The 115,343-nt window shown below is 39.7% G+C and carries 100 protein-coding genes, 2 CRISPR repeat arrays and 1 other annotated feature (2 of these 103 running past the window's edge); of the genes, 77 read left to right on the top strand and 23 right to left on the bottom strand.

Annotated elements, in window-relative coordinates:
• Positions 1-1,168: the 3' portion of a trigger factor gene (tig, locus tag A5888_RS19035; protein ID WP_086349028.1), read on the top strand. Its footprint begins 116 nt before the window's first position; the window shows 1,168 of its 1,284 coding nt (coding positions 117-1,284); its start codon lies off the left edge, out of view; it ends in the stop codon at positions 1,166-1,168.
• 356 nt (positions 1,169-1,524) lie between these two features.
• Complete coding sequence (locus A5888_RS19040) at positions 1,525-2,859, top strand: hypothetical protein (protein WP_086349029.1); 1,335 nt, start codon at positions 1,525-1,527, stop codon at positions 2,857-2,859.
• Between the two features lie 284 nt (positions 2,860-3,143).
• Here A5888_RS19040 and A5888_RS19045 read toward each other — a convergent pair whose 3' ends face one another.
• From A5888_RS19045 to A5888_RS19060, 4 genes are all read right to left on the bottom strand, one after another.
• Positions 3,144-4,430, bottom strand: a complete 1,287-nt coding sequence (locus A5888_RS19045) for an ISL3 family transposase (RefSeq protein ID WP_086348158.1) — start codon at positions 4,428-4,430, stop codon at positions 3,144-3,146.
• Between the two features lie 208 nt (positions 4,431-4,638).
• Positions 4,639-6,558, bottom strand: coding sequence for a PTS fructose transporter subunit IIABC (locus A5888_RS19050; RefSeq protein ID WP_086349030.1), 1,920 nt, complete (start codon positions 6,556-6,558; stop codon positions 4,639-4,641).
• A gap of 11 nt (positions 6,559-6,569) precedes the next feature.
• Positions 6,570-7,481: a 1-phosphofructokinase gene (pfkB, locus tag A5888_RS19055; protein WP_086349031.1), complete on the bottom strand. Its 912-nt coding sequence runs from the start codon at positions 7,479-7,481 to the stop codon at positions 6,570-6,572.
• Complete coding sequence (locus tag A5888_RS19060) at positions 7,478-8,230, bottom strand: DeoR/GlpR family DNA-binding transcription regulator (protein WP_086349032.1); 753 nt, start codon at positions 8,228-8,230, stop codon at positions 7,478-7,480. The genes pfkB and A5888_RS19060 overlap by 4 nt, the downstream gene beginning before the upstream one ends.
• Positions 8,231-8,606: 376 nt before the next feature.
• Between A5888_RS19060 and A5888_RS19065 the strand changes: the two genes are divergently transcribed.
• The 10 genes from A5888_RS19065 (at position 8,607) to A5888_RS19110 (ending at position 23,437) form a co-directional block, all read left to right on the top strand.
• Entirely contained in the window at positions 8,607-9,869 is a 1,263-nt protein-coding gene (locus A5888_RS19065) for an EpaQ family protein (protein ID WP_339101782.1), read from the top strand.
• A 181-nt stretch (positions 9,870-10,050) separates the two neighbouring features.
• Positions 10,051-12,294 carry a DNA helicase PcrA gene (gene pcrA, locus A5888_RS19070; protein WP_086349034.1) on the top strand — a complete coding sequence of 748 codons (2,244 nt, stop codon included), beginning with the start codon at positions 10,051-10,053 and terminating at the stop codon, positions 12,292-12,294.
• Positions 12,295-12,315: 21 nt separating this feature from the next.
• Complete coding sequence (ligA, locus tag A5888_RS19075; RefSeq protein WP_086349035.1) at positions 12,316-14,343, top strand: NAD-dependent DNA ligase LigA; 2,028 nt, start codon at positions 12,316-12,318, stop codon at positions 14,341-14,343.
• Between the two features lie 252 nt (positions 14,344-14,595).
• Positions 14,596-14,901 (top strand): Asp-tRNA(Asn)/Glu-tRNA(Gln) amidotransferase subunit GatC, encoded by a 306-nt coding sequence (gene gatC, locus A5888_RS19080; RefSeq protein WP_086349036.1) that lies wholly within the window; start codon positions 14,596-14,598, stop codon positions 14,899-14,901.
• A complete protein-coding gene (gatA, locus tag A5888_RS19085) occupies positions 14,901-16,370 on the top strand; it encodes an Asp-tRNA(Asn)/Glu-tRNA(Gln) amidotransferase subunit GatA (protein ID WP_086349037.1) in 1,470 nt (489 codons plus the stop codon). The genes gatC and gatA overlap by 1 nt, the downstream gene beginning before the upstream one ends.
• The gene (gatB, locus tag A5888_RS19090) at positions 16,370-17,800 is read left to right on the top strand and encodes an Asp-tRNA(Asn)/Glu-tRNA(Gln) amidotransferase subunit GatB (RefSeq protein WP_086349038.1); all 1,431 of its coding nucleotides are present in this window, start codon (positions 16,370-16,372) and stop codon (positions 17,798-17,800) included. The genes gatA and gatB overlap by 1 nt, the downstream gene beginning before the upstream one ends.
• Positions 17,801-17,817: 17 nt before the next feature.
• Positions 17,818-18,885, top strand: coding sequence for a diacylglycerol kinase (locus A5888_RS19095; protein WP_086349039.1), 1,068 nt, complete (start codon positions 17,818-17,820; stop codon positions 18,883-18,885).
• A gap of 178 nt (positions 18,886-19,063) precedes the next feature.
• Positions 19,064-20,695, top strand: a complete 1,632-nt coding sequence (locus tag A5888_RS19100) for an ATP-binding protein (RefSeq protein WP_086349040.1) — start codon at positions 19,064-19,066, stop codon at positions 20,693-20,695.
• Positions 20,696-20,724: 29 nt separating this feature from the next.
• Positions 20,725-21,411, top strand: coding sequence for a response regulator (locus A5888_RS19105; RefSeq protein WP_422389756.1), 687 nt, complete (start codon positions 20,725-20,727; stop codon positions 21,409-21,411).
• Between the two features lie 262 nt (positions 21,412-21,673).
• Positions 21,674-22,557: direct repeats of the CRISPR family, unit length 30 nt; unit sequence GTCTTAATCTAAACAGAGTGTAATGTAAAT.
• Between the two features lie 187 nt (positions 22,558-22,744).
• Positions 22,745-23,437 (top strand): hydrolase, encoded by a 693-nt coding sequence (locus A5888_RS19110; protein ID WP_086349042.1) that lies wholly within the window; start codon positions 22,745-22,747, stop codon positions 23,435-23,437.
• A 78-nt stretch (positions 23,438-23,515) separates the two neighbouring features.
• Here the strand turns inward: A5888_RS19110 and A5888_RS19115 are convergent, their stop codons facing one another.
• Positions 23,516-24,538 (bottom strand): 2-hydroxyacid dehydrogenase, encoded by a 1,023-nt coding sequence (locus tag A5888_RS19115; protein ID WP_086349043.1) that lies wholly within the window; start codon positions 24,536-24,538, stop codon positions 23,516-23,518.
• Positions 24,539-24,568: 30 nt separating this feature from the next.
• Positions 24,569-25,624, bottom strand: a complete 1,056-nt coding sequence (locus A5888_RS19120) for an AEC family transporter (RefSeq protein WP_086349044.1) — start codon at positions 25,622-25,624, stop codon at positions 24,569-24,571.
• Between the two features lie 308 nt (positions 25,625-25,932).
• On the opposite strand from A5888_RS19120, the gene rlmD reads away from it, so the two are divergent.
• From rlmD to A5888_RS19155, 7 genes are all read left to right on the top strand, one after another.
• Positions 25,933-27,297, top strand: a complete 1,365-nt coding sequence (gene rlmD, locus A5888_RS19125; protein ID WP_086349045.1) for a 23S rRNA (uracil(1939)-C(5))-methyltransferase RlmD — start codon at positions 25,933-25,935, stop codon at positions 27,295-27,297.
• A gap of 499 nt (positions 27,298-27,796) precedes the next feature.
• Positions 27,797-28,618 (top strand): CPBP family intramembrane glutamic endopeptidase, encoded by an 822-nt coding sequence (locus A5888_RS19130; protein ID WP_249274471.1) that lies wholly within the window; start codon positions 27,797-27,799, stop codon positions 28,616-28,618.
• Between the two features lie 40 nt (positions 28,619-28,658).
• Positions 28,659-29,558 carry a DUF3592 domain-containing protein gene (locus tag A5888_RS19135; protein WP_086349046.1) on the top strand — a complete coding sequence of 300 codons (900 nt, stop codon included), beginning with the start codon at positions 28,659-28,661 and terminating at the stop codon, positions 29,556-29,558.
• Positions 29,559-29,930: 372 nt separating this feature from the next.
• Complete coding sequence (locus A5888_RS19140) at positions 29,931-30,065, top strand: hypothetical protein (protein WP_283160590.1); 135 nt, start codon at positions 29,931-29,933, stop codon at positions 30,063-30,065.
• A 390-nt stretch (positions 30,066-30,455) separates the two neighbouring features.
• Positions 30,456-30,962: a complex I 24 kDa subunit family protein gene (locus A5888_RS19145; protein WP_086349047.1), complete on the top strand. Its 507-nt coding sequence runs from the start codon at positions 30,456-30,458 to the stop codon at positions 30,960-30,962.
• A gap of 138 nt (positions 30,963-31,100) precedes the next feature.
• Positions 31,101-32,870, top strand: a complete 1,770-nt coding sequence (locus tag A5888_RS19150; protein ID WP_422389757.1) for an NADH-ubiquinone oxidoreductase-F iron-sulfur binding region domain-containing protein — start codon at positions 31,101-31,103, stop codon at positions 32,868-32,870.
• A gap of 13 nt (positions 32,871-32,883) precedes the next feature.
• Entirely contained in the window at positions 32,884-34,635 is a 1,752-nt protein-coding gene (locus tag A5888_RS19155) for an NADH-dependent [FeFe] hydrogenase, group A6 (protein ID WP_086349049.1), read from the top strand.
• 74 nt (positions 34,636-34,709) lie between these two features.
• Here the strand turns inward: A5888_RS19155 and A5888_RS19160 are convergent, their stop codons facing one another.
• Entirely contained in the window at positions 34,710-35,246 is a 537-nt protein-coding gene (locus A5888_RS19160; RefSeq protein WP_086349050.1) for an ECF transporter S component, read from the bottom strand.
• Between the two features lie 489 nt (positions 35,247-35,735).
• Here A5888_RS19160 and A5888_RS19165 point away from each other — a divergent pair, with 489 nt between their 5' ends.
• The 13 genes from A5888_RS19165 (at position 35,736) to A5888_RS19225 (ending at position 51,616) form a co-directional block, all read left to right on the top strand.
• A complete protein-coding gene (locus A5888_RS19165) occupies positions 35,736-36,188 on the top strand; it encodes a flavodoxin (RefSeq protein WP_086349051.1) in 453 nt (150 codons plus the stop codon).
• 18 nt (positions 36,189-36,206) lie between these two features.
• On the top strand, positions 36,207-37,043 hold the full coding sequence (locus tag A5888_RS19170; RefSeq protein WP_086349052.1) for a sulfide/dihydroorotate dehydrogenase-like FAD/NAD-binding protein: 837 nt from the start codon (positions 36,207-36,209) through the stop codon (positions 37,041-37,043).
• Positions 37,036-38,451 (top strand): NADPH-dependent glutamate synthase, encoded by a 1,416-nt coding sequence (gene gltA, locus A5888_RS19175; RefSeq protein ID WP_339101783.1) that lies wholly within the window; start codon positions 37,036-37,038, stop codon positions 38,449-38,451. Before A5888_RS19170 ends, gltA begins: the two co-directional genes overlap by 8 nt.
• A 23-nt stretch (positions 38,452-38,474) precedes the next feature.
• Complete coding sequence (gene nifJ, locus A5888_RS19180) at positions 38,475-42,002, top strand: pyruvate:ferredoxin (flavodoxin) oxidoreductase (RefSeq protein WP_086349054.1); 3,528 nt, start codon at positions 38,475-38,477, stop codon at positions 42,000-42,002.
• Between the two features lie 163 nt (positions 42,003-42,165).
• Positions 42,166-43,242, top strand: a complete 1,077-nt coding sequence (locus A5888_RS19185; protein ID WP_086349055.1) for an endonuclease/exonuclease/phosphatase family protein — start codon at positions 42,166-42,168, stop codon at positions 43,240-43,242.
• Between the two features lie 169 nt (positions 43,243-43,411).
• A complete protein-coding gene (locus A5888_RS19190; RefSeq protein WP_086349056.1) occupies positions 43,412-43,726 on the top strand; it encodes a rhodanese-like domain-containing protein in 315 nt (104 codons plus the stop codon).
• Between the two features lies 1 nt (position 43,727).
• Positions 43,728-45,380, top strand: coding sequence for an FAD-dependent oxidoreductase (locus A5888_RS19195; RefSeq protein WP_086349057.1), 1,653 nt, complete (start codon positions 43,728-43,730; stop codon positions 45,378-45,380).
• Positions 45,380-45,676 (top strand): rhodanese-like domain-containing protein, encoded by a 297-nt coding sequence (locus tag A5888_RS19200; RefSeq protein ID WP_086349058.1) that lies wholly within the window; start codon positions 45,380-45,382, stop codon positions 45,674-45,676. The genes A5888_RS19195 and A5888_RS19200 overlap by 1 nt, the downstream gene beginning before the upstream one ends.
• The gene (locus A5888_RS19205; protein WP_086349059.1) at positions 45,676-45,930 is read left to right on the top strand and encodes a metal-sensitive transcriptional regulator; all 255 of its coding nucleotides are present in this window, start codon (positions 45,676-45,678) and stop codon (positions 45,928-45,930) included. Before A5888_RS19200 ends, A5888_RS19205 begins: the two co-directional genes overlap by 1 nt.
• A 344-nt stretch (positions 45,931-46,274) precedes the next feature.
• Positions 46,275-47,138, top strand: coding sequence for a hypothetical protein (locus tag A5888_RS19210; protein ID WP_086349060.1), 864 nt, complete (start codon positions 46,275-46,277; stop codon positions 47,136-47,138).
• A gap of 374 nt (positions 47,139-47,512) precedes the next feature.
• Positions 47,513-49,510 (top strand): hypothetical protein, encoded by a 1,998-nt coding sequence (locus tag A5888_RS19215; RefSeq protein ID WP_086349061.1) that lies wholly within the window; start codon positions 47,513-47,515, stop codon positions 49,508-49,510.
• Positions 49,511-49,662: 152 nt separating this feature from the next.
• Positions 49,663-50,472 carry a hypothetical protein gene (locus A5888_RS19220; protein WP_339101784.1) on the top strand — a complete coding sequence of 270 codons (810 nt, stop codon included), beginning with the start codon at positions 49,663-49,665 and terminating at the stop codon, positions 50,470-50,472.
• Positions 50,473-50,725: 253 nt separating this feature from the next.
• On the top strand, positions 50,726-51,616 hold the full coding sequence (locus A5888_RS19225) for a diacylglycerol/lipid kinase family protein (RefSeq protein WP_086349062.1): 891 nt from the start codon (positions 50,726-50,728) through the stop codon (positions 51,614-51,616).
• Positions 51,617-51,674: 58 nt separating this feature from the next.
• Here A5888_RS19225 and A5888_RS19230 read toward each other — a convergent pair whose 3' ends face one another.
• Positions 51,675-51,974: a DUF5960 family protein gene (locus A5888_RS19230; protein ID WP_086349063.1), complete on the bottom strand. Its 300-nt coding sequence runs from the start codon at positions 51,972-51,974 to the stop codon at positions 51,675-51,677.
• Between the two features lie 280 nt (positions 51,975-52,254).
• Positions 52,255-52,937: direct repeats of the CRISPR family, unit length 30 nt; unit sequence GTTTTAATCTAAACAGAGTGTAATGTAAAT.
• 155 nt (positions 52,938-53,092) lie between these two features.
• Between A5888_RS19230 and A5888_RS19235 the strand changes: the two genes are divergently transcribed.
• From A5888_RS19235 to A5888_RS19275, 9 genes are all read left to right on the top strand, one after another.
• The gene (locus A5888_RS19235; RefSeq protein WP_086349064.1) at positions 53,093-53,992 is read left to right on the top strand and encodes a helix-turn-helix transcriptional regulator; all 900 of its coding nucleotides are present in this window, start codon (positions 53,093-53,095) and stop codon (positions 53,990-53,992) included.
• Between the two features lie 49 nt (positions 53,993-54,041).
• Entirely contained in the window at positions 54,042-54,443 is a 402-nt protein-coding gene (locus A5888_RS19240; RefSeq protein WP_086349065.1) for a GyrI-like domain-containing protein, read from the top strand.
• Positions 54,444-54,576: 133 nt separating this feature from the next.
• Positions 54,577-55,008 (top strand): hypothetical protein, encoded by a 432-nt coding sequence (locus tag A5888_RS19245; RefSeq protein WP_086349066.1) that lies wholly within the window; start codon positions 54,577-54,579, stop codon positions 55,006-55,008.
• 145 nt (positions 55,009-55,153) lie between these two features.
• Positions 55,154-55,543, top strand: coding sequence for a MerR family transcriptional regulator (locus tag A5888_RS19250; RefSeq protein WP_086349067.1), 390 nt, complete (start codon positions 55,154-55,156; stop codon positions 55,541-55,543).
• Positions 55,544-55,692: 149 nt separating this feature from the next.
• A complete protein-coding gene (locus A5888_RS19255) occupies positions 55,693-56,274 on the top strand; it encodes a DJ-1/PfpI family protein (RefSeq protein WP_086349068.1) in 582 nt (193 codons plus the stop codon).
• Between the two features lie 106 nt (positions 56,275-56,380).
• Positions 56,381-56,650, top strand: coding sequence for an ACT domain-containing protein (locus tag A5888_RS19260; protein ID WP_086349069.1), 270 nt, complete (start codon positions 56,381-56,383; stop codon positions 56,648-56,650).
• Between the two features lie 46 nt (positions 56,651-56,696).
• Positions 56,697-58,040, top strand: a complete 1,344-nt coding sequence (locus tag A5888_RS19265) for a PFL family protein (protein WP_086349070.1) — start codon at positions 56,697-56,699, stop codon at positions 58,038-58,040.
• 78 nt (positions 58,041-58,118) lie between these two features.
• Entirely contained in the window at positions 58,119-58,511 is a 393-nt protein-coding gene (locus A5888_RS19270; protein WP_086349071.1) for a DUF1149 family protein, read from the top strand.
• 212 nt (positions 58,512-58,723) lie between these two features.
• Positions 58,724-60,112 carry an L-cystine transporter gene (locus A5888_RS19275; protein WP_086349072.1) on the top strand — a complete coding sequence of 463 codons (1,389 nt, stop codon included), beginning with the start codon at positions 58,724-58,726 and terminating at the stop codon, positions 60,110-60,112.
• A 305-nt stretch (positions 60,113-60,417) separates the two neighbouring features.
• Here the strand turns inward: A5888_RS19275 and A5888_RS19280 are convergent, their stop codons facing one another.
• Together A5888_RS19280 and A5888_RS19285 are read right to left on the bottom strand one after the other, a co-directional pair.
• A complete protein-coding gene (locus tag A5888_RS19280; RefSeq protein WP_086348158.1) occupies positions 60,418-61,704 on the bottom strand; it encodes an ISL3 family transposase in 1,287 nt (428 codons plus the stop codon).
• Positions 61,705-61,889: 185 nt separating this feature from the next.
• Complete coding sequence (locus A5888_RS19285) at positions 61,890-62,225, bottom strand: winged helix-turn-helix transcriptional regulator (RefSeq protein WP_086349073.1); 336 nt, start codon at positions 62,223-62,225, stop codon at positions 61,890-61,892.
• A gap of 148 nt (positions 62,226-62,373) precedes the next feature.
• Here A5888_RS19285 and A5888_RS19290 point away from each other — a divergent pair, with 148 nt between their 5' ends.
• Complete coding sequence (locus A5888_RS19290; protein ID WP_086349074.1) at positions 62,374-63,003, top strand: NAD(P)-dependent oxidoreductase; 630 nt, start codon at positions 62,374-62,376, stop codon at positions 63,001-63,003.
• 111 nt (positions 63,004-63,114) lie between these two features.
• On the opposite strand, the gene A5888_RS19295 is transcribed toward A5888_RS19290, so the two are convergent.
• Positions 63,115-63,597 (bottom strand): hypothetical protein, encoded by a 483-nt coding sequence (locus A5888_RS19295; protein WP_086349075.1) that lies wholly within the window; start codon positions 63,595-63,597, stop codon positions 63,115-63,117.
• 171 nt (positions 63,598-63,768) lie between these two features.
• Between A5888_RS19295 and A5888_RS19300 the strand changes: the two genes are divergently transcribed.
• From A5888_RS19300 to A5888_RS19310, 3 genes are all read left to right on the top strand, one after another.
• Positions 63,769-64,680 carry a helix-turn-helix domain-containing protein gene (locus A5888_RS19300; protein WP_086349076.1) on the top strand — a complete coding sequence of 304 codons (912 nt, stop codon included), beginning with the start codon at positions 63,769-63,771 and terminating at the stop codon, positions 64,678-64,680.
• A gap of 26 nt (positions 64,681-64,706) precedes the next feature.
• Positions 64,707-65,078, top strand: coding sequence for a MerR family transcriptional regulator (locus A5888_RS19305; RefSeq protein ID WP_086349077.1), 372 nt, complete (start codon positions 64,707-64,709; stop codon positions 65,076-65,078).
• 88 nt (positions 65,079-65,166) lie between these two features.
• Complete coding sequence (locus A5888_RS19310) at positions 65,167-65,946, top strand: SDR family NAD(P)-dependent oxidoreductase (protein WP_086349078.1); 780 nt, start codon at positions 65,167-65,169, stop codon at positions 65,944-65,946.
• Between the two features lie 98 nt (positions 65,947-66,044).
• Here the strand turns inward: A5888_RS19310 and A5888_RS19315 are convergent, their stop codons facing one another.
• The 4 genes from A5888_RS19315 to A5888_RS19330 form a co-directional block, all read right to left on the bottom strand.
• On the bottom strand, positions 66,045-66,800 hold the full coding sequence (locus tag A5888_RS19315; protein WP_086349079.1) for a DNA alkylation repair protein: 756 nt from the start codon (positions 66,798-66,800) through the stop codon (positions 66,045-66,047).
• On the bottom strand, positions 66,784-67,383 hold the full coding sequence (locus A5888_RS19320) for a TetR/AcrR family transcriptional regulator (protein WP_086349080.1): 600 nt from the start codon (positions 67,381-67,383) through the stop codon (positions 66,784-66,786). The genes A5888_RS19315 and A5888_RS19320 overlap by 17 nt, the downstream gene beginning before the upstream one ends.
• Complete coding sequence (locus tag A5888_RS19325; RefSeq protein WP_086349081.1) at positions 67,376-67,795, bottom strand: VOC family protein; 420 nt, start codon at positions 67,793-67,795, stop codon at positions 67,376-67,378. Before A5888_RS19325 ends, A5888_RS19320 begins: the two co-directional genes overlap by 8 nt.
• A gap of 131 nt (positions 67,796-67,926) precedes the next feature.
• The gene (locus tag A5888_RS19330; protein ID WP_086349082.1) at positions 67,927-68,736 is read right to left on the bottom strand and encodes an MBL fold metallo-hydrolase; all 810 of its coding nucleotides are present in this window, start codon (positions 68,734-68,736) and stop codon (positions 67,927-67,929) included.
• Between the two features lie 96 nt (positions 68,737-68,832).
• On the opposite strand from A5888_RS19330, the gene A5888_RS19335 reads away from it, so the two are divergent.
• From A5888_RS19335 to A5888_RS19360, 6 genes are all read left to right on the top strand, one after another.
• Positions 68,833-69,207 carry a VOC family protein gene (locus A5888_RS19335; RefSeq protein WP_086349083.1) on the top strand — a complete coding sequence of 125 codons (375 nt, stop codon included), beginning with the start codon at positions 68,833-68,835 and terminating at the stop codon, positions 69,205-69,207.
• 258 nt (positions 69,208-69,465) lie between these two features.
• Positions 69,466-69,942: a DUF3955 domain-containing protein gene (locus A5888_RS19340; RefSeq protein WP_086349084.1), complete on the top strand. Its 477-nt coding sequence runs from the start codon at positions 69,466-69,468 to the stop codon at positions 69,940-69,942.
• Between the two features lie 205 nt (positions 69,943-70,147).
• A complete protein-coding gene (locus tag A5888_RS19345) occupies positions 70,148-71,080 on the top strand; it encodes a rhodanese-related sulfurtransferase (protein WP_086349085.1) in 933 nt (310 codons plus the stop codon).
• Positions 71,081-71,234: 154 nt separating this feature from the next.
• Positions 71,235-71,496, top strand: a binding site (T-box leader).
• A 101-nt stretch (positions 71,497-71,597) separates the two neighbouring features.
• Complete coding sequence (locus tag A5888_RS19350) at positions 71,598-72,869, top strand: O-acetylhomoserine aminocarboxypropyltransferase/cysteine synthase family protein (protein WP_086349086.1); 1,272 nt, start codon at positions 71,598-71,600, stop codon at positions 72,867-72,869.
• Between the two features lie 5 nt (positions 72,870-72,874).
• On the top strand, positions 72,875-73,810 hold the full coding sequence (locus A5888_RS19355) for a homoserine O-succinyltransferase (RefSeq protein ID WP_086349087.1): 936 nt from the start codon (positions 72,875-72,877) through the stop codon (positions 73,808-73,810).
• A gap of 108 nt (positions 73,811-73,918) precedes the next feature.
• A complete protein-coding gene (locus A5888_RS19360; RefSeq protein ID WP_086349088.1) occupies positions 73,919-75,016 on the top strand; it encodes a glycerol dehydrogenase in 1,098 nt (365 codons plus the stop codon).
• A 76-nt stretch (positions 75,017-75,092) separates the two neighbouring features.
• On the opposite strand, the gene A5888_RS19365 is transcribed toward A5888_RS19360, so the two are convergent.
• The 3 genes from A5888_RS19365 to A5888_RS19375 form a co-directional block, all read right to left on the bottom strand.
• Positions 75,093-76,199 (bottom strand): SLC13 family permease, encoded by a 1,107-nt coding sequence (locus A5888_RS19365; protein WP_086349089.1) that lies wholly within the window; start codon positions 76,197-76,199, stop codon positions 75,093-75,095.
• Positions 76,200-76,376: 177 nt separating this feature from the next.
• Positions 76,377-77,114 carry an amino acid ABC transporter ATP-binding protein gene (locus A5888_RS19370; protein ID WP_086349090.1) on the bottom strand — a complete coding sequence of 246 codons (738 nt, stop codon included), beginning with the start codon at positions 77,112-77,114 and terminating at the stop codon, positions 76,377-76,379.
• Positions 77,115-79,265, bottom strand: a complete 2,151-nt coding sequence (locus tag A5888_RS19375; RefSeq protein ID WP_086349091.1) for an amino acid ABC transporter substrate-binding protein/permease — start codon at positions 79,263-79,265, stop codon at positions 77,115-77,117. It abuts the gene before it with no gap.
• A 334-nt stretch (positions 79,266-79,599) separates the two neighbouring features.
• Here A5888_RS19375 and uvrB point away from each other — a divergent pair, with 334 nt between their 5' ends.
• From uvrB to whiA, 6 genes are all read left to right on the top strand, one after another.
• Positions 79,600-81,594: an excinuclease ABC subunit UvrB gene (gene uvrB, locus A5888_RS19380; protein WP_086349092.1), complete on the top strand. Its 1,995-nt coding sequence runs from the start codon at positions 79,600-79,602 to the stop codon at positions 81,592-81,594.
• Positions 81,595-81,604: 10 nt separating this feature from the next.
• Positions 81,605-84,421, top strand: a complete 2,817-nt coding sequence (gene uvrA, locus A5888_RS19385; protein ID WP_086349093.1) for an excinuclease ABC subunit UvrA — start codon at positions 81,605-81,607, stop codon at positions 84,419-84,421.
• 346 nt (positions 84,422-84,767) lie between these two features.
• The gene (locus A5888_RS19390; RefSeq protein WP_086349094.1) at positions 84,768-84,974 is read left to right on the top strand and encodes a hypothetical protein; all 207 of its coding nucleotides are present in this window, start codon (positions 84,768-84,770) and stop codon (positions 84,972-84,974) included.
• 264 nt (positions 84,975-85,238) lie between these two features.
• Positions 85,239-86,123: an RNase adapter RapZ gene (gene rapZ / locus A5888_RS19395; protein WP_086349095.1), complete on the top strand. Its 885-nt coding sequence runs from the start codon at positions 85,239-85,241 to the stop codon at positions 86,121-86,123.
• Entirely contained in the window at positions 86,120-87,112 is a 993-nt protein-coding gene (locus A5888_RS19400) for a gluconeogenesis factor YvcK family protein (protein ID WP_086349096.1), read from the top strand. The genes rapZ and A5888_RS19400 overlap by 4 nt, the downstream gene beginning before the upstream one ends.
• A 33-nt stretch (positions 87,113-87,145) precedes the next feature.
• Complete coding sequence (gene whiA, locus A5888_RS19405; protein WP_086349097.1) at positions 87,146-88,081, top strand: DNA-binding protein WhiA; 936 nt, start codon at positions 87,146-87,148, stop codon at positions 88,079-88,081.
• 78 nt (positions 88,082-88,159) lie between these two features.
• On the opposite strand, the gene A5888_RS19410 is transcribed toward whiA, so the two are convergent.
• Both A5888_RS19410 and A5888_RS19415 read right to left on the bottom strand, forming a co-directional pair.
• On the bottom strand, positions 88,160-89,026 hold the full coding sequence (locus tag A5888_RS19410) for a hypothetical protein (RefSeq protein WP_086349098.1): 867 nt from the start codon (positions 89,024-89,026) through the stop codon (positions 88,160-88,162).
• A 54-nt stretch (positions 89,027-89,080) separates the two neighbouring features.
• Positions 89,081-89,587, bottom strand: coding sequence for a flavodoxin domain-containing protein (locus A5888_RS19415; RefSeq protein WP_086349099.1), 507 nt, complete (start codon positions 89,585-89,587; stop codon positions 89,081-89,083).
• Between the two features lie 176 nt (positions 89,588-89,763).
• Between A5888_RS19415 and A5888_RS19420 the strand changes: the two genes are divergently transcribed.
• On the top strand, positions 89,764-90,363 hold the full coding sequence (locus A5888_RS19420; RefSeq protein WP_339101785.1) for a TetR/AcrR family transcriptional regulator: 600 nt from the start codon (positions 89,764-89,766) through the stop codon (positions 90,361-90,363).
• Positions 90,364-90,714: 351 nt separating this feature from the next.
• Here A5888_RS19420 and A5888_RS19425 read toward each other — a convergent pair whose 3' ends face one another.
• Complete coding sequence (locus A5888_RS19425; protein ID WP_086349102.1) at positions 90,715-91,236, bottom strand: DsbA family protein; 522 nt, start codon at positions 91,234-91,236, stop codon at positions 90,715-90,717.
• A 179-nt stretch (positions 91,237-91,415) separates the two neighbouring features.
• Positions 91,416-92,009: an ATP-dependent Clp endopeptidase proteolytic subunit ClpP gene (clpP, locus tag A5888_RS19430; protein ID WP_086349103.1), complete on the bottom strand. Its 594-nt coding sequence runs from the start codon at positions 92,007-92,009 to the stop codon at positions 91,416-91,418.
• A gap of 325 nt (positions 92,010-92,334) precedes the next feature.
• On the opposite strand from clpP, the gene A5888_RS19435 reads away from it, so the two are divergent.
• From A5888_RS19435 to A5888_RS19475, 9 genes are all read left to right on the top strand, one after another.
• A complete protein-coding gene (locus A5888_RS19435) occupies positions 92,335-92,865 on the top strand; it encodes a hypothetical protein (RefSeq protein WP_339101786.1) in 531 nt (176 codons plus the stop codon).
• A 210-nt stretch (positions 92,866-93,075) separates the two neighbouring features.
• A complete protein-coding gene (locus tag A5888_RS19440; protein ID WP_339101787.1) occupies positions 93,076-93,591 on the top strand; it encodes a hypothetical protein in 516 nt (171 codons plus the stop codon).
• A 503-nt stretch (positions 93,592-94,094) separates the two neighbouring features.
• On the top strand, positions 94,095-95,786 hold the full coding sequence (gene ilvD / locus A5888_RS19445; RefSeq protein WP_086349104.1) for a dihydroxy-acid dehydratase: 1,692 nt from the start codon (positions 94,095-94,097) through the stop codon (positions 95,784-95,786).
• Positions 95,787-95,937: 151 nt separating this feature from the next.
• Positions 95,938-97,626: a biosynthetic-type acetolactate synthase large subunit gene (gene ilvB / locus A5888_RS19450; RefSeq protein ID WP_086349105.1), complete on the top strand. Its 1,689-nt coding sequence runs from the start codon at positions 95,938-95,940 to the stop codon at positions 97,624-97,626.
• A gap of 1 nt (position 97,627) precedes the next feature.
• Complete coding sequence (gene ilvN / locus A5888_RS19455) at positions 97,628-98,110, top strand: acetolactate synthase small subunit (RefSeq protein ID WP_086349106.1); 483 nt, start codon at positions 97,628-97,630, stop codon at positions 98,108-98,110.
• Between the two features lie 152 nt (positions 98,111-98,262).
• On the top strand, positions 98,263-99,258 hold the full coding sequence (gene ilvC, locus A5888_RS19460) for a ketol-acid reductoisomerase (protein WP_086349107.1): 996 nt from the start codon (positions 98,263-98,265) through the stop codon (positions 99,256-99,258).
• A 36-nt stretch (positions 99,259-99,294) separates the two neighbouring features.
• Positions 99,295-100,548: a threonine ammonia-lyase IlvA gene (gene ilvA / locus A5888_RS19465; protein ID WP_339101788.1), complete on the top strand. Its 1,254-nt coding sequence runs from the start codon at positions 99,295-99,297 to the stop codon at positions 100,546-100,548.
• A gap of 296 nt (positions 100,549-100,844) precedes the next feature.
• Positions 100,845-102,812 carry an acyltransferase family protein gene (locus tag A5888_RS19470; protein ID WP_339101789.1) on the top strand — a complete coding sequence of 656 codons (1,968 nt, stop codon included), beginning with the start codon at positions 100,845-100,847 and terminating at the stop codon, positions 102,810-102,812.
• Positions 102,813-102,989: 177 nt separating this feature from the next.
• Complete coding sequence (locus A5888_RS19475; RefSeq protein ID WP_086349110.1) at positions 102,990-103,997, top strand: zinc-binding alcohol dehydrogenase family protein; 1,008 nt, start codon at positions 102,990-102,992, stop codon at positions 103,995-103,997.
• A 71-nt stretch (positions 103,998-104,068) separates the two neighbouring features.
• Here A5888_RS19475 and A5888_RS19480 read toward each other — a convergent pair whose 3' ends face one another.
• A complete protein-coding gene (locus tag A5888_RS19480; RefSeq protein WP_086349111.1) occupies positions 104,069-104,884 on the bottom strand; it encodes an NUDIX domain-containing protein in 816 nt (271 codons plus the stop codon).
• 490 nt (positions 104,885-105,374) lie between these two features.
• On the opposite strand from A5888_RS19480, the gene abc-f reads away from it, so the two are divergent.
• The 10 genes from abc-f to A5888_RS19530 all read left to right on the top strand — a co-directional run.
• Positions 105,375-106,934, top strand: coding sequence for a ribosomal protection-like ABC-F family protein (gene abc-f / locus A5888_RS19485; RefSeq protein WP_339101790.1), 1,560 nt, complete (start codon positions 105,375-105,377; stop codon positions 106,932-106,934).
• A gap of 182 nt (positions 106,935-107,116) precedes the next feature.
• On the top strand, positions 107,117-108,202 hold the full coding sequence (locus tag A5888_RS19490) for a hypothetical protein (protein ID WP_086349112.1): 1,086 nt from the start codon (positions 107,117-107,119) through the stop codon (positions 108,200-108,202).
• A 198-nt stretch (positions 108,203-108,400) separates the two neighbouring features.
• A complete protein-coding gene (locus A5888_RS19495) occupies positions 108,401-108,973 on the top strand; it encodes a TetR/AcrR family transcriptional regulator (RefSeq protein WP_086349113.1) in 573 nt (190 codons plus the stop codon).
• On the top strand, positions 108,970-109,215 hold the full coding sequence (locus tag A5888_RS19500) for a zinc ribbon domain-containing protein (protein ID WP_086349114.1): 246 nt from the start codon (positions 108,970-108,972) through the stop codon (positions 109,213-109,215). Before A5888_RS19495 ends, A5888_RS19500 begins: the two co-directional genes overlap by 4 nt.
• Before the next feature lie 5 nt (positions 109,216-109,220).
• Positions 109,221-109,484 (top strand): TfoX/Sxy family DNA transformation protein, encoded by a 264-nt coding sequence (locus A5888_RS19505; RefSeq protein ID WP_086349115.1) that lies wholly within the window; start codon positions 109,221-109,223, stop codon positions 109,482-109,484.
• A gap of 291 nt (positions 109,485-109,775) precedes the next feature.
• Complete coding sequence (locus A5888_RS19510) at positions 109,776-111,200, top strand: PTS mannitol transporter subunit IICB (protein WP_086349116.1); 1,425 nt, start codon at positions 109,776-109,778, stop codon at positions 111,198-111,200.
• 31 nt (positions 111,201-111,231) lie between these two features.
• Complete coding sequence (locus A5888_RS19515) at positions 111,232-113,325, top strand: BglG family transcription antiterminator (protein ID WP_086349117.1); 2,094 nt, start codon at positions 111,232-111,234, stop codon at positions 113,323-113,325.
• A 28-nt stretch (positions 113,326-113,353) separates the two neighbouring features.
• Entirely contained in the window at positions 113,354-113,785 is a 432-nt protein-coding gene (locus tag A5888_RS19520; RefSeq protein WP_086349118.1) for a PTS sugar transporter subunit IIA, read from the top strand.
• Entirely contained in the window at positions 113,782-114,930 is a 1,149-nt protein-coding gene (locus tag A5888_RS19525; protein ID WP_086349119.1) for a mannitol-1-phosphate 5-dehydrogenase, read from the top strand. The genes A5888_RS19520 and A5888_RS19525 overlap by 4 nt, the downstream gene beginning before the upstream one ends.
• A 311-nt stretch (positions 114,931-115,241) precedes the next feature.
• On the top strand, positions 115,242-115,343 hold the 5' end (the start) of the coding sequence (locus A5888_RS19530) for an alpha/beta hydrolase (protein WP_086349120.1). The gene runs 801 nt beyond the window's last position; only the first 102 of its 903 coding nucleotides appear in the window; the start codon lies at positions 115,242-115,244; its stop codon lies off the right edge, out of view.

The raw sequence follows: 115,343 nt of genomic DNA on the forward strand, positions 1-115,343 counted from the left end.
GAATGTTCCAGGATTCCGTAAAGGAAAAGTATCTCGTCAAGTATTTAACCGTATGTACGGAGAAGAAGCATTGTACGAAGACGCCTTGAACGCTGTTTTACCTGAAGCGTATGAAGCTGCTGTGAAAGAAGCAGGAATCGATCCGGTTTCTCAACCGAAAATTGATGTAGAAAGCATGAACAAAGGGGAAGACTGGGTAATTACTGCTGAAGTAACAGTTAAACCAGAAGTGAAGCTTGGCGAATATAAAAATCTGACAGTTGAAAAACAAGACCGTGAAGTAACAGATGCTGATGTTGAAGAACGTTTGACGCGTGAGCAAACTTCTCAAGCGGAGCTTGTTATCAAAGAAGATGAAGCTGCTGCAAACGGAGATACAGTTGTTATCGACTTTGAAGGCTTCAAAGATGGTGAAGCATTTGATGGTGGTAAAGGAGAAAACTATTCTCTTGAATTAGGCTCTAATTCATTCATCCCAGGTTTTGAAGATCAATTAGTCGGTAAAAAAGCTGGAGAAGAAACAGAAGTAACTGTAACTTTCCCTGAGGACTATCAAGCAGAAGATTTAGCTGGAAAAGAAGCTGTTTTCCAAGTGAAAATCCATGAAGTGAAAGCAAAAGAACTTCCTGAATTGGATGATGAGTTTGCGAAGGATGTAGACGACTCTGTTGAATCTTTAGATGAACTGAAAGAAAAATATCGTAAAGAGCTGACTGAAGCTAAAGAAGCATCTGCTGAAGAAGCGAAAGATGAAGCTGCGATCCAGCTAGCTGTAGCAAACGCTGAAATCGTTGATTTACCACATGTTATGGTACATGACGAAGTACATCGTTCAATGGATGAATTCCTGAATAATATGCAACGTCAAGGAATTGCTCCTGAAATGTACTATCAACTAACTGGTACGACTGAAGCAGATCTTCATAAGCAATTTGAGGGTGAAGCAGAAACGCGTACGAAAACAAATCTTGTGATCGAAGCGATTGCTGAACAAGAAAATATTGAAGTGACTGCTGAAGATATTGATGCTGAAATCAAAGAGTTGTCAGAACAATACAATATGCCTGAAGATCAAGTACGTCGTGTGTTGACTGAAGACATGCTGAAGCATGATATTCGTATGAAGAAGGCTGTAGAAGTTGTTACAGAAACTGCAGTTGAAAAATAAGAACTAAAAATTGAGTGTAGAACAGAAGCAGTTGCTTTGAAGTGAGTAAGAGAAATCAATGATTATCTAAAAAATTTTTGATATCTGATGATTCATTTTCAATGTGCTGGTTTCTGTTCTGCTTTTATATGAGGACAATTGATTTTTCATTGTTTTCATCGAAAAAAAAGAAGTGGGGATTAGTTGACATTCCGACCTCTTTTTTTGTTTAAATGGTTTAAGAAGCAAATATAGCACAATTAGCTTGTATATGCTATAGTTTGAAAATGAAGGGAATCATTGATCTAGCGTGATTAATCATTGGCTCTTGACAAAATGGAGGAATTTTTTAGGAAATTGAGGTGAGCAAGCCGCATATGAAGAAAACAGGAAAAATTTATATGATGTCGCAATTGAATACTCGCTTAATGGAGGAATCGATCGAATTACTCAAAGACTGGTTGAGTCTTGTGCGAATCATTACTGAGCCAACGTTTTACAAGATAGATGATGGAGAAACGTTGCCTTTTGATATTTTAACAACTAAGGCAGTAATTGAGTCTCTAACAGATAAAGATACCCTTTGGATGAAAGTCTATGCTTCTGATGGAGAATTTCAAGTACATATTTCCAGTCGCTCTATTGTTGAACGGAATATCATTGACAGTAGTACCTTTTTTAAATATCAAAAAATGATTGAAAACTATAATGATGTACGGATGGAAGTTAGCGGGGTATATGGCTATATCCGTTCTTTAGATGAATATTTATATCACAATGTCGAAAAAATAGATAAACGGGATTTTGATACTATGGAGGAGCTAGAGAGGCTACCAAAGCGCTACAACAACAATCAAGAGGTCATTGTAGACTGTAATCAATTTTCAGGCTATGATATTTTTTTCAGAGGCTTGTGTTTGACCTCTTGTTGGAAGATGTATTATTCCAGTCTATATTTTCAAGTGATTCCAAGACAAATATTTCTTGAAGTACAGCAAGTACAGACCATTGAAGAGCTTAAAAATGATATGGTCAAGGTTTCTCTCTTTCTTGATCCATTGAACTGGGAGGCGGATGCGAACAAGCATTTTCAGGAGTTTTTCAGAGCACAGATGGGCTATGATCAACTGGCATGGAACAATGGCGTAGGAATCTTACGACCACCGCTTATTGAGTTTGCCTTTATCGAAGAGATGGTTCAAACGGTTCAGTACCAAAATGAACAATTTCAACCTATTGAAAAGAAGAAGGCAACATACTTTGTAACTAGAAGTAGTGACTATATTCGTCAGGAATATTCGGAAAATAGAACCAAGGGCATTTTGAATGTTCAGGCCTATTTTCCATGGATTGATCATCAAGGAAAAAAAATGATGAATTATCGGGTTATTAATCCTCAATTGGCTATAGATGCAGGATTAGCTGCGTATGAATTCTATATTCGCCAGTATCTGGAAATTCATGTAGTCGATGAAAAGTATGACACCTATCTTGCTGTTTTGCGGTTTTATCTTCCGAAGGCCGCATTAGCAGAGCTGCCTCTAGAAGAACTTCAGGACAAGCTTTGGGATATCAATATCAGTAATTTGACGATACAAGAGGCTGTAGTTTATTTTGATTTAAGAAAAGACAGCAGTCATTTGAGGGTTGCTTTTGTAAATGCGGATCACTTAGAAATGAAGGATTTGGAAAAGCTGGATGAAGCAGAATGAAATATAATAGGTTCTATGTCAATTTGTGTTGGTAGGACAAAAAACTGAATAAAATCGTAGAACTTGGAATAAAAATCAGAGACATTCTGGTTTTGTTTCAAGTTCTTTTTTAGAAATAGGAGGACTTCTGCCAATTATCTGGGCAGCTGGCCGGAAGCGACTTGGCAAAAAGCGCCAATTCCATTCCTAAATCGAGTCAAAGTAGCTGTACATGTACTTGGATAACAGCTACTAATTCCCGATTTACCTTTATAGCTGCAGAGATATTGGTTGTGAGCCCCCTTTTAATCTTGAGAAAAAACAAGACCTTGAACAATGTAAATACGTGAACGAAAATGATAGAAATTGCGGTAGCCATAAGCCACTCGTTTGATTACCTTAATCTTGTTGTTCAACCCTTCTGTAATGCCATTAGAAAAAGAAAAACTGAAAGCATTGGTAATTCCTTGTCTGTGCTTCTTGAAGAATCTCAATTTCTTTTTGAACCAGAAAGGCAGTCGGGGATCTAGTGTATCAAGTTCTTCAAAGAAACGCTTGGCGTCTCGATGAGTAAAGGCATATTTGAGAAACTGAACAGTATCGTAAGCAATGCGCAAGGTTGAATCATAGCTGAGTAATTCATCGACAATATCTGTTTGAGTTAATGGACGTTTGAACAGTGAATGATAGGGACGATGTTGACTATCAAGCTCAGAGGAATCTTTTAAGAGTAACTTCCAATACCGTTTGAGTCGACGATATTGCTTCTGTTCTAGCGGTGAGGAATGCCGAAAGGCATTCATTGTCTTTATCCGCAGTTGATTTAACGCTCGATTCATCTGTTGGACAATGTGGAATCGGTCAGTGACGAGTTGGGCATTTGGAAACACAGACTTGAGTAATTGATCATAGCTCGCATTCATGTCCATGACCAGGTACTTTACGTTTTCTCGAGCTTCTTTTGTGTAACGCATAAAGTGTCGGGTTAAGTGTGTTAACCGTCGGTCTTCAAGGACTTCAAGAATCTTGTTGGTTTCTCCATTAACACAAATAAAACTCATGGCTCCTTCACAAGATTTCATTGATTTGAATTCATCAATACATAAAATTTTTGGAAGAAATCGCCAGTTTGGAGAATAAGAAGTAGCTAGCTCTTCCATTAAGCGAAGAACCGTCACGTCTGAAACGAAATGTTTTTGGGCAATCTCTTTCCTAGAAACATTTTTCTTTAAATCAAGCATGATTTGGAGACAGAGCTGCTTCGATAAATGATGATGCTCTTCAACTAACTCTGTTTGAGCATGAAAAGTAGCGTGACACTCATGACAACGAAAGCGTGAACGTTTCAGCTCCAATAATGTCAAGCGACCATTAAAAACAGGTAATTGAGTATATGTCCGATGGTAACCGTTTTTGATGATCTGTCCTTGATTTTTAATGCCACAGTTTCTACAATGTGTAGGTATATACGTAAGTGTTGCTTTGATGACCTGAGCCTTAACACCTTTTGAATGACTGTATTCAAGCCAATCCTCTCCAAAGGAGAGATGTTTATCTGTTAGTCCAAGCAATAATCTGGTATTCTTATCCATAGAGGAACAACCTTTCTGATGATTTGTGGTTTTTGTCGATTTCATTTTATCAGTTTGTTGTTCCTTTTTTGTGTTTGACCACTCAAAAAAGTGCTGGTGGTTTTTCCTTTAGGAATTTCCACCAACACAAAATATTATAGAACCATATAATAGAGAAGCATCACTTACCTGCTAGTAAAGGATAAGTGATGCTTCTCTTTTTTTTATTTTAAGCTACTTGTGTAACTGGTTTTTTCAGCATACCGACAATTACAGCGGATACGACTGCTCCGATAAAGATGAACAATAGATACATCAGAGGGTTGCTAAGGAGTAGGGCAACGAACACACCGCCATGTGGTGCTAATAAACGAATACCCATACCACCAACTAATCCACCAGCTAATGCAGATCCTACGACAAAACCTGGAATCACGCGAAGCGGATCGGCAGCCGCAAATGGAATAGCGCCTTCTGTGACGAAGGATAGACCCATAACAAGGTTTGTTAATCCAGCATCTTTTTGGTCTTGTGTAAACTTATTTTTGAAAATCAAGGTTGCAATGAAAATTGCCAGAGGTGGAACCATACCACCTGCCATTACGGATGCCATGATCACACTGCCACCTTCGGCAAGCGATGTTGCAATGGAGGCTGTACCAAAAACATAAGCAGCTTTGTTGATTGGGCCACCTAAGTCGATGGCCATCATACCACCAAGTAGAGCACCTAATAGAGCTGCGTTTGTTCCATCAAGTCCAAGAAGAAAATTATTCAGACCATCATTGATAATTTTCATTGGAACATTGATCAATAGCATAGCCCCACCTGTAATCAGAAGACCAAAAACAGGATAGAATAAGATTGTTTTGATACCATCCAACGATTTTGGCAGACCTTTGAACAACTTTTTCAAGAAAATGATGACATAACCTGCTAGAAATCCGCCTATCAATGCACCCAAAAAGCCAGCTCCACCAGTATTTGCTAAGGCACCAGCAGCAAAACCAACAATCAAGCCAGGACGATCAGCGATACTTGAAGCGATAAATCCGGCAAGAACAGGAAGCATAAATCCAAAAGCGGCGCCACCAATTTGATTAAACCAGCTGGCCATTTCATTATAGTTCCCAAGACTTGCAAGCTGAGTATCAGGGACACCCATGAACTGATCGATCATAAAGGACAAGGCAATTGCAATCCCGCCACCAATTACGAAAGGCAGCATATGAGAAACACCGTTCATCAAATCCTTGTAGATTCGTGAACCAATTGAACCTTCAGCAGAATTACCTTCTGTAGCTGATGCTTCTGTGCCGTTGCCATGAAAAACGGGCGCATCTCCGCTCAAGGCAAGCTCAATCAGTTCAGCTGGCTTACGGATGCCATCGCTAACCGGACGGTTCACTAATTCTTTTCCGTCAAAGCGATTCATCTCTACTTTTTTATCTGCCGCAACGATGACACCATCTGCTTTCTCGATATCTTCTGCGGTTAGGCGATTCTTAATTCCTTCAGAACCATTTGTTTCTACTTTAATTGCTACACCCATTTCTTTCGCTGTTTTTTTCAATGCATCTTCAGCCATATAGGTATGCGCAATTCCTGTAGGACAAGCAGTAACAGCTACGATGAATTTTTTGCTTGAATCATTGTTTTGAACCCGCTGTTCTTGTTGTTCTTCTAATTGCTTTTGTTGCTCAGCGGTGATAAATAACTCCTGTACTTCTTCCGGAGAGTTCGCTTGTTTTAACTGTGCGACGAAATCCGGATTGACCAATAGTCTGGAAAGAGCGGCCAATGCCTGTAAGTGTGTATCATTGGCACCTTCTGGAGCTGCGATCATAAAGAATAAGAAAGTTGGTTGTCCATCCAAGGCATCATAATCAACGCCTTGACTGCTTTTGGCAAAGAGAACGGTTGCTTCTTTTACAGCGCTGTTTTTCGCATGAGGCATTGCGATTCCATCGCCTAGCCCTGTAGAGGTTTGAGCCTCTCTGTCTAAAATCCCCTGTTTGTATACCTCTTTATCTGTGATTCGTCCCCCAGCGTACATTTTCTCAACCATTTCATCAATTGCTGCTCGCTTTGTTGTCGCTTGTAGGTTCATGATCATTACATCTTTGATAAGTAAATCTTTGATATTCATATAAACTCCTCCTATAATTGTGTAATTTGTACTTCATTTAACAACTCATTAATAAATGCGGCATGGGCAAGATCATCAGAAAAGGCCGTAGCACTACCACAAGCAACACTCCATTTAAATGCCTCTATTGGGTCACCGGTTTCAGAAAATTTCCCAACAAATCCGGCAATCATTGAGTCACCGGCACCAACTGAATTTTTTAGCGAGCGTTTCAACACATTGGAGCGAAAGATGCCGTCATTAGAGAAGAGGAGTGCACCGTCTCCTGCCATCGATACAATTGCGTAAGTTGCCCCTTCATCCAACAAGGCTTTTCCATAAGGGAGGATATCCTCTACTGTATGAAATTCGGTCTGATATAATTCTGCCAACTCATGGTTATTCGGTTTGACTAGTAGTGGTTGATCTTTCAAGGATTGTTTAAGATCTTCGCCAGTCGTATCAATAACAAATCGTGCACCACGGGCTGTGATTAATTGAATGAGCTCAGCATAAAAACCTTTAGGCAAAGAAGCAGGAGTGCTGCCTGATAGAATGACGATATCTTCTTTTGATAATTGATCAAATTGTTTTTTCAATTGAGCCATTTCTGCAGCTTGAATGCTTGGACCGGCACCATTGATTTCTGTTTCTTCAGCTGCTTTCAATTTGATATTGATTCGTGTATCTGAATTGATGGTGGTGAAATTGGTCGTGATTGCTTCTGAATGCAGCCACTCTGTAATGAAGCTTCCCGTAAATCCGCCCATGAAACCCATAGCAGTGGATTCGAGTCCGATTCTTTTTAAAATTCTGGAAACATTGATTCCTTTTCCACCCGGTAGTTTGAGGTCAGAGCTCATTCGATTCAAGCCGCCTATTTCAAGCTTATCCACGTGAACGATGTAATCGATCGATGGATTTAGTGTCACTGTATAAATCATTTTGCAACCTCCTTGATACTCGTTTTTTGCTGTAATCCGTCCAATAGCTCTTTGGGACAATAATCGATAATAAGACTTGCTTGTTCTACATCCGTCACTTTTGTAAAGGAGACCTTACCCAATTTGCTGTGATCCGCTAAAATAAAAGCTTGTTCAGCATGCTGGATTGCCAATCTTTTCAAAGCAGCTTCTTCTGGATCAGGCGTAGTCAAACCGAATTCTGCATGAATACCATTCATACCCATAAATACTTTGTTGAAACGAAATTGTCTCAACTGTTCCATACTTGTTGTTCCGATGATTGCTTTAGTTGAGAGCTTTAATTTCCCACCTAAGATAATCGTATTGATATTCAAGTCGATCAGCTTTGCTGCATGATGTACTGAGTTAGTTACTGCGGTAACTGCTTTTCCGGCCAGATGAGGGATCATCTCCAAAGTAGTTGTTCCGGCATCTAGATAGATGACGTCACCATCGCAGACAATCTTAGCAGCAGCTTTCCCTAATAATTGTTTTTCTTGAATGTTTTTGATCGATTTTTCGATCATGGATTGTTCAGAGCCAAGATCTGATTTTAATTTTGCTCCACCGTGGACCCGGTCTAGCATTCCAGCCTTCTCCAACTCTTGGAGATCTCTGCGTATAGTTGATTCAGATGCACCTAATATATCTGATAGCTCTTGAGATTTCACAATTGATTCTTGATTCAATAAGTCTATTATTCGTTGGTGACGTTCTTCTGTAAGCATTTCCATCCCTCTCTTCATTGGTATAGTAACATGGATGGAATGACTAATCAACCAAAATCGATCAAAAACGTTCAAAAAACTTCATAAAGAGATTTAGTGTAAGGATTACAATACTTTGTCTCGAAAAAAATGAGATTTTAACTATGGAAGGTTTTATTATTATGTCGAAAAAAAGAAATTCTCTCTAGAATATTAAAGAAGTATTTGTTAAGCTAGGAGAGGAGAAATAAATCAAATGCTTAAAGTTGTATAGTTATTGAAGCGTTGGCTTTTATAAATGGTAGCACTATCGCTGTAAAAAATTTTCGAGGTAAGTGAGTAGTGGTGTGCAACTAAAGAAGTGATTTGAATAAAAACTATGGATAGGATGTAAGAAATGAAAGGTAATGAGAAGTACATTGAGGGATTTAAATTTGTTAGTTTATTTGTTGGATTTGTTTGTTCTTATATAACATGGATTGGTTTGGGATCGATATCTAATCAGATGTTTACGGTTTTGTCAAAACTACTTCCTATTTCTTTGCTGATCTTGTTTGTCTTGACTATACCAGCTCTCAAAAAAATGGATTGGTTTTTTGCAGGGAGTTTGCTTGTATTGGTTGCAATACCGGCATTTTTCTATTTTAACAATTTTCCTTATTTGATATTTTATTGGCAAGTTCCCCTTTCCTTAGTATTTATTTTTTTAGTTGGTAAATTTTCTTTTGGTGAAATTTTTCAAACGATTCTTCTCTATTTTGCAGGAGGATATGTTACTGTTATGGCAATCAAAATGGTGATGGTCACGTTTGAAATTGGAAATTTAGTATTGTGGACCAATAAGAATTTGATCGCGGGACCAACCTTTTTTGCTTGTATGTTAGCAATCATTCTTATTGACAGAATGAACTTAGAGTTTTCATTACTAGTAGAAGGTCTGATTAGTTTAATGGGGATCACAGTATTTTATTTGTGTGAATCATGGACACCGATGATTTCCTTCTTAGCGTTTTTAGCAATAGGAGCTAGCTTTAGATACATAGCAGCGATTCAAAATATTGTAAAAAATAAAATACTATGGGTTATGTTGTTTTCTGCGATGTTTTTGTTTATACCTGTATTCGTGTATTTTTTCTCTTATAATGATGGATTTGGTATGTCCTTCAGTGGTCGAGTAGGTATTTGGCAGGAACTCTTCTATTCTTGGACTGCAGAAACAAAAAATGTACTGATAGGTATACAAAGTCATTTTAGCGTTGCAAGAAATGGATTGGCTGCTCATAGTGCCTATTTAGACATTTTATGGAGATACGGCATTATTGGCTATCTCATTTTATTTGGTGGGATTGTCCTATTAACATTCAGGTATAGTCAATCTAAATATTCTACAAACCAACTTTTATGTTTATTGGCTTTTTTTGTTACCTGTATTCATGCGACGATGGAAAACTACCTAAGTACATTCCAGTGGATTCCAATGATTTTCATTTTCCTAGCATTATTCGTCAGTCAGTCAGAGCAAGCTTCGGCTGAATTAGAGGAAGAAGATGATCTGGAAGAGGAAGACGAAAGTGAAGAAGCTGTGTTAGAAGAACAAGTTGAATCGGAAGAAATCACAGAGGTTTCAGCTGAAAAATCAGAAGAGGTTTTACCAGAATAGTAAATGACTTTTTATGATCAAAAATTAATGAACAGTTCACTAGATGATAGGTAATCTGGTGTGCTGTTTTTCTTTGGATTTTTGTTAGAAAATTTCTGGTATGCTGCAACTGTTTTTAAAGAATTTCAGACGGTTATTTGGTATAATAGTAAAGATTGAAATTTAAGGGAGGACGTTGTACATGGCTCCGAAACATACATTGATTCAGGGAATGAATCCTAAACAGGCAGAAGCTGTTCTGCACACCGAAGGCCCATTACTGGTAATGGCCGGCGCTGGTAGTGGGAAGACACGTGTCTTGACTCATAGGATCGCCTATTTGATTGAAGAGAAGGATGTCAATCCGTGGAATATACTAGCAATTACGTTTACAAATAAAGCAGCAAAAGAAATGAAGGAGCGGGTCGCAAGATTGCTTGAGCATGGTGGAGAAGATGTTTGGATATCTACTTTCCACTCCATGTGCGTGCGTATCCTCCGACGTAATGTCGACCAAATCGGTTATAATCGGAATTTTACGATCATTGATGCTTCTGAACAGCGGACGCTTATGAAGCGAGTAATGGCAGAGTTGAATATTGATACGAAAAAATATGACCCACGAACACTTCTTGGAACAATCAGTAACGCGAAAAATGCGTTACAAACACCGAAAAAGATGGCAGAGCTGCAAGGTAGTGTTTATGAAGAGGTTGCTGCAAAATGCTATGACAAATATCAGCGAGAATTAAGAAACAATCAATGTATGGATTTTGATGATTTGATAATGAATACCATCCGATTGTTTGAAGAACAGCCTGATACCTTGGCTTATTATCAAAACAAGTTTCATTATATTCATGTAGATGAATACCAAGATACCAACCATGCACAGTATATGCTGGTTAATATGCTGGCAGAACGTTTTCGTAATTTGTGTGTTGTGGGAGATGCCGATCAAAGTATATATGGTTGGCGTGGGGCAGATATGCAGAATATTCTTGATTTCGAGACCGACTATCCAAATGCTTCGGTGATTTTGTTAGAGCAGAATTATCGTTCTACGAAGAAAATATTATCTGCTGCCAATGATGTCATTCAAAACAACCGTAATCGCAAAGCGAAGAGTCTATGGACTGAGAATAACGATGGTGAGAAGATCGTGTATTATCGTGGGAACAGTGAGCGAGATGAAACTCAGTTTATCGTTCAGCAGATCCAAAAGGAGATGCAGGAGAATGAACGGATTTATGGTGATTTTGCGGTATTGTACCGAACGAATGCTCAGTCTCGTGTCATGGAGGAAATGCTGCTGAAATCTAATATTCCGTATACGATGATTGGTGGACATAAGTTCTACGATCGCAAAGAGATTAAAGATATCTTAGGCTATTTGAATATTATTTCAAATCCGATGGATTCTCTTAGCTTTGATCGGGTAGTGAATGCACCGAAGCGCGGCATCGGAAAAACCTCTGTTGAAAAGCTTAGACAGTTTGCAGAAATGCATGGCTGGCCTCTTTTAGAAGCTGCTCAAAACGTAGAGTTGGCGAATATTTCAGGAAAAGCGGGTAAGGAGTTGGGCAGCTTTGGTCTTATGATTCAAGAGCTGACACAGATGGTCCCTTACATGACGATTACCGATTTGGTCAAAGAGGTACTGGATCGAAGTGGTTACAAGGAAGAGTTGATTCGTCAGAATAATTTGGAATCCCAGACGCGCTTAGAAAACTTGGATGAGTTTCTGACTGTTACACAAGAATTCGATAAACGCTATGCAAAACAGGACGAAGAGGATGCTGACGCACCGGAAGAAAAACTAGCAGTTTTCTTAAATGATTTAGCGTTGGTTTCTGATATTGATGATTTAGAGGAAAGTACTTCCCAAGTAACCTTGATGACCTTGCATGCGGCTAAGGGTTTGGAATTCCCAGTGGTCTTTTTGATTGGGTTGGAAGAAGGGATTTTCCCACTTTCTCGAGCAATGCTTGAGGAACAAGAGCTTGAAGAGGAGCGACGTCTGGCTTATGTGGGGATTACCCGTGCGGAAGAAGTTCTATATATGACAAATGCTTACTCAAGAACCTTGTATGGCAAAACGCAATACAATCGCCCTAGTCGTTTTTTAAGTGAGATTGAAGAAGAACTAATGGCGCCTCAAGGGTTAGCAACGCCAAATCAGCAGCCGGTAACAAGAACACAGGAACCAAGAGTGTTCAAACCGGCATATAGTCAGCCTGCACAAAAAGCTGTTTCAGATAAAACTGCCAGTGGAGGCGAGTCTTTAGGCTGGAAAGCAGGAGATAAGGTAAAACATAAAGCTTGGGGTACAGGCATGATCGTTAAGGTAAGCGGCAGTGATAAGGATTTGGAATTGGATATTGCATTTCCGGAAAAAGGAATCAAACGTTTATTGGCAGCGTTCGCGCCAATCGAAAAGGTATAAGGACATAGGAGGTTTGTTAGAATGGAAGATCGACCACTGACATTAGGAGCGGCAACCGAAAGAGTGAAACAACTGAGAGCGGATCTTACAAAATACGCTCATGAATACTATGTTGACGACACGCCGACTGTAGAGGATTATGTTTATGATAAACTTTATCAGGAACTAGTTGATATTGAAGCGGCATTTCCTGATTTGATCACTTCTGATTCACCCACACAAAGAGTGGGTGGAAAGGTTCTAGAAGGATTTGATAAGGTAACTCATGATGTGCAGATGTACAGTTTAAATGATGGCTTTAGTAAAGAAGAAATCTATGCGTTTGATGAACGGGTGCAGAAACTTGCTGGGCGTCAAGTCAGCTACTGTTGTGAGTTGAAGATCGATGGATTGGCGATTTCATTAAAATATGAGGATGGAGTCTTTGTTCAAGGGGCAACACGAGGTGATGGTACTGTTGGAGAGAATATTACAGAGAATCTTAAAACAGTGAAGTCGATCCCATTACAATTGGAGCGCCCCATTTCAATCGAGGTTCGTGGGGAATGTTATATGCCAAAGAAATCGTTTGTTAATTTGAATAAAGAACGTGAAGAGGCTGGGCAGGATATTTTTGCGAATCCTAGAAATGCCGCAGCGGGTAGTCTTCGTCAATTGGATTCAAGTATTACAGCGAAGCGTAATTTAAGTACATTTCTTTATACCGTAGCTGATTTTGGTCCAATGCAAGCTCAGACACAGTTTGATGCGTTGGAAGAGCTGGCGGAAATCGGGTTGAAGACAAATCCGGAAAGAACCCTGTGTAAGGATATCGATGAAGTTTGGGCGTATATTGAAGCGTATCACGAGAAACGTGAGCAGCTGCCTTATGAAATTGACGGAATCGTCATCAAGGTCAATGACTTTGCTACTCAGGATGAGTTAGGTTTTACTGTCAAAGCACCTCGTTGGGCAATAGCCTACAAATTTCCACCGGAGGAAGCAGAAACAGTTATTGAGGATATCGAATGGACAATCGGCAGAACGGGTGTTGTGACACCGACTGCTGTAATGACACCGGTACGAGTAGCAGGAACAACGGTTGCTCGCGCAAGTCTCCACAATGTTGACTTCATTAACATGAAAGGAATTCGCCTAAGAGATCATGTGATCATTTACAAAGCTGGAGATATTATTCCAGAGGTTTCACAGGTCTTGCTTGACAAGCGACCGGCAGATAGTGAAGAGTTTCAGGCACCTACGCATTGTCCTGTGTGCGACAGTGAACTGGTTCATTTGGACGAAGAGGTGGCACTCCGATGTATCAATCCAAAATGTCCCGCTCAAATCAAAGAAGGGCTAAGTCACTTTGTTTCCAGAAATGCGATGAACATTGATGGATTAGGACCTCGGGTTCTTGAGCAGATGTTTGACAAAGAGTTGGTTGCCGATGTTGCAGATTTATATTTTCTGACAGAAGAGCAGCTGATGACTTTGGATAAAATCAAGGAGAAATCGGCACATAATATCTATACAGCGATTGCAGCAAGTAAAGATAATTCAGTGGAACGATTGATTTTTGGACTGGGAATTCGTCATGTAGGATCAAAAGCAGCGAAGGTTTTAGCTGAGCATTTCGGTGATCTTGGAACAATTGCAAAAGCAACGAAAGAAGAAATCGTTGCGCTGGATTCGATAGGAGAAATCATTGCAGACAGTTTGGTTACCTATTTTGAAAACGAAGAAGTTCACGAGTTGATGGCTGAATTTGAAAAAGCAGGTGTCAATCTGGCTTATAAGGGGCTACGAGCCTCTCAGTTGGATGCGGTGGAATCACCATTCAAGGATAAGACGGTTGTACTGACTGGAAAACTGGAAAAATATACTAGAGAAGAAGCCAAAGAAAAAATCGAAAATCTGGGTGGTAAGGTAACGGGCAGCGTGTCGAAGAAGACAGACATTGTTGTTGCAGGAGCTGAGGCTGGCAGTAAATTAACGAAGGCCGAAAATCTGGGCGTAGCGGTTTGGACAGAAGATCAGATGATCACAGCAATCGAAGATAGTCATTAGTAAGGAATCGTGAAAGGGCTGTGGCTTTGACTGTTCTAAGCTCCTTCTGATTTCGAGAATGGCGTACAGAAACGTGTTGTCAGAGCTGTTTAAAATCAGTACAGTTAGACACAAAAGCAATTTTTAACATTCCTGACAGAGTAAAATCAGGAAATTTTCAAGAGTTTTTCAATCATTAGATAGTTTTATGATAGAATAGAAAAAACAGTCTTTTAGAAGACTTTCGCATTTTTAGAGGAAAGAAGGGTATTTATGGCAATCAGTGAAGAACAAGTAAAACACGTAGCAAAATTGGCAAAGCTGTCATTTTCTTCTGAGGAGCTGACAGGATTTACAGATCAGCTTGGCAAAATCATCGATATGGTCGAGCTTCTTGAAGAAGTGGATACAGAAGGTGTACCGTTTACATCGAACGTCGTTGAGACAATCAATGTGATGAGAGAAGATCAGGCAGAACCGGGCATGAACAGAGATGAGTTAATGAAAAACGTACCTGAGTCACAGGATGGCTACATTAAAGTACCGGCAATCATTGACAATGGGGAGGCTGGTGCATAATGGAAAAACTATATGATAAATCACTGACTGAGCTGCACGATTTGCTTGTATCAAAGGAAATCACAGCGGTTGATTTGACAACAGCAACGCTTGATCGCATCAAAGAGACTGAAAAAGATGTGGATGCATTTATTACTATCAATGATGAAAAAGCCTTAGACTTGGCTAAAGCGATTGACATAAAAGGAATTACTGAATCAAATCCTTTAGCAGGTATTCCGATCGGAATCAAAGACAACATTGTTACAAAAGATATTCTGACAACTGCCGCGTCTAAAATTTTGAGTAACTTCAATCCAATTTATGATGCTACGGTTATGGATAAGGTCTATCAATCAGACTTGATTCCTGTGGGTAAGCTGAACATGGATGAGTTTGCGATGGGCGGAAGTACAGAGAACTCTTACTTCAAAAAGACGAAAAACGCTTGGGATCATACGAAAGTGCCGGGAGGTTCTTCAGGAGGTTCAGCAGCAGCAGTAGCGGCTGGGCAAATTCCGGTTTCATTAGGAAGTGACACGGGCGGTAGTATTCGTCAGCCTGCTTCTTTCAATGGAATCGTGGGAATGAAGCCTACTTATGGTCGTATTTCTCGCTATGGCTTGATTGCTTTTTCTTCAAGTCTGGATCAAATTGGACCATTGACAAGAAACGTAAAAGACAATGCATTGGCATTGAATGCTATTAGTGGTTTTGATCCAAAAGATGGCACATCTTCCGGTGAATCTGTTCCTGATTTCACGGAAGGGCTGACAGGAGATATCAAAGGCATGAAGATTGCCTTGCCGAAAGAGTATTTAGGCGAAGGAGTTGCTCCAGACGTGCGTGAAGCGATCCTGAAAGCTGTCGATACCTTCAAAAATCTGGGAGCAACGATTGAAGAAGTTAGTCTACCGCATTCTAAATATGGGGTTGCTGTCTACTACATCATCGCTTCATCGGAGGCTAGCTCTAATCTGCAACGTTTTGACGGTATTCGTTATGGCTACCGTTCAGAAGATGTTCAAAACTTGGAAGATGTTTATGTAAATTCACGTACAGAAGGCTTTGGACTGGAAGTAAAACGTCGAATCATGTTGGGAACCTTCTCGCTGAGTGCCGGTTATTATGATGCCCACTTCAAAAAAGCAGGACAGGTTCGTACGTTGATCAGACGTGACTTTGAAAAAGTCTTCGCTGATTATGATTTGATCATTGGCCCATCTGCACCAACTGTTGCCTATGGTATTGGTGAAAACATCAATGACCCGATCACGATGTATATGAATGATATTCTGACGATTCCTGTGAACTTGGCAGGCTTGCCGGGGATGTCTATTCCAGCAGGATTCTCAGAAGGTCTTCCGGTAGGATTACAAATCATCGGGAAACCATTCGCTGAACAAACAATGTACAAAGCAGCCTATGCTTTTGAACAGGCAACTGATTTCCATACAAAAAAACCAGTGATTTTAGGGGGAAATGATTAATGAATTTTGAAACTGTCATCGGTCTGGAAGTCCATGTAGAATTAAAAACAAACTCTAAAATCTTTTCACCGGCGCCCGCTCATTTTGGAGCAGAGCCAAACAGTAACACACAAGTGATTGATTGGGGTTACCCTGGGGTACTTCCTGTTATGAATAAAACTGCTTTGGAATTCGGTATGAAAGCAGCATTGGCATTAAACTGTCAAATTTCCAAGGATACACATTTTGACCGTAAAAACTATTTCTATCCGGATAATCCGAAAGCTTACCAAATTTCTCAATTTGATCAGCCAATCGGTCACGATGGTTGGATTGAAATCGAAGTTGAGGGCGAAAAGAAAACGATCCGTATTGAACGTGTTCATCTAGAAGAAGATGCCGGAAAAAATATTCATGGTACCGACGGCTATTCCTATGTTGATTTGAACCGTCAAGGAACGCCTTTGATCGAAATCGTTTCTGAAGCAGATATGCGTTCGCCGGAAGAAGCCTATGCATACTTGGAAGCATTGCGTTCAATTATTCTATTTACAGAAGTTTCCGATGTGAAAATGGAAGAAGGCTCCATGCGTTGTGACGCCAATATTTCTTTGCGTCCATATGGGCAGGAAGAATTTGGAACAAAAGCTGAGCTGAAAAATCTGAACTCTATGAGCTTTGTTAAAAAAGGGTTGGCGTTTGAAGAGAAACGTCAAGCAAAAGTATTGTTATCCGGTGGAGAAATCCAACAGGAGACACGCCGTTTTGATGAAACGACGAATAAAACATTATTGATGCGTGTGAAGGAAGGGTCAAGTGATTACCGTTACTTCCCGGAACCAGATATTCCTCGTTTTGCAATCGATGATGCTTGGATCGAAAAGGTACGCGAGAGTTTACCTGAGCTACCAGCTTCGCGTCGTCAACGCTATACAAAAGAATTGGGCTTGCCTGATTATGATGCAATGGTTCTTACTCTAACAAAAGAAATGTCTGATTTCTTTGAGGAAACATTGGCTGCCGGTGCAGATGCTAAGCAAGCATCAAACTGGTTGATGGGTGAAGTTTCTGCTTATATGAACAGTGAAAAGCTGGAATTGAACGATACAAAATTAACACCTGAAAATCTTGCGGGAATGATTCAATTGATTGCAGACGGCACGATCAGTTCAAAAATTGCAAAAACTGTCTTCAAGGAATTGATTGAAAATGGCGGCAATGCGAAAGAAGTTGTTGAAGCAAAAGGGTTGGTTCAATTATCTGATCCTTCTCAATTATTACCAATCATTAATGAGGTGTTGGATAACAACCAACAATCGATCGATGATTTTAAAAACGGGAAAGATAGAGCTGTTGGCTTCTTGGTTGGTCAAATCATGAAAGCAACAAAAGGAAAAGCCAATCCTGGTGTTGTGAATAAATTGTTGCAGGAAGAGCTAGCAAAACGATAGAAAGCGGCTGACAGGATATGAAGAAAGCAAGAGTGATTTATAACCCAAAATCTGGAAAAGAATTGGTAAAAAAGAATTTAGCTGATATTCTCAACGTATTAGAGGAATCTGGATATGAGGCGAGTGCTTTTGCGACGACACCTGAACAAGATTCCGCAAAGGATGAAGCAAGAAGAGCAGCATTAGCTGGCTTTGATTTGATTGTTGCTGCCGGAGGAGATGGCACAATCAACGAAGTCGTCAACGGAATTGGACCATTAGAGGAACGTCCACTGATGGCCGTGATTCCAGCTGGGACAACGAATGATTATGCTCGCGCGCTGAAAATTCCGCGAAATAATATTTTGGAAGCAGCTAAGGTCATTAAAAAGAATCAAACAGTCAAAATGGACATTGGGATGGCCGCCGAAAACTATTTTATCAATATAGCTGCTGGGGGACATCTAACGGAGCTTACCTATGAAGTCCCTTCAGAGCTGAAGAGTATTTTTGGTTATCTGGCCTATCTAGTCAAAGGAGCAGAAATGCTTCCAAGAGTGAAGCCGATCAAAGTGAGAATGACCTATGATGATGGTGTTTATGAGGGGAATGCCTCCATGTTTTTCCTAGGCCTGACGAATTCTGTCGGTGGTTTTGAGCAGATTGCACCAGATGCCAAGTTAGATGATGGCAAGTTTTCATTGATTATTGTTAAGACGGCGAATGTTCTTGAGATCGTTCATTTGGTTGCTTTGATGATGAATGGCGGGAAGCATGTGGAAGATAATCGTGTGATTTATACAAAAACGAATTATTTACATGTAGAAACTTTGGATGAAAATCATCGGATGCTGATCAATCTTGATGGCGAGTATGGTGGCGAAGCGCCAATGGTTTTCAAAAATTTACACCAGCATATCGAAATGTTTGCCAATATGGATGATATCCCTTCAGAAGCGGTGATTGGTGAGCAGCCGGAGATTGAAGAGGATGAAGCGTCTTATAAAGAGATCACGAAGGGTTTCGTCAAAGAGGTAGAGAAGCTAACAGACCAAGATATCGACGGGGACGGTAAAATTGCCGGAGAAACACCTAAAGAAAAGTAATGCTTGAAGATATCGTTGCCCGAATGCTAGTGATTGCACAGGTTTCATTTTTAGAGAGCCGGACGATTTTCAGTTTGAATATTGTCCGGCTCTTATTTACATAATTGTATGAATAGCATTGTAGATGATCAACAAAAGATTCTGACTACGAAGAAGTCTTTTCTAGGAAAGGATAGCTATGGTTTCAAAAATGAAAGAAGGATTCAAGAAAAAGTCCTTCAATTTACAGACAACAATTATTTTTGTTGTCTGCTGTTCCACACTGGTGTCATTAATTGTTTCTGCCATTTTAATCAGAAACTTTATTTTAAGCAGAAATGATGAAACAACAAACGAAAAAATATCAAGTGTTGCAAAAATCGTTTCAGCCAACGAGATTGTTAAGGAAGGTCTGCTCAATGGAGACCCTAATTTGACTGTTCAAGCATTTGCGACAGATGTTATGAAGGCGGCAAATTTGGATTTTGTAGTGGTAATGGACACCGACCGAGTTCGCCTATCTCATGCAGCGCCCTCGTATATTGGACAAAAATTTTCAGATGAAGAGGACGCTCGAAAAGTGCTTGCCGGAGAAGAATTCTTTTCACGAAAGGTGGGCGTACTGGGGAATGGTTATCGGTATTTTGTTCCGGTTTTTTATGAAGGAAAAATCATTGGTGGTGTCTGTGTTGGATTAACTTCTCAAAGTATGGGCGTCTATGTTTCTGATGCACAGAAAAAAATTCTCTTGTCTCTTCTTCTCGGATTGACTGTAGGAATCATCGGCGCAATTTTCCTTGCTCAAAAGATGAAGACAATTCTACTTGGATTGGAACCGGAAGAGATCGCCGCACAGTTAAGTGAGAAGGAAATCATTGAGAATGAGGTCGAAGAAGGCTTGATTGCGATTTCTCCATCCAAACAGATCATTTTGTTAAACAGAGGGGCGAAGGAATTGTTTGCGACCTCCAGTTTGGAAATGGATTCTCAGTTGGGCGAAGTGATTGATGAGAACCTTTATGAAGTCCTATTTAAGGCGACATTAGAGGAAAAAACAGAGATACGTAATCAATACATGTATTTGAATGGTATTGAAGTGATTGCCAGTGTTTCACCGATTTTCAGCGAAGAACAATTTTTTGGCGCTGTTGCGACTTTAAGAGATCAATCAGAGATGATGAAGCTATTGGAAGAGCTAGGAGGAACGGAGCAATACATCAATTCATTGCGAGCGCAGACACATGAATTTTTGAATAAGCTGCATGTTATTTCAGGCTTGATTGATCTGGAGAAGTTTGACGAAGTCTCCACATTTGTACAACAGTTAAATCATCATTATACGGTGGAAGTCGGCTATATAACAAAGCTGATTAAAGTACCTGCAATTGCCGGATTCCTTTTGGGGAAAATCAACGAGGCAAAGGAGCAGCAAGTAGAAATGATTATTGCAGACGATTCGTATGTTCCGGAAATGCTTGTAGATGCATCTGTTCACGCGTTATTGCAGATTCTGGGAAATTTATTGGATAATGCAAAGGAAGCGGTATTGAAAAAGGGAGAAGGTCAAGTTCGAATTCATCTGACATTTGAAGAAGAGGGACAGCTCTTTATCTTGGAGGTCTGTGATGATGGGATCGGATTGTCGGAGGAAGCACATAAACAACTTTTCAGCGTTGGCTTCTCGACAAAGGGAGAAAATCGTGGTTTCGGATTAGCTATCGTGAAACGAATCATTGAAGAATACGATGGTGTGATTGAATTTTCCAACAGAAAATCTGGGGGAACGGTTGTTTATCTGGAGCTGCCTAATAAAGTGAGGAAGAAGAAGTGACTAAAGTACTGATTATTGAAGATGATCCGATGGTAGCCGTTTTGAATCAAGGGTTTGTTGAGCAATTACCGGAGATGGTCGTTGTAAAAAATGTTCGTTCCGCTGACGAAGGCAAGAAAATTCTAGAGAAAGAATCGATTGATTTGATTTTATTAGATGTTTTTCTTCCGGGGGAAACAGGGATTGAGTTCCTCAATTGGTTAAGGATGAAGAAAAGTAATGCCGCAGTTATTTTAATTACTGCAGCTGACGACGTCAAAACAGTCAAGGAAGCTATCCGATATGGTGCAATCGATTATTTGATCAAGCCGTTCACGTTTGAACGTTTCAAACTAGCTATTGAAAAGTATCAAAAGCTAATGTTTGCTACAGATGATGGGGATCGGACCAACCAATATGCGATTGATCGTTACATGAATTATGGCGAGGTATCGGAAGGGCAAAGTCATTCAGAAGACAAAGAACTGCCTAAAGGTCTATCAAAGCTGACGTTAAAAAAGGTCAGCAAAGGGATTCAGGAGTTGAATGAGCCCTTTTCAACAAAGGATTTAGCAGCGAAAATTAGTCTTTCAAGAATTTCCACAAAAAAATACTTGCAGTTTTTGGTTGATTGTCAGGCACTGAAGGAAACCATGATTTACTTGGAAATCGGACGTCCGTTGACAAAATATGAAATTGCTAGAGGATTTACTGGAAAATTGGGGAAATACCTCTAACTAAAAATCTGTCGACCTCCGATAATGTAAAAAATGTGGGAGATCGACAGATTTTTTGTCATACAGCACATATTGAAGTTTAAAGGTGGAAAAAATCCCTGTATAGAGGCTTTTCTTCCACCTGTAGCTTGAAAAATGAAACTACAGTTATTGACATGATTTTATTTAGTCAGGTAAAATGAATGAAGAACGGGTTCAAAAATAATAGATCGACAGAATGGGCTATTGAAACCCTTGATATACAAGGGCTAAAATCAAGCAGGTCTTAATCTAAACAGAGTGTAATGTAAATTAGAATCAAAGTCAGGAGTATTTACCCCTTTGACCTGTCTTAATCTAAACAGAGTGTAATGTAAATGTAGTCCAAGCTTGTTCAATTTCATCTCTACTGATTGTCTTAATCTAAACAGAGTGTAATGTAAATGTCTGTAGAGTGTAGGGGGGTGTTACTAGACCCCCGTCTTAATCTAAACAGAGTGTAATGTAAATATGTACAGTGTTTGCCCTGTAAGCTCACTTTGTGACGTCTTAATCTAAACAGAGTGTAATGTAAATCCCATTAGGTATAATGTACCAGTATAGGTAACCATGTCTTAATCTAAACAGAGTGTAATGTAAATACATTAGATTCTACATTGGCTTTTATGAAGCAGACCGTCTTAATCTAAACAGAGTGTAATGTAAATAGTGAAATGAGCTATGAGCAATTAATTGAGCAGAGCGTCTTAATCTAAACAGAGTGTAATGTAAATGAGATAGGTAAACACCTAGAGTACCACGAAGCCATGTCTTAATCTAAACAGAGTGTAATGTAAATATTATTTGTGAAATCGAACTTTCTAAACGTGGTTATGTTTTAATCTAAACAGAGTGTAATGTAAATTCCCATACTACAACATCAATATTGAAGTCTTTTAACGTCTTAATCTAAACAGAGTGTAATGTAAATGTAGATGCGTTCAACTGTGGCGGTAACTGCGTGAATGTCTTAATCTAAACAGAGTGTAATGTAAATGCTGATTGAACACGCGACAGCAGCACAAGACGCGCGTCTTAATCCAAACAGAGTGTAATGTAAATGGTCCTTAGTAGCCACGCTGATCACCAGGGCAGTCAGTCTTAATCTAAACAAAGTGCAATGTAAAATCATTAGCTCGCCTCTGTGTTCCTCGTGTTCTACAGATCTTAATCTAAACAATTTTTCTTGAAAAGATCAACAGCTCGGTTGTTGGTCTTTTTTTTATGCTAACCAGAATTTCTCGCAAAATCGAACAGTTAAAAAAGACAAAGCAGGATTTTTTTAGTATGATGAATGAGAAAAGGGGGGAACACGATGGATAAAGCCCAAAAATATATACCTGAGCTGTCCTCAGAACTAAGACAGAGTATTATCAAGATGCCTAAAGTGATTCGTGAAGCAAGTGGTATCAGTATCTATGGGAAGCGGATCAAAAGTATTATTTATACAATGGATGTTGCAGTGATAGCCAACAATGATGCGGATGCTATCTTGGCTGTTTATCCATGGACGCCGAATACTCGGATTTTATCTGCTGTCTCACAGGTTTCACAGGCGCCTATCTTCGCTGGAATCGGCGGTGGACTGACCTCAGGAAATCGATCTGCTCGGTTGGGGACTTTTGCAGAAGAGCAAGGGGCTTATGGTGTCGTGCTAAATGGACCGGCAGACATACATACGATTGAAGTCGTCAATGAGTCGGTGGATATCCCTATCATTTATACTGTTGTAAATGACAAGCGAGATATAGGAAAGCTGATTGAAGCTGGCGTTGATATCTTTAATGTAGCGGGCGGAAAGGATACAGTTAAGCTAGTAAGTTGGATTAGAGAACAGTTTCCAGAGTTTCCGATCATTGCATCAGGAGGGAAGACAGTCGCAGAGATTAAAGAAACAATCGATGCAGGAGCCAATGCCATTACTTACACAACCTATGGAAAAACAGAAACATACTTCCAAGAAAAAATGGAAGAATATCGTGAACAGATGATTGAAGATGAGCACTAATTTTTTATTAAAGCTTTTACAAAAACAAAAATGAACGAAGTATTGCTTCACAGCACTTCGTTCATTTTGTTTTTTTATTTAAACTGCCTGACTTACTTTTGGCAGTTCCAATTCGTTAACGGATGTTCCTGTTGTCAGGATATCATTGAAGTTTTCGAAGCTAGTTGTGATCATATTGCTTAAGGCTTCATCGGTGTTTGACCCGATATGAGGAGTCACAAGTACTCTAGGATACAAATCAATCAACCGTTGAACTGTTCCATCCGGAAGTGCTTGCCAAGGCTGGAAGGCTTTGAAGAATAGATCCTTTTCGTTTGCAAAGACATCTGTTCCGAAGCCAGCTAAGTGATTGCTTTCAAGGGCATTCAAAATTGCTTCATTGTCCTGTAGTTCGCCACGTGCTGTATTGATGAGAATGGCACCAGGCTTCATTTTTGCAAGAAATTCTGCATTGATCATCTGATCGTTTTCTCCTGGAATGAAGGGCACATGCAAGCTGACGATGTCACTTTCAGCAAGCAGTTCATCTAATGCTTTAAACGTTAGAACTTCTTTTGCTGCATCGGGTTGATAGATATCATAACCAATAACATGTGCACCTAAGCCTTTGAAGAGACTTGCCTCGGTCAAACCGATTTTGCCCGTGCCAATTATACCAACTGTACAATTTCTTACTTCTTTACTGAACATTTCTTCATTCACAATAAAATTTTTGTAAGAGGTACGCATGGTTGTGTAGGCAGTATGGCGCAGTAACATCATTGCTAAAGTCAAAGACAGCTCAGCGATTGCGTTAGGCGAATAAGAAGGTACGCGTGTTACCCTCATCTCATATTTTGCAGCAGCTTCTAAATCAATGTGATTAAAACCAACCGTACGGGTAAATACATACTTGATGCCATATTCCTTGAATTTATCAATATTCTGACTATCAGCTACGCAGTTCCCTCTTAGTAATACTGCATCGTGTCCTTGTGCAGTGTCGATATTGTCATGTGTTAGTAGTCCTTCGATCAATGTTAGTTCATAGTTGTAGATATTCAGCTGATTGAAAAAAGCTACTTCGTTTGGTCTGACGCCATAACAGGCTATTTTAAACATGGTATATCCTCCCTGAGTTTATTCGTTTTGTTAAAACATGCCGATATTTTTAATAACTTCAAGTACAATGATCCAAATAGGTGTCATTGCGACTGCGACCACAGTGGATAGCAAAGAAGCGTTTGATGCTAGTACTGCATCCTTGTCAAAGCTGATAGCGTAAGCTGCAGCGACTGTTGCCGTAGGGGCCGCCATCATGATGACGATTGTTGCCAATGATTCAAAGTTGATCGGTAGAATGTTTGTTGCTGTAAGCAAGGCAAGACAAACGATATTGATTGCTGGAACAAAAACAATTTTCACTAAACTGTAATACCATGAAGTTTTGTCTGCTGCTGCTTTTTTGAAACTTACTTCTCCTAATGTTGCTCCAATAGACAACCAAGCGAGTGGAGAAGAAAGACCAGCTAAATACTCCATCGGTTTGAACAACCAAACGGCTGTTTGATCGATTCTCAAAAAGGCAACATTTGTAGTACCACCCTCAGCTAGCGCAACAGTTACTTGAGGCAGATAGCCTTGGAAAATCCAGATCAACAAGCCTGCGAATGTTGCGATAATGATTGGATTCATAAACATGGTTTTGATATTTTTCAATTCCATTTTCAAGCCGCTCATTTTGATATAGCCGTAAGAATAAAGAAAGATACGGTAGCCAATGTTAAAAATCGACGAGTACATGACACCGACAGAACCGTAAATCGCACTGACAATTGGTGTTCCAAAGAAAGTTGTTGATCCAAAAATAGTTAGAACACGTAAGGTATCTTGTTTGTCCCCTTTATAGCTAAGGAAAAATGGTTTAGAGATAAAGATAAGTAAGATGTAAATCACTAAGCCCCAAATCAACACATTGATTCCCTGTTTCAGTAAATCTGGATTGATATCTTGCATAAATGCTTTGAAAGCTAACGCCGGTAAAGCAACAGTCAGAACAACTTTTGAAAGAATTTTTCCGACTTGCTCATTGAAGATGCCCCTTTTTCGACATAAGAAGCCTAGCATGATAATAAATACAGTAGATGTGATAGAGCTGACAATGCTCATATCTGTGAGTGTCGTTTTAAAAATGTCTAAAATGTTCATAAGTTAATAAGTCCCCAATCTTTGTATGGTATTTCACAATATAACGCGTATAAAAATTATTGAAGTGCACTTCTATAGAGTAAATAGTAAAGTTTTAATGTGAATAAATGAACAATTAGAAACTAAACTAATTTATGTAACTAAAGTAAGTAGAGCGATTGTTGGTTGTGTCTGACTTGTATTTCGAAATAATAGCTATTTTGTAGAGTAGGAAGGATGAACGAAAGTATGGAAAAAGCATGAGAGTTGGTTGCTTTTACACCTTTTTTTCATTAGAATGGAACAAGTGAGAAAAGAAGGGACGAATTATGAAAACATATCCTGTAAAGAAAAATGAAACAATTGAAGTTGAGATTATTGATTTGACACATGAAGGTTTAGGGGTAGGCAAAGTAGATGGTTATCCTCTATTTATAGAAAATAGTCTGCCAGGAGAAAAGGTGCGGGCGCTTGTTCTGAAAGTAGGGAATAAGTTTGGTTATGGAAAGGTTATCGAGCGATTGAATGATAGCCCGGATCGTGTGGAGCTGACGGACGAGAGCTTGCTTAGAACAGGCATCGCGCCGTTACAGCACATGACCTATGAAGCGCAGCTTTTGTTCAAGCAAAAGCAGGTAGAAAATGTTCTGAACAAGATCAGCAAAATGCCTGATGTGCCTGTTTTACCAAGTGTTGGAATGGCCAATCCTGTCGGCTATCGAAATAAAGCACAGATACCGGTTCGTAAGGTAAATCGTGAGCTTGAAACAGGATTTTATCGTAAAAATAGTCATGATTTGGTACCAATCACGGATTTCTATATTCAAGATCCAGTGATCGATCAGGCGATCGTGACGATTCGCGACATTATGAGACGCTTTAGTGTGAAGCCGTATGATGAGGCTGAGCATACAGGAAATCTACGTCAAATTATTATCCGCAGAGGTCATTACTCTCATCAAATGATGGTTGTTCTTGTGACTAGAACAGAGAAGCTTTTCAAGCATGAGCAAATCGTTGAAGTTATTTTGAAGGAATTGCCGGAGGTTGTTTCGATCATTCATAACATCAATCCGGATAAGACTAATGTTATTTTAGGCAAAGAATCCAAAGTGTTGTATGGTCAAAATTATATTGAAGATCAGTTGCTTGGAAAAACGTACCGAATTTCTGCGCCATCCTTCTACCAAGTAAATACAGAACAGACAGAGTATCTGTATCAAACTGCGATGGATTTTGCCGGGCTGACAAAGGACGATATTGTGATCGATGCGTATTGTGGTATCGGTACAATTGGTTTGTCTTTAGCGGATCGCGTGAAGCATGTCTACGGTGTTGAAATCGTTAAGGACGCAATCGAAGATGCAACAATCAATGCGTTTCATAATGAAATCGACAATGTGACCTTCAAAGCTGGTTCGGCTGAAAATCTGATGAAACAATGGAAAGATTCAGGTATCGATCCAACTGTTCTGGTTGTTGATCCGCCGAGAAAAGGCTTGACTCCGTCATTCATCGAAACAGCTATGGAAATGGCACCGGAACGTATCGTTTACATTTCTTGTAATCCGGCAACGTTGGCAAGAGATTTGAAATTGTTTGGTGAGCAGTATGAAGTGAAGAAAATCCAGCCAGTGGATCTTTTCCCGCAAACAGCTCACGTAGAAGCAGTTGCGTTGTTACAAAAACGTTAAGAGCTAAAATTCTTTGATTTACACATATTGTGTTTATCAGTAAAGATGAAAACATATGATGTAAAAAGGTACGAGACAGTATCGATGCTCTCGTAAGTACAGATATGGATTGCGAGAACCAAACAAACGAAATTTGAACACTAGAGTAAGTAGAGCTGTTTGTTCTCTAAAGAGACTGCGGCAAACGTCAATAGTAGAACACCAGTGAAAATGGTTAAGAGTCATTTTCACTGGTGTTTTTAGCTAAAATAACCGTGTAGATGATTTTCTAATAGTTTAGAAGAATACATGGTAAAACTGTTCAAGAATAAAAAGTTACAGCAGCTGTTTATTTTGCAGTGATCAATGCGAGATTATATGACCGATATAGTTGGCAGATAAATCGATCATTTCTATTTTTAAATCGGAAATACAATAGATGAATAAAAAAGGGAAAATGACTAGTGTGAAAAAATGGTATGATGAAGAGTGAGAGAAATAGATAGAAGACGACGCAATCGTGGAGGTGTTTCCTATAGATCGTTTAGACCGACTAGATAAAAAAGTTGTTAAGCAGTTCACTGGGCTAACTTTTTTAATCGCTTATGGTATAGCGGGCGCTTTAATCGTGCTTGGACATTACGGTTATTCAGTCAGTAACTGGATTCAGACTGTCCAGGAATTCTTGATGAATGTTCCCTTTTCCATGTATATTCTATCTCCCGCGATTGCTTGCTACATCGTTTTGAAGAAGAACAATAAGATTAGTGGCTTGTGGGAGTGGGTTAAAACAGTATTTTATTTTAGAAACAATGGCCTTCCCTATCTGTATGGTATCTTCGTTTTGGCCATCTATTTTGGCATCCATCTGTTTGTCAATGGCAATCCTAAAACGATCCTTCCGTTGTACTATTTCTTATTCTATCTTCCAGGAGCTTTATTTATTGGTGGATTGGAGGAAGCAGGGTGGATGTATATTCTTCAACCGTTTTTATATGAAAAATATGGATTTATTCGCTCTTCCATTTTTTCAGGTTTTATTTGGACGTTTTGGCACATTCCCCTATTTTTTATTGCTGGCACAAACCATGGGGATGGAAAAATTAATTTTATTATGTTTGTCATTCAACTATTTTCTTTCCGTTTTATACATGGTGCATTTTATGCAATTTCTGGAAAAAGTGTGGTATTTATGAGTGTGTTATTTCATACCTTGTTCAATGCCCTATCTCCAGTTTTTACTAATATCACAATGACCTGGATTGGGACGTTGGTTGCAAATAGCGTGCTAATTGTCATTGCAATTGCGACAGTAGCTCTTCATAAAAAGAAGAGCGAGTAACTATCAAAGATTGGGCAAATAAAAATGGATGGAGGGAAAGATGGAAAGAAAAAAGCAGCTATTATTAGTTATAATTATTTTAGGGATACTATCTTTTTTTCTGGTAGTGGTCGTCCATTTAGATGAGCCTTCTATCACAATTGATGAATTGCGACAGATAGCTGGTTTTACTAATAGTGATGTGACTGCCGAATATGAAAATCAAGAATCAATAAAGCAAGCTCTATCAGCAAGTAAAGATGATATCCACATAGAATATCTTGAGCTGGACAATCATAAAGAAGCTTCTGCTCTAGTTGAAATGACTATTATTGAATTGAGACAAGAATATGGTGAAGAACGCTCTTTTGTCCAAAGGATAGGGCGGGGTCAAAAATATGAATTTTTGTCAGATAGTGAGTGTGTCATCATAGCTTATCGCAATCAATTTTTGTGGTACGGCGTCGCAACCGCCAAGAACAAGGATGAACTGAAGCAACTTATGAATGAGTTGATACCTGTAAAGGGTGCAGTCATATTATTCTTAATGGCGATGGGCACTGGATTTTCAGGATTGTCTGCAGGGTTTTTAATTCATAGCAAAAGGAAGCGTGAACGCTGTAACTCCTTGGCAATTGCAACTGTAGTAGGGAATAAAAAAAGATTGACAATTAATGATAGTAAAAACAGAAATAAAAAACATTTTGGTGCTTCAAAAGCATATTCTTTTTCTCCTGTCTTTTCATATAAAGTAAATAGGCAAAAAATTGAAACGACTTATAGTAATGGCTTGCCAAAGCCAATGGCTTTAGGAGAAAAAATTGATATTTTGTACAATGATAAAAATCCAAAGGAATTTTGTTTTGCGAATAGAAAGCATGAACGACCATTTATGATTGTTGCTTATGTTTTCTTGATAGTAGGAGTTGGTTTCTTTTTAGGAGCTATATTCTTTACATGAAGCATCGATCCATTAGCCAATAAACGGCTTAACTAGGTTACGGATGGAGAAAGAAAGATCTGAAAATGAGCATGACAGTTGTCGGTAAAAACAGAATGATGGATCAAGAAAAAAATTACTAGAAGAATGGCTTAAAAATGAGTATAATGTAAAAGAGACTGAAAAGATTCAGAAAAATATCGTGAACAAGTAATTTCTGCGGTACTGAAGAAAATGGAAATTGCCCATATAAACTAGTCTTAATTCATAAAACAGAAGTTAAAATGGAACAAACTTAACTCGAAAAAATACTAAAAAGCGTGATGATTTATGTTCACAAGTCGAAAAAAATACATGGAAACAATTGCGTTAGTGATAAAGGTGGTGTAACGAATGAATAAAAAAGATAAAGAAAAAATGTTAGAGCTGATCAAAAAGAAACAAGGCGGTGGTCGTTCTGAAAAGATGGAAACACCTAAGAATGATCGTACTAACATGCGTAAGGGACCGAAGATTTTCAATAAATAATCTATGGTATATTATTTGAATACCAGATTACAAAATAGACGATCAATGACAAACTGAAAAGTGAGTCATTGATCGTTTTTTGAATTTGAGTTGAGAAAGAGACTAGTAGATTTTCCCTCTATTTATTGCTCTTTTTTGTATTGCATTATGGATTTCTAAAATCAAAACAAGTAGACTTATTTTCTATTTTTGCTGATTTTCACAAAGAATTTCATTGAAAAGGCTTATTGAGAAAAGTTCTCAGTGCTTTTAGTGAATTAATTGTATATTTTTTCACAATTTGACTTTTGTTTTTGATATAATTAGGCTGTCTGAAACTGGAAGCGCTATCTAATTCATTTAAATAGAATCAACTGATTGAATGGAATCAGAGAAAGGAGCTGGATAATAGTGAGTGTAAGTGTAAAAGAAGTTTTTGAATTTATTGAAACAGAAAGTCAGTATCAGGAATTTGAAACCAGTCTGAGTTTTATCATCGGTCAGGAAGGGGCGCAAATGCCGGCGTTACAGGAAGCTCAAAGGATTTATGGCTATTTACCGATTGAGGTATTGGAACGTATTTCAGAGCGACTGGATATTCCCTTGGAACAGCTGTACAGCACAGCGACATTTTATTCCCAATTTACCTTCGTACCTAAGGGGGAATATACAATCAGCATCTGCTTAGGCACAGCCTGTTATGTAAAAGGTGCAGGCAATATTTTAGATTCATATGAGACTGAATTAAAAATCAAGGCTGGGGAAACTACCCCTGACCGAAAATTTACATTGGAATCCTGTCGTTGTATTGGTGCTTGTGGGCTTGCACCTGTTTTGACTGTTAATGAAGAAGTTTATGGCCGTCTCACTCAGAAAAAAGGGGATAAGGTTCTCGTCTCCTACTTGAAGAAAGCTTAGTCTGTTGCGTAGGTATTAAAACAGGAGAGAGAGTCTATGGAAAATTGGAGTCAATTAAACGAGCTTCGAGAAGTCTATCGAGACAAAATCAATATTCGTCTTGATGAGGGGGGCGAGTCTCAGTACGAAAAAGAAATCATGGTTTGTGCAGGGACAGGCTGTTTGTCTTCAAAGAGTATGGAGTTCATTCAGGCGTTAGAGGGAGAACTTGAGAAAAATGGTATTCGCGAGAAGGTAAACATTGTTTCTACTGGCTGCTTTGGGTTATGTGCACAGGGACCAATAGTGATCATTTATCCCGAAGGAACCTTTTATCGTCAAGTCGAGCCAAAACATGCGAAGAAAATTGTAGCTCAGCATATCATGAAAGGCGAAGTGGTTGAAAAGCTGTTATACCACGATCATGAAACAAAAGAAATTATCAATAAACTACTAGATACACCGTTCTATCAAAAACAAGAACGAGTAGCTTTACGTAATTGTGGTCGTATCGATCCGGAAAAGATTGAAGAGTATATCGCTTTTGATGGGTATCAAGCGTTAGCGAAGGTCCTGAATGTCTATACGCCAGATGATGTGTTGACGACTTTGAAAACATCTGGTCTGCGTGGTCGTGGTGGTGCTGGCTTTCCAACTTTTATGAAGTGGAGCTTTGCGAAAGAAAGTCCTTCGGATCAGAAATATGTGATTTGTAATGCCGACGAAGGCGACCCGGGGGCATTTATGGATCGCTCGGTTCTTGAAGGTGACCCGCATGCAATCATTGAAGCGATGACGATTGCCGGCTATACGATTGGGGCCGATCAGGGCTATGTTTATGTGCGTGCGGAATATCCGACGGCTGTTAAGCGGTTGCGTATTGCGATTGAACAGGCACGAGAAGCAGGGTTTTTAGGAAAGAATATTTTAGGAACATCCTTTAGCTTTGATTTGGACCTGCGATTAGGTTCAGGAGCGTTTGTTTGTGGAGAGGAAACAGCCTTGCTTGAGAGCATTGAAGGCAAGCGTGGGGAACCGCGGCCACGTCCGCCATTCCCAGCAGTTAAAGGACTTTTTGGCAAACCTACAATTGTCAATAATGTAGAAACCTATGCCAATATCCCGCAAATCATTGTTAAGGGATCAGAGTGGTTTGCCTCTATGGGGACAGAAAAATCTAAAGGAACAAAAGTATTTGCTTTAGGTGGTAAGATTCAAAATACAGGTCTGGTTGAAATTCCTATGGGTACTACGCTAAGAGAAATCGTCGAAGATATCGGCGGTGGGATTCCGGATGGTAAGAAGTTTAAAGCAGCTCAGACAGGCGGACCTTCTGGGGGATGCATCCCTACTGAGCATTACGATGTGGCAATCGATTATGATAACTTGATTTCGATTGGTTCAATGATGGGTTCCGGCGGTTTGATCGTTATGGATGAACAAAATTGTATGGTGGATATTGCAAAATTCTTCTTAGAGTTTACGGTGGAAGAGAGCTGTGGGAAATGTGTACCATGCCGTATCGGTACGAAGCGTCTACTGGAAATTTTAGAAAAAATTACAATGGGAAAAGCAACCTTAGAAGATTTAGATAAAATGGAAGCGTTATGTAAGCATATCAGCGAAAATTCGTTGTGCGGCTTAGGGCAAACAGCACCGAATCCAGTGTTGTCTACGTACCATTATTTCAAAGAAGAGTATTTGGCGCATGTCTTGGAACACCGTTGTCCGGCTGGTGTATGTAAGAATCTGATTCAGTATACGATCGATCCGGAAAACTGTACTGGCTGTACGGCGTGTGCAAAAACTTGCCCTGTTTCTGCGATTCACGGCGAGGTCAAAAAAGTACATGAAATTGATCAAGCAGTTTGTATAAAATGTGGACTATGTATAGATACTTGTCGTTTCAAAGCGATCAATGTGGGTTAAGGAGGTGGAACCTGTGAAAGAAATTACGATTACGATCAACGGTAAGACATGCAGTGCTCCTGAAGGGTCCACGATCTTAGAAGCGGCACGCTATAACAATATTGATATTCCAACACTGTGCTTCCTAAAAGAAATCAACGAAATTGGTGCTTGCCGGATGTGTGTGGTTGAGGTGGAAGGGGCAAAAAGCTTAGCTACCTCTTGTGTCTATCCTATTCGTGAAGGCATGAAGATTGTTACCAACTCAGAAAAGGTCTTCCAATCTAGAAAAATTAACTTGGAGCTGATTCTTTCGACACATGAACGAAAATGCCTGTCCTGTATCCGCAATGGGAATTGTGAGCTGCAGAAGCTGTGTAAAGACTTCAATGTCGATGATGAAGATTATTATAATGGGGAAAATTATGAATATGATTTCGATGATAGTGCTGTGCATATGTATCGAAATAATAACAAATGTATTTTATGCAAGCGCTGTGTCGCAGCTTGTTCCAAGGTGCAGGCAATCGGTGTGATCGGCTCGAATGAGCGTGGGTTTAAAACCCATATCGGCTGTGCCTTTGAAAAGAATTTGGGCGAGGTCTCTTGTATTTCCTGTGGGCAATGTATCGTCGTTTGTCCAACAGGTGCAATTGCAGAAAAGGATCAGACCAAAGAAGTGTGGGAAGCACTGGAAGATCCATCTAAATATGTAGTCGTTCAAACCGCACCATCGATTCGTGTGACACTAGGCGAATCCTTCAATATGCCAATTGGTACCAATGTCGAGGGCAAGATGGTCGCTGCACTGCGACGTATAGGGTTTGATAAGGTCTTTGATACGAATGTGGCGGCAGATTTCACAATCATGGAGGAAGCGAATGAGTTCTTGGATCGGGTAGCAAATGATGGACCGTTCCCTTTATTTACTTCTTGCTCTCCGGGGTGGGTCAAGTACTGCGAATCCTACCATCCAGAATTGATTCCGAACCTGTCTAGCTGTAAATCGCCGCAACAAATGTTTGGGGCACTGGTAAAAACGTGGTACGCAGAAAAAATGGGTATCGACCCAAAGGATATTTTTGTTGTTGGAATCATGCCTTGTACAGCGAAGAAATTTGAAGTGACACGGGAGGATGAAGCGGCAGCAGGGTATTCTGATGTGGATGTTGCACTGACTACTCGTGAGTTAGCACGAATGATCGACAAAGCAGGTATTCGCTTCCCAGAATTAGAAGATGAAGCCTTTGACAATCCGTTAGGTGAGGCAACCGGTGCCGGCTATATATTTGGTGCAACTGGTGGTGTGATGGAAGCAGCATTGCGAACAGCTGTAGAAACTCTTTCAGGAGAAGAACTACAGGCGCTTGATTTTGATGATGTTCGTGGGATGGCTGGAATCAAAGAGGCGACATATGAAGTGAATGGCGTAGAGGTGAAAGTTGCGGTGGCTTCGGGAATCGGCAATGCAAAACGATTGATTAAGAAAATCCAAGCTGGGGAAGCTTTTTATCACTTTGTGGAAATCATGGGTTGTCCTGGTGGCTGTATCAACGGTGGCGGTCAACCTGTTCAACCCGCCTCTGTACGAAACTTTATTGATTTGAAAGCGAAACGGGCGGCAGCACTCTACGAAGAGGATGCTGCGAGGAAGCTGCGGAAATCGAATGACAGTCCAATTGTTCAGCATCTTTATAAGGAATTTTTAGAGCATCCGGGCAGTGAAAAAGCGCACCACTTACTTCATACTTCATATAGAGATCGGTCGGTCGTTCAGCATTCGTAGGTAGAAAAATGTACAGAAAAAAGACATGAGAGGCTCTTCGAAGAAGAGGCTTCTCTCATGTCGAGTAGATCAGACTAGTTTTCCTGCGGCAATGCCCGAGTCAATAATGGAATGATTACGATTGCTAAAGCGCCGCCAATCAAAGCTGTAAAGAGCTGTGGAAATGAAAAGGCAGCAGAAACTACGGTAGCATTAGGTTCAGGAATTCCTAAAACGATTGGAACAACCAGTTTAACGACTAGGCCATAAAGAACAAGAAATTTGGCTATAGCTGCAATGACAGTTGCTGTTGTAAATGCGACGAGCTGATTTTTCGATATTCGCTTAAGTAAGTGCCAGAGAATGACCAGTACAGCGTTTCCGATAGCAACACAAAGGATAATTTGCCAGAACTTTGGTCCAATACCAACCATAAAGGCAAAAAATGGCGAAAGTAGGGCAATGGTTAATCCGCTAGGTAATCCAATGACGGTAACGCTTACAATTAAGATGAAATTGACGAGTGAGCCGGTTAGCAAGGTACTGCCAAAGCTGGAAGTAACAGCCTGTACAGTAATCAAAAGGGCAAGAAGCACAGCAGTTTGGGTAATCCATAAAGCTTTTCTGTTCATAATCAGCGACGTTAATCTAGGATATCTCTGAATTTTTCAGATATATTCTAGTTGTGATTAAATTCACAATTACGTCTATTCACTTCCCTTCGTTTCAGTATGGAGCTAGTAATTGTGGATTTTGCTCATTCAGTAATTATTTTTAATGGGCTTGACCACAATAAAATCTTTACAAGGTCATTGTAACAGATTTGTTCTTGTGATTTAAGCAGAAATTGTGGTTGCTAGGCAGAAAAGCGAAGCCGGATCAGCGAATCGGCAAAAATGTATCAAAAAAGAGCTAGTAAATGAACGAAATTGAATGCGATTGTGTTCTTATTTATTTTGATTTTAATGAGGAACGATAAAAAAGGTTTTAGTGAGAGACTGTAGTTTAAGTTAGTTGAACGCGTTGAAGCTTGGAAATAGACGTCTTCAAAAGCAAAGGAAAACTTTAGTACACTCTCTCTGTAAAAATAAATTACTTAAAAAATGAAAGGAAGATTATCTATGACAGTAGCAAAAATTGTGTATGCAAGTGCAACGGGGAACACAGAAGGAATTTCAGAAATTTTAGAGGCAGCTTTTGAAGAGCTGGATATAGACGTGGAACGCATTGAAGCAGACGATGCTGACGAAGATACTTACGAAGATGCGGATATCTGTGTTTTAGCAACTTATACAGATGGTGATGGAGAACGACCATTTGATTTGGAAGATTTTTATGAAGAATTGCCTGAACAGGATTTATCAGGAAAAGTCTACGGAGTTGTCGGTAGTGGCGATAGTGAACTTTATCCAGATTATTTCTGTCACGCTGCCATTGATTTTGATGAAGCGTTCGGAAAGACGGGTGCTGTTAAAGGCGCTGACTTAGTGAAAATCGAAAATGCCGCTGATGATGATGACGAAGAGCTATTGAAGGCGTTTGTTAAAGCCTTGGTAGCAGCAACAGAAGCGTAAAAGGACGTGTGAGTAATTTTGTTTAAAATAATAGAACGCAAAGAATTAGCACCTACAGAATTTGACATTCTTGTTGATGCGCCTCGAATTGCACAAAAAGCACAGCCGGGACAATTTGTTATTCTGCGTATTGATGAAAAAGGCGAACGTATTCCGCTAACGATCGTAGATGCAGATGCTGAAAAAGGCTGGATCAGGCTGATTTTCCAAGTAATCGGGAAATCAACGGCTCAGCTGGCGACAGTTATGGCTGGTGATGAACTGACAGATTTAGTTGGTCCATTAGGAAAGCCAACTGAAATCGAGAATTTCGGTACAGTCCTTTTAGTCGGCGGTGGTGTGGGAATTGCAGCATTGTTCCCGATCGTCAAAGGCTTGAAGCAAGCTGGAAATCGTGTAATCACGGTTTTAGGAGCAAAAACTTCAGAATTACTCATATTACGTGATGAATGTGCCGTGTATTCCGACGAATTGATTCTAATGACTGATGATGGATCGGTTGGCAAAAAAGGACTGGTAACTCAGGCAATGGAGGAAGTCTTTCAGCGAGAGAAAATCAACTGTGCTTGGGCGATTGGTCCGAGTATCATGATGAAATTTGCGACCATGACTGCTCAGAAACATGAGGTGCCTATCTATGTTTCGTTGAATCCAATCATGATTGATGGGACAGGGATGTGCGGAGGCTGCCGCGTGACAATTGCGGATTCGATCAAATTTGCTTGTGTCGATGGTCCTGAGTTTTTAGGTGAAGAAGTCGATTGGGATGAGTTCATTAATCGGATGCAGCAATATCGACCGGAAGAACACCAGTCAAATGAATTATATGAAGAGCAGGTGAAACAGCATGGCTAAAGTAAAAAGAAGTTATACCCAAACACCAATGAAGGAGCAGGAAGCTTCTGTTCGCTGCCATAATTTTGAAGAGGTTGCTTTTGGTTATACGTTAGAAGAAGGACAGTTAGAGGCAAGCAGATGCTTGCAATGTAAGAACGCTCCTTGTATTGAGAATTGTCCGGTCATGATCGACATTCCGGGCTTCATCAAAGCGATTGAAGATGGTGATTTACCGAAGGCTCATGAGGTGTTAAGCAAGTATACAAATCTGCCTGCAATTTGTGGCCGAGTTTGTCCTCAGGAAAAGCAATGTGAACTGGTTTGTCGCTTGGGTCGCTCGAAAAAATTTGAACCAGTAGCGATAGGCAAGTTAGAACGTTTGGTCGCTGACTGGGCATTGGAACAGCCGATTGAGTATAAAGAAGGAATTGGTGAAAAAGGACGTGTGGCTGTGATTGGCTCCGGGCCATCGGGGCTGACAACTGCTGGTGATCTGGCGAAGCTAGGGTATGAGGTCATCATCTACGAAGCCCTCCACTCTCCTGGTGGTGTATTGACCTATGGCATTCCTGAGTTTCGTTTGCCAAAACGAATCGTGAGTAAGGAAATTGAACGAATCGTAGCACAAGGAGTAAAAATAGAAACAAATGTCGTGATTGGTAAAACCATAACGATGGCAGAGATAATCGAAGAGTTTGATGCTTGTTATTTATCTGTTGGTGCCGGCGCGCCGAACTTCATGGGGATTTCAGGAACTTCCTTGAATGGTGTGTACTCATCCAGTGAATATTTAACGCGGATCAATTTGATGCATGGATATGAATTTCCCCAATATGATACGCCTGTTCAGAAATCTAAAAACGTTGTAGTTATCGGCGGTGGGAACGTAGCGATGGATGCGGCGCGTTCAGCCAAACGATTAGGTGCAGAGAATGTTTATGTTATTTATCGTCGTTCCTTAGAAGAGCTGCCGGCCCGCATAGAAGAATACCATCATTCAGTAGAAGAAGGAATCAATTATCATTGGCTGACCAACCCTATTGAGTATGTAAATGACGGCAAAGGGACATTAAAGGCAGTCAAATGTGTCAAAATGGAGTTGGGTGAGCCCGATGAATCTGGTCGGCGAAGACCAGTAGTGATTCCGGGCAGTGAGTTTGTGATCGAGGCAGACACAGCCATCGAAGCTATCGGCCAAGGTGCAAACAAGGTTCTATTGGATACATTCCCAGAGCTTGCAACGAACAAATGGGGGTATGTAGATGCTGATCCGGAAACAACAGCAACATCGATCCCAGGTGTTTTTGCCGGAGGGGATATTGTTACAGGTGCAGCCACTGTGATCCTAGCGATGGGAGCAGGAAAAATTGCGGCGAAAGAAATCGATCAATACATTCAAAAGGTGAAGCAAGAGATGCCGGTTTAAGTATTAAGTGAGGTGGTAAAGCAATGAAGAAAATGAAGACAATGGACGGCAACACAGCTGCTGCTTATATTTCCTATGCATTTACTGAAGTAGCTGGAATCTATCCCATTACTCCGAGCTCGACCATGGCAGAGGTTGTGGACGAGTGGGCGGAAAATGGCTTAAAAAATATTTTTGGCGAAACGGTCAACTTGATTGAAATGCAATCGGAAGCCGGAGCCGCTGGAACAGTTCATGGGTCGCTGAAGACAGGTGTTTTGACATCGACCTATACAGCATCACAGGGCTTGCTTTTAATGATCCCGAATATGTTTAAGATCGCCGGTGAGCTATTACCGACAGTCTTCCACGTTGCAGCGAGAGCAGTTTCTACGAATGCGCTAAGTATTTTTGGCGACCATAGTGACGTGATGGCAGCGAGACAAACAGGTTTCTGTATGTTAGCGGAGTCAAGTGTTCAGGAAGTTATGGATTTATCGGCGGTTGCTCATTTAGCGAGTATTGAGGGAAGCTTGCCGTTCATGAACTTCTTTGACGGTTTCCGGACTAGTCATGAGCTGCAGAAAATTGAAGCGTTGGACTACGAAGATTTGAAAGCAATGATGAACTGGGAAGCGCTTGAAAACTTCCGTAAAAGAGGAATGAATCCGAATCATCCAACTGTTTCTGGAACAGCACAAAATCCGGATATTCATTTCCAACAAAGAGAGACAGTCAATGCGTATTATGATGAAATGCCTACAATTGTCCAAAAATATATGCAAAAAATCAATGAACTGCGCGGTACGAATTATGATTTAATGAACTACTATGGTGATCCGGAAGCGACTGAGGTCATCATTTCAATGGGTTCAGCTTCACCGACCATCCAGCAAACGGTGGATTATCTGAACAGTCAAGGACGGAAGGTCGGGCATATCGATGTTCATTTATATCGTCCGTTTCCTGCGGATAATCTATTAGAAAAGCTTCCGAATACAGTGGAACGAGTGGCTGTTTTGGATCGTACGAAAGAACCTGGTTCAGATGGTGAGCCATTGCTGTTAGATGTTCAAAGTGTTTTGTATCGTCATGAAAATCGTCCAATCGTTATTGGCGGTCGCTACGGAATTGCTTCAAAGGATGTGACACCAGATCAAATCGTAGCAGTCTATGACCATATGGTATTACCAGTGAACGAGCTGAAACAGCGCTTTACGATTGGGATTATTGATGATGTTACACATCTATCATTACCGATGACAGAAGTATTGGATTTGACAAAAGATGCGACCTTCCAAGCGAAATTCTGGGGCTTTGGGTCAGATGGAACTGTAGGTGCGAACAAACAGGCAATCAAGATTATTGGAAATCATACAGATAAATATGCTCAAGCTTATTTTGCCTATGATTCCAAGAAATCTGGTGGGTTGACCGTTTCTCATCTGCGCTTCGGAGATGATCCGATTCGTTCCACGTATAATGTGGAATGTCCGGATTTTGTCGGCTGTCATAATGCGGCGTATCTGCATAAATACGATTTAGTCAAAGGCTTGAAGGATGGCGGAACGTTCTTGTTAAATACGGTTTGGGATGAAGAACGTGTGAAGACACATCTGCCAAAACCTTTGAAACGCTATCTTGCAGAGCATAACATTGAATTTTATATCATCAATGCGATGGAAATTGCTCAACGGCTGGGGTTAGGTCGTCGAATCAACACAGTCATGTCGGCAGCATTCTTTGAAGTGACAGATATCATGGATCGTGAGACCTTCTTACCGCTTCTGAAAGATGAGGTAAAAGCAACCTACGGTAAAAAATCAATGGCGATTGTTGAGAAGAATTGGGAAGCGATCGATGAAACGTTTGCGGCACTGACAAAAGTTGAGATTCCAGCTGAATGGAAGGCCTTGGAAGTGGCGACTGCGACTGTTGACACATTAGATAAGCCAGCCTATGTTCGGAATATTCTCGAACCAATTAATCGTCAAGAAGGCAATCAGCTGTCAGTCAATGACTTGATCGAAAATGGCATGCTTGGCGGTGAAATGGCGATGGGTACAGCGGCATTTGAAAAACGCGGAATTGCTTTAGAAGTACCAGAGTGGATTTCAGAGAACTGTACGATGTGTAACGAATGTGCCTTCATCTGTCCGCATGCTGCGATTCGTCCATTCTTGCTGGATGATGCTGAGATGGCCGAAGTACCGGAAGGCTTTATCACACGTACGATGAAAGGCCCTGACAATTTAGAATACCGGATTCAGGTATCTCTGGAGGATTGTACCGGCTGTGGTCTTTGTGTAGAGATGTGTCCGGCCAAAGAAAAAGCGCTTGTATTGAAACCGTACGAAGAGCAAAAAGAAGAAGCAATCAATTGGGCCTTTGCTATGACCTTACGTCAGAAGGCGAATCCAATAAAGAAATTCTCAGTGAAGGGTTCGCAGTTTGAACAACCGCTGATTGAGTTTTCAGGTGCTTGTGCAGGCTGTGGTGAAACTCCTTATGTGAAACTGCTGACTCAGCTGTATGGCGACCGTATGATGATTGCTAACACAACGGGTTGCTCATCTATCTGGGGAGCGTCTTCCCCTGCGACGCCGTATACAGTCAATGCGGAAGGCAAAGGACCAGCTTGGAGTAACTCGCTATTTGAGGACAATGCCGAGTACGGGTTAGGTATGTATATCGCCAATGAAACGAAACGTAAACGTGCGGCAACACTGATTCAGAATGCTGTAGACAATGGATACGGTTCTGAAACAACACTGGCCCAAATGCAGGATTGGTTAGATCATGTAACCGAAGGCGACGGAACGCAGCAACGTGCGGCCAAGCTGGCACAAGCGCTTCGGGAAGATTCGGACGATCGGGTCAAAGATATTCTGAAGCATGAAGAAATGTTTGCTAAGCCAAGTCAGTGGATTCTTGGTGGAGATGGCTGGGCCTATGATATTGGCTACAGCGGTATCGATCATGTGTTGGCAACTGGTGCAGATGTCAATATCTTTGTCATGGATAACGAAGTGTATGCCAATACGGGTGGTCAAATGTCTAAGGCAACACCAACCTCAGCTATCGCAAAATTTGCGGCTGGTGGGAAGAAAACGAAGAAGAAAGACCTTGGCTTGATGGCGATGGCGTATCGAGATGTCTATGTTGCATCGATTTCAATTGAAGCCAACCCAGCACAAGCATTAAAAGCGATCACTGAAGCAGAAAACTATCCGGGACCATCTCTGATAATCGGTTATACGCCATGTATTAATCATGGCTTGCGAGGTGGTATGAGTCAGTCCATTAAGGAATCTAAAGATGCCGTAGAATCTGGCTACTGGCCACTTTACCGTCATGATCCTCGTTTGAGAGAAAAAGGCAAAGATCCGATGCGTGTGGACTTTAAAAAGGCAGACTTCTCAAAAATGGAAGACTTCCTACGCAATCAGGTTCGTTTCTCTGCGTTGCATAACGTGAAAGACGACGAGGTGGAGGTAGAAGAAATGCTTCACCAAACTGTCAAGGACATGGAAGATCGTTCAGAAAGCTATACACAGCTGGTGAAAAAATAGGAATTTAAAAGGTAATTATAAAAAGAAGTAGGCGGTAAACTAGTGCCTACTTCTTTTTTTTGTTATGATTTATAAGGATGATACAAACGCTTCATACGAGGCTTAATTAAAAGGAAGTCAAAAGCAGTCTGACCGCCTTCAAAAAAATAAAAGGAGCGAAATTATGAAAAAAGCACTAAAAATCAGCGGTTTAGTCGTTGGACTGATCCTGTTGATCGTAATTGTGTATGTGGGGTATGTATTTTTAAGTTATTCGCGTATTGAAGACGATTTGACCTTGAAGGTTGACCAAAAAGCTGTCATTAAGCAGGTCGAGCCGGAAAAAGAATACAAAGCAGTGACCTTTAATATTGGTTACGGTGCCTATCCGCCGGACTATACTTTCTTTATGGATGGAGGGAAAGAGTCGAAGGCGCGAAGTGAGGAAGCAGTAAATGAAAATATCAATGGTGTGATTCAAACCCTGGAAGAAATCGACGCGGATTTTGCAGTGCTTCAGGAAGTGGATGAGAAAGCAACCAGAAGCTTCGGTGTAAACGAAGTGAAGAATATCAGTGATAGCTTCAAAAACTATTCATCGGTAGCGGCGACCAACTACGATTCTGCTTATTTAATGTATCCTGTTCTTGACCCGATCGGTAAATCGAAATCTAGCATTTTGACCATGAGTAACACGTCAATCAATAACAGTATTCGTTATAGTCTGCCAATCGAAACGAACTTCAATAAGTTTTTCGATTTGGATCGGGCGTTTACGGTTTCTGAGTTAGCCGTTTCAAATGGAAAGAAGCTGATGCTCTATAATGTTCATTTATCTGCATATATCAAGGATCAGAAAATCCAAAAAAATCAAATGATGATGCTGTTCAATCACATGAAGAAGGAATATGATAAAGGCAATTACGTTGTGTGTGGTGGCGACTTCAATCATGATTTGTTACCCTCTTCATCAGATACCTTTGGCAACGATACGAGCAAAGACTACTCTTGGCTGCAGGCATTTCCATCAAATGAATTACCAGTTGGCTTGAAGGTAACGGAATTCTCTGATAATGGTGAAGCAATCCCGTCAACCAGAAATCTGGATACCCCTTATGAAAAAGGAAAATCCTTCGTTGCTTTGATAGATGGCTTTATTGTATCCGATAATGTGAAGGTTTCTGAAACAAAAGTGATGGACGAAGAGTTCCAATACTCTGATCATAATCCTGTTGAAATGAGTTTCGAATTAAAAAAATAAAAGTGTATCTAACTTCTTATATAGCGCATGGAACAAGCGTTTTATAAGAGGTTTTTTTCTTTTCATAAACCATTATTGAAATAGTCCAGTCAAAAACCTTTACAAACAGCTCATCAAAAGTTATGATAATTTATGTGATATACCCATAGGGGTATAAGAGGAGGGGACCATGTTTCTATTTAATAGAATTAAAGCAATTTCTGGAAAACAACTGGAAAGTCAATTAACGGAACGTCCAATTATTTTGGATGTTCGAGAAAAATCAGAGTTTATCGGTGGTCATATACCTGGGGCGGTAAATGTTCCGTTAGGAAAAGTAAAGAACTATAAACCAAAGAAAGAGCAACCGATTTATGTGATTTGCCAGTCTGGCATTAGAAGCAAACAAGCTGTAAAAATATTGATGAAAAAAGAGATCGATGCTGTGCATGTCAAAGGTGGAATGATCCGTTGGCAAGGTGCAGTCAAAGGAGGAAATTATTAAGATGAGAGTAGTGATTGTCGGCGGAGTTGCCGGAGGAATGTCAGCAGCAACAAGATTGAGACGCCTTTCAGAGGAAACAGAGATCATTGTTTTAGAAAAAGGACCGTATGTTTCTTTTGCAAATTGCGGGTTACCCTATTTTGTGTCAGGAGAAATCAGTGAGCGAGAAGAATTGATTTTGCAAACACCAGATCAGTTGAAACGTCGCTTCAATATCGATGTTCTTGTTGAAACGGAGGCAGTAGGTATAGACAGAGAAAACAAACAGGTTTCAATTAAAAGTCATGGAAAAGAAGAACAGCTTTCCTATGATAAATTGATTCTTTCACCAGGAGCGGCACCGCTAGTACCGCCAATCGATGGTTTAGCAGAAGCTAGGAACGTATATACGTTGAGAAATGTACCGGATGTCGATAAAATCACAGCGGCAATTGCTGAAAAGCAGCCGAAAAAGGCCGTAGTGATCGGAGCTGGATTCATTGGCCTGGAAATGGCAGAAAATTTGAAGCAATCAGGATTGGAGGTAACGATCGTTGAAGCTGCACCACAGATTTTACCGCCACTTGATAGAGAGATGGCAGCCTTCGTGGAAAATTGTTTGAAAGCTGAGGGAATCGCTGTGTATACTGGTGCAGCCGCGGAGTCTTTTAAAGAAGAAGGACAAATCATCGAACTAGGCACAGGTGAGAAAATTACTAGTGATTTCACTATTCTTTCGATCGGTGTGAAGCCTGTCAATGAGTTGGCAGTTGCCGCTGGCTTGGCAACTGGCTTGAGAGGTGGTATCGTTGTCGATGAGAACTATCAGACCAATGATCCAGATATTTTTGCGGTAGGGGATGCAATTATCGTCAACCAACAGATCACAAATACAGAAGCAATGATTTCATTGGCTTCTCCGGCGAATCGACAAGGTAGACAGGTAGCAGATGTCATTTCTGGTATGAAGCGGAAAAATAAAGGAAGCATTGGCACGGCTATCGTCAGAGTTTTCGATTTGGCTGCAGCAAGTACTGGATTGAATGAACGCCAGTTGACTGATTTAGGGATTGCGTATAAAGCTGTTCACATCACAGCGAAAAGCCATGCGGGGTATTTTCCTGAGAGCCAGCCGATTACATTGAAGCTCATCTTTGATCCTGTAAGTGGAAAGCTCTTTGGGGCGCAAGCGGTAGGTAAAGATGGAGTAGACAAACGAATCGATACATTGGCGACAGCGATCAAAGCTGAAATGACTGTAATGGATTTACCTGAATTGGAATTTACGTATGCACCGCCATTCGGTTCCGCAAAAGATCCGGTCAATATGATTGGCTACGCAGCCTTAAACATTGTTGAAGGCCTGTCAGATAATCTTCAATTCTACGAGCTAAAGGAAGCTCAAAAGGCAGGTGCTGTCTTTCTGGATGTACGAAATCCAGAGGAGCTGAAGAATAATGGCAGTATTGGAGAAGATATCAATATACCATTGGATGAACTGAGGGAACGAGTGGATGAGCTGCCTAAGGACAAGCAGATCATCGTTAGCTGTCAAAGCGGACAACGCAGCTATTTGGCAGAAAGAATCCTAAAGAATAACGGATTTAACGTGAAAAATCTAGATGGTGCTTTTCAAATTTATAGTACAGTTTATCCTGAGGAGGTAAAGAAATAATGTATCAAACAATGATGGTTCCGGAATTTGAGCAGTTGGTAAAGAACGAGAAGGTGAATATTCTTGATGTTAGAGAAGTGGATGAGTTTCAATCTGGTCATATTGAAGGAGCAATCAATCTTCCTTTAAGTGGCTTTCCTGAGGCGGCAGAGGCATTGGATCAGACGAAAGCGTACCATGTTATCTGTCATTCTGGCAGTCGTTCACAAATGGCCTGTGACTATCTTGGTTCTAATGGCTTCGATACAACGAATATCATGGGTGGTATGTCCACTTGGAGAGGAGCAATCGTCTAATGCAGTGCGACAAAAAAATAGCGAATCGTCTAAAACGCTCGGAAGGTCAGATACGAGGCATCCTCAACATGATGGAAGAGGGCAAGGATTGCAGAGAAGTCGTTACCCAGCTGATGGCTGTTCGCTCAAGTATTGATAAAGTGATTGGGTTGGTTGTGACAGAAAACCTCGTGCAATGTATGAATGAAAAAGACATTGATCTATCCAGTGAAGAGGTAGAAAAAGCGTTGGAAATGATCGTGAAGACAAGATAGTAAAGAGAAGTTATCGAACAGAACCTGACAGGGGAAAGACTGTGGGTTCTGTTTTTTGTATTAAGAAGAGTGATTTATCAGAGGAAATTGAGGGAATGAAAAAAGAAAAATAATTTAAATAATCGATACACGAAATATTCAGGAATGGAGGTAGATCCGAAAACTGAGAATTTCCAAAAATGAATAGCATTTGGAAATAGCATTAAAAAAAGAAATCATGATAGAAGTCAGTTTGTTGTGTAAATTAATTCTAAAATAAATATGTATAAAAATAAAAAATACAAAAGTTATTGAATTTATATTTTTTGTTTGGTAAAATAAAAACAAAAAGGAGTTTTTTTGCTATGAGAAGAAGAAATATAGTTACATTTGTTGCGGTTTCAGTAATCGGATTGTCAATGATACCTTTTGTTGCTAAAGCCGCTGGAGGGCAAAGCTTTGTTCAAGCGCCATCAATGGACATAAGAGATAATTTATATGGAAATATTGCTGACGGCCTTTCGGAAGCAGGAGAATACAACCGTTTGAATGATTTTAAATACGTTTATGAGCAGTATGGCGTTGTTCCAAGAGAATACATGGACATGGTGACACATGTTGATTCAGATTGGGAGGAACCATATCTGAATGGATTAGAATATGCGGAAAATTTGGAAACCTTGCAAGGTGAATTTATAGAAGAGTTACAAGAGTTGTCTCCGATAAAAGATTTGGTTAATCTAAAATCTATTTGGATAGAATATGGTGATAACACTAATTTAAAAGAACTTAAAAATCTAACATCGTTGGAAACACTTAGAATCTCTAGTAGCGGTTACTCAGACAGAGCAAATGATGAAGGTACGGACGAAAAACCAGATATGTTGGCATTGTATGATATTTCTGAGTTATCTAACCTATCAAGCTTGAACGAAATTAAAATCTATACTCAAGGCTTATTGCAAACAGTAACGATGAAGAAGGGGACAACTAGTTATGAAATGTATAGTCCTGTGATTAAATCTGAGCAATTTGGAGATAAAAAAATAGAGTATAGTGAAGCTTATTCAAATGGTGAGAACGAGTTGTTTACAGAGCAGGACAGCTTATTAAAATGGGAAAATATCCCCTCTGATGCAGAGCACTTATCATTTAGTTGGAATGTTTCTAATGGAAAATCTTTTGCATTTAATGGAGAAGTATTAATTCCAATTAACTGGATAGATTAAACTGAGTTAATCGTAGGTGGAGATAAATATATTTAGTGAATCAAGAGAAGCGTGAGTTAATTCATGCTTCTCTTTTTATCTTGGATAATAGAGAATGTCGATTCGATAGTAATAGTATGCTTAAGGTATAAGCTAAAATTATTTTGGGAATGAGTGTTCATGATAGAAATAAGTGATTGGAGGGTTAGATTAAACCTTACAACTTATTTTTTTGATGATCTCTCGATAATTATTCAAGAAATGAACGATTGCCGAATTCTTTTACTTGGTTTTTAGAGTAAATTTAAACTAGGAAAAAGACATTTTTGATCATATTTAGTTGTTGTGTAATAGACATGCACTATTGGTCGTCTTTACAAAAAGGAGAGAGCGGAATGGCAGTAGAAAGAGACATTTTAACCGATGAAACTCAATGCTTACAAAACAATATTGGTTTATCTGGTGTGTACGATACGTTAGAAGAGTTGCAAAATTCTTATCCTAACGGTAAAGAAGGACTTTTTGAGGTTATTGCTGATAGAGATTTATACACCTACTCAAATGGTTCGTGGACTCGATTAGTAGGGCAAGGCTGTGATGATTTAATGCAAAAATCTAGAGTCGATCCGGCTTCTAAAGCTTCTCTTCCTGCACATCCTGCATTAGAGCAGGCGTCGCCAATATTGGTAGACCCTAAAGCTTTACCATTCGGAAGTTTTCATACACAAATAGCTGCAGGTGTTACCGAAAATATGCCTAAAAACCATTTGATTGGACAACATTATATGAATAAAAATGGCGTTGAGGGTGGAGGGAGAGAATATTATGATTTAATAAATGCTGTTCAGCCAGTTTATTGGACCGGTGTTAGAAGCGAATACATGAATGAAGAGATTCACTGGACCTATCATGGACTAAATCCTGATGAATATTTGCGTGCGTTGTCTACTCACATTTATGGTTTAAAAGCTAAGAGAGAGCGTTACGATATAACGAATAGAGTAACTTTTTTACAGGAGACAGACACCCATGTTGCCAAACATCAGCATGATATAGGAAGGAATAATATTGCCCCACTAAATATTGATAGGTTCGAAGCAATAACAACATTGTTAAATGACGATTACGACTTTAGATGTCATTTAGGTGATTGGTTTGACGGTGAAGGTCCTAAAAATGAATCGTTTGCTGACTTGCATAGCATTACTAAAGTTTTTTTTAGTCGTGATAAGAAAAGCTTTGGTGTAGTTGGTAACCATGATTATAATTGTGTTTATCCTACTACAGTGATCCCGGCTGATCAACCTAAGGACTTTTTCTCACATGAGGAGGTGCTAAGCTTTTTCCATAAATCGACACATCCCGATACAATTTATAAAGATAATATGTATTACACTGATCTTGTCAATAAGAAAATCAGAGTAATCGTTTTAAATGCATTTGATAATGAAGTAACCCCTAATGCTTCTGGTTCTATTAATATTTTAGTTAGAAACACTAGTAGTTATGGAAATAAGCAAGTCACTGATTACTATGATACATTAACTAACACACCTGCTGATTATAACGTGATCGTTTTAACACATAACACTTTCCAAAACGTTATTAACACTATTAACCAAATTAACGGAACAACCATGAGACAGATATCAGAAGCGTTCCAAAATTCAAAACGGAACAATGTGACTGAAACAGGAATCAAGTCAGAGAATATGGAATACGATTACTATAAATTAGGTATGGACATTGATTTTACTGGTAAACCTAAAAATAGAATTATTGGCATTTTCTCAGGACATCTACACGCTGACCATTACAAGAATATCAATAACATAAACTACATTGTTTCAAAAAATGCTTACTTTTCCGGTATTGGCCAGGGAGGGATCATTAATACGTTGACTGAAGCTGCTTTTGATATAATCGACATTGATTTAGATAGAAAAATTGTCTATTGTAATCGAATTGGATGGGGCGTAGATAAAAGGTTTGTTTATGGGAAGAATTTGCTGACAAACCAGGACCAAGTTTTTACTGTTACTAGTAATGGCGGTTCAAATGAAGTGACAAGCCTAACCTCGTTTTCTGATACTGTAGCTAATCTTGGCTTAATTTACGGACAAAAATGTGAAGTAAGTATCGATGTTACTATAGACACTCCTGTATCGGGTAGCTTTAGAATTGAAACGGCTGGTAGTGTTATTCAATCCATTTTGCCAACAACTCAAATAAATACCTTCAAGCCTAATCTAACTCGTAGATTAAGTTATACTATGACAGTAGGAACAGCATTGATTAGTTCTACGAATATCTTGAAGACAGCTGTTCGTTGTAATTCAGTTTCAGCTACAACCAATATCCAATTATCAAATATAAGGATAACGCCGCTGTAATAGTTTCGAATAGTTCCTATATAATATTGCAGCAAATGAAAGAAGGAGGTAGGCATTCTAAATTGAAAGTGAATCTATATTGAAAACGATTTCTTTTCTTTTTCTTTTTTGCTATTATTATTAGGAAGTGAACATTAGGAGGGGAATTATAAATGAAAAGAAAATCATTGCTATTTATTGGTTTGTTTTTATGTTCTTTAGGTTTTACAAACGAATCGGAGGCTGCGGGAATCCACAATGGATACATACAATTTCCGAATGATATTATTGCAAACGAAATTTCATATAAATTAGAAAGTTTTGGTTTGTTAAATGAGTCCTATTATGACTATGGAGTGATTGAGGAATCCAACTTTGATTTGCTTCCTAACGGAAAATTTGATTCTATTGGACCATTTCCATTCTCTTATCTTTCCAATAGCTTAGAGAACCTACAATATGTCAAAGCCAAAACATTAAATTTGCAAGGGACATATCCTGAATTAAACCAAATTGGTGCAAATGAAGCTTATGAGGAAATGAATGTTGTTATCTCAAACACTCAATATCCTGGTACCCAAAATACAGGTGTTGCAGATTTATCTTTTATGAACAATTTACCAAATTTAAAAATATTTAATTTTAAAACAGTAGCTGGGTATGCGTTGACAGATATTTCAAAACTAGGTGATTTCCCGTCTATTACACAAGCCACAATTGAAACAGAATCAAAAATGCCAGCTATAACGCTCAAATCTGGCTATAGAAAATATGAAGTACTTGATCCAATTATACTTTCCTCTCAATTTTCCGGAGCAGAAATAAATTATTCTTCTAATGACTCTACATTTACAAATACAGATGGTTTACTAAAATGGAATGCGATTCCTTTTGAAACAGAGTACTTAAATTTGCATTGGTTCGTTAGTAAAGGTAATTTTAGTTATACTGGTGATGTACAGATACCTATCAATTGGAAATAGGCTTATTTTACTTAAATAATCTTCTTTAGAAATGAAGGGGATTATTTTTTATGATAAGAATTTCAACTTTACAAATTTGTTCGTACTTTTTTATCTCATTAAAAAATATGTACTTTTTTGATGCTAAATGAGCTAGTGACTTCTGATTTGGTTGTTTCAACAGCATATCATTCAATACTTAGGGAGACCTATGCTAGAATAATGAGTGAATAGGCAAGTTGAAATCAAACTGAAAAATGAGAGGAGCAACGGAATGAACGTTTTATTGGCAATCAATCCAAGTGCCGGTGGAGAGCAAGCAAAAGAGTATCAAGACTTGGCTGAAGAGAGTTTAAAAAAGCGTTTTGATGAAGTAACCACTGTTTTAACAGAGGGCGAAGGTGATGCGACGAGGCTAGCTAAAAAAGCTGCTGAGGAAAACTACGATGCCTTTTTTGTCATGGGTGGTGACGGGACAGTCAATGAAGGAATCAGTGGTTTAGCAGAATTAGAAGAACGTCCTGCATTTGGCTTTTTCCCGTTAGGAACAGTGAACGATTTAGCAAGAGCCTTAGGAATTTCAATGGACCCGAAGGAAGCAATTCGACAAGTTGAAAATTATCAAACGAGGAAGCTGGATATTGGCAAAATCAACCAATCGTATTTTATGAATGTGGTAGCAATTGGGGCGATTCCTGAAACACTTAATGAAACGAGTATCGAAGATAAAACAAAGTTTGGAAAGCTAGCTTATGTTTGGAATGGACTAAAAAGCTTTATGGGGAATCAATCCTATGATTTTCGTTTGGTTTTGGATGGCGAAGAGCAGACGATCCACAGTAGTACAGTGATTATTGGTTTAACGAATTCAATTGGTGGCTTTGAAACGCTGCTGCCTCATGCAGAAATCAATGATGGTCTGTGTCATTTGATTTATCTCAAAGATGGCTCGAAGCTTGAGACGCTTCAAGCTGTGCCTGAGTTACTTAAAGGTGTGGAAAAGGAAAGCGATCATTTGAACTATCTGACGTTCAAAAAGGGAACGATTGAATTGATGTCAGGGGAGTCTCTCCAAGTGAATGTGGATGGTGATCCGGGAGATGAGTTACCAATCGATATTCGTATCCTTTCTGGACATCTGGATGTGTACTGTCCGATTGATTAAATAATAGATAGAAATCCCCTCAGGCGAGCAAGTTCCTTCGTCTGTGGGGATAGTTTCATTACCATTCCGGTTGTTCATCCGTCTGTTCATCTACTTCAAACGGTTTACCTGCGTAGGTATATTCTGTCTCTAATGTTCCATCGTATTCACGAGTAAGCAGCTGGCGTTCAAATGGAAAGGTTGCTGGAACCCCAGAGGCTGTTTCAGCTGCTGGTAAAGTAAAGGTATTCTCACCCGTCTGATTCAAGTGCAGCAATACACGTTCAAGAATTTTTTCATCGGATTCATTTGGCTGATTACTGACATTTCTGTAATCTGTTAAGAAGGTTTCTTGTTGCTTAATGACATTTTCTAACATGGTCGTTCCCCCTTGAATTAAGTCTAATAACTTCTACAATAACATGGTAGCGCAAATGGGAAAAACTGTCTAAATATTGGTTTATATAAGAAGATAAAAATCAATCTGTCGACATCCGATAATGTAAAAAACAAGGGAGCTCGACAGACGGTAAAAAGCTTGCTGTTATTGACTTTTATGTAATTAGTTAGGTAAAATGAATAAAGAAGAGTAGTAAAACTTGAGGGTCGACAGAATACCCTCTAGAAACCCTATTATATCAGGCTTGAAACTGGGGTGGGTTTTAATCTAAACAGAGTGTAATGTAAATCTTTGTAAGGGAGTAGATCATAAGGGACGTACTAGTTTTAATCTAAACAGAGTGTAATGTAAATGGTGCTTTGACTTCACCATTGGGGTTAGCAACAGGTTTTAATCTAAACAGAGTGTAATGTAAATTCCCTATGCAGTGAGGTAGAGCTTCTCTTAGGCACAGTTTTAATCTAAACAGAGTGTAATGTAAATATATGAATGAACGTGAAATGGAGTTGAGTCTATCGTTTTAATCTAAACAGAGTGTAATGTAAATGATATTGATGAACATGGCGGCGGAGGAGGATACGGAGTTTTAATCTAAACAGAGTGTAATGTAAATTCAAATACAACTGTGTCAAACTCGATCCATGCATGTGTTTTAATCTAAACAGAGTGTAATGTAAATGCAAACACCGTCAAAGGTGGCGAAGATGTTGTATTCCGTTTTAATCTAAACAGAGTGTAATGTAAATCCGGTTATTGAGGTAGTTGAAACACCTGAGACGGTTGTTTTAATCTAAACAGAGTGCAATGTAAATGTTCTTGAGAAGCCTATACCTTGATTGTTGATAACGTTTTAATCTAAACAAAGTGTAATGTAAATCACTTAATCACAGCGATTAAATTGCATATCAGCGAGTTTTAATCTAAACAGAGTGTAATGTAAATTTCGCTGATAAGCTTTCTATCACCGTATCAGAATTACGTCTTAACCTAAACAACCTGTAATCCAGACCAATTTATTTCGTCTAAAAATAAGTATCAATCAACTTCTCATCTAAGGCTCGCAAGAGTCAATCCAATGTCGAAAGGAGTATCTCTCTATGTCTCAACAGTCGCGTATGTTTTATATCATGAACTATCTGAGCGTGCATCAAGAGACGACAGCTCCTTTTCTGGCGGAAAAGCTGGAGGTTTCTGTGCGAACGATTTACCGAGATCTGGACAATCTTTCCGGGCTCGGTTTTCCTGTTTATGCGCAAAATGGTCGAAACGGCGGGATACGATTACTGGAAAATCATCAGTTGCCCGCGACTTTTGTAACGGAGGAGGAGCAAGAGACGATTTTATCTGGATTAGAAAATCTTGCTGTAACTGAGTTTGGCGGTGCCGATGAGTTGGCTGTAAAGATGTCTTCCTTGTTCAAGCGTTCTGCGGATTCGTGGCTGGCTATCGATTATTCTGGTTGGCGTAAAACAGAGGAAAAAGACTATATCGAGCTATTGACGATGGCTAGAAAACAAAAGAGATGCGTGTTTCTTACCTATGAGAACAGCCAAGGCGAGACGAGTGAGCGTGAGGTTGCACCGAATAAGCTTTTCTTTAAGCAGCATAATTGGTATTTGTCTGGTTATTGCTATTTAAAAGAGGCACATCGGGTTTTCAAGCTGAGACGAATCAAACAGCTGAGCATATCGGATCGTCCACTTGATCCGTCACTTTTGACAGAGGATTACATGCCGGAATATTCCTATCAGCAATTGGAATTTGCGATTGAGGCAGAGTTGCTGCCGAGAATGCAAGAGGAGTTGTCGAATTTGCAGATCGAACCGCTGGGTAAACGTTTAAGGGTAAGTACTTGGCTCGCAACTGGGGAATGGCTTTTTTCATACTTGCTTTCGTATGGTGCATCGTTAGAGGTACTGGAACCGAAAGAAGTGAGGGAGCGAATTGAGTTGGAAATTCAAAAATATCAGAAGCTTTATTTAAAACATGACAGCTAGTTGTCATGTTTTTTTGTATATGATAGTAAAAAACAAGGAGGAATGACAAATGAATGTTTACGAAATTGGCTCAATCAGAACCAATAATTTTACCGCAGATATGGGGGAGAAAATTGGCGGCTTATGGCAACAGGTTATGCCAGATATACAGGGGATCGCACCGATCTATGCGATATATCATGAGTATGAAAGCAACTACACTGGTGACTATACTCTGTCGCTAGCGGTAGAACCGGCGAAGAGTGAAAATATACTGGAATTAGATGAAGGGCAGTATCGAATATTTCCAGTCGAACAGACACCTGAAGACCCGTCTAGGAATAATGTTGCTGAAACTTGGCAGAAAATTTGGCAACTAGAGGAATCCGGTAGCTTGAATCGTCGCTATGAGAAGGATTACGAGAAGTATGCCGCAGATGGCACTGTAGCAATTCATATCGGCATCAATTAACTTGAATCTCGCTACTGACTATTGAATCGGAGTTGCAGAAAAATTTATTTCCTGTAAGATATTACTAAGGTGTTTCTGAGGATTTCAGAGGATACTGGAATTTTCAGAAGCACACTAAGAAAGAGGCGATAACATGGGTAATATCTGGATGGAACGATTGATGAGATGGCAAGCAAAATTGCAGAAGCTTATGCGTGGGCGCTATGGTCATTTCGATAAGTTAAGCCGGGCGCTACTGGTCGTGAGTCTGGTCACAGTCCTGCTAAATCTGTTTTTAGGCATGGCTGTTTTACGCTGGGTCGTATTTTTCCTTTTGGCAGTGGTATATTATCGTTTTTTCTCAAAGAAAATCTATGTTCGATCTAATGAAAACCAAAAATATATGAATTGGATCAGCAAGTACACGAAACGGATCAGCTACTTGAAGGAACGGATTCAAAACAGGAAGACCTATACGTATTTTTCCTGTCCGGAATGCAAGCAGCATTTACGGGCACCAAAAAACAAAGGGCAAATCAAAGTCACCTGCTCTAGCTGTAAAACACAATTTCAGAAAAAAGTATAAGTCTTGCGATTTTCAAAAAGCGTCGCAGTCAGGAGCCTTAGGCGAGCAACACGTCTAAAGGCTCTTTTTTTCTTAAATCTTGATCAAACAGTAAAATTTTCCCGATTATCTGATAAAATAAAGAGAACTGAAAGGGGCGAATAAGATGAAGATCAATGAAGTCAGTAAAAAATATCAGCTATCCTTATCTACCTTGCGTTACTATGAAAAAATTGGATTGCTTGATCCTGTAGAGAGGGTTAGTGGTATTCGCCAATATGGAGACCAAGATTTCGATCGGATCGAATTCATCCTCTGTATGAAGGAGTCTGGACTAAGTCTTGAGATGATCAAAGAGTATTTTGACCTCTATAAAGAAGGCGATCATACGTTGGAGAAACGACTGAGCTTGCTGCAAAAGCAGGAGCAGGAAACCAAAGAAAAGCTGGAAAGAGTGCAAGCAACATTAGACTATATCCATTATAAAATGGGATTGACAAAGTCAAATATAAAAAAACGAGATAAGGGAAAAGCGGAGCCTGTTAAAAGCAGTTAGGCCATGCATGGAAAGAAAGCTTGAAGGCAACCAACATTAGACTTGACCTAGAATTATCTAGCGAAAAAATCCAACTGTTTTTATAGACAGTGGATTTTTACTATATACTGATTAAAAAAGTTGGCTAAACGAAATGGAGGCAAAAAAGTATGAAAGTATTGGTTTTACTCGCAAAAGGTTTTGAAACGATGGAATTTAGTGTGTTTATTGATGTACTTGGCTGGGCAGATAATGATTTTGGTGCAGAAATTCAAACTGTAACCTGTGGGATGCAGAAAACGGTCAATAGTACTTTTAATGTACCGATCAATGTAGATGTGTTACTTGATGAGGTCGATGTGTCTGACTATGCGGCACTAGCGATTCCCGGTGGCTTTGAAGAATATGGCTTCTATGAAGAAGCATACAGTGAACCATTTTTAGAACTGATTCGTCGTTTTGAGAAGCAAGGAAAACCAGTTGCCTCGATTTGTGTGGCAGCCTTACCGTTGGCTAAAAGTGGTATTTTAGCAGACAGAAAAGCAACGACCTATCATTTGAAGGATGGCCAGCGTCAAAAACAGTTAGCGGATATGGGGGTAGAGGTACTTGCAAAACAGCCAATTGTTATTGACCGTCAGGTGATTACGTCTTATTGCCCGGAGACAGCAGTTCATGTTGCTTTTGAGCTGTTGGAGCTTTTGACGGATAAATCGATGCGTCAGCAAGTGATGCATGCAATGGGCTATTAACTGAATCACGAACGATAACTGATTTTATAGAGATTTCGTTCATGAATTTAGCGTTTCTTGCTCGGAACTATGCTATAATGAAGCAAAATAATGAGGAGGTTCATTTATGCGTGCAGTGTTAACAGTAATTGGTAAGGATAAGGTAGGAATTATTGCGGGGGTCAGCACAAAGCTGGCGGAAATGGGAATTAATATCTTAGATGTTTCGCAAACAATCATGGAAGAGTATTTTACAATGATGATGATTCTATCTTTTTCAGGAAAAGAGATAAACTTTGAGGCGATTCGTGAAGAACTGAATTTGCTTGGGAAAGAGCTTGGTGTGAAGATCAGCATTCAAAACGAAGAGATTTTTAATGTCATGCACAAGCTATAAGAAATTTTGACAAGGTGTTCATTAACTAAAAACAGAGGTGAAAATTTTGGAAACCACGCAAATATTAGAAACGATTCGAATGATCGAAGAAGAAAATTTAGATATTCGTACGATTACAATGGGGATTTCTTTATTGGATTGTATTGACAGTGACAGCGATAAGGCTTGTCAGAAAATTTACGATAAAATCACACGTGTAGCGAAAAATTTGGTACGAGTTGGTGAGGACATCGAAGCAGAATATGGGATTCCGATCATCAATAAACGAATCTCTGTTACACCGATCAGCATCATTGCAGCAGCAAGTGCAGATGAGGATTATGTAAAATACGCAATAACTTTAGATAAAGCGGCTCAAGCAGTGGGCGTCAATTTTATCGGCGGCTTCAGTGCATTAGTGGAGAAGGGCTATCAGTTTGGTGATGATCGTTTGATCAACTCGATTCCTCAAGCCTTGGCGGAAACTGATTTTGTCTGTTCTTCCGTTAACATTGGTTCGACAAGAGCAGGAATCAACATGGATGCGGTTCGTCACATGGGATACATTATCAAAGAAACAGCTGAAAAATCTGATATGGGCTGTGCCAAGCTGGTTGTTTTTGCGAATGCAGTAGAGGATAATCCGTTTATGGCTGGAGCGTTCCACGGTGTAGGAGAAGCAGATTGTGTTATTAATGTTGGAGTCAGTGGACCGGGTGTCGTTAAACGTGCGTTAGAAAAAGTCAAAGGCGAACCTTTTGATGTGATCGCTGAGGTTGTGAAGCAAACGGCGTTCAAAATCACACGAATGGGTCAGTTGGTTGGCCGAATCGCTTCCCAACGCCTGGATGTACCATTTGGGATCGTCGATTTGTCCTTAGCACCTACGCCTGCTGTAGGAGATAGTGTGGCACATATCCTGGAAGAAATGGGTCTGGAAAGTGTGGGGACACATGGTACAACGGCAGCTTTGGCTTTACTAAACGATGCTGTGAAAAAAGGCGGCGTGATGGCGTGTAATCATGTTGGCGGTCTTTCAGGCGCATTTATCCCGGTTTCTGAGGATGCTGGTATGATTGATGCTGTGAACAATGGCGCGTTAAATCTTGAAAAGCTTGAAGCGATGACAGCTATTTGCTCGGTTGGGTTGGATATGATTGCGATTCCGGGTGCGACATCTGCTGAGACGATTGCAGCCATGATTGCTGATGAAGCAGCGATTGGTGTAATCAATCATAAGACAACTGCTGTTCGGATCATTCCGGCGAAAGATACAAAGGTTGGCGATATGGTGGAATTCGGTGGTTTATTGGGAAGAGCACCGGTAATGAAGGTTAATCCATATGCTTCTACAGATTTCATTTTACGGGGGGGACGAATCCCGGCGCCGATCCATTCGTTTAAAAATTAGCGTATAAATAATTTATTTTTGAGCAATAAAATAGATATGGATATGTTATAATAATTTTTATAAGGAGGGTGATATCAGTTGGAAATCAAACGTCAACAAGAACTAGTGGAAGGCTTTCACTATGACATGCGTAAACCAGATGCAGAAGTTGAGACACAACTACGTGTAGGATTTTCTCCAATCGAATCAAAAGATGAGAACTATCCTGCTGAAAATACAATTATTGCGTCACGCTTGGAGTTTCGTTTAGCTTTTGATGAGTATGTATTGTCAGGAGCAGTTAGCCAAGTATCGCATATTATTAATCGTAAAATTGCGAACCAACAAGATTTATCTCAAGAAGATGTAGATGAATTAGTTGCTCCATTGTTCGATATCGTGAAGCGCATGGCTTATGAGTTAACAGAAATTGCTTTAGATAAGCCGGGCATTCAATTAAACTTCCAGTCATCACAACCGGAAGAAGAGTAGTAAATAAAAACTAGCGATAGCTTTAGGCTATCGCTAGTTTTGTTTTTGTATCAGGCAATAAGCAAAAAAATCGCTTTTCTTCCTTTTAATAAGTTAAAATATATCTATCACTGAATGTTTAATTCAGGGTAGCTGCTGAAGAGTGGCTACCGGGAACCTTTACTTCCTTTGGTGGACTTGTCATTAAAATAAATGAACACAGGAGGAAAAAAATGACAACACTCATCACAGTTTTAGTGGTTCTTGCATTTCTTGGCGTAGTTTATGCCTTTTATCGGATGCAGGCAAAACACTTGAAATTCTCAACACGGGTATTTGCGGCGTTAGGTGTAGGTATCGTATTGGGCGCAATCATTCAAATCGCTTTTGGTACACAGAGCGATATTACTACTCAAGCAATGGAATGGATCGGAATCGTTGGTAATGGTTATGTAGCGTTATTGCAAATGTTGATCATGCCATTGGTATTTGTTTCTATCGTAGGAGCATTTACAAAAATGAAAGAGTCCAATAAGCTGGGAAAAATCAGCTTTAATGTTTTGGCTACTTTATTAGGAACGACAGCAGTAGCGGCATTGATTGGATATGGCAGTACTATTTTATTTGGATTACAAGGGGCGCAGTTTACAGAAGGTACAGCAGAAACAGCACGTATCGCTGAGCTGGCAACGAGACAGGAAACGATTGAAAATCTGTCTATTCCACAGCAAATCCTGTCATTTATCCCGAAAAATGTTTTTGCAGATCTTGCCGGCACGCGAGCAACAAGTACGATTGGGGTCGTTATCTTTGCGGCTTTCGTAGGTATCGCGTATCTTGGCGTAAAGAAAAAAGCGCCAAAAGAAGCGGAATTTTTTGCTAATTTGATTGATAGTTTGTACAAAATCGTTATGAGAATCGTTACATTAGTTCTACGTTTAACACCTTATGGGGTCTTGGCGTTGATGACAAGTGTCGTAGCGACAAGTGATTTTGAAGCAATTTTGAACTTAGGTAAATTTGTAGTGGCATCCTATGCGGCGTTGATTGTTGTTTTGTTGCTCCATTTGGCTATTCTAGCAGCAATAAAGGTTAACCCGTTGAACTACTTGAAAAAAGCATTCCCGGTATTGAGCTTTGCTTTTACTTCAAGATCAAGTGCAGGAGCACTACCTTTAAATATTGAAACTCAAACAAAAGCGCTGGGTGTCGATGAAACAACAGCGAATTTTGCGGCAAGCTTTGGCTTGTCCATTGGTCAGAACGGCTGTGCGGGAGTTTATCCTGCGATGCTTGCAACAATTGTAGCGCCAACGGTAGGAATTGATGTATTCAGCTTAGAATTCGTCTTGATGTTGATCGCCATCGTAACAATCAGCTCCTTCGGTGTTGCCGGAGTTGGTGGTGGTGCGACCTTTGCTTCATTGATCGTTCTTGGCGCAATGAACTTGCCAGTAGCAATTGTTGGTTTGGTTATTTCTGTAGAGCCATTGATCGACATGGCAAGAACAGCAGTAAACGTGAGTGACAGCATGGTAGCAGGTATGGTTGCCAGCTCTCGAATCGATCAATTGGATCGCTCTGTCATTACAGATGATGAATTAGTTGTAGAAGCAAAATAGAGAAATAAAAAGACATGGATCGGAGAAAACGGTTCTATGTCAATTTGTGTTGGTAGGACAAAAAACTGAATAAAATCGTAGAACTTGGAATAAAAATCAGAGACATTCTGGTTTTGTTTCAAGTTCTTTTTTAGAAATAGGAGGACTTCTGCCAATTATCTGGGCAGCTGGCCGGAAGCGACTTGGCAAAAAGCGCCAATTCCATTCCTAAATCGAGTCAAAGTAGCTGTACATGTACTTGGATAACAGCTACTAATTCCCGATTTACCTTTATAGCTGCAGAGATATTGGTTGTGAGCCTCCTTTTAATCTTGAGAAAAAACAAGACCTTGAACAATGTAAATACGTGAACGAAAATGATAGAAATTGCGGTAGCCATAAGCCACTCGTTTGATTACCTTAATCTTGTTGTTCAACCCTTCTGTAATGCCATTAGAAAAAGAAAAACTGAAAGCATTGGTAATTCCTTGTCTGTGCTTCTTGAAGAATCTCAATTTCTTTTTGAACCAGAAAGGCAGTCGGGGATCTAGTGTATCAAGTTCTTCAAAGAAACGCTTGGCGTCTCGATGAGTAAAGGCATATTTGAGAAATTGAACAGTATCGTAAGCAATGCGCAAGGTTGAATCATAGCTGAGTAATTCATCGACAATATCTGTTTGAGTTAATGGACGTTTGAACAGTGAATGATAGGGACGATGTTGACTATCAAGTTCAGAGGAATCTTTTAAGAGTAACTTCCAATACCGTTTGAGTCGACGATATTGCTTCTGTTCTAGCGGTGAGGAATGCCGAAAGGCATTCATTGTCTTTATCCGCAGTTGATTTAACGCTCGATTCATCTGTTGGACAATGTGGAATCGGTCAGTGACGAGTTGGGCATTTGGAAACACAGACTTGAGTAATTGATCATAGCTCGCATTCATGTCCATGACCAGGTACTTTACGTTTTCTCGAGCTTCTTTTGTGTAACGCATAAAGTGTCGGGTTAAGTGTGTTAACCGTCGGTCTTCAAGGACTTCAAGAATCTTGTTGGTTTCTCCATTAACACAAATAAAACTCATGGCTCCTTCACAAGATTTCATTGATTTGAATTCATCAATACATAAAATTTTTGGAAGAAATCGCCAGTTTGGAGAATAAGAAGTAGCTAGCTCTTCCATTAAGCGAAGAACCGTCACGTCTGAAACGAAATGTTTTTGGGCAATCTCTTTCCTAGAAACATTTTTCTTTAAATCAAGCATGATTTGGAGACAGAGCTGCTTCGATAAATGATGATGCTCTTCAACTAACTCTGTTTGAGCGTGAAAAGTAGCGTGACACTCATGACAACGAAAGCGTGAACGTTTCAGCTCCAATAATGTCAAGCGACCATTAAAAACAGGTAATTGAGTATATGTCCGATGGTAACCGTTTTTGATGATCTGTCCTTGATTTTTAATGCCACAGTTTCTACAATGTGTAGGTATATACGTAAGTGTTGCTTTGATGACCTGAGCCTTAACACCTTTTGAATGACTGTATTCAAGCCAATCCTCTCCAAAGGAGAGATGTTTATCTGTTAGTCCAAGCAATAATCTGGTATTCTTATCCATAGAGGAACAACCTTTCTGATGATTTGTGGTTTTTGTCGATTTCATTTTATCAGTTTGTTGTTCCTTTTTTGTGTTTGAACACTCAAAAAAGTGCTGGTGGTTTTTCCTTTAGGAATTTCCACCAACACAAAATATTATAGAACCGAGAAAACAGGACTCCGATCCATGTCTTTTTTTGTTTGAAGCTAGCTGACTTCTTTATTTTTAACCAGTTCTTGATAAGAGGTGCCCCAGTCTAACATGACATCCAGAATTGGCTTAAGGCTATAGCCAACTTCCGTCAGGGTATATTCTACTCGTGGTGGTACCTCAGCGAAAACTTCTCGCACCAACAAACCATCCGCTTCCATTGTACGTAGATTACTAGTCAGAACTTTTTTTGAAATCGCGCCAATGGAACGATGAAGCTCGCCAAATCGCATAGTCCCATCCATCAAGTCACGAAGAATCAAGACTTTCCAACGGTCACTAATCAACATCAAGGTTGTTTCGACCGGACATTTTGGTAAGGGTTTATTCATTTTTCTTACTCCTTTTTCTTTCTATAGTTACTTATGGGTACCTAGGTAACAAAAATGTGCTTACTTTACAATAGTTACTTATGAAGCTATTATAAGTTTATCGACCTATTAAAACAAGTAGGAATACAAATTATTGGAGGAATGGAAGATGAAAATTGCCGTAGTAGCAGCAAATGGTAAAGCAGGAAAACAGATTGTTGAGGAAGCTGTCGCACGTGGACATGAGGTGACTGCTGTTGTCCGTGGAGAAAACAAAACCAAGGCACAGTATCAGTTGATCAAAGATTTGTATGATTTGACTACAGAAGATTTGAACGATTTTGATGTAGTTGTTGATGCGTTTGGCATATTTGATCCGGAGAAAATGGAAGAGCATCAAACATCATTGAAGCATCTTGCTGATATTCTTAGCAATACCGCCACACGCTTATTGGTAGTCGGCGGAGCAGGCAGCTTGTATGTTGATCCTGAGCATACAGTTGAATTGATGAATACGCCTGATTTTCCAGAAGCATTCAAACCATTGGCTTCAAACATGGGTAAAGCGTTAGCAGCATTGAAAAACCGTAATGATGTGAACTGGACATATATCAGCCCAGCGGCAGATTTTCAAGCGGATGGAGAAAAGACAGGGAAGTATTCAGTAGCAGGAGAAGAGCTGACTTTGAATAGTAATGGTGAAAGTGTCATCAGCTACGCAGATTATGCAGTAGCGATGGTTGATGAGATTGAAAATGGAAAGCATATCAAGGAACGGATTTCAGTTGTGAAGGCTTAAATAAAACCGTTTTTGGATTTAAACATATAAAAAGGCTTGTACCGGCTATCTATGAGGGAATTATTCATATATAGTCGGTACAAGTTATTTTTTCTTATGAAAGAAAATCGATTAGACACCAGCAACTGCGAGCGCTTGAAGGTCTATCATCGTGCTTTCAAAGTTTTCCTTATGCCAATTTTTATAGGCAGCTCCCGAAGTGCTTGCTTCATATCCAATAATACCACTTGAACGAAAATCGCTAAGCTCCTTTTGTTGGATATTCAGTTGAATCGTTTGTTCTTCTGTATCTATTGAAACGAGTGTATTGAAGCCGCTATCCTCAACAGATAGCTTTTGAATATGCTCATTTTTTATTGTCAGCAAGCCATTTTCCCGTACATCCTCTTTTTTCAAGTTTAGGTTCCATGTAGAAACAGGAATAAAAGCAACTTCCTGTTGACAAAGTTGAAGAATAAAGTATTCTCCAACAAAAAAATCAGCAACTCGGGCACTCAAATTTTTTGGTGCATATTTTACAACGATTGCTCGATTTTTGATAGGTTCCAAACCTAACTCGACCATGAAATCGTAGATATCTTTTTCTTTTGCCATAAGGCACCTCTTTCTCTTCCTTTTTTTATACTGATCAGCTTATAAAAAATATAGCATGTAAAAAAGCGATTTCTTTCTTTTTAATACTATTATTTCGTAAGCACCGAATTTTTCAAATAATCAGAGGAATTATAGTGTAAGATGAAACTATAGTTTTTTTGGAGGTATGGGATGAAAGAGAAAACGGGGGTCCGATTTAAGTATTATCGCGAAAAAAAAGGAATGACCATTAAAGAAACAGCAACTGGCATAGTATCACCGCAATTTTTGAGAAAATTTGAAAAAGGGGATAGTGATATCAGCTTTACGAATCTATTGCTTCTTTTGGAAAGAATACAGGTAACAATGAAAGAATTTATCCACGAAGAAGAACGGTTCGTTTTAGAAAATTACATAAAGGATTTTGAACGAGAAGTAGATGCTGCTTTGAGAAAAAGTGATTCTATCCAACTCAAAAAGATAATCACCAAAACAACTGATTTATATCGTGAAACTGGAAACCAACACTACCATTTATTAAGTATCGCTGCAGAGTGCTATTATAAATTGATATTTCAACCATATTCGGTAGATCATTTTGATTTGACACCGGTTACTGCTTATTTAAGTCGAGTGGAGGAGTGGGGGTATTTTGAACTTTTTCTTATTTCCTATACAGCTTGTCGCTCCTTGACCATAGATGAGCTTTACTATAGGTGTAAAAGGTTTTTAGATGCAGGCTATGAAGAGAGTGTGAATTACCACTCGATTTGCGATTTTATTATTCATGCGGCTTACGAGCTATGCCGGAAAGGTGCGCTTGAATCAGGTGAAAAAATCATTGAACGTTATTTAAGTGATATTGATGCAAACAGAGATACTCATTTCATCCACTATGATTTATTTGCAAAATATGTAAAAGGAATCATTTTAATAAAAAAAGGTGATGCGACCGGTATCAAGCAATGTCAGACAATCATTGATATTTTTGCCAATGTATTAGGCTATGAAAATTATGCAAACCGACTGCACATTAGCTTAGAAATGATCAAGGATAATGAAATCATGAAAGAGGATCATAAACCACATGAACTGAAAACATAATCTTGGGTAATAGGAGAGGAACAGCTATGGCAGATACGATCGGTGTATTTTCTAAAAAAGTAAGTCTATCAATCGACACCTTACGTTATTACGAGAAAGAAGGCTTGATTATTCCAAAACGTAATGCTATCAATCGTAGAGTGTATGATGAAAACGATGTGGCTTGGATAGAATTTATTAAACGCTTAAAACAGATTGGGATGCCAATCAAAAAGATTCAGGAGTACGCTGCATTACGGTATCAAGGAGATAAAACAGTCGCGGATAGACTTGAGTTGCTCAACGATCAGTATGAGCTTCTTATGCGCCGAAGAGAAGAGCTTGATCAGAATATGGATTTTTTGATGGGGAAGATGACAATTTATAAAAAGATGCTTGAACCAGAAAATAAACGCTGATTCCAATAATAATGGAATCAGTTTTTTTATTGACATAGAGTACACTCCAGCATGTAAAGTAGGAATACAACAGTGAGGAGGAATAACAATGAAAAAATATGTAGCGATTACTGGCGCCAGCTCAGGGATTGGCTGGGCAGCTGCTGAAAAATTTGCAGAGCAAGGAAAACATTTGATTGTGATTGCGCGAAGGGAAGAAAGGTTACACCGTTTGAAGACAAAGCTTCTTGAAAAATATCCAAAGCTTGAGGTTATTATAAAAGTTGCAGATTTGACAGATAGTGAAAAAGTAGAAAAGTTGTTTGAGGAATTGGATAGCTACTTTATTGAAGTGTGGGTAAACAATGCCGGGTTTGGTCATTATGGTGCTGTTCAGGAGCAAGAAGTAGCAAAAACAAAACAGCTGTTGTCACTAAATGTTGAAGCATTAACGCTTTTCTCCATCTTATATGTAAAAAAATATCAGCAGAAGGAAGGAACCCAACTGATTAATGTTTCGTCAGCTGGCGGTTATACGATGGTTCCAACAGCAGTGACTTACTGTGCCAGCAAATTCTACGTCAGTGCATTTACAGAAGCTTTAGCGTTGGAACTGCAAGCTGCTCATTCGCCTCTACAAGCAAAAGTATTCGCTCCGGCAGCAACAAAAACTGCCTTTGGGCGAACGGCAAACGACCGAGAGACATATGATTATGATGAAGCATTCGGAACGTATCATTCCAGTGAAGAAGCCGCAGAATTCTTGTTGGCACTTTATCATAGTGACCAAACAGTTGGAATCGTTGATCGAGAAAGCTTTTCGTTCAAATTAATGAACCATCGATTTGCGTATGCAGGAGCTTCTTCGACCAATCAAGCATTAGATTGAATGAAAAGGAATACCTAAGCAACCAGTATTTGTGAGAAAAAAGTACTAAAAAGCAGGCATGGTGACTTTGTTCCATGCCTGTTACTATAACTATTTATTTAATCTTGCACCATTTCCTGTTTCCGTTTGGTTCTTGAAGCGTGATTGATGACCCAGGCACATTCCTTGGTCATCTCCGGCGTCTTCCAAGAGGAGAGAATCAAGTCGAATTTTTCTGTATCTTCCTTATAGAGATCATTCAGATTATTGGCGACACTCTTTTGAATGGTCTTATCTGGATCATCCTTTAGATTTGTCAGTAGTTCAGAGTAGGCATCAAAATGCTCAAGAGCAACAAACATTTTTTTAGCCCAAGGTAGACGGATACGCAGACATTCGCTAGCAAGGCGCCGAACACGTTTGTTCTCATCAACACTCCATTCCAAAAGCAAAGCCATCGATTTTTCGGGAAAAGCGGCAATGATGGGGCGCATACAGAATTCTCCGGTAAAACGTTTGGTTAGCTCTTTGCTAAAGGAGGTACTGGTCTCGAAATCTGTCTCTCCATACAATTCTACATATTTTCCAAGCGGCCATAACCAATACCCTTCGGTAAACATCCCCAGACTGCCTTCTAATTCAGGGCCAAGAATCTGCTGGAAAATCTGGATCGTTGCTTGATAATCAAGTGGGATGCTTTCCTTTAGCGCCTGTGCGAGTAATACTTGCCGATCATTAAATTCAAGCTGTTCAAGAGTGGGTGAAAGCAACGAGAGAAACAATTCTGAATCAAATGCAGGATAGACCTGTGCTATTTTTTGTGCTAAATCATTGGCGTATTCGCATGTATAATAATCCTTAACCTTTATGCCCATTTTTTCTAAAACCTTTCAATAAGTGAGTGATTGCAACATGGCATTTGTCTTTATCCAGCATGTCTGTCTCAGCTTGATACAAAGAAAGATCATTTAGTGCGCCGGAAATCATATGTGCGATCATGCGAACGTCTAAGTTGATCAGCTCGTCGTTCTCTTGAAGGACCAAAAGCTGTTCTTCAAGCAGAGCAACTGAATTTTCATTATCGATTTTGCGCCACTCGGTCCAATCGATCACGTTAGGTGCATCGATCAGCAAGATTCTTCGATTTGTCTCCAAAGTAGCAGAGGCGACAAAACCGACACAGCCTAGAACCAGCTGTTCCCAGTTATCATCAGAAGTCATAGCTTCTTTCTCCACATTTGCTCCCACCTCCGTTTGTACCTGTTTCAATACAGCGAGAAATAGCGCCTTTTTTCCTTTGAAATGGTGGTAGAGCGCACCACGTGTGATATCTATATCCTCTACAATTGCTTCAAGAGAAGTTTTTGCATAGCCATAGGAAGCGAAGTGTTTTCTAGCGGTTGCTATCAGGTTCTGTGTGGTTTTGATAGAAGCTAGTTCTTTTTTGTTTTTAGTCATGTTCATTCTCCAAAGTCGTATAGCTTTCCAGATATTCTTCGCTAGGAGGGATATTTTGAATGACATCAATAAGTAATTCGTCAGGACTTTCGATCATAAAATGCCTCTGTCCAAATGCTTCATTCTTTATCTCCATTATTATAGAAACATCTTTTCTATTGGTAATCTCAGCATAAACCTTGTCGACATCCTCGACCTCAAAGTTCAGGATGACTCCTTTGCAATTGGCTTTATATTTATCAGGAATCGTCTCATGACTGCTGTCGATTAAAGCTAATTCAAAGTTTTGTTCATTCTTTAAACTCACATACCACTCGCTTGTAAAGGTTACTTCAAAATGAAAAAGCTCGATAAAGAAGCGTGTTGATTCTTCGATAGTTTGGCTCATAAGTACAGGATAGAAACTAGTCATTTTTTTGTCCTCCTAAATTGTTTTTCTTATTTTAGCATACATACTGTATGTATGCAATCGAATAAGGAATAAAAAAACTATGACCATCAATAGATCATAGTTCAAGATATTCAACGAACAGAAGAGAAGTATTAGTCCCACTCAATACTCATCCCAACGCCCACCTCACCAATTGGTATTTCCTGATGGATCGCTGATTTCGCTGCAAAAGAAACACAGTGACAAGGCAAAAGCTCAGGTATGTTGTTTTCTTTAAAATAGCGAATGGTTTCGGCTAACTGTTCATCTTCCTCAAACAAGTGAAAGCCACCGATCACACCGCTGATTTTATCAACACCAGTCACTTCTTTGGCGTATTCACAGATATTACAGATACCACTATGAGAACACCCAGTGATAATATAGATACCCTCTTTTCCTTTGAAAACCAACGCGGAATCATCTAATACATAATCAGCAACATAGGCATCTTCAAGCTTCGTTTCGCCGACCTGCTGACGAGGTTCAAAATTGACTAGTTGAGGAATTTCTCCCAAGAAAGTAATGTTCGTTGAAACCGAGATCGGCGTTTTAGATAGAGTCAATAGATAATTTTCCCGCAGTTTTTCTGCACTTTCAGGAGAACCGATCGCGCCTTCCTCTGCTCTTTTTGGAAAAAAGGTTAAAGGATGTGCGATAATTTCCGGTTTTTGCTTTGTAAAAAGAGAATCAATATGAACCAATCCGCCCGTGTGATCGTTATGCCCATGTGAAAGAACTAGTTTTTGACTACGCGTCAAATCAACCCCCAGTTTTTTTGCATTTTCAAAAAAGACATGGCTGTATCCGGTGTCAAAAAGAATCGATTCTTCTTCATCTTCAATAAAAAGAGATAACGCAGGCTCACCATAATAATAATGATCGATATAGACATTATTATCCACTAAAACAGTTAATTTCATTTTTAATTCCCCCTTATGAACAAATAGTTATTTTTTTAGCATAACATAAGTTAAAATAGATTGTATAGACTTATATAAATTGTTGGAGGGAAAGAAATGTTTACAGAACAAGTAAAAATCATGTTATATGTGAATGATGTGAATGAATCCAGTAAATTCTGGCAAAGTATCGGCTTTATTGAAAAAGAAAGAGATGCAGTGGATGGCACGATTGTTGTAGAAATTGCCCCTAGTGAGACCTCATCTACGAGAATCGTCTTGTACGAGCTGGCTTTCATTCAGCAACATTCTCCAGAGGTAGCTGGAAATACGCCTTCTTTGATGTTTTTCAGTGAAGATATCACAGGTCTTTATAAAGGAATGCAGGAACAAGGTGTGACTCTTGGGGATCTGGTTCAATTGCCGGGTGGGGACTTGGTATTTAATTTCGCAGATAATGATGGCAATTATTTTGCTGTATCCGAACAATAACAGCAGACTCCTATAGAGAATAACAGCTTTAGAAGAGCTGTATCAGAAAGTAGACAAATATATTCAGTGATTCTATACTTGAAAAGCTGGACGTAGTTGTCTACTTATTTTTTTACTTAATAACTATCTATCATAGAAGCAATTACGCAATGCTAGCTTAGCTTTCCCTAGATTTATCAGTGATGCAAGCAACACTTTCTTGTTTATAAAGAGAAAAACCTCTACGATAATAAAAGGCTAACGAAAGGAAATTTTACGATGGAATTTGGAGAGAAGATTAGAGAACTGAGAAAAGAAAATCAACTAACACAGGAACAGTTTGCGGCACAATTAAATGTAACAAGACAAGCTGTATCGAATTGGGAAAATAACCGTAATCTCCCAGACCTTGAAATGTTGATTTTGATTAGTAGTAAATTTCATATTTCGTTAGATGAATTGATTTTAGGAGGGAACGACATGAACAATATTACAGAAAAATTGATACAGGATGGTAGTGAGACCAGACGAGCAAAATTCAATTTATTTTCCATTATTTTTGGGACCTTTCTATTATTATTTGGATTTGCCTGTCTAGTGATCAAAGCTAACTCAGTAGAGTATATTGACGCTGCTGGAATTTTACATGAGAATTTCTATTTATTACCGATTGGCTTTCTGTTTTTATTTGTTGGTTTGATTGTCTTTATAGTCATAGGAATCAAGTTCCTGTATCATTTGAAAAAAGCTGAATGAGATAGACATACCTAGAAAAAATCCATCTGTATCAAGGTGGATTTTTTATTTTGCCAGCCAGCATCATAATAAGAACGGACTTTTATAAATTTGTGCAATTATCTACAAGCATAAATCTGGTGTTTCGACTTTTCCATTTTATATACTAGAACGGTATGAGTAGAAAGTGACGGATTCTATCACTAAAACATAAAGGAGCTTTACGATGACTTACCAAGTACTTTTATATTATCAATACACGACGATCAAAGAGCCGGAACAATTTGCCAAGGAACATTTGGCCTTTTGTCAGTCGTTGCATTTAAAGGGTAGGATTTTGGTGGCAACTGAAGGAATCAATGGGACGCTGTCTGGGACAGTAGAAGAGACCAACAAGTACATGGAAACGATGCTGGCAGACGAACGTTTTAAAGATACCTTTTTCAAAGTGGATACTGCGGAAGAACATGCCTTCAAAAAAATGTTTGTTCGTGCAAGAAATGAGCTGGTTGCTCTAAATTTGGAAGATGATATCAATCCTTTAGAATTGACAGGAAACTACCTTGACCCGGAAGATTTCCGAGAAGCTTTGATCGATGAAAACACTATTGTGTTGGATGCCAGAAATGATTATGAATATGATCTGGGTCATTTTCGTGGAGCGATTCGTCCAGACATACGAAATTTTAGAGAGCTGCCACAATGGATTCGTGACAATAAAGAACAGTTTATGGATAAAAGGGTGGTCACCTATTGTACAGGCGGGATTCGCTGTGAAAAATTCTCAGGGTGGCTTCTTCGTGAAGGGTTTGAGAATGTTGCTCAGCTGCATGGCGGTATTGCAAATTATGGCAGAGATCCGAAAACGCAAGGTGAATTCTGGGATGGGAAGATGTATGTGTTTGATGAACGAATCAGTGTAGAAATCAATAAAGTTGATAAGCAAGTCATCGGGAAAGACTGGTTTGATGGTACACCGTGTGAACGCTATATCAACTGTGCCAATCCTTATTGCAATAGACAGATTCTTGCCTCAGAAGAAAATGAAGAAAAGCATTTGGGTGGCTGCTCTCCGGAATGTAGTCAGCATCCGGCAAATCGTTATGTACAAAGGCATCATCTGAGTGAAAGCGAAGTTGCCAAACGACTGGCTCAATGAATAAAATAGAAAATGTTGAACAACGAAAGAACATAAATGTGTGTTTCTTTCGTTGTTTTTTGTGTTAGTTAAATGGAGAATACATACATAAACAAGCTCTTTTTCTTATTGACTGAATTGGTAAAATCAAGTATAGTGTATGCAATAACATAGGTTATACGCGTTGAAAAGAAGAGTACAGATTGGTGAATTTTTAAGAGAGCTTCGGTAGGTGAAAAGAAGCAAAGGAAGCAATTTGGAAGATGGTCTTGGAGCAGATGGTCGTGAATCGTCGAGATAAACGATCAGCGGGAATGCCCGTTATAGCATAACAGTATTGATGAACTTGAGAGAGACATCTGTACTGGTTAAGGCTGCAGCTGCAAAGTGGCAGTGAAAAAAGGTGGTAACACGGAGTTAAGGCTCCCGTCCTTTTCCGCAATTATGCGGGAATAGACGGGGGCTTTTTGCTTATAACAACGACGCGATTGAGATGAATGACAAAAAATGAAGCAGAGAAATCATGGAGGGATCGATTATGGAATTTGAAACAAAATGTTTGCATGCGGGCTATCAGCCGGGAAACGGGGAACCCAGAGTAGCACCAATCGTTCAGAGTACGACGTATACGTATGATTCAACAGAGGAGATCGGGAAGCTTTTTGATTTAGAAACAGCAGGATATTTCTACACGCGGATCGGGAATCCAACAACGAATGCAGCCGAGGAAAAAATTGCAGCATTAGAAGGCGGCGTTGGTGCTCTATGTACAGCTTCGGGACAGGCAGCTACTTTTTTTGCTATTTTAAACATTCTGGAATCTGGAGATCATCTCGTTTCTTCTTCTTATGTTTATGGAGGGACATTCAATTTATTTGCACATACCTTTAGAAAAATGGGAATCGAGGTCACTTTTGTCGATCAGACAGCACCGTTGGAAGAGTTAAAAAAAGCGATTCGTCCCAACACAAAAGCCGTATTCGCTGAGACGATCGCGAACCCGGCGATGCACGTTCTTGATATTGAAAAATTTGTTCAGCTGGCGCATGAAGCAGACCTACCGTTTATCATTGACAATACCTTTGCGACGCCGTATTTCTGTCGACCAATTGAGTATGGAGCAGATATCGTGATTCACAGTACCACAAAATACTTGGATGGTCATGCGGTACAAACAGGTGGTGTGATCGTTGATAGTGGAAAGTTCAATTGGAATAATGGCAAGTTTCCTCAATTGAGCGAGCCAGACGTGACTTACCACAATTTGGTTTATACAGAAACCTTTGGCCCTGCGGCTTATATTACGAAAGCCCGTGTGCAGCTGATGAGAGATATAGGTGCAACACCGTCTCCGCAGAACTCTTTCTTGTTGAATCTGGGCATGGAAACACTAGCAGTTAGAATGGATCGACACTATCAAAATGCGTTAGCGGTTGCTGCCTTTTTAAAAGAACAACCATCTGTTTCATCAGTGACGTATCCTGGTTTGGAAAGTGATGAAAACTATGCGTTGGCTCAAAAATACGTGCCAAATGGCTTGTGTGGTGTGATCTCGTTTGAAGTAGGTGCTGGAAAAGAAGCAGCAGCGAAATGGCTTGACGCCCTATCCTTGGTATCCTTAGAGGTTCATGTAGCGGATATTCGGACATGTGCGTTGCATCCTGCAACATCTACTCACCGTCAACTGTCAGACGAGGAATTGAAAAATGCCGGTATTTCTCCTGGACTGATTCGTATTTCCTGTGGAATCGAAAACGTTAAGGATATCCTGGCAGACTTAAAACAAGCATTTGAACAATTGGAGGCTTAAGTGGAATGCCAATCAAATTGATTGAAAATTTTCCTGCAAAACAGGTACTGGAAAAAGAAAATATATTTGCTATCGATAATGAACGGGCAGCAACGCAGGATATTCGTCCACTGAAACTGATAATCTTGAACTTGATGCCAAATAAAATAGATACAGAAACGCAGTTATTGCGATTGATCAGTCAAAGTCCGTTGCAGATCGATGTCGATTTTTTAAAGATTTCATCTCATGAGCATAAAAACACCAGCGTGACACATCTGGCGCAATTCTATCTGGCCTTTGGTGAACTAAAGGATAAAACCTATGATGGAATGATTATTACCGGAGCACCGGTGGAGCAAATGCCTTTTGAAGAAGTAAACTACTGGCAAGAGCTGATGGAGATCATGGATTGGAGTCAGACCAATGTGACCTCTGTTATCCATATCTGTTGGGGCGCGCAAGCCGGGCTATACCATCATTATCAAGTAGATAAGACAAGCTATGATAAGAAGCTGTTCGGTATTTATAGTCAATATCCGCAAGAAAATCATCGCTTGTTCCGAGGCTTTGATGATCGGTTTGATACGCCACAATCTCGCTACACAGGCATCAATGAAAAGCAGATCGATCCGGCGCGTCTTCGAGTGATTGCTAGTAACCCGGATATTGGTGGTACGATCTTCATCTCTACAGACGATCATGATATTTTTTTGTTAGGTCATTTTGAATACGACACAGAGTCGTTGAAGCAAGAATACCTTCGTGACAAGGAAAAAGGTCTGGATACTGCAATGCCTGAGAATTATTTCATTGATGATTCTGTAGAAAAAGGAATCTGTAATACATGGCGCAGTCATGCTCATTTGTTGTATCTCAATTGGTTAAACGATGTTTATCAGCTGACACCATACGATCTGAACGAAATTTTAACGATTCAGAAAAAGCGATTGAAAAGGTAATATTTTATGAAGAGGAGTTGTTTTTAGCTCCTCTTTTTAGACTGTATTTATGGCTCATATTGCCTATGAGGTCAGTTTGTGCCAAACTTGATAGGAGAGGTGAGAAGTATGGAAAAATTATTTATCAGTCCCAGTAAATATGTTCAGGGGGAGCAGGTGCTTCAGCAAAGTGCCGATTATTTGAAGGGATTAGGAAATACCCTTCTATTACTTACAGATTCCTTTGTCTGGGATATGATGGGCAGCAACTATGAAGAATACTTGAAAAGAGCCGGACTGTCGGTGGCGTCTGTTATCTTTTCAGGAGAAGTATCTCCTGAAGCGATTCAGGAAGTGACAGAAACTAGTGAAGCGAAAGGAGCTGAAGTTCTTGTTGCTCTGGGCGGTGGAAAAATCATTGATCTAGGAAAGGCGATAGCCGCTAAACAACAGCTAAAGCTGGCGATTCTGCCAACTACCGCTTCAACAGATGCTCCAACGTCCTCTGTCTCTGTTATCTATGAAGCCGATGGACGTTTCAGAAATTATGAATTTTATCAAAAAAATCCGGACCTTATTCTCGTAGACACTGCTGTGATCGTGAATGCACCAGCACGTCTTTTAGCTGCTGGAATTGCGGATGGACTATCAACAGCGATTGAAGCGCGAGCAGTCTGGAAAAAGCAGGGACAGAACATATTGGGAAAAGCTCCTACATTGACGTCCTTAGCCATTGCTGAAAAATGTGAAGAGATCCTGTTTTCTTATGGGTTGCAAGCAATAGAAGATAATAGGAATAAGACTGTGACACCAGCCTTTGATGCAGTTGTTGAAGCCAATACCTTGATGAGTGGACTAGGGTTTGAGAGTGGAGGCTTAGCAGCAGCACATGCATTGCATAACGGCTTTTCAGCGATTCATGGAAAGGCAGATCAACTGATGCACGGAGAAAAGGTAGCCTTTACGACTTTGGTGCAATTGGTCTTGGAAGAACAGCCGGAAGCAGTTTTGAAACGCCATGTTGATTTTTACAGGAAGCTGGAGCTGCCGACAACATGTGAAGAAATGGGACTTGATCCTAAGGATGAGCAACAACTTTTAGCGATTGCTCGACAGTCTATGGTTAAGGGAGACAGTTTACAGCAAATGCCGATGGTGCTGACTGAACAAGCTATTATTGAGGGGATACGTAAACTGGAGTCATTCATTTCTGCAAATTATTCTTAAAAAAACAACATAGATTTAAACCGACCTCCAAAAGCTAGATTTCTGGTCTAACTTTTGGAGGTCGGTATTTTTATGACTAAATATAGAATAAAAAGAAAAGAATAAATGCTGCCAGAAAGATGAGATTGACCACTGTAAATTCTTTTAAATAACGTTTCGCTTCATTGGGATAATAGAGCTTAAAGATTTTGAATCCGATCAGATTAGCGAGTGAAGCAATCAGTGTACCTAAACCACCTACATTTACGCCATAAAAAAGTGCTTCTATATGCTTTGTAAATGGAGCAGCGAGGATAACAGCGGGGACATTGCTGATTATCTGACTAAGCAAAATACTGATAAAAAATGTCTGTTTTTCAGTCTGGAACCGGGGCTTTAAAACTTGTACAATGGCATCTGATTGTGAGAAGCAGCCCACAGCGATAAAGAAAAGGACAAATGTAGCTAATAACCGATAATCTAGTTCTCGAAATGATTTTCTATCATAGAGGAAAAGCAAGACAGCTGCAATTGGTATACTGATAAAGTAGGGAACGAAATCAAATACTCCTGCAAGAATAAGTAAGAAAATCATTGTGAGAAACGAGGCTTTTCTTGAGTCAAAAATCTGAACGTTCTTCGTTTGTTCAGCTAAATAGTGTTTTGGTACAAACAAGAAGGAGAACAGTAAAAACAGTAGTGAAGCGCTCATCAAGGTTATTGCCCAATGAAAAAAATCAGAAAGTGCTAATGAAAAGTGAGACATCAAAAAGAGATTCTGAGGATTTCCAAAAGGGAAAAAACTACTTCCCAGATTCGCTGCAATAACTAAGAGAACAGCGCCAAAAATTTTTTTGTGGAGGACATCGATTTTTTTTGTGATTTTTAAATAGATCGGCATCAATGTTAGGATGGCTACGTCATTAGTTAGAAGCATAGAGCTGAAAAAGGACAGTAAAGTGATGTTGAGGATCAGCCGACGTGTATTTGACGAAATCTCAATCATTTTTTCAGCAAAATAATTGAGAACACCAAGATTCTCCACATTCTTTATGAGCAACATCAGACCAAACAAGCAAAGAATGACCTTGAAGTCGACCATGTCTGCCGATGGTTTACCGAAAAAAAGGCTGAGGCCGACAGCTAGTAGGGAAAAAGAAAACAAAAGGTCTTCTTTAAAAAAATAGAAAATAGATTTTAACATATGGGTTGATACCTCATTTCAATAAATAGTCACTTCGACTCTTTGCATTGATTGTTTTGACAATTAAAACGTAATACAGGAAAAAATTGAGGTTTGTGCTTTTGGAACACTGTTTATTCGTTTTTAGAGCAAATAAAAGAGTGGGAACTAACCTTTGTCCCACTCCCATATCTAAGTTTAAATGTTTAATACTTTATTCAAGAAGTCTTGTGTCCGCTCATTTTGCGGTGATTCAAAGATTTGTTCTGGTGTGCCATCTTCAAGGAAGTTGCCCCCGTCAATGAACATTACTCGATTAGCAACCTCTTTAGCAAAGCCCATCTCATGCGTAACGATGACCATCGTCATCCCTTGTTTCGCCAGTTTTTTCATAACGTTCAATACATCCCCAACCATTTCCGGATCAAGAGCAGAGGTCGGTTCATCGAACAACATAATATCTGGATTCATTGCAAGGGCACGAGCAATCGCAACACGCTGCTTTTGTCCGCCAGATAATGATTTAGGGTAACTGTCTTTTTTATCAGCCAAACCAACTGTATCCAGTAGCTTGACAGCTTTGTCGTTCGCTTCTGACGGGGACATCCGCCCTAAATCAACAGGAGCTAAGGTGATATTTTCTAATACAGACAGGTGAGGGAATAGATTGAAATGCTGGAAAACCATTCCGATATGCTGTCTGACTTTATTGATATCTGTATTTTTATCTGTTAAGTTTGCCCCATCAATGATGATGTCGCCGCTCGTAGCTTCTTCCAATTGATTCAAGCAGCGTAGAAACGTACTTTTACCTGAGCCGGAAGGCCCGATAACACAAACAACATCACCTTCGTTGATTGATACATTGATATCATTTAGAACGGTATTGTCACCGTATTTTTTTACAAGATGCTCAACAAGAATTTTTTCTGTCATTTATTTCACCCTCTTTTCCAGCACTTTAGCCAGTTTTGTTAATGATGTAATTAGGATAAGGTACATCACCGCAATGATTAAGTAAACCATCGTACTTTGTAGGTTACGGGCAACAATGATTTTTCCTGTTTGCAAAAGTTCGATTAAACCGATAGCTGAAAGGATCGTTGTATCCTTCAATGAAATAACGAACTGATTGACAAAGGAAGGAAGCATGATTTTGATTGCCTGTGGTAAAATAATTTTTTGCATTGTCCGGTTATAAGAAAGTCCCAAGCTTCTTGAGGCTTCCATCTGTCCTACTGGAACAGCCTTGATACCACCACGAACGATTTCTGATATATATGCACTGGCGTTCAAGGTCAAGGTAATGATACCTGCGATAAACACTGGAATATTAAAGCCAAGCAAGCCTGGTAGACCAAAGTAGATGAAGAATGCGACAACCATTAAAGGAATTCCACGAATGACATCAACATAGATAGTTGCCAATACGCGTAAAGCTTTGGATGGAGAAACACTGAATAATCCAAAGATAACACCTAGAATCAAAGCAAGTACAAAGGAGATCAGTGTTAATTGAATGGTCATCCATAATCCACTTAACAGACGTTTCCAGTTGTTTTTGATCATACCGACAAAGGTTGATTCGTCTACAGTGTTTTCAACACTGCCGTCTTTGACATACTTACCAACGATTTCATCGTATTCACCCGTGCGCTTCAATTCAGCCAAGCCTTCATTAAACATCTCAACCAACTCGGCATTCTGCCCTTTTTTCACAGCAAACCCATAAGAGCCGCCTTCTTCACGAGGAATAGGTGTTGATAAAGGTTGACCTTGGGCAATTCCATACCCGATTACAGGGTAGTCGTCCATCATTGCTGCGATTTCGTTGATTTCCAAAGCACTGTATAGCGCATCTGTCGTATCTAAATACTTGATAGAATAGCCATATTTGTCTTTGTTTGCTTCAAGAAAATCAGCGCTTTCTGTTCCGATCTTTGCACCGACTGTTTTGCCTTTCAGATCTTCATAAGAAGTGATATCGTCATTGCCTTCCTTTACAGCGATTTGAATCCCGCTATCAAAGTAAGGAGTAGAGAAATCAAAAGATTTTTCACGTTCGTCTGTGATTGTCATCCCGGCAATCATACCATCGGCTTGTCCGGATTCAACTGCTTGGACTGCTGAGCTGAAGCCGATAAATTTGAACTCAATGTTGAAATTTTGTAATTCTGCAATTCGATTCATCAAATCAACATCGATTCCTTCGTAGTCGCCATCTGCATTCTGAAATTCAAATGGAGCGAAGGTTGAGTCACTTGCGATTGTATACACGTCTTTTTTTGGCTCGATCTGCTTCATTTCTGTCTCATCATCTTCTGCGCCAGAAGAGATATAGGTAGCAATGATCTTGTCATAAGTGCCGTCTTCTTTTAGCTTTTTCAGACCGGCATTGAATTGCTTGATCAGCTCAGGATTTTGGCCTTTTTTTACAGCAAAGCCATAAGAACTTCCGGTTTCTTTTTCACCGATCAGTTGTAGTTTTTGGCCGTTTGTTATCGCATAACCGAGTACTGGATAATCGTCGAAGATAGCGTCTGCTTCACCATTTTGAAGTGCTTGATACAGACCTGTCGCATCATCGAAGTTCTTGATTGTGTAGCCATATTTTTTTTCGTTCTTTTCAAGGAAAGCTGCACTTTCTGTCCCGACCTTTGCGGCAACTGTTTTGCCATCCAGATCATCGTACGTTTCAATAGAAGTATTTCCCTGCTTGACTGCCATTTGTAAGCCACTGTCGAAATAGGGTTCTGAGAAATCAAAGGATTTTTTTCGTTCATCAGTGATACTCATGCCGGCAATCATACCATCAATTTGATTGGACTGAACGGCTTGTATTGCTGAATCAAATCCAAGGGGTTTTAGATTTACTTTGAAGCCTTGATCTTCAGCGATCGCATTCAGTAAATCTATATCAATACCGATGTATTCGTCATTTGAATCTTGAAATTCAAATGGAGCAAATGTTAGATCCGTCCCGATATCATACGTTTTTTCCTCTGCTGAAACAGGTTTACCGATTGTCAAAGCAAACAAGCTGAAAACCATGGCAAGCAAAGAAAATAATAGATGTTTCTTCTTCATAAAAAATCCTCCTAAATATTTGCATATTTAGTAATTATATAGCAAAAAGCAGGTGGAAAACAAATATTTCATTATAATTTCTGAAAAAAAGCTGAAAATCTGACTTTCTATGTTATGTTTTGTTACATGTATATGGAAACCTATCAAAAATAAAAAATTATCTTTTTGAATTTTTATTTAACCTTTAAGAATAGTTTTATTTATATTTAGAATTATAAAATAACAGAAAATATAGAAGTGGCGAAAATATGTTCGGTATGTTAAAATGGTTCAGGGAGTAGAAATACTCTTTTCCTTTTTTAGTGAGAATGACTACACGAAGGGAGTATATTAGATGATTGAAAGAGATAATTCTAAGAAGTTTGAACTGGTTTCTAAGTATCAGCCAGATGGCGATCAGCCTCAGGCGATCGAAAAGCTGATTGAAGGAATCGAAGGTGGAGAAAAGGCACAGATCCTTTTAGGAGCGACAGGGACAGGTAAAACATTTACCATTTCGAACGTTATAAAGGAAGTAAATAAACCGACACTTATAATTGCACATAATAAAACACTGGCAGGACAACTGTACGGGGAGTTCAAAGAATTTTTCCCCAATAACGCAGTAGAGTATTTTGTCAGCTATTATGATTTCTATCAGCCGGAAGCCTATGTTCCTTCAAGTGATACATATATTGAAAAGGATGCAAGCATCAATGATGAAATCGATAAGCTGCGTCACTCTGCAACGAGCTCTTTGCTTGAGCGCAATGACGTAATCGTCGTGGCTTCAGTTTCCTGTATTTTCGGTTTGGGTGATCCTGAAAAATATAATGATCAGGTTGTTTCGTTACGCGTCGGTATGGAGATCGACCGAAGTGAGCTGCTAAAAAGATTGGTAGCAATACAATTTGAGCGCAACGACATTGATTTCCAACGGGGACGTTTCCGTGTCAGAGGAGATGTCGTAGAAATTTTTCCGGCGTCTAAAGATGATCATGCGTTGAGAGTCGAGTTCTTTGGTGATGAAATCGAACGAATTAGAGAAGTCGACGCATTGACTGGCGAGATTTTGGGAGAGACAGAGCATGTTGCGATTTTCCCGGCGACTCACTTTGTGACAAATGATGAGCATATGGAGCAATCTATTGATAAGATACAGGCGGAGCTGGATGCTCGTTTGAAAGTCTTACGTTCTGAGAACAAGCTTTTAGAAGCACAAAGACTGGAACAGCGAACGAATTATGATATTGAGATGATGCGTGAAATGGGCTACACATCCGGTATCGAGAATTATTCCAGACATATGGATGGTCGTATGGAGGGAGAACCGCCATATACGCTATTGGATTTCTTCCCGGATGATTTTCTACTCGTGATCGATGAGTCCCACGTAACGATGCCTCAAGTGAGAGGGATGTATAATGGAGACCGAGCGAGAAAACAAATGCTGGTTGATTATGGGTTCCGTTTACCGAGTGCATTGGACAATCGACCTTTACGATTGGAAGAATTTGAGAAGCATGTTCATCAGATCGTCTATGTTTCTGCAACACCCGGACCTTATGAACACGAGCAGACGGATACCGTGATCCAACAAATTATTCGTCCAACAGGGCTCCTTGATCCTCTAATTGAGGTACGTCCAATTATGGGGCAAATTGATGATTTGGTTGGCGAAATCAACGAACGTGTGGAGAAGAATCAACGGGTATTCGTCACGACATTGACGAAGAAAATGTCCGAGGATTTGACCGATTACTTCAAGGAGCTTGGAATCAAGGTAAAGTACCTGCATAGTGATATCAAGACCTTAGAACGGACTGAGATCATACGTGATCTGCGTTTAGGTGAGTTTGATGTGTTGATCGGAATCAATTTGTTGAGAGAAGGACTGGATGTTCCAGAGGTTTCTCTGATTGCCATTTTGGATGCGGACAAAGAAGGCTTCTTGCGTAGTGAACGTTCTCTAGTACAGACAATTGGTCGTGCGGCGAGAAATGAAGAGGGCAAGGTCATTATGTATGCAGATAAGGTGACTGATTCGATGCAAAAAGCAATGGATGAGACGGCTAGACGTCGTGCCATTCAGGAGAAATACAATGAAGAACATGGCATTGTTCCTAAAACAATCATTAAAGAAATTCGTGATCTAATCATGATTTCTAAAGTGGCTGAGGATGATGCAGACTATACAGCAAGCAAGTCTTACGACAAGTTATCGAAAAAAGAAAAAGACGAGTTGTTGATGAGGTTGGAAAAAGAAATGAAGGATGCCGCCAAAGCGCTTGATTTTGAGGCAGCGGCTACATTGAGAGATACGATTCTGGAACTAAAAGCTTCAAACTAGGAGGTAAATAATGGCAAACGATAAAATCGTGATTCATGGCGCGCGCGCTCATAATCTGAAAAATGTAGATGTAACGATTCCGAGAGACAAGCTGGTTGTAGTGACCGGCTTGTCAGGCTCGGGAAAAAGTTCTTTGGCTTTTGATACGCTGTATGCAGAGGGACAAAGAAGATACGTAGAAAGTCTTTCCGCGTATGCTCGCCAATTCTTGGGACAAATGGATAAACCGGATGTCGACAGTATTGATGGGTTGAGCCCGGCTATATCCATTGACCAAAAAACAACAAGCAAGAATCCCCGTTCTACTGTTGGTACAGTAACGGAAATCAATGATTATCTTCGTTTGCTGTTTGCTCGAGTAGGTCACCCGATTTGTCCGAATGACAATATTGAGATTACTAGTCAATCAGTTGAACAAATGGTTGACCGAGTACTGGAACTACCGGAACGCACAAAAATTCAAATCATGGCTCCCGTGATTGTGAAGAAAAAGGGGCAGCATAAAAAAGTCTTTGAAGCTATTCAAAAGGACGGATACGTTCGTGTTCGTGTAGATGGTGACGTCTATGATCTGAGCGAGGTTCCCGAGCTTGAAAAGAATAAGAAGCATGATATTGAGATTATTATTGATAGAATCATTGTTAAAGAAGGCATCCGTTCTCGTTTGTTTGATTCCTTTGAAGCAGCCCTTCGTCTTGCGGAAGGTTATGCTTTAGTAGATGTGGATGGAAAAGATGAACTGCTGTTTAGTGAACATTATGCTTGTCCATACTGTGGATTTACAGTTGGAGAGTTAGAACCACGTCTGTTTTCATTCAATGCGCCATTCGGGGCATGTCCGGATTGTGATGGTCTGGGGATGAGGCTGGAAGTCGATCGCGATCTTGTTATACCCGATCCGACAAAAACGTTAAAAGAAGGAGCGATTACTCCTTGGAACCCAATCAGTTCACAATATTATCCGCAAATGCTTGAGCAGGCCGCTGAGGGATTTGGTATTGATGTAGATACACCATTTAATGAGTTGCCGAAAGAACATCAAGATATTATTTTGAACGGTTCAAATGGCGAAATATTCCATTTCCACTATGAGAATGAGTTTGGCGGTGTTCGGGATGTTGATGTTGCATTTGAAGGGATTTTGAAGAATATCAAGCGTCGCTACAACGAAACGAATAGTGACTTTACAAGAGAACAAATGCGGTCTTATATGACGGAACTACCTTGTCGAACTTGTAAAGGCTATCGATTGAACCCACAAGCGTTAGCAGTCAAGATAAACGGAAATAGTATTGCTGAAATCAGTGAGTTGGCTATTAAGAATAGTCTACCATTTTTTGATCAGCTAACTCTTTCTGAACAAGAGCAAATGATTGCAAAACCTATTTTAAAAGAGGTAAAAGATCGACTGACTTTCCTTGAAAATGTCGGATTAGAATATTTGACACTTAGCAGAGCTTCCGGCTCACTATCTGGTGGTGAAGCACAGCGAATTCGTCTGGCCACACAGATCGGTTCAAATCTTTCTGGTGTCTTGTACATTTTAGATGAGCCCTCAATTGGACTTCATCAACGGGACAATGATCGACTGATCGATTCATTGAAAAAAATGCGTGATTTAGGAAATACATTGATTGTTGTGGAACACGATGAAGATACGATGCGCGCTGCAGATTATCTAATCGATGTTGGACCTGGTGCTGGAGAGCAAGGTGGAGAGATTGTAGCTTCTGGGACACCGGAAGAAGTAATAGCGAATCCTGATTCCTTGACAGGACAATACTTATCAGGGAAAAAGGTCATTCCAGTTCCTACTGAACGTCGGAAAGGAACAGGAAAGGCAATCAAGGTCACAGGAGCGGCAGAAAACAATCTAAAAAATCTAACTGTAGAATTCCCGCTGGGAGAGTTCGTTGCAGTAACAGGGGTTTCAGGGTCAGGCAAGAGTACATTGGTCAACCAAATATTAAAGAAAGCTTTGGCTCAGAAAATCAATCGTAATTCCAATAAACCTGGAAAGCATAAGAGTGTGACTGGGTATAAAGGAATCGAGAAAATTATTGATATCGATCAAAGTCCGATTGGACGAACACCAAGAAGTAACCCCGCAACTTATACAAGTGTTTTTGATGATATCCGTGATTTATTTGCTAAAACGAATGAAGCAAAAGTACGTGGGTATAAAAAAGGGCGTTTCAGCTTTAATGTCAAAGGCGGCCGTTGTGAAGCCTGTCGCGGAGATGGGATCATCAAGATAGAAATGCACTTCTTACCAGATGTATATGTTCCTTGTGAAATCTGTCATGGGAAACGTTACAATTCTGAAACACTGGATGTACATTATAAAGAGAAAAATATTGCTGATATACTTGAGATGACTGTTGAAGATGCGGTAGCATTCTTCCAACCGATTCCTAAGATTCATCGGAAGCTGCAGACAATACTGGATGTTGGTCTAGGCTATGTCACCTTAGGACAACCGGCAACGACCTTATCTGGAGGTGAAGCGCAGAGGATGAAGCTTGCCAGTGAATTACATCGTATATCTAACGGAAAGAATTTCTATATTTTAGATGAGCCGACAACCGGGCTTCATACAGATGATATTTCACGATTGTTAGATGTACTGAATCGTCTGGTAGAAGCTGGAAACACTGTTCTGGTGATTGAGCATAATCTAGATATGATCAAGTCAGCCGACCATGTGATCGATCTTGGACCGGAAGGCGGCGACGGTGGCGGCACAATCGTAGGAATTGGTACACCGGAAGAAATTGCAAAAATCAAAGAAAGCTATACTGGGCAGTATTTGAAGCGTGTATTGTAAATTGGTATACTCCATTTCGGAGTATATTATTATAATGATTAAGAAAATGATAAATTTTTATAAAACAGCAAAAATACTTGATTTTGATCTGTCCATAGCGTAAAATCTTACCCAGATAGAAAGATTATTGATGTGAATTGGTCTATATCTATCTCTCTATAAATAATCCGTTCAAAAAGAGAAAGAGCATCCTTTGTTTAGAGAAAGCAAAGGGTGTTCTTTCTGTTTGCTCATAAGGTTTTAAAAAAAGTCAAAAAAAGAAAAAAACTATCAGAATATTGAGTGAGCACAGAAAAATTTTCATGCTATTCTATAGGTATAAAACATATAGAGAAGAGGCGAAACAATGGATAGAGGAAATATCAGAGTTGGTGGTACCTATCTATGCAGTTCAGACTATTTATCATGGTCCTTTATTGGCAGAGCCGTTTCTATGGGAAAATACACAGTAAAGGTAGAATTGCTAAAATGTCATCCGTCTGACCGCTTGGCACTGGATAGCGATAATCCAGTATTGAAGGTAAACTACTTAAGTGTTCTTGATGCTATATAGGGGAGAATTTACGAAGGCAGATGCCTTCTTTTTTTTGCAAAAGAGTCTAAAGCTTCCTTTGATACGCCCGGAATGTTATACTAAGGAAAGTACGTTGAGAAAAACAATAACAATTTGCTTCAATTACAATATTGGAGATAGAGTCGTTGTGCTTCAAAAATCAACTATTAATTATGAATAATGGTACAAAGAAGATTCACTACTTTGTTATGGAAATTTTTATGTAAGCTAGTTTTATCGACAAAGAAAAGGGGTTCGATTTTTATGGTAGATAATTTACAGTTAGTGATAATTACTGGGATGAGTGGTGCTGGGAAAACAGTGGCTATTCAATGCTTTGAAGATATGGGGTATTTTTGTATTGATAACATGCCTCCAAGCTTGATTCCTAAATTTTGGGAATTAATCAAAGAATCTGGAAAAGTCTCTAAGATTGCGTTAGTTGTCGATTTACGCTCACGGTCTTTTTTCAGAGAAATTCAAAATATGCTTGTGGAAATTGAAAATACAAATGTCATTGATACAACCGTTATGTTTTTAGATGCAACAGATGAAGAGCTTGTTTCACGTTATAAGGAAACAAGAAGAACACATCCTTTAGCTATGGATGGATTGATTACGGAAGGAATTCGAAAAGAGCGGGGATTACTTGATGAAATCAAGGGAGATGCTCAGTTGGTTATTGATACAACGGATTTATCTCCTCGCCAGTTAAGAGAAAGAATCAGCAATGAGTTTCGCTCAAAAGATACGCATGAATTTCGAGTTGAAATGGTTTCCTTTGGGTTCAAATATGGATTACCAATAGATGCAGATATCGTGATGGACGTTCGCTTTTTGCCAAACCCTCATTACATCCCGGAACTGCGTCCATTAACTGGACTTGATAAATCCGTCTATGAGTATGTGATGAATTTTCCTGAAACGGAAGAATTTTACACTCGCTTTACAGAGTTGCTTGAATATGTGTTACCTGGCTATAAGAAAGAAGGGAAATCTAATGTAACGATTGCTATAGGCTGTACAGGCGGACAGCACCGCTCTGTTGCTTTAACCGAGCGTATTTCTCATGAATTAGAGAAGCTGTACCATGTAAATGTGACGCATCGTGATAAAGACAAGCGGAAAGAGACGGTGAATCGCTCATGAAAACGTATCGTATCCGTAAGCCTAAAATTGTTGTAGTTGGCGGTGGCACTGGTCTGCCTGTTATTTTGAAGAGCCTTCGAAACCAAGGAGCAGAAATTACTGCTGTAGTAACTGTTGCTGATGATGGCGGTAGTAGTGGTGAGATTCGAAAATCAATGAACTTAACGCCACCAGGTGATTTAAGAAACGTATTGGTCGCTCTTTCAGACATGCCCCAACTATATGAAGATATTTTTCAATATCGCTTTAATGAGCAAGATCAATATTTTGCCAATCATGCGATCGGAAACTTGATTATTGCAGCCGTTTCTGAGATGAGAGGCAGTACTTATGAGGCCATACAGTTACTTTCGAAGATGATGCATGTAGATGGTCATATCTATCCTTCCTCGGAAAGGCCGCTAACGCTTCATGCAGTCTTCAAAGATGGAACGGTTGCCGTTGGAGAATCGACTATTGCTGTGGATCGAAAAACAATCGATCATGTATTTGTCACGAACACAAATGACGATGAACAGCCAAAAGCAGCAAGAAAAGTTGTAACAGCGATTGAAGAAGCTGATATGATTGTTTTAGGTCCGGGTAGCCTTTTTACAAGCATTTTACCTAATTTGGTGATTGGTGAGATTGGCGAAGCTATTCTGAGACGATCAGGTGAGGTTGTATATATTTGTAATATCATGACACAAAAAGGTGAGACAGAGCATTTTACGGATGCGGACCATATCCGAGTGCTACATGAGCATTTGGGTGAAAAATTTGTAGATACTGTGTTGGTTAATACCGAACCTGTCCCAGATGGTTACATGGATTTTGATGTGTATGACGAATATCTTGTTCAGGTTGTCCATGATTTTCAAGGGCTTAGGGAAGAAGGCTGTCGAGTGATCTCCACTGATTTTTTGGAGCTCAGAAGTGGCGGTGTTTTTCATGATGGAGAAAAGGTAGTCGAAGAGCTGTTTCGAATTGTTTTTGGAGCAAAATACTGATAGTTAAAATAGAACAGAAGGGAGGCGTATCTTATGTCATTTGCATCAGATGTCAAAAAGGAATTGACGACATTGGAAGTTCATAGGGAACACGCACGAGCAGAATTAGCAGCACTTATTCGGATGAACGGTTCCTTAAGCTTGGTTAATCAGCAGTTTGTATTGAATGTACAGACAGAGAATGCTGCGATAGCGCGAAGAATCTATTCTCTTTTGAAAGACCATTATGATGTTCGCTCAGAACTATTGGTCCGTAGAAAAATGAAGCTAAAGAAGAACAATGTCTATATTGTTCGGCTAAAACAGGATACGGAATCAGTTTTGGCTGATTTGGATATCATGGATGGTTTGATGTTTCAGGATCATGTATCAGAAACGATCGTTGGAAATGCACAGAAAATGCGGTCCTATTTGCGAGGGGCCTTCATGGCGACCGGTTCGGTCAACAATCCGGAGACAAGCAGGTATCATTTGGAAATATTCTCGATTTATGAAGAACATAACAACGATATTTGCGATATGTTAAATTATTATGATTTGAATGCTCGAACACTGGAACGCAGAAGCGGCTATATTTCTTATCTAAAAGGTGCGGAGAAAATTGCTGATTTTCTAACGTTGATCGGAGCTACGAATTCCATGCTGAAATTTGAAGATGTGCGGATTGTTCGAGACATGAGAAATTCAGTTAATCGGTTGGTCAACTGTGAAACGGCCAACTTGAATAAAACGATCGATGCGGCTTCTAAGCAAATAGAAAATATCCAATATATTGATAGTACGGTCGGATTGCATGCGTTACCGGGCAAGCTGCAGGAGATTGCAGAGCTTCGATTAGAGCATCCGGAGGTCAGTCTGAAGGAATTGGGAGAAATGATTCCTTCTGGGGTGATATCTAAATCGGGTATTAACCATCGCATTCGTAAAATCAATGAGTTTGCAGATAAGCTGCGAGAGAAAAGTGCTTGATGTATAGTATAAAAGAACATGTCAAAGCCTATGATTGTGCTTCGATATGTTCTTTTTTTGGAGAAGTTTTATTGAAAATCAACTTTCTAAGTTTTGAAAGTAACGAACTGTATAAGTTAAGGAAAAGGCAGAGAGGAGAATGAAGCTAGTGACCTTTGTAAGTAGTGCAACAAGGGGCAGCTCAATTCCTGCTAAAACCATGATAACCGTCTGAAGGGTGACCATTAGGCCAACAGCAGTGCATAAAATCAATGTGACGGGTAAAAAGATATGAGTGGATACATGCTCTTTTTTCAACAATGCAAAAACAATAAAGATAAATGGGCTGATAACACCCATATCGATGACATAGGTAATCTCGGTTGTATAGATGGCTATTTGTTCTAAGCTTTTTCCTGTAAGTAGTGAAGAAAGAATGTCGGGCAGCCATGCAACGAACAAGGCTGTTCCTGCGATAAGCAGAAGTAATTGAACACCTCGAGTAGCTGGATTCCAGTGTTGTTTTTCTGCAAGCAGTTGAGGATCAAGCTGAATCAGGCAGAAAATAAAGCCAAAGAAGCTAGCACCAAAGCTGGTAATGTAGACTAATTGAAGTTGGTTATAGACGACTCCAAATCCTTGGCTGAAAGAATAATACAAGTGGATAGAGAGAAGACCTGCCAAAAACAGAAGTGATTTTTGGCTGTTTTTCCGTCTAAAGCTAATCAAAGCAATGCCCATCAATAATAATACAAAAAGCATGGTGATGTCTGTTCCAATAAGGATAGGTGCTTTGAAATAGGAATCATGGGCATAGATACCTGCGCCCCACAAAGTAACGGTGTCTCCGTATTGATTTATGACGTCATACGATTGATTGATGTTGAAAGAAAGAATCCCGGGAATTAGAGAGAGAAAGCCCGTGACAATGGATAAAACTGTAAGAATCTCAATTTTTTTCTTCATTTTATGCGTCTCCTTGAGCTAGCTGATGTGTTCAGCTACTTCTTGTTTAATGAGTTAATTTTTTTGATTCATCTGGTAAATCAATTGATTTAGTGTTGTCATGTCTAATCTTTTATAGTCAGTTTTTGGTTCAAAAGGGATCTGATTATCAGAGAAAACCTTTTTCAAAATTAGTTTCTCAAATAGATTCATTTTTGGAATCAGGCTAATCCCTCCAATAAATACTGTGGCCTGTGCGGTTTTTCGTAACTCTTCTGGAAAAACTGCTTCAAGCTGAGAGGAAATTTTATCCTGATCAAACTGAATTCCTGTGTTAACTAAAAACAAACGTTTTTCCGTGAGTAGAGAGTGATTGTCCTCTAGAAAAGTAGCTGCTGCTTTGCGTAAGCTTCCTGCATAGGTTGGTGCGGCAAATAGAACTTGGTCGTAATCAGATAATTGCTCTGCTGAGAAATTTTCGATAGATTGTACAGCTGTTGCGTGAGTAAGCTGTTGTGAAATTGCTGTGACAACTTGTTGTGTGCCACCTCTTTTAGAATCATAGATGAGGAGAGTAAGCATATTTTTTAACTCCTTTTTGAACTTAGTTTATATAATGAACAGTGTTCATTTTTTAATAATGATACCATAATTATAGAAAAAGTAAAGAGAAATAATGCTTGAAAATAGAAGCGGAATTTACTATAGTAGGGGAAAGAAGAATAGTGAACAGTGTTTATTTTTTAAGGAGAAAAATGATGGACAGTAAAACGAGAAAAGAAAAAGATCGCAAATTACTTGAAGGTAAAATAGTTGATGCGGCTGTAGAAATAATTGCAGAAGAGGGATTCAACAGATTGTCGATTCGAAAGATAGCAAATCGAATCGGTTATGCTCCAGGTACTATCTATAACTACTATAAGAATAAGGATGAGATTTTAGATTATATTTACCACACGGTTTATTTGGAGGTAGTGGAAGAAGTCAAGGCAACTCTTGCGGTAAGCCGAAATCTACCGGAAAGTGAGCAGCTTAGAATGAGTAGCTTGATTTTTATTTATACGATGACAAAATATCCGGAAAAATTCAAAGTGGTGATGCTCCGAACCAAAGAAGACCGTAGTGACGATGAGCCGACAAGTGATGACAGCCAAGGAATCGATATTTTACGAAAATTGATTTTAGATGGGAAAGAAAAAGGGGTATTTCAGTCTGCAACGGAGGTTTCTGCAGAACTCATATTGGTGGCATTGATGGGCTTTGTTTTCCATATAGTCAATAATGACATTTCGATGGAGCAGCAAGGAAAAAGGATGGCAGAAGCATACGTTGATTTTCTTATTTCAGGGCTAAACTAAGAGGATGGACTAGAAGCTTATTGCCGAAGAGCTTTGAAACACAGTGGGTTACCACTGATGTATTTTCGCTTATGGCTCGTCGCAGTTTAGTGCATACGGTGTTGAGCCTGACACCGACGCAACTAGTTGCTAGCAGTTGCGTCAGCCCAGCAGTGGGGGAATCGCTTTTAGGTATAAATAGAGGTTGTGACAGAAGTGGTCAGATTCAAGCAATAAGGTGGAAATTCCGAAAATTGTTCCATAAATTTTTGCGGATTTCCACCTTATTGTCGAAGAATCTACTTCGGGAACACCGTTTTATCCGGTTTTAAGAGGCTAAGACATACTAATGTCACAGCCCCTAGTATTCTTCTATTCCTCGTTCAAAATTTCAAGAAGCTCTTCTCGCGTAATATTTTCATCAAAAATATGATCATTAACGATGATCGTAGGAACAAATTTGATATTTGCAGCTTCGGCTTCGGTGATTATTTGTTGTGCAATAGCAGTGTTATCCATTTCAGCTAGTTCTAAATTATCCTTAGCGAATCGATCCACTTCGGTTAGGGACAATGCGCCCCAATCGCCTTGTGTCGCATAGATTTGACGAATATCTGTCAATCCTTTTAAGGGCAAATCATAGTTGATATGCTTGTGCATCACATTTCCCGGAAGCAGACTTTCTTTTTCCTTGTCAAAAAGCTTGATGATTCGTTGTACCTTTCCATCTTTGACATATTCCGTCAAAAGATCATAATACTCTTCAAACCATTGTTTGCAGAAAGGACAACGTACGTTCATAAACTCGTACATTTTTATTGGTGCACTGTCTTCTCCAATAATAAGACCTGTGTTTGTTTTTGCGGGTAAAGCATTAATAATAGAAATATCCATCTAGTTTTGCAACTCCTTCTGTAAATTAGAAAAACTGGTATTGTGTTATGTTTGACTGCCGACAAACGATTTGTTCTGTAATTAGTGTACCGTGTTTTTGATCAAATCCAAAATAAAAAAGCCTTCTTGAAAGTCGTAGATCGATTTCTGACTCTCAAGAAGGTTCTATCTAGTTTTATTTAGCTTAAAGAGCTACTGTTTTCCATAACTTCATCAATCAAGCCATAGTCTTTTGCTTGCTGTGCAGTCATGAAGTTATCACGATCAGTATCTTTTTCGATCACTTCGATTGGTTGACCTGTACGTTCTGCCAAAATTTTGTTCAGGCGTTCGCGTGTATCAAGAATGTGCTTAGCTGCAATCTCGATTTCTGTTGCTTGCCCTTGTGCTCCACCAAGCGGCTGATGAATCATGATTTCAGCGTTTGGAAGTGCAAAACGTTTGCCCTTTTGTCCGGCAGTAAGCAAGAAGCTTCCCATAGAAGCCGCCATTCCTAAAACAATTGTCTGAACATCAGCTTTCACGAAGTTCATTGTATCGAAAATTGCCAGTCCGGCAGAAACACTACCACCTGGTGAGTTGATGTAAAGATAAATATCTTTTTCAGAATCCTGCGCATCCAAGAACAATAACTGGGCGATCACTGAGTTTGCCACATTGTCGTCGATCGGTCCGCTCAACATGATGATTCTATCCTTTAATAATCGTGAGTAAATATCGTAGGCTCTTTCCCCGCGAGATGATTGTTCAATTACTGTAGGTATTAAGTTCATAGTTCATATCCTCCTATATAAAAAGCTTCGCAATGATATTTTAACATAATGCACTTTGTAATGCTTAAAAAAAGTATACTTCAATGGTCAATAAAGGTCAATAAAAATGCACTCAAAAAAATAGCTATACATAGAAGTGGTTGCTGCTCTAATAAAGGGTACCATTGCTTGTTTCGTGGAAAAACTGATATAGCAAATGTTTAGTGATTGAATAAAACTCGCTATTTTACCTATTATTGCATTCTGTAGCTTAATAAAGTTAAACTATTCTTAAAGAATAGACGAACATGTAAATTTCTGATTCAAGTATATTGGAGGCATTTCTATGAAAAAATATATGAATAAAACCAGCTTGTTTATGACTCAATATTATGACATATTTTCAAATGAGCGAAGTATGAGTAATCCTATAGAGTATTATAACGCATTGGTTCGGTTTGTTAGAAGAAATGATCGCTATTTTACCGAGGAGCTACTAAAAACATATAGATTGGATATACTTATTACTCTTGACCCGAAAGAATACATTTGTGCGCCCTTTTCGTTTTCGCTAGATCACGAAAAAGAGCGGTGTTCTGAATGGACCTATAGCAACCTTTCATCCTTAGCGATGAGTATTAGTAATACTCTCTGGGAGATGGTTGCGTTATATTCTGGAAAAGTCTGTCCGATAACAGGTGAGTATGGGCTGTATTATGTGCTACTAAGTGATGGGAATGACCGAAAAATTTTGCTGGAAGAATGTGAGCAGTGCGGCTGGCTTCAAGACGAAGCCGGCTGTGAATATACAGGAACAATCAAAAGGATTTTTCCGGCAACTCGATGGCAAGTACAGGATTATAGGAAAGAGAAGTAAAGATTATGGCTTAAGGCTTAATTAATTGAAATTTTAATTATAATAATTGAATAAGTTCCATGACTAGCTGCTACTATTTAAAGCTATCAGCAATCATTTTTTTAGTAAGAAATAACAAACTGTTTTATATAATCCAAGTTTTTTGATTTATCAAAAAAGTAGAGTATGCTATACTGTTTTAGGTAAACTAATTGATACGAGGTAAGTCAAATGACGATGTTTTTAGTAGGGATTTTAGGGGTAATTGTAGGCGCAGCAATCACAGTAGTAAGTGTGTCATTGCGAATGTCCTATGAAGACAAAAGAGATATGCGGCGTCGAGAATTAGAAAATTATGTTAAGGAAATAGAGAGCTTAAACTTGTTGAATAAGAAGATCAACGAGATTCTTCAAAAAAGAGATATCTATATTGATCGATCCGTTCATTTTTTATCTGTAGACGATTGCTATATTAGTATTGATGATTTTATTTATCTGGAATCATTTTCAGCCCAAAATAATTTTTATCTGCCTACTTATCTGATTGATGTTTTCTTTAAAAAAATTATTCATCGAAGGGTCATTCTGACACCGGATGAAATTGCATCTATAGGTGGAAGTACTTATAAGGGCGGCCGTGTTATTTTAGAAAATTTTTCCGATGAATTGCTGACGATTATCGAAGATAAAAAACGTCAAATGAAGAGGCTCTCAAATAAACCTTTATATTATTTTCGAAGTAACTAAATTTTGCATAGTTTGTGACCATAAGGTTAGCTAAAAGCTTAGTATTGAAGCGCATTGAAATACAGTGGGTTACCATTGATGAATTTTCGTCTGTAACTCGTTGCAGTGATCCAAAAAGTTAGACTTTAAGAGTGGATTTTTTCCACTCTATTTTTTATTCTTTTTTTTAAACATTAAGCAGGAATTTTGAATTTTCTGAATTTTCTATTGACATTCTAATTTATAGGGTTTATAGTTAACAAAAGCTTTTCGAATTCACATTTTATTTTAATCATATCTATGCTTACTGATAAAGGAGAATACCATCATGAGAAAGACAACAAATTTTGAATTAGTCATTATTTTATTAAACAGGACTTAGAACGCTGAGAATTTTTCAGATGTTTGAGTCCTATTCGTCTTTAGTGAATGGGATTCTTGCTAAGGCATCCCATCAACGGGGTGCTTTTTTTGTAGGGAAAATCGAATGAAATGTAGTGAAAACAAGAATTGGAGTGAAGAATATGCGAAGCGACAAGATAAAAAAAGGAATAGAAGCTGCACCAGCAAGAAGCCTGTTATATGCAACTGGGCAGGTAAAAAGTGCGAAAGACATGGAGAAGCCATTTATTGCAATTTGTAATTCGTACATTGACATCGTACCAGGACATGTCCATTTAAGAGAGCTGGCAGACATTGCTAAAGAAGCGATTCGCGAAGCAGGGGGAATTCCTTTTGAGTTCAACACGATTGGTGTGGATGATGGAATCGCCATGGGACATATTGGGATGCGCTACTCTTTACCTAGTAGAGAAATTATTGCTGATGCGGCGGAGACGGTGATCAATGCTCATTGGTTTGATGGCGTCTTCTATATTCCAAACTGTGACAAAATCACCCCGGGGATGCTATTAGCAAGTGTTCGAACGAATGTACCGGCAATTTTCTGTTCGGGCGGTCCAATGAAGGCTGGGGTCGATCCACGAGGCCACACCGCTACTTTATCTTCTATGTTTGAAGCTGTTGGCGCATTCAAAGAAGGACAAATGACAGAAGATGAGTTTCGCTTTATGGAACAAAATGCCTGCCCGACCTGCGGTTCATGTGCAGGGATGTTTACCGCAAATTCAATGAACTGTTTGATGGAGGTTCTGGGAATGGCACTTCCTGGTAATGGAACAATCCTAGCTGTGTCGGAAGAACGAAGAGAATTAATTCGCAAATCAGCATTCCATCTGATGGATTTGGTCAAAAAGCAAATCAAGCCAAGAGATATTATTACTAAAGAAGCAATTGATGATGCATTTGCACTGGATATGGCGATGGGTGGATCGACAAATACTGTTCTACATACATTAGCTATTGCTAATGAAGCAGAGATCGATTACGAGTTGGAATCAATCAATGAGATTGCTAAAAGAGTACCTTATCTATCAAAAATCGCCCCTTCTTCTGCTTACTCCATGCATGATGTTCATGAAGCTGGCGGTGTCCCCGCAATTCTTAAAGAATTGGTTGATCTGGGGGATGCTATTCATCCAGACCGTATCACTGTTACTGGAAAGACACTCCGTGAGAATGTAGCAGAGGCAACAATTAAGAATGAGGAAGTCATTCACCCGAAAGAAAAACCTTATAGTCCTGTAGGTGGACTCTCGATCTTATATGGAAATATTGCACCAAAAGGTAGTGTTATCAAGGTTGGTGGAGTTGATCCATCAATCAAGGTTTTCAAGGGTAAAGCTATTTGTTTCAACTCACATGATGAAGCTGTTGAAGCAATCGACAATCACACAGTCACAAAGGGACATGTAGTTGTCATTCGGTATGAGGGACCTAAAGGCGGGCCGGGAATGCCGGAAATGTTAGCCCCAACATCAAGTATTGTTGGTAGAGGACTTGGGAAGGATGTTGCACTGATTACAGATGGTCGCTTCTCAGGAGCTACTCGCGGAATTGCTGTTGGGCACATTTCTCCAGAAGCTGCGGCTGGGGGACCTATTGCATTAATCAATGATGGTGATGAGATCGAAATTGATTTGACGAATCGGACATTGAATGTTCTTGTAGCAGATCAAGAGCTGGAGCAACGAAAAGAGCATCTGCCGAAGTTTAAAGCAAAAGTTAAAACAGGCTATCTTGCGCGTTATACAGCTTTAGTAACATCAGCTCATACCGGTGGAATCATGAGGATACCGGATGACCTGCTTGATTAAAAAAGTGGCGAGTAAATCAGCAGATTTCTGAAAGAGAGCTGTTGTCTAAAAAATGAAGTGTAACGACAGGGTGGAGTGACAGTTATTCGGAAAAAAAGAATGTCATTATGCAGAAGCAAGGGACTCGTTACAAAAACAAGGAGGGACGTCTATGGAAAATATGAAAAGTGGATCAAAAATACTGATAGACTCTCTGCTTCGGCAAGGAGTAGAGATGATCTTTGGTTATCCGGGGGGAGCTGTGTTGCCACTATATGATGCGCTCTATGATGGAGAGTTGACTCATATACTGACAAGACATGAGCAAGGCGCAGTACATGCAGCAGAAGGCTATGCAAAGGCGACTGGAAAACCGGGAGTGGTTGTTGTAACGAGTGGCCCGGGAGCTACAAATGCTGTAACAGGAATCGCAGATGCAATGAGCGATTCTGTACCGTTGATTGTGTTTACCGGGCAAGTAACGACGAATGGCATTGGAAAAGATGCTTTTCAAGAAGCCGATATGGTCGGCATCACGATGCCGATCACTAAGAATAATTATCAGGTCAGAGATACCTGCGATCTTCCTAGAATCATCGATGAGGCCTTTCATATTGCGACAACAGGAAGAAAAGGTCCTGTTGTCATCGACTTACCGAAGGATATGACCATTATAGAAGCAGAGGCTGTTCATCCGCCGGAATTGGTTCTACCAAGCTATCAACCGACTGTTTATCCTAATAAACTGCAGGTCAAGAAGCTGATGGAAGAGTTGAAAACAGCAAAAAAACCGTTGGTATTGGTCGGAGCAGGTGTTGTTCAAGCCAATGCAAGCAAAGAGCTGACTGCGTTTGTCGAGAAATACCAACTGCCGGTATTGAGTACATTGTTAGGCTTGGGCGCAATCCCTTCAGAACATGAGCTTTTTCTTGGCATGGGCGGGATGCACGGTTCTTTTGCCGCAAACATGGCTCTGACGGATTGTGATTTATTAATCAATATGGGGTCAAGATTTGATGATCGATTGGCGAGTGCACCACAGGAGTTCGTACCGAATGCAGTCGTTGCTCATATTGACATCGATCCTGCTGAAATTGGAAAGATCATTGAAACGAAAATTCCAATTGTAGCCGATGCCAAAGAAACGCTAGTGGAAATGCTGGCTTATGATTGTGAGGAAATCAGTGAACATTGGACAGATTGGCGAAAAATCAACCTTTCCAGAAAGAAACTGCATCCGTTCAAGTATGACAAGGAACAGCGCGAAGAAATCAAACCTCAAAAGGTTATTGAATACATCGGGGAGCTGACGAATGGAGAAGCAATCGTAACAACTGATGTCGGTCAGCATCAGATGTGGACGGCTCAATTTTATCCGTTCAAAAATGAGAAGCAGTTTATTACAAGTGGTGGTTTGGGAACGATGGGCTATGGCATACCAGCAGCGATTGGGGCCCAACTAGGCTGTAGGGATAAACAGGTCGTCTTGTTTGTTGGCGATGGCGGATTTCAAATGACCAATCAGGAAATGGCAATTCTTCATGAATACGATTTGCCAATAAAAATCGTTTTGCTAAACAATCAATCATTGGGAATGGTTCGCCAATGGCAGGAAAGCTTCTTTAATCAACGGCGTTCAGAATCTGTTTTCAAAAGCCAGCCAGACTTCATCAAGTTATCTGAAGCTTATGGTGTAAAAGCTGTGCAGATTTCTGATCCGGATACAGTTGAAGAAGAGTTAAAACAGGCGTTTGAGGAAAAAGGTCCGATGCTGATCGAGGTTCGTGTTTCTCAAAGCGAGCATGTTCTGCCGATGGTGCCAGCAGGCAAGCCGAATTATCAAATGTTGGGGGTGGAGTAAGATGAGACGAATCATAACAGCAACCGTTTATAACAATTCAGGTGTTCTCAATCGCTTCAGTGGTGTGTTAACCCGCCGACAGGTAAACATCGACAGTATTTCTGTAGGGCCGACAGAGCAGGAAAATATTTCGAGAATCACAATCATCGTACAAATTAATGATTTGGGCGAGAGCGAGCAAATCACAAAGCAACTGAACAAACAAGTAGATGTGATCAAGGTTTCTGATATCACGGATGAGCCGCATTTAGAGCGTGAGTTAGCGCTGATCAAGCTGAATGCTCCGGCGGCGATTCGTTCAGAATTATTCTCAGTCATTGATCCATTTCGAGCAAATGTTATCGATGTTGGGACAAAAACAGTGGTAATACAGGTAACAGGAACAAGCGAAAAAATCAGTGCATTTGTCGATGTGGTTTCACCATATGGCATCAAGCAACTGGCACGAACAGGGGTTACAGGCTTCACCAGAGGGAATCATTAAGGAGAAGCATTTAAATAAGCTATAGGAATCCTGTTAAATGACTGGTGTATACGAGAAGTACTTTTCAATGATAATAGAAGCAAAACAAAGGGATTTCTCATTTATTTAACAGGGTTTATATATACTAACAAAAATATGGAGGGTTTATAATTATGGCAAAAGTTTATTACAATGACTCAGTTGAAAAAAATGTACTGGAAGGTAAAACAGTAGCAATCATCGGATACGGTTCTCAAGGACATGCTCATGCACAGAACTTAAGAGATAATGGCAATCAGGTAGTGATTGGTATTCGAGAAGGAAAATCTGCTGAGGCAGCTAGAAATGATGGTTTCGATGTATTATCAGCCGCAGATGCTGCGAAAAAGGCGCAAGTCGTAATGATTTTAGCGCCAGATGAAATTCAAGGCGATTTGTATGACAATGAAATTGCGCCGAATTTGGTAGCAGGTGATGCATTGGCTTTTGCGCACGGCTTCAATATTCATTTTGACGTAATCAAACCTCCAAAAGATGTGGATGTCTTTTTGGTAGCTCCGAAAGGCCCTGGACATCTAGTTCGTCGTACATTTACAGAAGGATTTGCCGTACCAGCTTTGTTTGCTGTTTATCAAGACGCAACAGGAACTGCTCGTGATGTGGCCCTTTCTTATGCAAAAGGAATTGGTGCAACTCGTGTAGGTGTTTTGGAAACAACATTCAAGGAAGAAACAGAAACAGATCTATTTGGAGAACAAGCGGTACTTTGCGGTGGATTGACTAGTTTGATCGAAGCTGGCTTTGAAACACTGACAGAGGCCGGCTATCAGCCAGAGCTTGCTTACTTTGAAGTTTGTCACGAGATGAAGCTGATCGTTGACTTGATTTACGAGGGAGGCTTTGAGAAAATGCGTAATTCTATCTCAAATACTGCGGAATATGGCGATTATGTTTCAGGCCCTCGTGTAATCACAGAGCAAGCAAAAGCAAACATGAAGGATGTACTGACAGATATCCAAAATGGAAATTTTGCGAAGGGCTTTGTGGATGACAATAAAAATGGCTTTAAAGAGTTTTATAAAATGAGAGAAGAAAATGCCGGACACCCAATCGAAAAAGTGGGTGCAGAGCTAAGAAAAATGATGCCGTTTGTTTCTCAAAACGACTAACTGGACGTTTTAGACAAAGAGGTGAGAAGAAATTTGATGGAGCTGACAAAAGAGAAAATCGATGAGGCACATGAGGTACTAAAAAAAGTAGTGACCAAGACACCGCTTCAATACGATCGGTATCTTTCTCAAAAATATCAGTGTAATGTTTATCTGAAACGAGAGGATTTGCAGAAGGTTCGGTCGTTCAAGCTTCGAGGAGCCTATTATGCGATAGCACAGACTGCTCCGGAAGTTTTGGTAAATGGTGTTGTCTGTGCAAGTGCAGGGAACCATGCTCAAGGAGTTGCATATACCTGCCGAGAAATGAAAATACCAGCAACAATTTTTATGCCGACGACGACACCACAGCAGAAAATATCTCAAGTTCAGTTTTTTGGTGGAGATGAAGTATCGATTCAATTGGTAGGAGATACGTTTGATGCTTCTGCAGCAGCAGCGAAGGATTATGCTCAACAAAACAATCAAGCTTTTATTGATCCCTTTGACGATTTGGCAATTATGGCAGGCCAGGGAACTGTCGCAGCAGAAATCTTCAAGAAAGCAAAAGAGGAAGACATTCAAATCGATTATTTGTTGGCAGCAATCGGTGGAGGTGGCTTGGTCAGCGGCTCAGCAGTTTACACAAAAAGTGTTAGTCCGGTCACAGCTGTCGTTGGTGTTGAGCCAATGGGCGCTCAGTCGATGAAAGCCGCTTTTGAAGAAGGGGCACCAATAGAGCTGACACAAGTTGAAAAATTCGTTGATGGCGCTGCAGTGAAAAAGGTTGGTGGTAAGACTTATGCGCACGCAGTTGAAACTGTGGATACCCTCCTTTCAGTAGATGAGGGACAGGTTTGTTCAACGATTCTTGAATTGTATTCTAAGCAAGCGATCGTGGTTGAGCCTGCTGGTGCACTAAGTGTTGCTGCTCTTGAACAAATGAAGGAAGAGATAAAGGGGAAAACGGTTGTTTGCATTATCAGTGGCGGAAACAACGACATCAATCGAATGGCAGAGATTGAAGAACGCTCATTGATTTTTGAAGGGCTTAAACATTACTTTGTTATTAACTTTCCTCAGCGTCCGGGAGCGTTGAAGGAATTTGTGAATGATGTCCTGGGGCCAGATGATGATATCACACGTTTTGAGTATACAAAAAAAGTAAACAGAGGGACGGGACCGGTGATTTTAGGTGTGCTTTTAAAGAGGAGAGAAGATTTGCCTCAATTGATGACAAATCTTCAAAGCTTTGATCCCACTTATATCGACCTTAGTGAAAATCCCTCACTCTATACACTTCTGGTTTAACTATATTATTTAAAAAGGGTCAAGATGTTCTTATTCATCTTGATCTTTTTTTGTTATTTTATTCGTGTGGAAAAAGCTATTGTTGAAAATAAAATTATATCAATATTCTCTTTGGCGTTCATTAAAAAAAGGAATTCATGGGTACTATAAAGAATTAGTAAAATTTTGTCGAAAGAGTGAAAGAGTTCTTGCCATTTCTGTCGAAAGGACGTATATTTAAATTATCGTTTAAAAAAGCATTTAAAAAATAAAAATAACTTTTACAAAATAGATTATAGTAAAGTTGGTTAATATAGATGGAACATAAAAAAAGGCTTGAGAAAAGCCGTTATATTACCGGATTCGATGGGATTCGGACGATTGCAGTTGTCGGAGTCATTCTCTATCATTTATTCCCGCAAATCATGAGCGGTGGATATTTGGGGGTTCCGATATTTTTTACTCTTTCGGGGTATTTGATTACAGATTTACTACGTCAGGAATGGCTTCAAAATGATGAGATAGATGTCAAAGGATTTTACATAAGAAGAATGAAAAGGTTGTACCCCGGGTTAGTATTTATGCTAATATCCACCTCAGCATATATTGCTCTTTTCCAAAGAGATTTATTGAATAATTTACGCGGTGTAGTCGCCAGTAGCGTGTTATATTATAATAATTGGTGGCAAATTTTTCATGGTTTTTCCTATTTTGATCGATTTGCGTCACAATCCCCATATACTCATATCTGGTCATGGGCAGTTGAAGCTCAAAACTACTTGATTTGGCCGATTCTATTTATACTCTTAAAGAAATATTTGAAAACAAATGGAAAAATAGTTGGAGCAATTCTAGCTGCTGCGTGCCTCTCTGGATTACTGATGGCTGTGTTATATGTGCCAGGTGCAGATCCAACAAGAGTTTATTATGGAACAGATACACGAATTTTTTCTATTTTACTCGGTAGTGCGTTGGCATTTGTTTGGCCTACTTTTCGATTGAAGGAGGAGATCCCGCAAAAAGCCCGATTGCTTCTGAATGGGGTTGGTGGAGTCTCACTGGGATTAGTGATTCTTTCGTTCATTTTCTTATCAGATCATTATGCATTCGTTTATCGTGGAGGCATGTTCCTTTTAAGTATTGTTACTGCTTTGCTGGTAGCTGTTACTGCACATCCGGGAGCAGATATGAACAAATGGCTGACGAATCCGGTATTCACATGGGTTGGGAAAAGAAGCTACGGAATTTATCTTTATCAATTTCCTGTTATGATTTTTTATGAAGCCAAGATCTCGAATCTGAATGATCATGTTTTTCTGCATTCTCTTGTCGAGTTGGCGTTGATTCTTGGTATCAGCGAATTGTCGTATCGCTTTATTGAGAAACCACTGAAGAATTTCTATTATCGCTATATCTTATATGCCCTAAAGGATATAGTCAAAAAACCAATATTCACTGTGCCGAAAGTTACATTTGCGGTAGGCGTTGTTCTATTTGGCTTTGCTATGTATGGTTGGATTATTGCGCCGACTAACTATGTCACAGCTGACCAGTTGCAGCTGCAGCAGACGATAGAGCAGAATAAAAAGCTTGCCGAAGAGCGTAAAAAAGCTGAGTTGAAGAAAGCGGAAACTGAGGAGACAGTGACTTCCAGCACGGAGGCACCGGCTGATACAGGTGATCCCGCTCATTATGGTTTGACAGATGAAGAATGGGTGCAAGCTCAAGCCTTAGAAGTCACAGCTTTTGGCGATTCTGTTATTTTAGATGGTGGTGCGGACCTGCAGACTGTTTTTCCTAAGATGATTATTGATGGAGAAGTTGGTCGCCAGGTATACAATAGCGAGGAGCCGCTAGAAAAGCTGAAAACGGACAATCAATTGAAAGAAACAGTGCTGATGAGTCTGGGAACAAACGGTTCCTTTACGGAAGCTCAGTTTGATCGATTGATGCAGATTATTGGTGAGGAACGACAAGTCTTCTGGATCAACGCAAGAGTTCCGACTAGGCGCTGGCAAAATGAAGTAAATACAATGTTGAACACAATGGCTGGAAAATATAAGAATCTAACAGTCATCGATTGGTATGATTTCAGTAAAGATCATGATGAATGGTTCTATGAAGATCTTGTTCACCCAAATGTCGACGGACAAGTTCAATATGCGCAATTTATCGGCAAAGCACTGATCGGTGGCGTAACGGCTGAGAAAAAGGAAGCGGCTGATACCACAGATACCACTGAGAAAAAGGAAACAACTAAAACTACTGAGACTAAAGAAAACTAGTAAACTATTTGGACTATACGAAAGCTTGCATTGGCAAGTCTTCGTGTAGTTCTTTTCATTTTGCAGTCTTTCGTTAAATTTTTATGAAATCGGCGTTCCTCGGATACACTTCTTTTGTGTTTTTTTTGATTGAACGGTAAAGTGAAAGCAAATGGATACATTGGAGGAGCGAATTTCATGAAGGCGATCATATTAAAACGATCTGAAGAGCTGGGAGGAACAAATTACTTTGAGGACACAGAGCTTGAGATTCCCAAATTGGAACAAGAGAAAGATCTGCTGATCGAGGTAAAGGGAATTTCAGTGAATCCTGTAGATATAAAAACGAGCAGAAAGAACCTTGAAGAGCAAGATTATCGTGTGCTAGGCTGGGATGCTGCAGGTGTTGTCAAAGAAATCGGTAAGGCAGTAACAAAATTCAAGGTAGGTGACGAGGTTTTTTATGCGGGCGATTACACACGTTCGGGTAGTAACAGTCAGTATCAACTAGTGGATGAACGAATAGTAGCGAAGAAACCTGAACAATTATCTATGGCGGAAAGTGCGGCACTTCCTTTAACTACGTTAACTGCTTGGGAAGCCTTGTTTGATCGTTTGAAAATCACGGAGAAAGATCGAGGCAAGAAGATTTTGATCATCAACGGTGCCGGTGGTGTAGGCTCTGCGGCAATCCAGTTGGCAAAGCATGCAGGCTTAGAAGTTATCACGACAGCATCCAGAATTGAAACCCTTGAGTGGGTCAATAAGATGGGGGCAGACAGAGTGATCAATCATCGTCAGTCACTTTCAGAAGAGTTGAAAAAAATCGGTGTAAAAGAGCTGCCATACATTTTATGTCTGTACAATCCAAATATTTACTGGGAAGAAATGGCTAAGGTCATCGAGGCTCAAGGTCAGATTTGTTCTATCGTTGATGCGGATAGACCTGTCGACCTGAGTTTGTTAAAAAATAAAAGTGTTACATTCAGTTGGGAATTTATGTTTACTCGATCCATGTATCAGACGGAGGACATGGGGCGACAAGGAGAAATCTTGGCAGAGATTGCTGCTTTGTATGATCAAAGGATATTGAATAGTACGATGACTAAACACATGCATCCAATCGATGCAGAAAATATTGAAGATGCGCATAAGCTTGTTGGCAGCGGCAAGATGATTGGCAAACTGGTTTTAACAGGTTGGTAGAAAACAAATGAATGAACCCAACACCCACGGTGGTTTCCGCCGTGAGTGTTGGGTTCATTTTCTTTGAAGACTCAAATCGTTGCTTTTAATTTGTATATTTTTGACGGTCTGCCAATGCCGACAGGACGTTCTCCGATCTCGTCGAAATATTGCAGCATAGCTTTTTTGAAGTTTGAATGGTCGATTGATTTGTAATCTACGCCAAGAAACTTAGCGAAAACTTTTCTAGCCTCTGTGATCGTGAAATCCTTCCCAAGTACTTGCAGTACTTGAGGCTCGTGTTCCATTTTGTTGGCTACTCGATTGAACGCTTTTAAAACAATTTGGCTGTGATCGAAGGCAAGCAATTTATAATCATCAGCTGCCGGATTATTCAGGTCTAGTCTGATTTCTACATCTTCGTCTGTAAGAATTAATTTATGACCAACCCGTTTCATCGTAAACCAGCTGACTTCTTTCGCATCATCGCCGGCAATCAACGGTTCTTCCCCGATGAAAGCAAGATAGCTAACGGTGACGACCCAACCACGCGGGTCACGATTCGGTGTACTGAAGGTATGCAGTTGCTCAATATTCTGCTTGGAGATCACGACACCTGTTTCTTCCTTCGTTTCACGTAGGACACTTTCTCCTGTGGATTCATTTGGCATAACAAATCCGCCGGGGAGTGCCCATGAATTCCTATAAGGATGTCCTTTTCGTTTGATTAAAAGCAGTTTTAACTGATCTTCCTCTTTGTTGTAACACATCAAAACAATATCGACAGTCAGCGAAGGTTTTTCATATTCAGGATGATCCTGTTGGTGATACCACTTTAGAAACTCCACTTCACTGGCTTCTTGCTCGTAGTATTGACGTTCTTCTCTTTTTGAAGCAAAGCGAGACAAAAGCGTTCATCCTTTCTTTCTAAGGCATATCTGAAAACTACGGCAGAAGCCAAATTTCTCAGTGATTTTTATAAAAATCAAAAGAAAAACAAACTAGCTTCTTTTGAGGCGCTTGTTTGCATAAAAGCAGTAGCCATTGTAGTTGTCAGATACACTCAAAACTAATAAAAGTAATTTTCACTTTATTTTATCATGTAAGAAAATAAAAACAACCATAGAAAGTTCCCTCTTGAAAAATAATATGGATTTTGTTAGACTGTAACTATCTTAAGAAAGGGAAAGGTACTTGGACTATGGATACTACATCTACTAAACAATAATTTAATTCAATTATTAAATTCTGTAGTGGATGAGTGTACCCAAAAATAGTGATGACAAGTATTCTTTCATAGAAACAATCCGAGGCCTATTTCGTGTAGCCAAGGGGTTGTTAGATATGCATAGTAGGGAAACTGTCATCTTCTTCAGAATTGAAGGAGGTTTTTTTGTTATGTCAATAGAATTCAAAAATATAAATATGTACTTTGGTGATAAAGAGTTGTTTGCAATCGAACAGCTGATGATTCCTACGGGGAGCCGTGTCGGTGTAGTCGGCGAGAACGGTTCAGGAAAGACAACCCTGTTTTCTTTAATCAAAGGAACAGTGGAACCCAATGAAGGACAGATTCTCTGCGGTGATCAGGTAGCGGCGATCGACCAGCTAATTGATGCGGAAACGACAGATAGCGGTGGCGAGCAGACGAAAAAGAGGATTCAAGAAGCATTGAAGGGGGCATCAGGGATTTTATTAGCTGATGAGCCAACCAATCATTTGGATAAAAAAGGAATCGATTTTTTAGAGAAAAAACTAAAACGTTATCCGGGCACATTGCTGATTATTTCTCATAACCGAGCTTTTTTAAATAAAGTAGTCAACAAAATATTGGCTGTAGAAAACGGGACATTGAAGCTCTACGAAGGCAACTATGATGCGTATCTGGAGCAGAAAAACATTGAGGAGACGGAACATCAGCGAGCTTACGAGAAGTATCAACAGGAAAAACAACGGTTGATTCATGCGACAGGTGTTGTCAAAGAAAAGAGCCGGCAAACCAGAAAGGCGCCGAAGCGTATGGGGAATTCAGAAGCTCGCCTACATAAAATGGGGGACCAACGAGCAAAGAAAAACTTGGATGATCGAGCGAAAATCATGGAAACTCGACTGGAAAAGTTGGAAAAGGTCGAGAAACCTAGAGAGAAAAAAACGTTGATCATTCCATTTACCACTACACAACGCCTTCATACAGTCTATCTTCTGACAGCCGATAATTACTCCTTGAAAGCTGGAACGAAAGAGCTATTGCAAGGCGCAACATTCCGTTTGTTAACAGGATCAAAAACGGCTTTGCTGGGAGCCAACGGAACAGGGAAAACAACCTTACTGAAGGAAATTCTTAAGAGGAAACCAGGTCTTTCATTTGCTAAAGGAGTAAAAATCGGTTACTTCAGTCAAAGCTTTGAAACCTTGGATGAAGAGAAAACCATTGTTGAATCAGTAAGAGAAAGCTCTCTGCATGACGATCAGGCTGTCAGAGATTTGCTTGCACATATGCAATTTCGCGGTGAAACGATTTTCAAGAAAATTGGTGTGCTGAGCGGCGGCGAGCGCAGTAAGGTAGCAATCAGCAAGCTGTTACTTAGCGACAATAATGTCCTTTTGTTGGATGAGCCGACGAACCATTTAGATATTCCATCGATCCAGGTTTTAGAAGAAGCCTTGAATGCGTATCAAGGAACGATTTTATTCGTTTCGCATGATGAGACGTTTATCAATAATACAGCAACGGATCAATGGCTGATTGCAGAGAAAAAGATTCAGACGGAGCAAGATAAGAACCGTTTGGATGATCAAGAGGAGCAGAAGAAGCAGCAACAGATGCTGTTGGAAAATCGCAAAACGACATTGTTGAGTCGATTGATCAGTGCTGGTGGGGATGAAAAACTGGCATTGGAGAAAGAGTTTCAAGAGGTCGTCCAAACCTTAAAAGAAATAAATGAAACTTGTGTATAAAAACAAAGGACATTTCCTTCTCAGAGGAGTGTCCTTTGTTTTTTGCTATTTAGTATAGTTGGAAAAGTAGCTTTTTGATTTTATATATAAATATTAATTACTAATTATTGAGATTTGTTGACTTCGGGAAGTCTGTGGTTTATGTTGAAAGTGATTTAATTATTGTAAGAAAGAGAGTGTGTATGATGAGAAACTGGTTTGGGCTTGTTCTCTTATTGTTTGCCTTTGTTTATGGAGAAACGGGAGAAGCTACTATAACTAATAATGGAACCAATGGGGAAAATATTCAAGTAACGATTGTAAATCAGAAGGATTTGGATGAGTATTTGAATGCGACAGGTACGGATTTGAGTGGCGATATTGTGACCTTTAGAAACACATCGACAGTAACGTTTCCGGATCAATGGTACTTTGTAAAAGAGAAAACAACAGAATGGTGGTTTGAAAGTATCTCAGATGGTGCAGATGTCGAGCTGAACAATTCGGTTTTTGCAATTAGTAATCAAAGCAACTTCTACTTGAAAATTAATGGTGGTGGAACCGAACAAAATATGAAATCCATTAAAAATGGTACTTTTTTTGGTAGCAGCAGCACTAATAATAAAGGAGGATTTATCGGGCAAATGCTTAACGGCCATCATTGGTATTTTAAAAATTTAGTGTTTAAAAACGCTCATTTACAAGGGCATCATTTGTTTGATCTTGCCGGTTGCACCGATATCAGCTTTGATACCATTAAATCTTATGGCTATGGGCATAGTGAATACAGCACTGCCCAGTTAGGAGATTTATATAGTAGTAACCCTCATAATCTTTATGTAGAAGCGATTCAATTGGATCGATCAATCGACAGCGCCTTCAGCGGCTCCTTGAAGGACAAACCATTTTTCAAGAATATCTCACCTACGCAGGCGTCGACGACAAACGTGATATTAAAGGATTCATTGTTCACTACTTATTATGGCCGTTCAGCACAAGGCTATATTGATGGGTCTAAAGAAACTGTTGCCCGAAATTATTCTGCAACAGCTATCGGTTCTCACACAGGGGATGAAAATCGCCCATACACAGGCTTGCATTTTTACCGCAATACCTTTAATAAAACGATCCGTACGCCTACTAAAAACGATGATAAGAGATTGTATCCGATTCATGTGAAATACGGTACGAAGGATCAAGTCAAGCAGACGTCAAATATTTTCCAAAATCAGAGTGGCGATCCTGGCTCCAATGGGGTTGTTGGTGGTTATCTCGCGTGGTATAAATAACAAAGCTATAAGAAAATTATGGAAGAAGTAACTACTTTACCTTTTCCGTAATAGATAGAAAAATAGATTATCTTCTTATCAGTTGAAAAGCTCAGCAGATAAGGAGTTTTTTTGTCTGGATATTGACAAATTTTTATGGATGGAATAAAATGACCATATAGTCAGTTTGTGTTTTGAACATCGAAAGAGGAGACACGAATGAATAGAGAAGAAAAAAAAGCCTTGACGAAACAGAAGATTTTGTCCGCTGCTACAGAGTTATATAGTGAGAAGGGTTTTGTAGAGGTATCGATTGAAGAAATAAGTAAGACTGCCGGTATAGGAAAAGGAACTGTTTTTCTGCACTATGGCAATCAGGATAAGCTGATGAGTGCGGTGATCAATCAGTTGTTGACAACATTTGATGAAGAGATGACCAAGAAGAATCATGAGATCAATAGCATAGAAGACTATCTATTTCTCCATTTGACTGTCTTATCCCATCACGAGGATTTGTATTTTCATTTTATTACGCAACGGCTATTGCTAGCACAAACGGTAAATGCTGCTTATATAGGAATGCAGGCTGCTTTTTCTCATCACTTTCAGAAATCGATGGAAAAAGAATTGTCTTTGCCTTTAGATGTTGTTTTTACAAGCTGGATCGGAATGATTCACTATTACTTGGAGAATCGTGACCTATTTGGCGGAAAAGGTGTTATTGCAGCAAATAAGGATAAATGGATTATGAACTATCTGGTTTTACTAAACGAAGGAGGAATAAAGAAATGAAACAATGTATTACTTGCGGGATGCCAATGAGAAAGAAAGAAGAATTTGCAAACCACGACATGACGAAGGACTATTGTATTCATTGTGAAAAAGAGGATGGAAGTATGCCTAACTTTAGCGAAATGGTTAATGGAATGGCCAACTTCATCATTCAAACACAAGGGCTTTCTGAGGCAGCAGCTAGAAAAGTAGCCGTTCATCAGCTAAAACAATTGCCTCATTGGAAAAACGCAGAGGTGTGATCACTATGGATTTTGAAGGTGTTCCCGGAATCGGACCTGTAACAGTAGAAAAATTACGGAAGGTTGGAATCACCTCTCTTGAAGAATTAGAAGAAATTGGTAGTATGAACGCATTTCTGATGGTAAGGGAGATGGTTGATAAAGGCGCGTGTCTTTCATTTCTTTATGGGCTAGAGGGAGCTGTACAGAAAAAGCGAAGCAAAGAGCTTTCTATAAGCACCAAAGAAAAACTGAGACGATTTGTTCAGTCACTAAATCAAGAACAATAGAATAATGATAGAAAACAAGGGTAGATGTCTACGCTTGTTTTTTTGTGTAGACATGTTTTTTTGCTAATAAGAACTAAAAATAGTTCTTTTAGCCTATTCAACACCTAACTTCAATTTTTGTCAAAATGAAGTGGACAAAACCAGTTTTTCATTCTCTTGTGAATAGAAACGACAGCGTTTACAATGAAATTGACAGCAAGAGCTGGTCACAGAATTCGACTGCGCAGTCTGAATGAAAAAAGATCGATTCCTAATGGATCAGGATGTTTTAAATTTGAGGAGGAAAAAGTCATGGAACAGAAACAGGGGAACATGAAAGTAAAAATCCAACAGTTCGGCAGCTTTTTAAGTGGTATGATCATGCCGAATATTGGCGCCTTCATTGCGTGGGGGATTTTGACGGCATTATTTATTCCGACTGGCTGGTTGCCGAATGAGCAATTGAATGAAATTACAGGGCCAACTATCAATTACTTATTACCGATTTTAATTGGATTTACAGGAGGCCGATTGGTCTATGATATTCGTGGTGGTGTTGTAGGAGCGATGGTCACGATGGGTGTGATCACCGGATCGAATATTCCGATGTTTCTAGGTGCGATGCTGGTTGGACCGGCAGGAGCAGTATGTATAAAGAAGTTTGATGAATTAGTTGACGGAAAAATCAAACCGGGATTTGAAATGTTGGTCAATAATTTTTCAGCAGGTATTTTATCATCCATTCTAGCAATTTTAGCCTTTCTAGTTGTCGGACCAGCTGTAGAGGCTTTGAACAGCTCCTTGGCATCAGGGGTAGGCTTCTTGATCGACCATTCTTTACTACCTTTAGCAAGTATCTTTATTGAACCGGCGAAAGTGCTATTTCTAAATAACGCAATCAATCATGGGGTAATTAGCCCGATCGCTATTGAACAAGCAGCAGAAACAGGAAAATCATTACTTTTCCTATTAGAAGCAAATCCTGGACCAGGGTTAGGAATCTTGTTGGCGTACACCTTGTTTGGTAGAGGAACGGCGAAGCAGACGGCACCGGGAGCAATTATTATTCACTTCTTAGGTGGTATTCACGAAATCTATTTCCCTTATATATTGATGAAACCAGCATTGATTCTCTCAGCTATTGGTGGAGGGATGGCAGGAGTCCTGACGTTATCCGTGTTTAATACAGGCCTAGTTGCACCGGCTTCTCCGGGAAGTATCTTTGCTATCTTGGCTATGACACCACGCGATGGGTACATTGGAGTCATCTTAGCAATCGTTGCAGCAACAGCCGTATCATTCGGTATCTCTGCATTGATTTTGAAAACATCAAAAGAAACAGATACTGACTTAAAAGAAGCGGCAGAAAAAGTCAGTGCTTTAAAAGGCAAGCAATCAGCTGCTCAAACATTAACAGAAGCAGAGACAGCAGAACAAACAAGTGGTGTATTGGCAAATGTGCAAAAAATCATTTTTGCTTGTGATGCAGGAATGGGCTCCAGTGCGATGGGCGCTTCCGTATTACGAAATAAAGTAAAAAAAGCTGGTTTGGCTATTGAAGTCGTCAATTCAGCTATTGCTCAACTACCTAATGATGCAGATATTGTTGTGACCCATAAGGATCTGACCTCTAGAGCGAAAGAAAAGCTGCCGAACGCGTACCATGTTTCGGTAGAGAATTTTTTAAATGGGGATCAATATGATCGTTTAGTAGAAGAGCTTACAGCACAAGCCTAAAAAATAGTAGTAAATCAAGGAGGGGAATCAGATGTATCTTTCAGCTAGAGCACGATTGATATTAGAACAATTTCTCAGCTATTCATTACCTGTCAGTTTAAGAAAACTGTCCAAGGATTTGAATGTCAGCGAGCGGACGGTTCGCAGAGATATGAAAGAAGTCGAGGATACGCTGGTTTCCTATGATTTACAGCTAAAAAGAGAGAATGGCATGTACTCTCTTCAAGGCTCAGACAAAGATATTCAGAATTTTCGTTGGTATTTGATGGACCTCTCCTATAACGAATATAGCCCGGAAGAGCGTCAATCGAGAATATTAAAAAGCTTATTGAAAGAAGAGGAGGGCATCAAGCTCGTCGCCTTAGCAAACGAGCTGAATGTTACAGTTTCAACTGTAAGTGGAGATTTGAATAAGATCGAAGAGCAGCTTCCCGCAGAAATAACGATCGAGAGAAAACGTGGAGCCGGTGTCTTTTTGAAGGCGACCGAAATCAGTAAACGTCATTTGATGAGCGAAATCGTTGGTAGTCAGTTTCCAAATTACCAGTTGATCAAATATTTTCAGGAAAAAGAAAAATCTGAGGCAACAGCGACTTGGTTGGAAGAGCGTCTGTTGAATTTAGTAGATGAAACTCTCCTTCAAAAAGTGGAGGGACATATTCGAAGCTGGCGAGAGCTGGAAATGATTGAAATTAGTGATGAAGCATATATTAATTTGATTGTTCATCTATCTATAGCGGTGGAACGAATTGTTGATGGCAGTTTTGTTCCCGAACACCAGTATGAACAGGATATTCTCAGTTCTTCTGAGTTTGAAACGGGCGCACAGCTACTTGCAGATATTCTTGAAATCGATAAAGAGTTAGTACCGGAAGGTGAAGCCGTCTATGCAGCGTTGTATTTACGGGGATTAAAAAGTAGTACGGCAGATAAAGGATTCTTCGAAAACGAAGATATCCAGGTCATCCTTTTAGCGAAAAAACTGATCTCTGCTGTTGAGACAAAGCTTGAGAAGGAGTTACCAAAGGAACAGCTGCTAAAAGGCTTGATTTCTCACTTGAAACCGACCTTAAGAAGGTTGCAGCAGGATATGCGGATCTATAATCCGCTGATTCAATCAATCAAGCAAGATTATCCCGAGTTGTTTAAGGTTCTGCGTTCTTCTTTTGATAGTGTTTATTCTGGAGGAACAGCACCAGATGAAGAAATTGGCTATCTTGTTCTGCATTTTGGAGCGGTTCTGTTACAGCTGGAAAGTCAAAATCAATTTTCAGGTTTGGTGGTCTGTGCTAGTGGGATTGGCACTTCTCGTATGTTGGTCACTCGACTACAACAAAAAATTCCACAAATGAAGCAGCTACAAACCGTTTCACTTTTTGAACTAGGAAAAAAGCGTAAGGAAACCAAAGTGGATATTATTATCTCGACTATCGATCTGGGGAAAGTGGATTTTGATTACTTTTTAGTTTCTCCGATTTTGACAGAACAGGAATTGCAGCAGATCGATATGTATTTAAAGAATACAGAAAACAACTTTGGGAAGAAAAAGAACAGCAGACCACAAGAAATTCAAACGGAGCTCTCGGTACGCGAGGCTGTGGCGCTTCTAAAGGAACGGCAGAGCTATCATGATGTTGTCCTATCTGTTTTAGAAAACTTCAGCTACATCCACTTAGAGGAACAGTTGGGTTTGACAGAAGATATTCTCCGAGCTGTTTGTACCAGATTGCTGGAAAAAGACCCGACCATCGATGTTGAGCTATTGATAAATCTTTTGATGAGAGATGAGCAGTGGAGCGGATTTGGTATTCCAAATACATCGATTGCAATGTTCCATGGCAGAGACGAAATGATTCAGCAGCCTTTTTTTCAAGTTTTTCATTTGGCAGAAAAAATAGCTGTTAAAGGAATGGATCAATCAGATATGAAGGTAGATAAGCTAATTTTACTTTTGGCTCCGGAAAAATATTCTCAGCAGGGTCTTCGAGTATTGAGTTACATAAGTGCACTCTTTGTGGATAATCCGGAATTACTGGAGGTATTGAATTATGGCTCGGATGAAGAGGTATCGAACTATTTTGTCCGTAGTCTGTTGGATTTTTTGGATGTACAAGCTGATGCATAAAGATGTGTCACAAGAAGGGAATGGTTAGATGGAACTAGAATGTAAGGACGTTGTGTTGAATCAACGATTTGAAGATAAAGAAACAGCGATTATAGCTGCCGGAAAACTATTGCAAGAAAGAGGCTACGTTACAGAAAGTTACATTCCTAAAATGATTGAGCGTGATCAAATGACCTCTACCTTTATTGGCAATATGGTGGCGATCCCACATGGGACAGAAGATAGTAAAACAGAAATCTTACGTTCAGGAATTGTGCTTATTCAGGTGCCGCAGGGCGTCTCTTTTGATGGCAATGAAGTAAAGCTGATTATTGGAATTGCAGGAGCAGAGGGGCAGCATTTAGACTTGCTAGCTGAAATCGCTATGGTCTGTTCAGAAATGGAAAATGTAGAAAAGCTGATTGCAGCAACGGACAAAGAAGCAGTAATCCAATTATTTGAAGGAGGTGCAGCTGCATGAAAACAGCCGTTCATTTTGGTGCCGGTAATATTGGACGCGGGTTTATTGGCTGGCTTTTATCAGCAGCCGGCTACGAAGTTGTCTTTGCAGATGTGAACCAGCGGATCATTGATGCGATAAATGAGAAAAACGAGTATCGAGTTATTTTGGCAAATGAGGAGCAAGAGAGTTTTGTAGTGAATCATGTTCGAGCATTGAATAGTGAAGTGGATAAAACACAACTGATTCGTGAAATCTCAAAAGCAGAGATTGTGACCACGGCAGTTGGGCCGACGATCATCCCGTATCTCGCTGATACAATTGCTAAAGGAATAAAGTTAAGAATGATTACAGAACAACCTCTAACGGTTATTGCCTGTGAAAATATGATTGGCGGCTCATCGATTTTAAAAGAGCGTGTGTATCAATTATTGGATGAGAAAGAAAGAGAGTATGCGGAAAAATATGTGGCATTTCCTGATTCAGCAGTTGACCGGATTGTTCCGGATCAACAGCATGAAGACTTGCTGACGGTGACCGTAGAGCCTTTTTATGAATGGGTTGTAGAGGAATTACCGGATATGACACTGGCACCAAAAATTCCGGGAATGACGTATGTACCGGATTTGACTCCTTATATTGAGCGAAAGCTGTTCACTGTTAATACAGGTCATGCTGTGACTGCCTATTTTGGCTATATAAAAAATATCGATTCGATCGAAGACGCGATTCATAACGAGAAGGTGCTGTTCATTGTTCGAAGCGCATTAGAAGAAACTGGTGCATTACTGGAAAAAAAATTCCGATTCTCCCATCGAGAACATCAGGAATACATCGACAAAATCATCGACCGTTTTAAGAATCCATACGTTTCGGATTATGTTATTCGGGTCGGTCGTTCTCCGATCAGAAAAATAGGTGAGAATGATCGCTTTATTCAGCCGGCCAGACAATTTGTCGAGGCTTTCAATGAAACGCCAAAAGCCTTGGCAATAGCGATTGCGGCTGCATTGAAATTTGAAAATCCATCTGATGCAGAGGCATGTGCTTTACAAGAGGCGATCGAAGCAAATGGGCTTGAGGCATCAATTGAACAATACACAGGCTTGAAGCCATATACAAAGCTATTTGAAAAGGTGAAAGAGTCATATTATGAGTTGATATAGAAAGAGGCTAGGCCAAAAGGGCACTGCTTCAAGAAATAAGCCGGAGTATCCGAAAATGGTTCACATTTTCAGGATACTCCGGCTTATTTTCGAAGAGCTTTAAAATACATTAATTTCCCACTGATGTATTCTTGTTTGTGGCTCGTAGCAGTTTAGGGCCTACGAGTGTTGAGCGGACATCGACGCAGCTCGCTGCTCGTAGTTGCTTTTGGACCGCCGTTTCTTCGGATTTTAGGTATAGAGAAATCGGTCAGTTTCTTTTTGTCTCATCCTCTTATACTATGTTAAAATGAAGAAAAGGAGTTGAGACAATGATCAGTAAAGAGGCAAAAAAGGCATTCAAGAGGTTGGTAGAGAGTCAAAATTTAGATGAGCTATTGAATACACCTTTAGAAGAACAACGTCAAGCGTGG

The sequence above is a fragment of the Enterococcus sp. 9E7_DIV0242 genome, assembly GCF_002140975.2.
Lineage (GTDB): Bacteria > Bacillota > Bacilli > Lactobacillales > Enterococcaceae > Enterococcus_L > Enterococcus_L clewellii.

Excerpts from the sequence above, each read along its gene's own strand:
- A5888_RS19400 (WP_086349096.1), top strand. The coding sequence starts at position 86,120 with ATGAAAACGTATCGTATCCGTAAGCCTAAAATTGTTGTAGTTGGCGGT.
- A5888_RS19440 (WP_339101787.1), top strand. The coding sequence starts at position 93,076 with ATGACGATGTTTTTAGTAGGGATTTTAGGGGTAATTGTAGGCGCAGCA.
- nifJ (WP_086349054.1), top strand. The coding sequence starts at position 38,475 with ATGAAGAAAATGAAGACAATGGACGGCAACACAGCTGCTGCTTATATT.
- ilvN (WP_086349106.1), top strand. The coding sequence starts at position 97,628 with ATGAGACGAATCATAACAGCAACCGTTTATAACAATTCAGGTGTTCTC.
- A5888_RS19105 (WP_422389756.1), top strand. The coding sequence starts at position 20,725 with ATGGTAGCCGTTTTGAATCAAGGGTTTGTTGAGCAATTACCGGAGATG.
- uvrA (WP_086349093.1), top strand. The coding sequence starts at position 81,605 with ATGGCAAACGATAAAATCGTGATTCATGGCGCGCGCGCTCATAATCTG.
- A5888_RS19350 (WP_086349086.1), top strand. The coding sequence starts at position 71,598 with ATGGAATTTGAAACAAAATGTTTGCATGCGGGCTATCAGCCGGGAAAC.
- A5888_RS19260 (WP_086349069.1), top strand. The coding sequence starts at position 56,381 with ATGCGTGCAGTGTTAACAGTAATTGGTAAGGATAAGGTAGGAATTATT.
- A5888_RS19230 (WP_086349063.1), bottom strand. The coding sequence starts at position 51,974 with ATGTTAGAAAATGTCATTAAGCAACAAGAAACCTTCTTAACAGATTAC.
- A5888_RS19045 (WP_086348158.1), bottom strand. The coding sequence starts at position 4,430 with ATGGATAAGAATACCAGATTATTGCTTGGACTAACAGATAAACATCTC.
- A5888_RS19470 (WP_339101789.1), top strand. The coding sequence starts at position 100,845 with ATGGAACATAAAAAAAGGCTTGAGAAAAGCCGTTATATTACCGGATTC.
- A5888_RS19040 (WP_086349029.1), top strand. The coding sequence starts at position 1,525 with ATGAAGAAAACAGGAAAAATTTATATGATGTCGCAATTGAATACTCGC.
- A5888_RS19135 (WP_086349046.1), top strand. The coding sequence starts at position 28,659 with ATGGAAAGAAAAAAGCAGCTATTATTAGTTATAATTATTTTAGGGATA.
- uvrB (WP_086349092.1), top strand. The coding sequence starts at position 79,600 with ATGATTGAAAGAGATAATTCTAAGAAGTTTGAACTGGTTTCTAAGTAT.
- A5888_RS19425 (WP_086349102.1), bottom strand. The coding sequence starts at position 91,236 with ATGGATATTTCTATTATTAATGCTTTACCCGCAAAAACAAACACAGGT.
- A5888_RS19210 (WP_086349060.1), top strand. The coding sequence starts at position 46,275 with ATGAGAAGAAGAAATATAGTTACATTTGTTGCGGTTTCAGTAATCGGA.
- A5888_RS19140 (WP_283160590.1), top strand. The coding sequence starts at position 29,931 with ATGAATAAAAAAGATAAAGAAAAAATGTTAGAGCTGATCAAAAAGAAA.
- rlmD (WP_086349045.1), top strand. The coding sequence starts at position 25,933 with ATGAAAACATATCCTGTAAAGAAAAATGAAACAATTGAAGTTGAGATT.
- A5888_RS19160 (WP_086349050.1), bottom strand. The coding sequence starts at position 35,246 with ATGAACAGAAAAGCTTTATGGATTACCCAAACTGCTGTGCTTCTTGCC.
- A5888_RS19115 (WP_086349043.1), bottom strand. The coding sequence starts at position 24,538 with ATGTTTAAAATAGCCTGTTATGGCGTCAGACCAAACGAAGTAGCTTTT.
- A5888_RS19225 (WP_086349062.1), top strand. The coding sequence starts at position 50,726 with ATGAACGTTTTATTGGCAATCAATCCAAGTGCCGGTGGAGAGCAAGCA.
- ilvB (WP_086349105.1), top strand. The coding sequence starts at position 95,938 with ATGGAAAATATGAAAAGTGGATCAAAAATACTGATAGACTCTCTGCTT.
- A5888_RS19275 (WP_086349072.1), top strand. The coding sequence starts at position 58,724 with ATGACAACACTCATCACAGTTTTAGTGGTTCTTGCATTTCTTGGCGTA.
- A5888_RS19215 (WP_086349061.1), top strand. The coding sequence starts at position 47,513 with ATGGCAGTAGAAAGAGACATTTTAACCGATGAAACTCAATGCTTACAA.
- A5888_RS19505 (WP_086349115.1), top strand. The coding sequence starts at position 109,221 with ATGGATTTTGAAGGTGTTCCCGGAATCGGACCTGTAACAGTAGAAAAA.
- A5888_RS19110 (WP_086349042.1), top strand. The coding sequence starts at position 22,745 with ATGGATAAAGCCCAAAAATATATACCTGAGCTGTCCTCAGAACTAAGA.
- A5888_RS19200 (WP_086349058.1), top strand. The coding sequence starts at position 45,380 with ATGTATCAAACAATGATGGTTCCGGAATTTGAGCAGTTGGTAAAGAAC.
- A5888_RS19120 (WP_086349044.1), bottom strand. The coding sequence starts at position 25,624 with ATGAACATTTTAGACATTTTTAAAACGACACTCACAGATATGAGCATT.
- abc-f (WP_339101790.1), top strand. The coding sequence starts at position 105,375 with ATGTCAATAGAATTCAAAAATATAAATATGTACTTTGGTGATAAAGAG.
- A5888_RS19520 (WP_086349118.1), top strand. The coding sequence starts at position 113,354 with ATGGAACTAGAATGTAAGGACGTTGTGTTGAATCAACGATTTGAAGAT.
- clpP (WP_086349103.1), bottom strand. The coding sequence starts at position 92,009 with ATGAACTTAATACCTACAGTAATTGAACAATCATCTCGCGGGGAAAGA.
- A5888_RS19205 (WP_086349059.1), top strand. The coding sequence starts at position 45,676 with ATGCAGTGCGACAAAAAAATAGCGAATCGTCTAAAACGCTCGGAAGGT.
- A5888_RS19495 (WP_086349113.1), top strand. The coding sequence starts at position 108,401 with ATGAATAGAGAAGAAAAAAAAGCCTTGACGAAACAGAAGATTTTGTCC.
- ligA (WP_086349035.1), top strand. The coding sequence starts at position 12,316 with ATGGAAGATCGACCACTGACATTAGGAGCGGCAACCGAAAGAGTGAAA.
- A5888_RS19370 (WP_086349090.1), bottom strand. The coding sequence starts at position 77,114 with ATGACAGAAAAAATTCTTGTTGAGCATCTTGTAAAAAAATACGGTGAC.
- A5888_RS19375 (WP_086349091.1), bottom strand. The coding sequence starts at position 79,265 with ATGAAGAAGAAACATCTATTATTTTCTTTGCTTGCCATGGTTTTCAGC.
- A5888_RS19245 (WP_086349066.1), top strand. The coding sequence starts at position 54,577 with ATGGGTAATATCTGGATGGAACGATTGATGAGATGGCAAGCAAAATTG.
- gatA (WP_086349037.1), top strand. The coding sequence starts at position 14,901 with ATGGAAAAACTATATGATAAATCACTGACTGAGCTGCACGATTTGCTT.
- ilvD (WP_086349104.1), top strand. The coding sequence starts at position 94,095 with ATGCGAAGCGACAAGATAAAAAAAGGAATAGAAGCTGCACCAGCAAGA.
- A5888_RS19365 (WP_086349089.1), bottom strand. The coding sequence starts at position 76,199 with ATGTTAAAATCTATTTTCTATTTTTTTAAAGAAGACCTTTTGTTTTCT.
- A5888_RS19290 (WP_086349074.1), top strand. The coding sequence starts at position 62,374 with ATGAAAATTGCCGTAGTAGCAGCAAATGGTAAAGCAGGAAAACAGATT.
- rapZ (WP_086349095.1), top strand. The coding sequence starts at position 85,239 with ATGGTAGATAATTTACAGTTAGTGATAATTACTGGGATGAGTGGTGCT.
- A5888_RS19360 (WP_086349088.1), top strand. The coding sequence starts at position 73,919 with ATGGAAAAATTATTTATCAGTCCCAGTAAATATGTTCAGGGGGAGCAG.
- A5888_RS19255 (WP_086349068.1), top strand. The coding sequence starts at position 55,693 with ATGAAAGTATTGGTTTTACTCGCAAAAGGTTTTGAAACGATGGAATTT.
- ilvC (WP_086349107.1), top strand. The coding sequence starts at position 98,263 with ATGGCAAAAGTTTATTACAATGACTCAGTTGAAAAAAATGTACTGGAA.
- gatB (WP_086349038.1), top strand. The coding sequence starts at position 16,370 with ATGAATTTTGAAACTGTCATCGGTCTGGAAGTCCATGTAGAATTAAAA.
- A5888_RS19490 (WP_086349112.1), top strand. The coding sequence starts at position 107,117 with ATGATGAGAAACTGGTTTGGGCTTGTTCTCTTATTGTTTGCCTTTGTT.
- A5888_RS19510 (WP_086349116.1), top strand. The coding sequence starts at position 109,776 with ATGGAACAGAAACAGGGGAACATGAAAGTAAAAATCCAACAGTTCGGC.
- A5888_RS19065 (WP_339101782.1), top strand. The coding sequence starts at position 8,607 with ATGAAAGGTAATGAGAAGTACATTGAGGGATTTAAATTTGTTAGTTTA.
- A5888_RS19300 (WP_086349076.1), top strand. The coding sequence starts at position 63,769 with ATGAAAGAGAAAACGGGGGTCCGATTTAAGTATTATCGCGAAAAAAAA.
- A5888_RS19305 (WP_086349077.1), top strand. The coding sequence starts at position 64,707 with ATGGCAGATACGATCGGTGTATTTTCTAAAAAAGTAAGTCTATCAATC.
- A5888_RS19320 (WP_086349080.1), bottom strand. The coding sequence starts at position 67,383 with ATGACTAAAAACAAAAAAGAACTAGCTTCTATCAAAACCACACAGAAC.
- A5888_RS19165 (WP_086349051.1), top strand. The coding sequence starts at position 35,736 with ATGACAGTAGCAAAAATTGTGTATGCAAGTGCAACGGGGAACACAGAA.
- gatC (WP_086349036.1), top strand. The coding sequence starts at position 14,596 with ATGGCAATCAGTGAAGAACAAGTAAAACACGTAGCAAAATTGGCAAAG.
- A5888_RS19340 (WP_086349084.1), top strand. The coding sequence starts at position 69,466 with ATGGAATTTGGAGAGAAGATTAGAGAACTGAGAAAAGAAAATCAACTA.
- A5888_RS19330 (WP_086349082.1), bottom strand. The coding sequence starts at position 68,736 with ATGAAATTAACTGTTTTAGTGGATAATAATGTCTATATCGATCATTAT.
- pcrA (WP_086349034.1), top strand. The coding sequence starts at position 10,051 with ATGGCTCCGAAACATACATTGATTCAGGGAATGAATCCTAAACAGGCA.
- A5888_RS19050 (WP_086349030.1), bottom strand. The coding sequence starts at position 6,558 with ATGAATATCAAAGATTTACTTATCAAAGATGTAATGATCATGAACCTA.
- A5888_RS19475 (WP_086349110.1), top strand. The coding sequence starts at position 102,990 with ATGAAGGCGATCATATTAAAACGATCTGAAGAGCTGGGAGGAACAAAT.
- A5888_RS19315 (WP_086349079.1), bottom strand. The coding sequence starts at position 66,800 with ATGGGCATAAAGGTTAAGGATTATTATACATGCGAATACGCCAATGAT.
- A5888_RS19525 (WP_086349119.1), top strand. The coding sequence starts at position 113,782 with ATGAAAACAGCCGTTCATTTTGGTGCCGGTAATATTGGACGCGGGTTT.
- pfkB (WP_086349031.1), bottom strand. The coding sequence starts at position 7,481 with ATGATTTATACAGTGACACTAAATCCATCGATCGATTACATCGTTCAC.
- A5888_RS19195 (WP_086349057.1), top strand. The coding sequence starts at position 43,728 with ATGAGAGTAGTGATTGTCGGCGGAGTTGCCGGAGGAATGTCAGCAGCA.
- A5888_RS19240 (WP_086349065.1), top strand. The coding sequence starts at position 54,042 with ATGAATGTTTACGAAATTGGCTCAATCAGAACCAATAATTTTACCGCA.
- A5888_RS19285 (WP_086349073.1), bottom strand. The coding sequence starts at position 62,225 with ATGAATAAACCCTTACCAAAATGTCCGGTCGAAACAACCTTGATGTTG.
- ilvA (WP_339101788.1), top strand. The coding sequence starts at position 99,295 with ATGGAGCTGACAAAAGAGAAAATCGATGAGGCACATGAGGTACTAAAA.
- A5888_RS19500 (WP_086349114.1), top strand. The coding sequence starts at position 108,970 with ATGAAACAATGTATTACTTGCGGGATGCCAATGAGAAAGAAAGAAGAA.
- A5888_RS19420 (WP_339101785.1), top strand. The coding sequence starts at position 89,764 with ATGGACAGTAAAACGAGAAAAGAAAAAGATCGCAAATTACTTGAAGGT.
- A5888_RS19220 (WP_339101784.1), top strand. The coding sequence starts at position 49,663 with ATGAAAAGAAAATCATTGCTATTTATTGGTTTGTTTTTATGTTCTTTA.
- A5888_RS19415 (WP_086349099.1), bottom strand. The coding sequence starts at position 89,587 with ATGCTTACTCTCCTCATCTATGATTCTAAAAGAGGTGGCACACAACAA.
- A5888_RS19345 (WP_086349085.1), top strand. The coding sequence starts at position 70,148 with ATGACTTACCAAGTACTTTTATATTATCAATACACGACGATCAAAGAG.
- A5888_RS19095 (WP_086349039.1), top strand. The coding sequence starts at position 17,818 with ATGAAGAAAGCAAGAGTGATTTATAACCCAAAATCTGGAAAAGAATTG.
- A5888_RS19235 (WP_086349064.1), top strand. The coding sequence starts at position 53,093 with ATGTCTCAACAGTCGCGTATGTTTTATATCATGAACTATCTGAGCGTG.
- A5888_RS19250 (WP_086349067.1), top strand. The coding sequence starts at position 55,154 with ATGAAGATCAATGAAGTCAGTAAAAAATATCAGCTATCCTTATCTACC.
- A5888_RS19150 (WP_422389757.1), top strand. The coding sequence starts at position 31,101 with ATGGTTTGTGCAGGGACAGGCTGTTTGTCTTCAAAGAGTATGGAGTTC.
- A5888_RS19280 (WP_086348158.1), bottom strand. The coding sequence starts at position 61,704 with ATGGATAAGAATACCAGATTATTGCTTGGACTAACAGATAAACATCTC.
- A5888_RS19190 (WP_086349056.1), top strand. The coding sequence starts at position 43,412 with ATGTTTCTATTTAATAGAATTAAAGCAATTTCTGGAAAACAACTGGAA.
- A5888_RS19060 (WP_086349032.1), bottom strand. The coding sequence starts at position 8,230 with ATGCTTACAGAAGAACGTCACCAACGAATAATAGACTTATTGAATCAA.
- gltA (WP_339101783.1), top strand. The coding sequence starts at position 37,036 with ATGGCTAAAGTAAAAAGAAGTTATACCCAAACACCAATGAAGGAGCAG.
- A5888_RS19325 (WP_086349081.1), bottom strand. The coding sequence starts at position 67,795 with ATGACTAGTTTCTATCCTGTACTTATGAGCCAAACTATCGAAGAATCA.
- A5888_RS19410 (WP_086349098.1), bottom strand. The coding sequence starts at position 89,026 with ATGAAGAAAAAAATTGAGATTCTTACAGTTTTATCCATTGTCACGGGC.
- A5888_RS19435 (WP_339101786.1), top strand. The coding sequence starts at position 92,335 with ATGAAAAAATATATGAATAAAACCAGCTTGTTTATGACTCAATATTAT.
- A5888_RS19355 (WP_086349087.1), top strand. The coding sequence starts at position 72,875 with ATGCCAATCAAATTGATTGAAAATTTTCCTGCAAAACAGGTACTGGAA.
- A5888_RS19295 (WP_086349075.1), bottom strand. The coding sequence starts at position 63,597 with ATGGCAAAAGAAAAAGATATCTACGATTTCATGGTCGAGTTAGGTTTG.
- A5888_RS19335 (WP_086349083.1), top strand. The coding sequence starts at position 68,833 with ATGTTTACAGAACAAGTAAAAATCATGTTATATGTGAATGATGTGAAT.
- whiA (WP_086349097.1), top strand. The coding sequence starts at position 87,146 with ATGTCATTTGCATCAGATGTCAAAAAGGAATTGACGACATTGGAAGTT.
- A5888_RS19310 (WP_086349078.1), top strand. The coding sequence starts at position 65,167 with ATGAAAAAATATGTAGCGATTACTGGCGCCAGCTCAGGGATTGGCTGG.
- A5888_RS19390 (WP_086349094.1), top strand. The coding sequence starts at position 84,768 with ATGGATAGAGGAAATATCAGAGTTGGTGGTACCTATCTATGCAGTTCA.
- A5888_RS19100 (WP_086349040.1), top strand. The coding sequence starts at position 19,064 with ATGGTTTCAAAAATGAAAGAAGGATTCAAGAAAAAGTCCTTCAATTTA.
- A5888_RS19185 (WP_086349055.1), top strand. The coding sequence starts at position 42,166 with ATGAAAAAAGCACTAAAAATCAGCGGTTTAGTCGTTGGACTGATCCTG.
- A5888_RS19515 (WP_086349117.1), top strand. The coding sequence starts at position 111,232 with ATGTATCTTTCAGCTAGAGCACGATTGATATTAGAACAATTTCTCAGC.